This is a genomic window from Terriglobus tenax (genome assembly GCF_025685395.1).
GTDB classification, from domain to species: Bacteria; Acidobacteriota; Terriglobia; order Terriglobales; family Acidobacteriaceae; genus Terriglobus; species Terriglobus tenax.
In genome coordinates this window covers 1,376,974-1,492,316 of sequence record NZ_JAGSYA010000004.1, presented here as the reverse complement: position 1 = coordinate 1,492,316, position 115,343 = coordinate 1,376,974, and the positions used below count along the sequence as shown (strand labels likewise).

Genomic DNA, 115,343 nt, shown 5'->3' with positions numbered 1-115,343 from the left:
GCGCGGTTGCTGGCCTCGGCATCCACGACGCCGACCAGCCGCATCCACGGAGTTGAGTCCATGTGGGCGGAGTCTGTGGTGGTTTTGATCGCTACCTGGGGCTCCCCGAAGCTGTCGTTCTGGGCCACAACGGTTACGTATTGCACGGGAGAGCCTTCGCCGGTGGTGTGGGCTTCCAACACGAAGACCGGGGCGCTGTTGTAGCTCAGCGCATAGGCTGAAAACTTTTCGTCGGCAAACTTTACCGGGGGCACTTCGGGAGCGATGGATGCCTTCAGTTTGCTGCGCGCTCCGGTGGAACGGCTCCTGCCGCCGGTCGGAAGTGCGGGCGCGGAAGGGGCGGGTGCGACCAGCGACATGGCCACCTTTTCCAGCTTGGCCTGAATCTCGGTCTTCTCCTGCGGGTCGCGGAAACGGTAGGTGAAGTCGTGAACCTCGCGGTTGGCGGCATCGCTGACCGCGACCATCTGGTGCACGCTGGTGGGCAGACCGGTCAACTGGGGTGCCTCGGCCTGCTTTGCGGGCTTGCCACGCATAATCTTCGGACGGTCGGGGTCGTCGTTCAGGTCGCCGACATTCTGGACGTTGGCGGTGTCGTTTTTGATGGCGTCACGCTTCTCCTTCTCCGTGCGCCGCTTCAGCGTGGGGCGGTCGGTATCGTCAGAGGGGTCACTGCCTACGGGCGTTACGCCGGCCTGGTCCTTGTCCTTCTTGTTGTCCTTTGTGTCTTTGCTGTCGGACTTCTTATCTTTGCGGCCCAGCTTGGGGCGGCTGTCGTCGGTATCGCTTGAGTCCAACGTTACCTTTTGCGGCGCCTTTGGCTTATCGACTGGCAGAGGCTGCCACTTGCCATAGCCGGTCCAGCCCTGGTCGTAGACGGAGGAGACCGAATCGCTGGGCTTCAGGTTGCGGGCAAAGTCCAGATCGAAAAAGCCTTTGGGCTCGCCGGCCTGCTGCAGCTCGTACACGGTTCCGGCGTACAGGGCCAGCGGCACGGGACGGGCCAGGTAAAGTCCGGCCTCCTGGTAATCGTTGTCGTAGAAGAGCGAGACCGGGATCAGGCGGCTGGCGGCTGGCTTCTTGATGTCGTCGCCGGTCCACTCATACACGGCAATGGCGCGGGTTACGTTGTCTTTCTTGGCAACGCGGTGCATCTGTGCCCCGGCGGTGGCAACCATGGCTGCCACGACGGCGGCGCCTGCGATTTCCCTGAAAACTTTCATCACACTCATAAGACGGCCAATCCTGCGCTTCCGCTACCTTGCAGACGGGGGTGCCTGCCTTGTACCTTTTGTTCCATGCCACCACAAGCAGGCGACATTATCGAAGATTTCACTCTCGACGATCAGGACGGCAAGCCGGTTACCCTTTCCAGCTTTGATCCGAAACCTGTCGTTTTGTTCTTTTACCCCAAGGCGGACACGCCTGGCTGCACCATCGAGGCCTGCGGCTTCCGCGATGCCATCGACAAGCTGAAGAAGGCGGGCGTCATCGTGCTGGGCATCTCGCGCGACACCGTGAAGGCGCAGAAGAAGTTCGCTGACAAGTATGACCTGAACTACCCGCTGCTGGCCGATCCGGAAAAAACGGTCTGCGACTACTTCGGTGTCATCAAGCCAAAGACCATGTATGGCAAGCTGGTGACAGGCATTGAACGGACCACCTACCTGATCGGGCCGGGGCGTAAGCTGCTGCACGTCTTCCCGAAGGTGAAACCCGAAGGCCATGCCGAAGAAGTGCTGGCTTACGTGAAGGCCGCCAAATAACTATTCCGCTGCGGTTGGGCTGGCGCTGCTTCCGGTGCCGGCCCCGCTCCCGGAATGTGCCAGGTCCAGTTTTTTCTCCACGTTATCCCGGTAGGCAAGCCCCAGCGGCACAACGTGGAAGATCAGTACTGACTGTGGCTGCACCTCGGCTTCGGTTCCCACCTCGGGAGCGCTGTCCGGCAGGTCTTTAGCGCCTTCCTTCCCGGTTACGACCGTGACATCGCTCAGCAGTTCCTGTTCGCCTACCTTTTCCACCTGCAGAGAGAGCTCCCCCGCACTCGTTAGTTGACCGGCCCTGGAGGTGGAGACGACAGTCGCTTCCACCAGGGTTCCGGCGGGAAAGCTATGGCCGTCCACGGTGGCTGCCTCTGCCATAACGCCGCGGATGAACTGGCCATTCTGCGCGTCCTTTGAGCTGATTGCGTCCTGGATTCTGACCTTCAGGGCCGTGCCGGTGGAGTCGCCGGCGCCGGGAGAGAAATTCCGGCCCTGTTGCGCCACGCCGCTTCCCAGGCACAACAGCAGCGAAACGCCGGAGATCAGGATGCGTGAAGACATGTATTCGAACTCCTTCTACCAGCGCGGAGGCGCTCTCCAATAGGAACCCGTTGCCGCACCCGCAAGTTGCCCGCGCCGGGAGAAGGCTTATCCCACCATCAAAAAGTGCTGGGTGCCTTTAACCGGGGTATCCAGACGCCGGAACAGTGCCTGCAGATCACGGTTGTTGTTCACAAAGTCGATCTCGGAGGTGTCAATTACCAGCAAATCGCTGGCCGTGTAGCGGGAAAAGAAGTGCTCATAGGCCTCGATAACGGTCTCGAGGTACTCCTCGCTTACGGCGCGCTCTACGGGAATGCCCTTGCGTTTCAGCCGTGTGCGCAGCACATCCGGCGTTGCTTTCAGGTAGATGACCAGGTCAGGGATCGGCAGACCGGCTCGCATGGGCTCGTAATAGCGGTTGTAGAGCTTCAGCTCGTCGTCGCCTAAGTTCAAGCAGGCAAATAGCTTATCTTTCTCGAAAATGTAGTCGGAGACTACGCCCCGGCGAACGATATCGCTTTTGGCCTGGTCCTGGGCCTCACGGAGCTGGGCGTGCCGCGCCTCCAGAAACCACATCTGCGCGGCCAGGGCCATGCCGGGTTCCTGCCGGTAAAAACCGTCCAGGAAGGGGTTATCTTCCGGCTCAATGACATGGCGCGCACCCATCTTTACGGCCAGCATCTCTGCCAGGGTGGACTTGCCGACGCGGATAGGGCCTTCGATCGCAATGTAGCTGGGCGGGTCGAACAGGGTCATAGGGGGACCTCCGGAAAGGCGAATGAAAGGTGAAGATATCACGATCGTATCCCGCCGCCAAGTGGCGGAACGAATACACTCGAAGCACAGTATGATCCCCGCAGTTGCCATCGGAGTTGCCGCCGCCGCAGGAGTCGGCGCGGCTGTCTACGCCGCGTACCGGCCAGAGTCTCAGATTTACGGAGCTACCGTCGTTGCCGGGTCTGACCCCCGGCAGGTGGCGTTGACCTACGATGACGGTCCGAACCCGGAGGTGACGCCCTATCTGCTGGAGGTTCTGGCTCGGCATAACGTGCGCGCGACGTTTTTCCTGGTGGGTCATTTCGTGAAGGCGCAGCCGGAGCTGGCGCGACAGGTAGCCGCTGCCGGGCATCTGATCGGCAATCACACCCTGACGCATCCCAACCTGGCGATCACCTCGGCCCGGGAGACGCGCCGCCAGTTGGCGGAGACCAATGACCTGCTGGAGCAAACGCTGGGGCAGAAGGTGCGGTTTTTCCGTGCCCCATTCGGAGCGCGCCGTCCGGCGACGCTGCGCATTGCGCGCGAGCTTGGCCTGCATGCGGTGCAATGGAACGTTGCCGCGCAGGACTGGAACCCGGCCACGCCGGCGCAACTGCTGGAGCGGATGGAGCAGGGAATTGCGAAGAACCAGCGGAAGAACAGGGCATCGAACGTCCTGCTGCATGACGGCGGCCACCTGGGGCTGGGAGCAAAACGGATGCCGACGGTAGATGCGACCGGCTTGCTGCTCGAAAAAAATATCAGGAACCTGACATTTGTCACTCCCGAAAACTGGGTCTAATTGCCTACAATTTTTCCTGGTGTAGAACGTTCAGGAAGGTACGACCTATGGGCACACAAACACCTCCACAACCGCACGCGCATGTTGAACCGATGTCGATGGGCGCCGTGCTGAAGATCCAGACGATGCGGCGGCTCTGGTACGCGCAGATTGTCTCGAACTTCGGCGACTTTCTGGCGCTGTTCGCGGTGATCGGTGTGCTGACCTTCAACCTGCACGCCACCGCGCAGCAGGTAACGGGCGTGCAGATTGCCTACCAGTTGCCGATTGCACTGCTGGGTGTGGTTGCCGGTGTGTTTGTGGACCGCTGGTCGCTGAAGGGCACCATGATCGCCAGCGACCTGTCGCGCGCGGTGCTGTGCCTTCTGTTGATCTGGGCTGCATCGGCCGGGCAGTATTACGCGATCCTGGCGGCGATTTCGATTGTGTCCAGTTTCTTCAATCCCGCGCAGGGTGTGACGATCCGCTCTGCCGTGCCGATGCATGGGTTGCGGTCGGCCAATGCGCTGATGCAGCAGGTGATGTTCGGCATGCGCATTGTGGGCCCGGCCGTGGCGGGTGTGCTGGTGACGGCGCTTGGCCCGAAGGCCTGTTACGTCGTGGATGCGGCCAGCTTTGTCGCGTCAGCCTGCTTTCTGGCAAGTATCAGCATCGAGCGGCCCCCCGTTGCAGCGGAGCACCAGACAACGAAGACCGGCGTGGGACGTGTGCTGCATGATATGCAGCAGGGCTTCAGCTTTATCGTGCATCATGCGGCTCTGCTGTTTGTCATCCTGTCGCTGGCTTCGGGCATGTTCGTGATGGGCTGCTTCGGCCCGCTGATTGCGGTGTATGTGCGCGACGTGCTGCACGCCACCAATCCAAAGTCGTTCGGCGCGGCGTCGGCGGCGATTGGCATCGGCATCCTGGTGGGCATGAATGTGCTGAACATCTTCGGCAAGAAGGTGAAGAATACGGTGCTGGTGTATGCAGGTTTGAGCGGCATTGCCGTAGGTCTGGTGGTGCTGACCAGCCTGCCGTATCTGTGGGCGTGCCTTGTGGGCAACCTGGTGATTGGCTTCTCGGTGGCGGGCATCATCATTCCGGCGCAGACGCTGATCCAGCAGGAGACGCCGCACCACCTGATGGGCCGCGTTGGATCGACACTGATGTCGATCATCTTCGGAGCGCAGATCCTGGGGCTGGTGCTGTCGGGCATCCTGGCGCAGCATACCGGTACGCGACAGGTGTTTGCCCTGTGCGCGGTGATGTTGGTGGTGCTGATGGCCGTGGGCAAGCTGTGGATGGAGCCGAAGGAGCCGGTGACGACGGCTTAGGATGTGCCCACGTCCTGGGAACGGGACGTGGGCACCCAAGCTACGACTTTGCGAATACCTTCTTCGCTGCTTCCAGAGTGACGTCTACTTCGGCCTTGCCGTGTGCTGTGCCGATGAATGCAGCCTCAAACTGCGAGGGCGGCAGCCAGACGCCCTGGTCCATCATGGTGCGGTGGAAGCGGCCGAAGGCGGCTGTGTCGCTGGTGGCGGCGTCTTCAAAGTTGTTGACTGGCTGGTTGGTGAAGAACCAGGTCCACATGCTTCCCATGCGGTTGGTGGTCAGTGTCACTCCTGCGTCCGCGGCAACCCTGGCGACGCCTTCGGCGACCTGGCGGGTGGTTTCCTCGATCTGTGGATAGATGGTTCCGGCTTCACGGATCAGGCGGCTGAGGGTGGCTGCGCCCGCAGCCATGGCCAACGGGTTGCCGCTGAGCGTTCCGGCCTGGTAGACCGGGCCGAGTGGGGCCAGCATGCTCATCACGTCCTCGCGTCCGCCGAAGACGCCGACCGGCAGGCCTCCGCCGACGATTTTGCCCATGGTGGTCAGGTCGGGCTTGATGCCGAAGCGCTGCTGCGCTCCGCCAAGGGCGAGCCGGAAGCCGGTCATGACCTCGTCGAAGATCAGCAGGGCGCCCTCGGCTTCCGTAAGCGCGCGCAGGGATTCCAGGTAACCGGGCTGCGGAATCAGGGTTCCGGCGTTGCCGACGACGGGTTCCAGGATGATGGCGGCGATGTCGTCCTTGTGCCTGGCAAAGGCTTCTTCGACGGCGCGGATGTCGTTGTAAGGCAGGGCGAGGGTAAAGTGTGCGACCTCATCCGGAACGCCGGCTGAGCCGGGGATGCCGAAGGTGGCGACGCCGGAACCGGCTTTGACCAGCAGGCCGTCGGCGTGACCGTGGTAGCAGCCCTCAAACTTGATGACGTAGCGGCGGCGGGTAAAACCGCGGGCGACGCGGATGGCCGACATGGTCGCTTCTGTACCGGAGCTGACAAAGCGCATGTGCTCCATGGACGGCACGGCGGTGCGGACCAGCTCGCCCAGTTCCGCCTCGCCTGCGTGGGAGGCGCCGTAACTGGCGCTGCGCGTGGCGGCGTCCTGAATGGCGGCGACGACGGAGGGTTCGGCATGGCCCAGGATCATCGGGCCCCAGGAGCCGAAGTAGTCGATATAGCGGTTTCCGTCCGCGTCAAACAGGTAGGCGCCTTCGGCATGTTCGACGAAAGGGGCGTCACCGCCCACGGAACGGAAGGCGCGTACGGGCGAATTGACTCCGCCGGGGAACAGAGCTTCAGCGCGATGCTGCAGGGAACGGGACTTTTCGAGCACTCGTGTCATCGCATCCAGTATAGAAAGCAAAGAGGCGCGGGAACGGTTTCTGGAGCGTCGAGCCCGGCGCGGATGCGTCGGTTGTCCCGAAATTAGAGGTGCAGAGAGGCAAACGGCTGCGTTATCGTGCCCCCTGAGGACGCGGGGACGCGTCAATCCTGATAAACTCTATTCTTCCGGCTGTTCTTATCTTTTCTTTTCGGAAGGCGCATTTGGCTCCAAATCCAGCGAAATCTTCGGGTCCCATCTCCTACGCCGATGCCGGTGTGGATATCTCAGCAGCAGACCGTTCCAAGGAAAAGATCAAGCTGTTAGCACGCAGGACCTTCAACAAGAACGTTCTCTCGGAGATCGGATCTTTTGGTGGACTGTTTAACCTGGATCTGAGCAAGTTTCCGAATCCAGTGCTGGTCTCTTCCGCTGACGGTGTCGGCACCAAGCTGAAGGTCGCCTTCGAGTTAGGCATTCACCACACCGTAGGCGGTGATCTGGTGAACCACTGCGTCAACGACATCGCCGTGCAGGGCGCGACGCCCCTGTTTTTCCTGGACTATCTCGCCATGGGCAAGCTTGAGGGCGATGTGGTCGAGAAGATCGTTGTCGGCCTGTCAGACGCCTGCAAGGCCAATGGCTGCGCGCTGATCGGCGGCGAAACTGCACAGATGCCGGGCTTCTACAAGCCGGGCGACTACGATCTGGCCGGCTTCATTGTCGGCGCGGTCAGCAAGGACCGCATCATCACCGGCGAGAACACGCAGGTGGGCGATGTGCTCTTTGGTCTGCCTTCGACCGGCCTGCACACCAACGGTTATTCGCTGGCCCGCAAGCTGCTGTTCGAGGTTGCAGGCTATACCGCGGACCAGTATGTAGGCTCCATCAAGGAAAAGACCGGCGCAGCGCTGATGAAGACCCATCGCAGCTACCTGGGCATCATCAAGAAGCTGCACGCGGCCGACTGTGTCGCGGGTATGGCGCACATCACCGGCGGCGGCATTACGGAGAATCTTCCGCGTGTGCTGCCGAAGGGCATGGGCGCGCACGTTGAGCTCAGCTCCTGGCAGGTTCCGCCGCTGTTCACGCACCTGCAGGAACTTGGCCAGGTGGAGCAGGACGAGATGTTCCGCACCTTCAACATGGGCATTGGCCTGGTGTGCGTAGTTCCTGCTGACAAGGTGAAGAAGGCCAAGGCTATTCTGAACCGCGCCAATGAGCGCTTCCATGTCATTGGCCGTATCGTTCGCGGCGACCGCAAGGTCACCTACGTTTAGGCATACGATGTAAGACTCACACGCCCGTGAAGAGCTTTTGCTCGGCACGGGCGTTTTACTTGTGCAAAGCCCAAGTGGATAGAATCCCTCAGATGACCAGAATTGCCGTTCTTCTCTCCGGACGTGGATCAAACTTTCTCGCGCTTGCCGAAGCGATTCGCAGGGGCTTGGTTCCGGGCTGCGAGATCGTCCTCGTGCTCTCCAACAAGGCGGATGCCGGGGGATTGGAGGCCGCCCGCAAGCTTGGTCTTGAGGCGCGCGCGATTCCATCGAAGGGTGTGCCGCGTGCCGAGCATGACCAGCAGATGATTGCCGCCCTGCTCGCGGCGAAGGTCGACCTGATCTGCCTGGCCGGCTATATGAGGATCATCTCGCCGGAGTTCATCTCGGCTTTCCCGAACCAGATTCTGAATATCCATCCGTCTCTGCTGCCCGCTTTTCCGGGGCTGGATGCACAGGGGCAGGCGCTGGAGTATGGCGCGAAGATTGCCGGGTGCACTGTCCACTTTGTGGATGAGCAGGTGGATCACGGCGCGATCATTCTGCAGCGGCAGGTGCCGGTGCTGGATGAGGACACGCATGACACGCTGGCCGCACGCATCCTGGTTGAGGAGCATCAGGCTTATGCTGAGGCATTGCGCCGTGTTCTGTCCGGCGAGTACCGCCTGGTGGGCCGGCGTTACATCAAGGTCTAACGGACGGCGCGCATCGGCGCAAAGCCGAAGAGCAGGCCGAGCGCGAACAAGAGCAGAACGAAGACAACCATGACGCGATTACTGCCATGTTCCGGTGCATCTTTGGTAAAGAAGATGCGCCACCCAAGGCCGAGCGCGACCAGGTAATATCCACCCTGGCCCAGCAGAACGCCCAGCAGGATTGCCGTGAGCAGAAGCAGCACGCGATGCACCTTGTTCAAGGCGTCGGCTGCGCGGGCTCCATCCAGAAACCACACGGGGATCAGGTTCAGCAGGTTGAGCCAGGCTCCGGCGTGCGCCACGGCCGCCCATGCCGGTTGTCCCGTCGCCAGGTACAGCCCGAAGAAGCCGGCGGAGCAGAGCATGCCCGCGATGGGGCCGGCGAGTGCGACCTGCGCGCTTTCAAACAGCGTGGCTACACGCAGAGATCCGTCCGGCTCTACATGCGTCATCTGCCAGCGGACATACGCTCCGAAGCCCGGAAGAAAGACCGGAAGCTCCGCCTTCATGCCAAGACGCCTGACAGCGATATAGTGGCCCATCTCGTGTACCAGGATGGAGAAGGCAAAGCCCAGGCCGAACCAGAAGCCATACAGTGCCCAGTACAGGCCGAAGAAGGCAGCGAAGCTGAGCAGGAACTTTAGCTTGAAGAGAGCCAGAAGAAGCCCCTTGGCCTTGATGAGCACGACGGCGACCGGCGCCAGTGGACCAAGCCACTTTCTCCACCTGGGCGAGAGCTGCGGCTCCTGTTTCTGTGGAATGGCGGGTGCATCCGTTGCGTGCAGGACGGCATCAAGCTGCTGCACGTGGTTGCGTGTCCATTCGGCCTGGCGCGATGCGTGTGGCAGCTTCGAAAGCGCGGCGAGCCATAGGTCCCGGGCGTCTGCCCAGAGTTTCACCTCTTCCAGGTGCTGCGCGCGTGCGGCGAGCGTCTCCAGCCACTCGCTATAGATCAGGGTCTGGCATTGCGGGCAGGATAAAACATCCTCGGCAACGATGGTTCCGCAGTGAGGGCATGTGCTTCTGGGTTGAGGTGTTTCTGTCACGTCAGATGGTTGTTTCCGTCAGCGGATATGGTCCGTCGATCCATGGAGCTTTGTACGCTGTCATGCTCCACGCCATCCGCATTCCTATAAACAGGATAAATAGTCCCAGGGCTCCGTGGACGGGGTCTGCCAGCTCCAGGAAGGGTGATGCCAGGCCGATCAACAGCAGGTAGCCGACGAACTGAAGCAATCCATGCGGCTTGAAGGAATCGGATTTCTCCGCCTCTTCCGGTGTTGCCTGAATATTTGAACCATCGTTGGCGGGACGCGTCTGCGCGGCAGCGGGCTGGTGGTTGCGGAAGGACCAGATGGCGATGGGAATGGCGGAGAGCGAGACGGCGATGTAGGTCAGCAGCACGGCTGCAACCTGATACTTCCGGCCTCCGCGTCCCTTGGCGCCGGTCTGCATAGCCTTGCCCACCAGCCAGCCCACGGCCAGCGAGACATAACCGATGCTTAGGCCGGTCAGGATGCCGACCAGAGAGTAGAGAAGAAGCCCCACAACCGCTCCGCCAATGCCATAGAGCAGCGCCTGCGAAAAGATGCTGAGTCCGTCGCGTGGCTCCTGGGCGGCTACAGCTTCTGCACATGCGCGGCAGGCCATGCCGCCGTTTACGCGAAAGTACTCGGTGGTGAGTGCAGTGTTGCATCCGCCGCATGTCTCCATGCGGGCGCCAGGCTGGCCGAAGTCAGCGGTTTTAAAACCAGGAACGGAGCTCTGCAAAGCGCCCCCTGAAGATGAAAATGCCCGATATGTTGGCAGCATACCGGGCATCAGGGTTCAGGGACAAGCGCTATGCCTGGCGGTCGCGCGCCTCGCTCAAAGTGGCTTTCACTTCCACCTTGCGACGGCCACGGAAGATGGTGACCGAGACCGTGTCGCCTGCCTTGTGCGAGTTCATCACGTCGGAGATGTCCTGCTGGCTGGTGATCTCCTGGCCATCAATGGCGACGATCAGGTCGCCGCCGATCATGACGGGCGTGTTGCCCATATACGCGCGCTGGCTGCCGCCCTTCAGGCCGGCCTTTTCCGCTGCTCCGCCGGGAAGTACACGCTCTACCAGGACGCCGTAGTCGGCTGCGAGGCCAAGCTGGTCGGCGATGTCCGGGCCGATGGGCAGCGTGACCACATCGAGCGCCGGACGGCGGACATGGCCGTAGCGGGCGATGTCATCCACAAAGGCACGGGCCGTGTTGATGGGGATCGCGAAGCCGATGCCCGCGGACTGGTCGCTGCCGTTGGAGGCGATCATGGTGTTGATGCCGATGACCTCGCCACGGGAGTTCAACAGCGGTCCACCGGAGTTGCCGGGGTTGATTGCCGCGTCGGTCTGGATGGCGTTGTCGATGGCCGAGCCTGTCGGACCGCGTACAGAGCGCAGCGCCGAGACGATGCCGCGGGTCATGGTGCCGTTCAGGCCGAACGGATTGCCGATGGCGTAGACCTTCTGGCCGACGACGATGTTCTTCGAGTCGGCCAGGGTAACAGGCACCAGGTTTGGTGCGTTGATCTGCAGCAGGGCCAGGTCGTGGCTCTTGTCGATCTGGACGACCTGGGCCTTGTACTTGTGCTTGTCGTTCAGGGTAACTTCAATGCGCTGGCCATCCTGGATGACATGGTTGTTGGTCAGGATGTGGCCCTCTTTGTCGATGACAAAGCCGGTGCCCATGCCCTGCTGGGGAACCGGGCCGTAGAAGAAGTCAAACTGCACGGTGGTGGAGGTAACGTTGACCACGCTTGGCAGAACGCGCTTGTAGACGTTGATATTGTTCTGCTCTTCGGCGTCGAACTCCGGCGCGGCGCTGGCCACAGTCATGTGGAAGGCGCCCAGGGGGCCTTTCATAGCCGTGGTGGAGTCGCCCGGAACCATTTTCTGGATCCAGTTGCCGATCTTGCCGGACGGCGTCATGTGCGTTGTCAAAAAATAGAAACCGCCCACAAGTAGAACCACGAGCAGTACGCGACGCATCTTCATATGCTTCCTCTTACGTTCCCTTCACCTTTAAGGTTCAGGCAGTAGGACGATTCTAGCGATTTTTAGGTTAGCTTCGCCTTTACAGCGGGCATGTAGGCTGAAAATCTAAAAGCCGATACAGAACCAAAGTTCATTCCCCCTTTAGGAGCTTTGCTCAGATGATGAAGCGATGGATGTTCGTTCTGGTGGCAGTCGTGTGTCTGAACAGCGTGCATGCGCAGGATGCCGAGGCAAAAAAGAAGTTTGGAATGGCCAACGCCGCCGTAGGTGCGGCAATTGCGGCGAAAGATACCGTGGCCCTTGCGAAGGTCTGGTCTCCAAAACTGATCGTCAATAGCCCTAATAACACCGTTCTGACGCGTGATCAGATCTTTGAAGCGCTTAAGGCCGGAAAGCTTGATTACGAGGGTGGATACAAATTTGCGCTCGAGAAGATCGAGTTCTTTGGGGATATCGCGGTCACCATGGGCGAAGACACGTATACGCCGAACTTCGGTCCGGAAAAAGGCAAGCTGCTTCACCGTCGTGCAACCAACATCTGGCAGTACGCCAATGGTTCATGGCTGATGATCGCGCGCCAGGCGACGATCTATGACCCCGAGGTGAAGCACTACTGAGGGGTGGCCGCTTTCTGCAGCTCAGCCCAGAGCTGAACGACCTGGCGGCGCAGATCCTCCAGAGTTCCGTCGTTGCGGATCATGAAGTGGGAACGCTGCATCTTCTCAAAGTCTGACAGTTGTGCGGCGATGCGGCGGCGGGCGTCTTCCACCGTGGAGCCGGGTTGGCGGGCGAGGAAGCGCTGGATGCGCAGTTCCTCCGGCGCATAGACCAGAACGATGCGGTCAAAGCGGTTGCGCGGGTCGCCATGCTTGCTTTCAAACAGCAGGGCGCTTTCCACCACGCAGACGGCATTGGGTTCTTTGGCCGCAATCTCTGCCATCCACGCGGCCTGAGCGGCGATGGTGGCTGGGTGGACGATGGTATTTAGCTCCTCCACACGACCGTCGGCGAAGGCGATCTTCGACAGCTTGGCGCGGTCCAGTGTGCCGTCCGCAGCCAGGATATCGCTGCCAAAGTGCGCCACGATCTGGTCAAAAACGGCCTGACCCGGCTGCATCAGCTGGCGGCCCACTTCATCTGCCTGGACGACATGTGCGCCCAGGTCGCGCAGCATGGCGGCCACGGTCGATTTTCCGCTTCCGAGGCCGCCGGTCAAGCCGACACGCAACATGTTTACAGGCCCCGGCGCTGCTTCGCCGCGCGCACGGTATTCTGCATCAGCATGGCAATGGTTAGTGCGCCGACACCGCCCGGGACGGGCGTATAGGCTCCGCTGATCTCGAAGGCGCGCGGGTCGACATCGCCCACCACGGTGTAGCCGCGCTTGGCAAAGCCCTCGGCGCGGGCCGTGTTGCCGGGAAAGAACTTCTCCAGCTCCGCCTGGTCATTCACGCGGTTAATGCCCACGTCGATGATGGTGGCTCCGGGCTTGACCATCTCCGTAGTGATAAATCCGGCGCGGCCGATGGCGGCTACCAGGATGTCAGCATTGCGCGTGACACTGGGCAGGTCGGTGGTCTTGGAGTGGCAGACGGTGACGGTGGCGCTCTCATTCAGCAGCATCATGGCGGCGGGCTTGCCTACAATATCACTGCGGCCAACCACAACGGCATTGGCGCCGGCGATGGCGATGCCGCTGCGCTTCAGAATTTCGATGATGCCCGCGGGTGTGCAGGGCGCCAGCGCCGGTTGGCCGGTCTGCAGGCGTCCGGCATTGACCGGGTGGAAGCCGTCGACGTCTTTGTCCGGTGCGATGGCTTCAAGCAGGCGCTTGGTGTCCACCTGCTTGGGTAGCGGGAGCTGGATGAGGATGCCATCCACATCTTCGCGCGCATTCAGATCGGCGACCAGGGAGAGCATCTCGTCGGTTGTGATGGTCTCCGGCGGCGTGATCATTTCGCTGCCGATACCGAGTTCGCCGCAGGTCTTGACCTTGCTGCGAACGTAGATCTCAGAGGCGGCGACGTGCCCCACGAGCACGACCACGAGTTTGGGGGTGATGCCGCTGGCGGCCAGTGTTTTGACCTGGGTAGCTACTTCATTCTTGATCTCGCCGGCAATGGCGACTCCATCTAACAGCTTTGCCACGGTATTTTTGATCTCCATAACAATCGTACCGGGAACTTGGGTTGCCTGTTGTGCGTAAGAAAAATGGCACGAAAGGGTTATGGCAGATGTTGCAACTCATCGGCCGCTGGAGCGTCTAATTTTGCAAGTGGTGGAAAACGTGAAAGGGGCGGAGAGACAGATGGCACAGATCATTGAGAAGTTCTCAGAGCAGGACCTTGCGGGCCTGCGGAACGATTTGATGCAGTCGGGACTGGATAGCTGGCAGGCAGGAGAGCTGATTTCCAGCTTTCTGATGGGCCGTGGCTATGGTGTGTCGAATCATGCGGCACGGAACGCCGCGACCCGAATTGAGTCTGCCGCCTGCTCGCTGGAGACCATGCAGAGTGAGCTGGAACGTGTCGCGCTGGTGATGTAACCCAGAAAGTTTGTTGTCGAGAAGCAGAAAAGCCCGCCGAATCTGGCGGGCTTTTCTGCTGTCCGGTAAAAAAAATCCTATTCGTATTTCAGTGTGGCAACGGGGTCCAGTTCGGCCGCGCGGCGTGCCGGCAGGGTACCGAAGATGACGCCGACAATGACCGAAGTAAGCAGAGCGATGACCGCCGACCAGCCGGAGACAGGAATCTTGAACGGCGTAAGGAAGGTGACGCTGAGCGGAACCGCCAGGCCGATCAAGGTGCCGATGACGCCGCCGCACAACGAAAGAAAGATGCTCTCGGTGAGGAACTGCATCAGGATTTCGTGTCGTGTCGCTCCCAGGGCCTTGCGGATGCCGATTTCCCGGATGCGCGCCTGCACGTTGGCCAGCATGGAGTTCATGATGCCCACGCCGCTGACGATGAGCGTAATGGCGGCGGCCAGTGTCAGGACGATGGTCAGCATAGTGGCGATCTGCGCCATGACCTTCAGTACCTGTGTCAGTGTAAAAGCAGTGTAGACACTGGTGGCGCGATGGCGGGACTTGATGATTTCAAGAATGCGCTTCGCCGCCGGTTCCACCTGCGCGCTGGTGCCGACAGTGAAGAAAATCTGCTTCACCGTATCGGTGCCGGTAAAGTAGCGAGCCACCGAATAGGGAATCAGGATGGTCTGATCGCTGATTTCGGACTGGCCGAAGGTCTCAACGCTCTCCTTAAAGACCCCGACGACGAGGAAGGGGATACCGCTTACGGTCAGCGTGTTGCCCACAGCGCCTTCCGCGCCTCCAAAAAGCGCGCGCGCCAGCGGTTCCACGATTACCGCCACCTTGGCGTGTGCCATGGCATCCTGGTCATCAAAGAACCGGCCACGGAGGACCTTCAGGTTGCGGACCTGCTTGTACTGCGGCGAAACGCCCAGCAGCATGGCGTCCTTGGTCAGGCCGCTGCCCATGCTGATGCGGTCATGAAACTCCAGCATGGGGGAGGACGCGATGATGCCCTGCACGGAGGCATTGACCGCATCCATATCGGCGTTGGTCATATAGTCCGGCGTGGAGGTATTGTCCGGGCCGGCGACGCTGCCGCCATTGAACTGCATCTCGATCATGTTGGGACCGATCGAGGAGATCAGGCTCAGGGCGTAGTCCTTACCCGTCAGGCCGAGTGTGACGACCAGGATGATGGAGGCTGAGCCGATGACCATGCCGAGCATGGTGAGCAAAAAACGGGTCTTGCTGGCTTTGAAGCTATCAATGGCCAGCCGCAGCGTCTCAGAGAACATCAGGCTGGTCTTGGCAGACTTCAGCGTGTTCTCAAAACTTCCCGCGCGTTGCGCCGCGGGCGCCGGAGTTGGTGCTACGGTAGCCATCTTCATCTTATTAGAGCACTTCCGCTCCAAAAAGGAGCACAGAAAGCGGACGAAAATCGCACTCAGGAGCTACGGGTTGGTATGCTAAACGACAGCACTCCTTATCTGATGCGGAGGGATGTGTGAGTGGTTGAAACAGGCGGTCTTGAAAACCGCTTTAGCCGAAAGGTTAACGGGGGTTCGAATCCCTCTCCCTCCGCCAACTATCCCGGCTTGGCCCGCTGGTAGGATTCCTCGCGCAGACCATACAATCTCATGCATGCGATCATCGGCTCCACGACTTGCGGATATTGCCAAGGCCGCAGGCGTCTCTATCGCTGCCGTCTCCATTGCGCTGAATAAGAAGGGGTCGTCCCGTGTAAGTGCGCAGCTGCGGGAGCGCATTATCCAGATTGCCCGGGATATGGGCTATTCCCCGAATGAACTGGCAAGGGCCTTGGCGGAAAAGCGGACCCGGCTGCTGGGGCTGGCCGTGCCGATGCGGGATCCCATCTTCTTCAACCAGTTCATTGCGCAGGCGTTGTCCGGTATTCAGAGCTCCCTGATGCGCCGGGGCTATAACCTGCTGATCTTCTCTCCGACGGGCCGGCCAGGACGCGAGACGCGGGACCAGATGCTGGAGAGTCGCTTTACCGATGGCATCATCTTCATCAATACCCGTTCGTGTACCGCGCAGGATGTGAATGACACCATCGACGAACTGCAGCGCGCCCAGGTGAAGTTTTCGATGATCAACTCCTACTACGGCAAGGCTCCCATCAACTATGTGGGCGTTGACGATGCGGCCATCGGCCAGGCAGCGGCCGAGTATCTGGCGGAGCGAGGGCACCGGCAGGTTGCCTTCCTTAGCGGATCGTCCACGCTGCCCGGTCACCAGCGCCTTGTGGCCGGACTTCGCAAGGGTCTGGCTGCGTATGGGCTGGAGCTGGCAAAGGACAGGATCGGCTGCACCGGCTATGACCGGGAGCAGGGCACCAGGATTCTCGATAGCTGGTTTTCCAACAAGCGAAAGCGCCCCACCGCGATCTTTACGGCGGACGATCAACTGCTTCTCGACTTCTACGATTACGCCGAAATGCGCGGCATTTCTGTCCCTGGCGATATCGCCGTATTGCATCGCGGGAACTCGGGCTCGAGCGATCACATGAGGCCGCGGCCGACGACCTTCACGATTCCGACCTTCCGGATGGGCGAGCTGGCGGCGGATCTGCTGATTGATTCCATTGAGAATGCCGGTGTGCACCCGCAGCGGGTTTTCCTGCCCTACGAACTGGTGCCGGGCAGCACGGCTTGAGCCGGGCTGCTAAATTGCGCTGTGACAGAAAGATAACTTGACAATCGAAGATCAAAGAAATTAAACGATTAACCTCTCATCCTTGGAGGTTTTTCGTGAAGCGTATTGTCCTGCTGGTTTTTACGGTGTTTCTGTTCTGCCGCATCTCGCGTGCAATTACGACGGTTGATTTGAACGGCGCCGGATGGAAGTTTCGCACCACGATGGAAGAGCAGTGGAAACCGGTAACAGTTCCGCACTGCTGGCTGGTGGACGAGGGGCACGAGAAGTACATCGGCCATGCGATGTACCAGCGCGATTTCGAGATGCAGGCCCTCCCTGCTGGTAAGGTCGCGCGCCTGCATTTTGATGCGGTCTACGACGTGGCTCAGGTCTGGGTGAATGGCAAACTGGCCGGAACGCACGAGGGAGGCTACAACGCTTTTGAATTCGACATTACCCGCCTGCTGCGCACGGGCTCGAATGACATTGTGGTGGATGTCGACAATACGCCTACGTTCACGTCGATCCCAGCCCTGGCTACGGGGCATCCCTCCACCGAAAAGTATGCCGAAGGGGTGGGCAAGGCCACCATCGTCGGTTGGCTGCCGTATGGTGGCATCGTACGGCCGGTTCAGATCCTCATTAGCGATCCGGTATCGTTCCGCAATGTGAAGATCGATGCGGAACCCGACCTGAAAACGGGTGTCGCGTCGATTACGGTGAAGGCTATTCTGCACAACGCATCCGGCCGTGGAGTGTCCGCCACCGTCAGCGGCGAAGTTGCAGGCGTGAAAGCCGCGTTTCGCGCGCTGCAGGTGCCTGCGAATGGAGATGCGAGTGTCACCTGGAAGGGAAGCTTGAAGGACGCGCATCTGTGGAGCGTCCGCGATCCATTTCTGTATGACGCGCAACTGCAGGTTGCGGATAACACCTTTAAGAGCCACGTAGGCGTGCGGAAGATCCAGGTCGAAGGCACACGGCTTCTGCTGAACGGCAGAGAGGTTCACCTGAGCGGAGCCAATCGCGTTTCGGAGGATATGAAGGAAGGTCTTCGTGAGTCCGATGCGATTGTGGAACGCGACCTGAGTGACATGCTGGCGGACAACATGCGCATGATGCGCATTGCTCACTATCCGCAGGCCCAGGCTGTTCTGGATTTCGCAGACCGCCATGGGATGCTTCTTATCCCCGAGGCGGGTAACTGGAACTTCAGCGCGTGGCAGATGGCCGACCCTGGCATTCGCGCTCGTTGGAAGACGCAGATGCAGGAGATGATGGAGCAGGACTGGAACCATCCTTCAGTGATTGCCTGGAGTGTCGGCAACGAGTATGAGTCCTACACGCAGGAAGGGCGGGACTGGACGCGCGATATGCGTGCTTTCACGCTGGGGCTGGACTCAACAAGGCTGATCACCTTCGCATCGCGCTATACCTCCGATGCGGCGGTGAAGACCGGTGCCGACGAAGCCAGCCAGTACTGCGACTTTGTCTCCATCAACGTGTACGGCGATTACGCCCGAAGGTTTGATCGCGCTCACGAGCTGTATCCTGACAAGCCGATCTTCGTGACGGAGTTCGGCAAGATGGGCGAGTCGGCGTTGCATGACCCGCAACGCGTCGCCGACATTACCGAAGCGATGACGGCCCTGAAGCAACGGCCGTACATGATCGGTGCTTCTTTGTGGACCTGGAATGACTACCGTTCCTTCATCCGTGGAACTCCTGCGGATGGCATCCGTCGCTGGGGCGTAGTCAACACCGAGCGGCAGCGTCGCGATAGCTGGAAGGCCGTGCAGGAGCTATTCAAGACCGAACTGCCTTAGTTCGCACTCCCGGCCGCAAGCGCCTGCTCGGATGGGGGCGCTTGCGGATCACCCTCCGGCTTCGCGCGGAAGGCTGTCCACAACAGGACGATGGCGATGGGATGCATGATTCCCATGGCGAAGAAGACCGGACGATAGCCGCCATGCGTCAGGCAATAGGCGATGAGTTCACTGGACAGCATGCCGCCGAAGGCACTGCCTGCGGCGATCAGGCCAGCGGCCCTGCCAAGCTGCTGTGGCGAGAAGACCTCAAGCAGCGTAGAGGTGAGATTGGTAAGCCAGGACATATGCGCCATGGCAACCACGGAGGCAAACAGCATGGTCATGCCGATGCCCGGGCTCAGATACGCCAGCGGGCTGACGAGTACGGCCACGGCGGAGATCATCATGGTGCGCCGGAAAGCCAGGCCAGGATCGATTCCGCGACGAATGAACACGCCGGAGAGAGAGCCGCCGGCGATGGTGCCGAGGCCGCCCGCAAGATAGACTACCCAGCCATAATGCGCCATCTGTGACGAAGAGAGATGCCGATCACTGAGCAGGTACTTCGGAAACCAGAAGAGATAGAAGTACCAGACAGGATCGGTAATGCCACGGGCGATGAGAAGCTGCCACATCTGTGGCCGCGCAAGTACATTTTTGAAAAGGTTCGATGCTGGTGACTGTGTGCTTTCTGTCTTTGGGACATCCCGATATAACCAGAGCCACAGCGGAACCCAGAGGAGTCCGACGGCGCCATCAATCAGAAAGATGCTGCGCCAGGGAAGATGCGTGGTGATGAGAAGGATGGCAGGGATAGCGACAATCGCGCCGACGGTTGCGCCCGCTGTGTAGATACCGACCGCAAGGCTGCGTCGGCTCTTATCCAGGCTTTCGCCAACGGCCTTTGGCGCCGCCACCCACAAGCCGGGCTCTCCCATGCCGAGGCAGAATCGCGCGATGCCCAGCAGCACAATGGAGGACGCGAATGCCGTTGCTGCTTCTGCTGCTGACCAGAAGGCGACGAACAGGGCCATGGAACGGCGAGTTCCCAGCGCATCGCAGACGAACCCCGAAAGCGCATATGCAAAGGCCGACGCCAATAAGAACAGGCTGACCACATGGCCGTAACCGGTATCGGAAAGATGCAGTTCCGCCTGCATCCGCGGCGCTACGACGGACAGGCTTTGCCGGTCAAAGTAGTTCAGTACCGCAACCAGGAAGAGCAGGGCGACGATCATCCACGGATTGGTGCGCTTTGTCATGGCCGCTCCTTAAAAGCACGAAATGTTATAAATCGCGGGCGGAGCTTCACCCCACTCAAGAATCTCAAGGCGGATTCCGGATGTTTGTACAGCGGAGGGAAGGGACAGTTGCCACAGTGTTTGGTGGTGCCCGCTGACCTCCGCCAGTGTTTCACCCTCAAGGGTGGAAACACGAAATGCCTGAACGCAACCGGGCATCGTGCGTTCCGGATGAGTCATCAGGACGGATTCCATAGGGTGGTCAAAGTCCGTATCGAAGGTGATGGCAAGCCTGCGGAGCGGAACGACTTGATCCCAGCTGAGGGTAAGAGCTGGTGTGACGTCCTCCGGTGATGGGGCCCATGCATTGGTCGCGCACCACGGCCGGCTGAATCCGTTGGTTACATTCGCTGCGGTGTACAACTCCAGCGGTTGATGAAAGCGTACCGCCAGGTTGCGTGCGAAGGGACGGCGCTCCGGCAACCAGAACGCGAAGGTGTCAACGCCGGAACCTTCCGGCGGTGTCTGTACAAGACTTTTTGCAACAGCGGCATTCATCTTTTGCGAGACGGTAAGCACGCCCGGCATCTGAGCCTTGCTCAGGTGCAGACGGACTCCGGGCTGTGCCGGAACCATCACAAAATAATGCGCTGCAGCGGGCAGTTCGGCACGGAAGTCGACAGGAATTTCAACGAAGCCACCGGCACTGACCGGAAGATCAAGTGCGGCCACCTGCACATCGGGGGTCGTATTGCCTGCATGCTGCGAGGTCCAGAGTTCGATGTGCAATGTCATCGGATGCTCGACCCTGGCGAAGAGAGAAAGAGCCGGGGACACGCCCTTTGCAAAGGGGACCAGGAGCGCATAGGAACGTTCCTCCGCCAACTCATTACTCGATGTAAGTTCTTGCAGCGTGAGCGTGGTGGACGAAGATACAGTCGCAGTGCGCGAGAGGTCGTTCTCCGTTTGAAACGGAACTCCTGGAATATGCTGTCCAAGTGCAAGCAGAGACTGTTGCAGGCGATGCATGTATGGCGCCTGCAGCAGATCGCGCGGGCGTAGCCCTTCACGTGTACAAAGCACCGCGGCCATGCCAACGGCCTGACCATTCGTGGCGCAGGTTGCCATCACGCGCGTCGAACCAAAGGCAATGTGTGTGGCGCTGATCAGGCGCCCGGTGAGCAGCAGGTTCGGTATATTGCGGCTGTACATGGTGCGGAAGGGAATCTGGTAGACGCCCTTGGAGTGGTACTGTGTGCATCCGGGTTTGGGGCTGTACACCCCATCGGCCGGATGCAGATCAATGGCCCAGCCACCGAAGGAGACTGCATCAGAGAATGTGCTCTGCCGCACTACGTCGTTCTGCGTCAGCATGACATCGCCGATGAAGCGACGGCTCTCCCGTTTGCCGGGGATCGTTCCCATCCACTCCAGCGTAAGATTTTCCGCGTCAGGGAACTCGCCGGAGTTCTTGATGTAATTCCAGATGCCGTAGGCGACGGTCCACAGTTCCCACTTGATCTCTTCCGTCTGTCCCACGGTATCCAGGCTTCCGCCATACTCCAGCCACCACAGTCGGCAACCGCTGTCAGAGACGCGAATGTCGCGGTAACGCGGAATCTTTGTAATGTCAGCCAGTGCGAAGGCAGGAGGGACATACTTCACCGGTCTGCCCGTATCGCGGCTGTAGAAGTACAGGGAGTGACCCAGAAGCGTGGATTCCTCCTTCTCAGGAGCCATGCCTTCCTCAAACTCGGAGCGAGCCTCGGCTCCCATTCGGAACTCTGCGCCGGCCAGGAATCCGAGGATGCCGTCTCCGGATGCATCCACGAAGAGAGGCGCCTCCAGGGTGTATAGCGTCTGATTCTGGCTGTTGTAGCCGCGCACACGTGTGATCGCATCTTCGTGCACGTCAAGCTCGTGGATCGCCGTATTGAGCAGTAGCGTGATCTTCGGCTCGCGATGAACGGCCTCCAGCAGAATGGAGTCAAACACGATGGGGTTTCCCTCGGGGTTGCGCCACATGTTCTCCACCAGCAGTTCGTCGATGACACCGCCTTCACGCGCCCAGCGGTTGTTGTTGCCCATGTGCGAGGTCGCCCCCAAGACCCATAAACGTACCTCGCTGGAGGCATTGCCGCCCAGAACGGGCCGGTCCTGCACCAGGATGACATGGATACCGCTGCGCGCTGCCGTAACCGCACAGCAAACACCGGAGAGCCCACCGCCGACGACAACCAGGTCGCCTCGCATTTCCAAGTGATTCAGACTTCTCACGCTTCACCCTATCTTCAGGAAATCATTCGTACCGCAAAAAACACTATAGGTTAATCGTTTAAATTGTCTAGCGATTCCTGCGATAACGGGCAAGCGCTTTCTCCACAACCGGCGCCAGCAGGGCATACCCGGCATCGTTCGGATGAACGCCATCGACTGTCAGATCGGCGCGCATAAGGCCGTTCTGGTCGGCAAGCGGATGGTTGAAGCGAAGGAGGTCCCAGTGCTTTTCCCGGCACATCGCAGCCAGCAGATGATTCAGTTGCCGGATGCGTTCGACCGTCCTCAATCCGGTCAACGGACGCACGCAATCGCAGACCGGAGTCATTTCGGCAACGTAGACCTGGATGCCATGCGACTGGGCTAACTCCCCCATGCTCAGCAGGTTGTCGCGAATAGCTTCAGGGGAAAAGCCAAGTCGCATGTCGTTTCCTGCGCCTTCCAGGACAATGGCTTTAGGCTGCAGATTGAGCGCATCCTGCCGCTCCCGCAGCAGCATCTGCTGGGTGGTTTGCCCCCCAATGCCGCGGTTGATCCAGCCGGAATAAGGGAACCATGTACCGTTGTGCGATCCCCAGTAGTCCGTGATGGAATCCCCTAGAAAGACCACCTGAACCGGGCCAGTGACGTGTGTATTCGCTTCCTGATAGCGGCGCAGCTGTGCGAAGTCTGACGAGGCCGCATTGGCGGGGTCAGCGTTTTGGGAAAAGCAGGGAATGCTGGCAAGGCTGAGCAGCAGGAAAATCCAGCGCACGGGACAACTCCTCTCGAAAAGAACAAAGTGAATCTTGCCTGAAGATTAAACGGTTGACAAGATTTCCATGACGAACTTAGGATTCTCGCGTTCTGACGAAAGCTCTCCCCCAGGGATTCGCCGAATACAGAAGGTTAAACGCTTGATGTCGAGGCCAAACGACTATGCTTGAACACATCGGAATTATCCCGCGAAGCCGGAATGCCATCATGAAGCTTTCCAGCATCGCAATCCTGCTGATGGCGCTGCTTGCGCTGGCGCCGTTTTCCCGGGCACAGCAGGATGTCGGAACCATTGGGGGAACCGTCACTGATCCAACGGGCAGTGTGCTGCCAAATGCCGCTGTCGCCATCTCCAATGACGCGACCGGACTGAAGTACGACACGAAAAGCAATGACAGTGGTTTCTACCAGTCGCAGCCTCTGCCGCCGGGAAAGTACACGGTCACCGTCACCTTTGAGGGATTCTCCTCTTACTCCACGCGGAACGTTGTTGTAGACGCCGCCGCGCACGTTACCGCAAATGCGCAACTCCAGGTGGGCACGGTGGATAGCAACATCGTCGTTGAGGCCACCCCGCCCGCGCTGAATATCGTGGATGCGCAGATCAGCAATACGATTGATACGCGCGCGGTTCAGGAGCTTCCGGTCAACGGCCGCAGCGTGCTTGCATTGGCTACTCTCAGTCCTGGAGTGGTCTCTGCTGCAGGCGCGACGAACCAGGGCTTCACGAATCGTGGAACGCAGGCCTCCGCTATTCGTATCTCCGGCGGTGTGCCTGGCGGCAATAATAACCTGCTGGACGGTGTGAGCAACCTGCAGAACTACCTTGGCGAAGTGGCCATCAACATCAAGGCAGACTCCGTACAGGAATTCCGCATCATGACGGGCGTGATTCCGGCGCAGTTTGGATATACATCAGGCGGTGTCATCAACGTCGTCACGCGTTCGGGCGCCAACCAGCTGCATGGTTCGGCATATGAGTTCTTCCGCAATGATTATCTTGACGCAACCCTGGCGATGCCGAAGACGACAAAACCGGAGCTTCGGTTCAATAACTACGGTGGTACCCTGGGCGGCCCCATTATCCGCGATAAGGCATTCTTCTTCGGCAACTTTGAAGAGTATCGCTATGTCACCGGATCAGCGACCTATTACACCGTGCCTACGGTGCAGCAACGGGGCGGTAATTTCAGTGATCTTAGCCGCGTTGTGAATGGTGTCTGCACGGCGTATAACATCTACGATCCTGCGACAGGAAGCGCGACGACTCAGCGACAGGCCTTTGCGAATAATCAGATCCCGGTTTCGCGGCAGGATAAGGTTTCGCTCGCAGCTATGAATCTGTTTATCCCAGCACCGAATAACACGATCGGTTCCTACGACAGCTGCACACACGCGAACAACTATCTGGCAAACCCCAAGCTGGTTTCCACTGAGCGAACGATCCTTGGGCGCGTGGACTACCGCATTGGCGCGAAGGACAACATCATTGCGCGCTACGCGTACTACCGCAATTTTACGAACAACGGAACCCTGGGATTTGGTCCGCTCTACTACCGGAATGACACGCTGACGAACTGGACAGCGATGCTGGGGGAGACGCACATCTTTTCATCGACTCTGTTGAACGACTTTCGTATCTCAGGATTGCGTTCCGATTTCCCCTTCCAGGCGGCAACGACGAACCAGAACTACGCACAGAAGATTGGACTACCCGGCGTAGGTGGAGACGTAGCCCCCATTCTGAATATTTCAGGTATTCCTGCGTTGAATGGCACGGTCGGTTTCCGTGCATCCACCACGTATGAGGTGCTGGACGATGTCACCAAAACACTGGGTGCGCATACGATGCACATTGGCTTTGATGGCCGTTGGGTTGAAGGCTTCAATCTGCAGTCGGGCAATGCGGCTGGTGCATACTCTTTCAGCTCAAACAGTACAGCCGAGGGATCCGATAGCGCGTTGGTGACCACCAATGGCAACGTCGGCAATGCCCTGGCCAGTTTCCTGGTGGGCTCGGTGTCGTCTGCCAACATCCAGCTGGCTCGTGGCATTGCATTCCGCCAGTTGCAGGTTGCCGGCTACGTGCAGGATGATTGGCACGCGAACCGCCGTCTTACGGTGAATGCGGGCCTGCGCTGGGATTACCAGCAGCAGCCACATGAAAAGAAAAACGGCATGGGCAACTTCGACATCACGCAGACGAACCCGGTGACCGGATATCTCGGCGCAGTTCGTTTTGCAGGACTGAACGGAGAGGGAAGAAACTTCGTCCGTGAAAATTGGAATGACTGGGGTCCGCGTCTCGGGTTCGCGCTTGTCCTGACCAATGACAACAAGACGGTGCTGCGCGGTGGATATGCCATGTACTATCCCACGACTGCGCAGGCATCGTATGACGAAGCTGCGGGAAGCACAAACGGCTTTGGACGTATCACCACCAGCTATAGCTCCGCGACAACCTATGGACAGGCCTTCCAGTTCTCAAGCGGAGTTCCTTCTCCCGGTTTGCAGCCGCTGGGTTCTTCGCTGGGGCAACTGTCTTTCCGCGGCCAGAGCGGTTACTACATTCTGCCGCGTACACGCACCCCGCAAAGCATGCAGTACACGCTCACCTTCTCTCGCGAGCTACCGTTCAAAACGGTCTTGGATGTCTCGTACCTGGGGAACCATGGCCGTTACTTCAACCTTGGTGCGCTCAATGTCAACACGCTCGACCCCAGCTATGCTTCTCAGGGCGCTACCTACCTGAATACGCTGGTGACGAATCCTTATGCTGGCAAGGTTCCGGAGAATGCAACGCTCAACGCCGCCACTATCTCCCGTGCAAACCTGCTCAGGCCGTACCCATACATGGCAAGCGTGATTCAGAGCTATCCTCGCTCAGCGCACTTCGATGGCAACTTTATGTATGTAGCCTTGCAGCGCCGCGCGACCCAGGGACTGCAGTTTCAGGGGGCGTATACCTATGGCAAGCTGATGAGCCTGCCGGTCTATACCGATGTTGCCACAACGGCCGGTATCACGCAGACTGGCACAGGGATTCAGAACTGGCGCAATCTTGATGCTGACTATAGCGTCGATGCGATTGATGTTACCCATCGCGGCGTTGTAGCCATGCTTTACGATCTGCCGTTCGGCAAGAATCACCGCCTCCTGAACCAGGGGGGATGGATGGACCGGCTGGTAGGTGGTCTGCAGTTCAACACGACCATGACGCTGGAATCCGGCCGACCGTTGGGCTTTAGTGGAGCGAATAATCAGGCAGCGACCCGGCCAGACCTGAATGAATCGTTGCTCCGGCAAAATCCAACGGGGTACACCTTGAACAAGTTTCGCCGTTTCAACTACCTTGCTTTCACCAACCCCGCGGCCTACACCTATGGGAATGCTCCACGGTTTTATTCCAAGCTGCGTGGTCCGGGTGTTATCAACTTCGATATGTCAGTCTTCAAGACAACGCATATCACCGAACGGACTTCGTTGGAGCTTCGTCTTGAAGCCTATAACGCCTTCAACCACACCAACCTGGGATCGCCCAATACCTCTTACTCAGGAACCAGCACCAACACGAACAACAACATGGGCCTGATTACAACGTCAATGGCTGCCCGGACACTGCAACTGGGTGCAAAGCTCCACTTCTAAACAGATCGCCCCAGTTCCGCGGAACTGGGGCAGTTATGACATTGCTGCTTCCTTGAAGGGATACCTATGCGACGGATCAACTGTCTTTTTTTCTGCTCAGTGTTTGCGCTGGCTTCATCGCTGCATGCGGAGACTCGCCTGGTGCACAGTGGCGTGACCTTTCAGATTGATGAGATTTCTGGTCGATACGGCTTTTCGAGAGAAGGCAAACCTGTGGTAACGCCCGATGCCACATCGGGTGTGCTGCTGGCGGGCGACCCGGTTCACTTTCGGAAGGTTCGCAGCAGCACTGACTCGGTATGGCTCGAAGGGAGCACCACTGCGGGAAAGCATGTGGCGGTCAAGGTAACGCTCTCCGAGCATCTGGCTGATCTTGAAGCAAGTGTCGCGGAACCTGGAACGGAGTTGCGTTTCCAGACCGGCGGCGCAGCACCGGCCTACGGACTGGCGGACCATGCCGTCTACCAGGCGAAGTATGAGCATGCCGGTGGCCAGTCCTTCAATACCGATGTGACGGGGTTTTCCGATGATGCGTACTTGTCCGGGCAGGGAATCTCCCGGCTTGTCAGCAACTTCGTCATCTATCCAAAGCAGCAGTTTGCCGAGTTGCTGATCGATCCCACAACCAAGATCGTGCACACCTCCGCCAGCCAGATTGTGCAGGGGGTGAAGCATGCACCGGCTAAAGTTCATCTGTACTACTTCTTTGGCGCCCCCCACGCGATCTATGCGCAGTACCTGCGTGTGCGCCGCGAAGCTGGCTTTAAGGTGGAGATGCCCAAGTATCAGGCGTTCGGTGTTGGCTGGGAGGCCTTCGGTGCGCTCGGCTGGGACACCAATACGCATACGGTCAGCGACAGCGTCGACCGTTACCTGCAGGAGGGCTATCCCCTCAAGTGGATGGTCATCGGCTCAGGATTCTGGCCGGCCGAGCCGGAGACGATGCATGAGACGACGAGTTTCGGCTACTGGGATAAGGCAAAGTATCCTGATCCGAAGGCGTTGATCCAGCACTTCCGCGATAAGGGACTGGCTGTCATGCTGGGGTTGCGGATTACCTTCATCGTGGGTGGGCCGTACTCCGATGAAGGTGTGAAGCACGGATACTTTCTGCAAGAGAACGGACAGGCCAAGGTCTACAAAGGTGGATGGCCCAGGCAGCCGTTCTATCTGCTGGATGCACATAATCCAGCAGCTCTGAACTGGTATATGGATCTCGTCAAGAAGTGGCAGGACTACGGCATCAACGGCTGGAAAGAAGACTTCTATGGTTATGCCGGTTATGACCTGCATGACGATAAGGTCGATCCAACGAATGATCGTCTTTTTGCGCAGAAGCAACTGATCATCGAGCGGAACGGATATCTCTCTTCCAACGGCGACCTGCACCGTATCAACGACTTCAACTTCAACCAGGATCAGGATCGTGGCCCTGTGAATGCGCTTGCGCTGGCTTACAGCGGCTTTCCCTTTGTATACCCCGACATCGTTGGCGGAACCTTTGGAGAAAACCACTTCCGCACCGCCCGCACGCCGAAAATGGAAACGTACATGATGAGGAATGCGCGCTGGGCCTCGCTGCACGCATCCATGGGTATGGGTGAGCCACCCTGGAGCTTCCGGAAAGAAGTCTCTGATGTCATGCTGGCCTCCACGCAGCTTCACGCTCGCATCGCCCCATACCTCTATAGCAATGCACGCAAGGCGAATGACGACGGCTTTCCCTGGACGATGACCCCGTTGCCGATTGCCTTCCCGGGCGATGCGAATGCCTACGGTCGTGAAAACTCCTCTGCGCGCGGATACGAGTGGATGATCGGGGACGCCATGCTGGCTGTGCCGCTTTACGGAGACGACTACGCGACGGCCATAACGCGCGATATCTACCTGCCCGAAGGCCGTTGGATGGACTATGACACGGGCAAGGTTTACGAGGGGAGGCAAACCTTGAAAGGCTTTGCCATGCCATCGACGAAAACGCCTCTGTTTATCGGAGGTTCCGGCGTTACGTTGGAGGAAATCGACGGTCAGGTTCGTGTGTGTGTCTATCCCATCGGCAACGCGTCCACGGTGCAAGTGACCTTGCCGGAGAGCGACAAGCCGATCACGATCAAGGTTCCAGCTATTCAGAGCCTAGCGAACATAAAGGTGGCTTCTTCTACGGGTGCCAACATTGCAGCGCGCACGGATGGTCATGCCCTCACCTTTGTACCGCAACCAGGAGCCACCTACGTTTTATCCGGGGGCAGGTAGTGGGGCGCTGGAAATCGTCTGCATGGATCGCTGTTTGTCTGTTCTGCACATCGGCGTTCGCGGAAGACTCGTTCGCACTGCACGATGGTGACCGCATTGTCTTCTATGGCGACAGCATTACCGCACAGCAGCTTTATACCGTCTACGCAGAGACTGCCATTCGCGCTCTGCACCCTGAGTGGAAGCTGCGATTCTTCAACGCAGGCGTCGGTGGAGATAAAGTCAGTGGTGGTGTCGGTGGAGCAATCGATGAACGGCTGACGAGAGATGTCTTTTCTCGCCAGCCTACTGTCATCACGGTCATGCTGGGCATGAATGATCGAGGTAGCGATGAAGCTGCGCTTCAGACATATCTCAAGGGCTATCGTCACATTCTCGAACGCTTCCATGCAGAAGCTCCTAAGGCTCGCGTCCTGCTGATTGGTCCATCGCCGCTGGATGATACGACACGTGTCCATGACAACGGCAATGCGCCCCTGGTGCGATACTCGGCTGCCGTGCAACAGCTGGCGAAAGAATTCGGAGCGCAGTTTGCAGACTTCAATGCGCCTGTGATCGCCGCACTGCAGCAGGCAGAGCAGCAAAATGCGGTGGCTGCGGTCAGCCTTATTCCGGATCGAGTCCACCCGCAGGGAGCGATCCATCTGCTTATGGCGCAGGTGCTGCTTCATGCCTGGCACTACCCGCAGAACATTGCGGAGGTTGAGTTGGATGGACGTAAGCCCGCGGTGATCCATGCGGATGGCTCGCACCCTGAGCATCTTCGAAGTGAAGCCGATGGCTCGCTGTCATGGTCGGAACTGGACGCTCCGGATACCATACCGCTTGGCAAAGAGGACGGGAATGTAATTTTGTGGCGCATGTTTGCACCGCAGCCTTCTCTCGGACGCCGCATGCTGCGCGTGCATCTGCCCGAGACTTCGCGACAGTACCAGCTGGAAATTGATGGGAAACCGTTGGGGCGCCCGGTAACAGCATCGGAGTTACAGCACGGTATCGATATCGCCGATGCCGATACGCCCATGCGCACCGCTTCGCGGGCTGTGTACTATGCCGCGGCCGATAGCCAGGTGAACCAGGTGGTCCGCAACCGTCTTCTGGGCCCACGAGCGTCAGGTACCCAGGCGGAGGCCTTGCTGCCCGAAGCCGCACGTTTTTTTGATGCCAGTGTGGAAGCATCGCAGGTACGCGCGGACAAGGCTGCTACACGGATAGAGCACACCTTTCGTTTGCTTCCTTTAGCGCAATAAGGAAGGCCGCCGCGTGAGCGCGACGGCCTTTGAGATGGGGCGGGCTACTTCTTCGACTCAAGTACGAGCACGGTTGCGATCGGGTCCAACGGTGCTGATGGAAGGGTGACATCCAGAGTCTGTCCCTTTTGCGTGAACTTCAGCGCTTTGTGGCTCGGATCGCCGAGCAGGTAAGCTTTGCCAATTGTGCGCGGAAGCTTTTCCAGATGGAAGCTTCCCTTAGGCCATGCAAACAGGTGAATGTAGATACGGTTTGCCTTGGTTGTGGATCTCCACTCCCACGTTGGAACGAACTTAGGCTTGGCGTTGCCGCTGGCCGGTGCGAACGCGCCCGCCTCGGGGCCAAACAGTGTGGCTTGCGCTCCGTAAATAGATTCGCCATTTGTGGAGAGCCACTTGCCCATGGCCTGCAGCCGTTCGATCTCAGGGGCCGGGATTTTTCCGTTCGCGTCCGGCCCAACATTGAGCAGGTAATTGCCCCCTTTGCTTGCAATGTCGATCAGGTTGCGGAGCAACGTTTCGCTCGATTTGAAGTTCGTGTCGAACGATTTATAGCCCCAGGTGTCGTTGATCGTCATGCACGACTCCCAGTCGCGACCTGGGAAACCCTGTGGCGGAATGTACTGTTCCGGAGTCTCAGTATCGCCTTTGTAGCCACCGCCCAGACGGTTGTTCCAGATCAGCTTCGGATACTGATTCATCACGCTCACAAACTCGGCCGCCCGTTCCGGCGTCATCTTGTCTGTCGGCGTGTCGTACCAAAGAATGTCTGGCACGCCGCCGTAGTTCGTCAGCAGCTCCTTCACCTGGGGAAGAGCCTTCGTCTTCAGATATTCGTCAAAGCTGCCGTCCTGCTGCTTATCCCAGTGGCCGGTCTCTTTGTTGTGCCCGGCGCGGGGTATAGCTGTGCCCCCTGGAGCCGTCCAGTCCTGTGCCTGTGAATAGTAAAAGCCCAGCCTCAAGCCGGCCTTGTGGCATTCCTCCGCAAGCTCTCGCAGGGGGTCGCGTTTGAACGGCGTTGCCGCAACAATATTGAATGGATCGACCTTGGAATCGAACATGGCAAATCCGTCGTGATGCTTTGCCGTAATCACGATGTACTTCATGCCAGCCGACTTTGCGATTGCAACGATGTCATGCGCCGAAAATCCGGTTGGATTGAAGTTGTTCGCAAACTGCTTGTAATCCGTTACGGGGATCGACAGATCGTTCATGATCCATTCGCCGATGTGGGATGTTCGCTCTCCATGCCACTCTCCCGCAGGAACGGCATACAGGCCCCAATGAATGAACATGCCAAACCTGGCCTCGCGCCACCATGCCATCCGCGCATCGCGCTGTGCGGCGGTCTCCTTATCCTGGATCGAGGCCACAGGGTGAGGCTTGTTGGACGACTCAATCTTGCCGCCCTGAAGCTGTGCAAATGCGGGGAGCGTTGAAAGAGTGAATGCGCCGATCACCAGGCGCCGAACTGAAGAATGCATGCATGTCTCCTTCATGGGGGATGAACTGTTGCGACCAGCTTTGTGAAAACCAGCTACAGATCAACGCAATAACAGTAGGCGATTTATTTGCGCTTGTCGAGCACAGGAGAATGCCTGATGAGAGGGTTTACATGGTTTTAGTTAGTCGATTAATTTTTCGTACTAAGAGAGAAATCCGCTGCTATGCCGATGTGGTTGGCCGCGCGATGATGGGACGCCGGGAAACCGCCTCTGCCAAATGTTTTCTCGCTATGGAAAGGGTTCGTATGCCGCGCAAACAATTTCGATCTCAGATCGTTCTGCGTTTTGAAGTTACAGGGCAGGCCAGATACGCGTGGCTGGATAATCCGGCGAGCATCCTCTATAACTCTGTGGGGCTGCCGGCCACGCCGTTTCATACCCGCTGGCTTCGATGCTGATCCGCACAGCATATTGCGCGTAGACGCATGCAGTTCCGCCACGTGCCGGGTGTATGAACAATGACGGCCTGTCCGTATTGCAAGCGAGACAGGCCGTCGTGTAGGTGGATTAGCGGAAAAGGTTTGTGCGTGCCAGGTCGATGACCTCGTCGCCGCGGCCGCTCATCACGGCCTTCAGCATATACAGGCTAAAACCCATAGCCTGCTCGGCGGAGATGGTCGGCGGCATGGAGAGTTCCTGCCGGTTGACGATGACATCCAACAGGGCCGGCCCATCATGGGCAAGCGCTCGCTGCAGGGCGGGCTCAAGCTCCTCGGGTGACTCCACGCGAATGCCGAGAACACCGGTCGTTGCAGCCAGGTCGGCAAAGTTCGGATTAACCAGTTCTGTTGCGTAGTCCACGATACCCGCAGCCTTCATCTCCAGTTCGACGAAGCCCAGGGAGCTGTTGTTGAAGACGATCATCTTCACCGGCAGGTTGTGCTGACGCAGCGTCAGAATGTCTCCCAGCATCATTGCCAGTCCACCGTCGCCAGAGAGCGTGATGATCTGCCGGCCCGGATATGCGGCCTGCGCGCCCAAAGCCTGTGGCAAGGCATTTGCCATGGAGCCGTGGAGCAGCGATCCCAAAAGGCGACGCTTGCCATTCATGCGAAGATAGCGCGCCGCCCAGATGGTTGGCGTACCTACATCGCAGGTGAAGATGGCATCTTCGGCGGCCAGCTGGTCCACCACCTTTGCCACATACTGCGGATGGATAGGACGCTTGCCCGGGGTACCCACGGCAAGGTCATCCAGATCCTTGCGTGCCTCTGCGTAATGAGTCCGGCATTTGTCCAAATAGGTCGTATCCGATTTTTCTTCCAGCAGGGGCAATAACTTTTCCAGTGTGTCTTTTACGGTGCCCACCAGGCCAAGCGTTATCTCCGCGCGGCGGCCAATCTGCTCGCCACGCAGGTCAACCTGCACGATGTGTGCATCCTGCGGATAAAACTGCCGATAGGGGAAGTCCGTGCCGAGCATCAGCAGGACATCGCAATTCTTCATGGCGTGGTACCCGGAGGAGAAGCCAAGCAGCCCGGTCATGCCAACGTCATAAGGATTGTCATACTCGATGAATTCCTTGCCGCGCATGGCATGGATGATGGGAGCCTTTAGCCGCTCTGCAACGGCGATTAGTTCTGGATGGGCGCCCGCACAGCCTGCGCCGCCAAGGATGGCGACCTGTTTGCCGCTGTTCAAAATGGCGGCTGCCTGTGTCAGTTCTCCGGAAGAGGGAAGAACGACTGGCTTCGATTCCAGAATTCCCAGGGAAATCGCAGGGGAAGGGCATTCCCGCAATGCGATATCGCCGGAAAGAACGATGACCGCAACACCTCGCTTCGCAATGGCTGTCCGCATGGCGATGGCCAGCACGCCCGGCATCTGTTCCGGCTGAGAGACGAGCTGCACATAGTGGCTGCACTCTTTGAACAGGTGTTCGGGATTGGTTTCCTGAAAGTACCCCGTGCCAACTTCCTGACTGGGGATCTGCGCCGCGATGGCAAGTACGGGAACACGATTGCGATGACAGTCGTACAAGCCGTTGATCAGATGCAGGTTGCCAGGCCCGCAGCTTCCGGCACATACGGCCAGGGTGTTGGTCAGGTGGGCTTCTGCACCGGCGGCAAAGGCTGCTGTCTCTTCATGCCGGACATGCATCCAATCGATGCCATCGGTCGTGCGAATGGTGTTTGTAATCCCGTTCAGTGAGTCACCCGCGACACCCCAAACCCGCGTCACACCGGCCTTGACCAGTGTCTGCACCAGAATCTCTGCGACTTGCGCCATATTGCTCTCCTGACCGTTAGATGCTGGTCCGCTCGATAGGGCGGCATACTGTCGCCGAATGGAACAGGTCCCTCGTAGCTTCTCTATTTTTAAAAACGCGGCCTATTAGAACGTAATCTTCACCGATACCGTCGTTGTGCGCGGGTCGTTGTCCTGGGTCGCGACCAGGCGGCCGAAGCTGGTATCGGTCACGTCATTACTCAGAAGCGTCGTAAAGTAAGGCCGGTTTGCAAGGTTGAAGAAGTCGCCTCTCAGTTGGAGTCGCATTTCTTTCCAGAGCGGAATCGTCTTGGCGATTGAACCATCCACCGTCAGCAAGTGAGGAAATCGCACCGTGTTGATGCGGGTCGAGCAGGAGCGCAGGTCGTACGCGGTCAGCGATACAGATGGAAAGGCAGCGGGATTGAGCAGACGGTCCACCGAGACATCGCGGATTGGTGCGAGCGAGGCAGGCGATGAGGTGGGGCAGTTGGTCGCTCCCGGTGCGGGAAACCCTGTGCGAAAGACGAAACTGCTGCTGACGGTCCAGTTCGAAAGCCATCCGGAAGGCCGCAGATAGGAGAGCTGTTGCAGCGAAGAGCTCTTGTAGGGAAGATCGTAGGTAGCCACGACGTTGACCAGGTGTGTGGCATCGAACTGGCTAAGACGGTGTTCGAGAGCGGTATCGAGTAAAGCGTCCAGGCGAGTATCTGAGGTATTGAGCGGCGCTGTTTTTTCGGCAACCCGGGAATACGTCCAGTTCACGTTCCAGGTCATGCCGTATCCCACCGGATGGTACGCACGCAGTTGAAGGGCATCCGACCGGCGCGATCCGATGGGAATGTCCGTCAGTGTAACTGACGCATACTGAGGATATGCATAGAGCAATTGCTGCCGCGGGACGGTGGCGCCGTTCAACGATGTGCCAGGCAACAGCCCCTGGAACGGATTGGACAGCGCCGTCGTGAAGTACGAGGGGCGCTGCGACGTTGGGATGCTGCGGAGAACATTCAGAGGAATGGTGTTGAGACCAAGAGCAACCGGAACTCTTTGTGTATCGTTTCCAAGGTAGGCAACCCCAACCAGCCACTGGTGCGGAAGCTCGTGTTGTAGCTCCAGGGAGTACTGCCGCGCGTATGGCAGCGGCCGGTCGCGGAAAGGCGCGCTGATATCTAATCCCAGTTGGGAACGGAGCCCGAGCGATGCGCCGAGCGGAGACTGGACTCCTTCGCAGAAAGGGTTGGAAAGCGTACAGTGCGGCGTAAGACCGCCATCCGTCGAGGTGGTGATGTTGGTCGTCGCATTGAAATTTGCCGCCGCCCCGCGGGAGTCCTGCCCGAGATACATGAGGCCAAAGCCGCCACGGAGTACATCATGACGGGTGAACTGGTAGGCAAACCCAAGACGAGGTGCAAGATTGTTCCAATAGGTGCGGAAGGGAAGTTTTGGATTGCCATTCACGCTGCTGTAGAGCAGCCCACCGGTAAGGTGCTCGCAGGCGGGGCAGGCTGTGCTCGAAGCCATGGTGCCGGCAAGTGGACTCTGCACGTTGCGATCAAAAGCGACTACCTGACGGTTGTAACGCTCGCCCATCGGTGTTTCGACATCCCAGCGTAAGCCAAGGTTAAGTGTGAAGCTCGACGTGATCTTGATGTCGTCCTGCAGGTAGAAAGCGGCATAGTAGTTGTGATACATGGGAGCGATGGTCTTGGGTAGACTGCCTCCACTCATGTAGCCCAGCAGGAAAGAGGCGATCGCATCGCCTGAAAGTGAATCCGACTGAAGCGGAGAAGCCTGTGTCCAGGCCTTGCTGAAGTCGTACTCTCCTGACGAGGTCGAGGGCGCATTGATGTTGTAGTCATAGCGACGCAACTCGGTACCCATGCGAATGGCCTGTCTTCCTAAAAGGATTGCCAGGGATGTATCGGAAACAGAAGCAGTATAGGTTTCGGCATTGCGCGTGTAGATGGCACCCAGTTGTGAGTAGGACCCTGGTTTGAAGAGAGGGAACTGCAAATGCTGAAAATTTGCGACTGTGGACGCACTGAATCCCAGTTGCTGAGGATTGAATCCGTCGCCAAACTGGTTGCCACCCGTGGTTTCATATCGGTTGACTCCCGCGCCGGCGTGGAGTGAGATACGCGGCGATATCATCCACCGTAAAGCCACTCCTCCACTCCGTTCTGTGCGTGTGGAAGGGCTTTGCTTGCTGGGTTCCGCCGCATTGTTAGCCCATACCAGTTGCGCGCGGTTGTACCAGGGCGTTTGTCCATACCGCAGAGAGAGAGCGCTGTTTTCCCGCACGAGATCGACGCGTCCAACCCAGGCGTTATAGCGGTTATAGGTGGGCAGCGTAGAGGAAAAATTATTGACGTTATCCTGCCCGCCATCCGTTGGCAAGGGATAGTAAGAGATAGCTGCCGCGGCGACTGGATGGATGCGCGACTGGGGGATACGGGCGCCTGCAAAAGCATTACGGACAAAAGTCCCCGAAGGCAGTCGAGTTGTTGTTAAAGGATCGTAGAGCGCAATCGCCTGACCGGCTGCATTCCGCAACGCGGAGAAATCTCCCGTTCGCATGGCCAGCGTAGGCACAGTCGCCAGAGCTGTAATCTTTCCTGAGGAGCGAAGTGCCTCCAGCGTGACCATGTAGTACAGATGCGTTTTAGCGCTGAGGGGCTGCGGAAACGGAATGGGGCCGGAGAGCCGGAACCCAAACTGGTGGCTGCTGGTATGCGGTTTCGGACTGTCAGCATGATTTGCTTGCCACGTGTTTGCATCGAGAGCGCTATTCTCCAGGAACTCATACAGTTGCCCGTGCAGTGCCGCGGAACCACTATGCAGCGTAAAGCCGGTAAGCCCGCCACCGAGCCTGCCTGTTGAGGCGTCGTATTGGCCAGCACGCACCGTCACCTCTCTGGTGGCTGCCACGGGGGGAACCCATGCAATTCCGCGTGAGGAAAGCGTTGTGCTTTGCCCATCGATGGTGACTTCGTTTTCCATTGGAAGGCCTCCGCCAATGGAGATATTGTTCATATTGCTCACCGAGTAAAGCCAGAACTTTCCCCAAGCGGAAGAAGCCTTGGCAACACCTGCCAACGTGAAGGTGAGCTGAAATAAATTTCTTCCGGATGCGGGAAGTTGTTCGATTGACTGATTCTGGAAGGTAGTTTGCGAAGCACCATCCTCGGTTTGCAGGATTGGCGGCTTATCGTTCACCTCAACCTGCGCGGAAACCGTGCTGAGATGCATCTGTACATTGGCGCCCAGATGATCGTTGGTTGTCACGATGATTCCGGTTTGCAGAACGGTGTCGAACCCACTCTTCGAAAACTCAAGGGTATAGTTTCCGGAGGCGACTCCATCCAGGCGAAAGAACCCTGCCTCATTTGTTGAGGTGGTAAGAGAGATCTTCCGGTCGACATCGGATAGTGTGACCGCGACTGCATCCAGGGAAACGCCTGTTGTGGTGCGTACCACGCCGGATAGGACCGATGTTCCTACCTGAGAAAATGCGCGATAGGGCAACGTCCAGTGACAAAGCACCAGCGGCAGCAACACCTTTAGGAAGCATCGCCAGGAGCGAATGGCAATTGAAGCAGGTAGAGACATAGGTCCAAAATCGTCCAGCGTCCGATCTTGCGACGTACAGGTCTTCGTCAGATATGCCGGATATATATAGTGGGCCTGAGGTGGTGCTCGGGTGCAGCCCCGCAGAATAAATGTTGTGCAAAATTTCAGAGAACAGCCGTTTAACGTTCTCTTCAAACGGCCGTGCCATAGTCCACAGATATGCACACAGTTCAAGGAAGCGGAACGGCATGGAGTACCTGCCAGGATACAGATGCTGACTTGAACGCGCTACAGTCCGGCAGCGCCGGAAAAGAATCGAGCGATGGGCACGATTCGCTATGGAAGTACATTTTCCGTTATGCGTATCAACTGGTGGGGGACCACGCCAGGGCGGAAGACCTTACTCAGGAGACATTCGTAGCCTATCTGCGCCAGGAGCGCGAAACTCCTCGTGTCGAGTTCGCAGGCGGATGGATGAGGACTGTTGTCCGTCGCCTGGCCTATCGCGAGTACCGCAGACGGAGTGATAACCGGGAAGTATCCATTGAAGCGGCGCGCGTAGATGGACAGTGGAACCGGGTCGAGCCAGTTGATCCATCGCCATCTGTCGAGCAGACGCTTCTGGATGAGTCGATGCTGAAAGCAGGGGCGCGCCTTCTGGCGCAGCTCGACGTGAAGGAACGCCGTTGCCTGACGCTTTATTTCCGCGGAGAAGACTTCGTTCGCATCGCGGAGGAGCTCCATATCTCACGCTGGACAGCACGAAGAGTTACGCTGCGCGCCATCGAGAAGCTGCAGCACCAGGTGGGCGCAACAAAATGACGATGCCATGGAGCCATATTAGCCGTAAACAGATGGTGCTCCTCGCGGGTGGCCGTCTTTCGCCCCGCGACCAGCAGAAGGCTACGGATCATGTGCGCCACTGCGCCACCTGCAGCCAGCGGATTGACCGTGTACGTACGGCGCACGCAGTCCTTGCCGATCTGACACAGGGAAGCGATGAACGCTGGCAGAGCCTGCTCGACGAGAATGACACTTCCACTTCCTTGAGCGCACGTCCTTTTTTTGCACGTAATGTTCGCTTCGGAGCATTGACCGCAGGCGCATGCGCTCTGGCGGCAATTGGCTTCGTAGCTCTGTTGTTGCCTGCCCGCAGGGTCGAAGCCAGAACAACCGAACTATTGAAGCAGGCCGAGCAATCGGACGGTGATCAGCAATCCATACGGTCCCTGCGGGTCATGCTGGGTACTGTTGCTTGCCGAACTGACCGCTCTGTCGTCAGCGCATCCCAGTCCTCTGACTTCACAGCATGTCAACAAGCTTCCGATCATCTGGCCCAGGCACATTGGAAATCAGAAAGCCTGCTCTCCAGCAAGGCATTCCAGCAATGGAGAGGTCAGCGGAGTTCCCATCGCGATCAACTGAAGCGCCAGGCAGGGCGATGGGTTGTTACAACAGCCACGGACGATGGGGCGATTCAGGAAGCAAGCCTGGAGCTACAGGAAAACAATCTTCGCGCAGTTCGTCTCACGCTGCACTTTCGCGATCTCTCCGCAGCGCTGGTCGTAACAGAAGAAGATCCAAAGCCTGAAACAAATCAGGTGCAGCAGCGAACCGTTGCGACTCTGGATACGCGCTCCATGGCAGATTTCGGAAGGCAGGGCAGCCTGGCGGACCATGTCGAGGTGAAGGCATGGCAGATGTTGCGCACTGCGGACGCTGATTCCGCCTGGTCTTCCGCCGTCGTGCGGAATGGCGAAAATGTGGATATAAAAATCTTTGCGGAAGATGCGGAAATTCGCCGCCGTATCCTGAAGAGCTTCCAATCGAATTCGAAACAATCGCCCTCGCGCATAACGGAGCAACAGACTTATCTGGTACGACGGATGAGTGGAGCCGGTCCCGCACTTGCCGAAGACTGGCTTGAGCACCAGATGCCGGACGCGTCGCAGCAGAATCAGTTCAAGCAGCATATCTCCTACACGTCGAGAGAGATTATGGGAAAAGCCATCTGGCTGGATGCTCTCTCTGCGCGCCGCGATGCACTTCGAGCATGCGACTGTTCCCGCGATCTCGAAGCACTCATCGAAACGGAGCGGCTTGAACTGCTCCGTATGGAAGCAACGCTTACCGCCGACCTGTCGCCCTATATGCAGGCTGCTGCTTCGCCGCGGCTGTTGCATGGGCCGGAGGCGATGCAGCTCGATTTTGCGTTGCAGCAGCTCTTTCTGAGCAGTGATCTTTCCAGGTCCAGTGCAACGGTTCAGACTGCCTCGGTGCGGCATTTACTGAACATTCACTAAACGGCTGCACTTTCTCGCTCACAACAGGCACTTAGCTGGTGAATCCCACAGCTTGAGAGATTTCGCCTGGCATGAGCAGCCTGACATGGAAAAATCGCAGCGTCTCGCGTCGTCAATTTATGGCGGGCATAGGCGTAGTTGCATGCGTTCACGCCATTCCCGCACAAGCTGAAAGTGGAACCGCATCGCTCAATCTCCATATCGAACGGGGCACCATGGATCTCGGCCGTCATTCTGTGGAGAGCACTTTCTATAGCGTGAGGCCTGGGGTACTCAAACTCCCCGCGAACACGGCTATCTCTGTAAGAATCGACAACCGCACATCAAAAAGCGAGTACGTACATTGGCATGGCTTTCAGGTCCCGGCGCGTTACGACGGAACGTGCGAAGAGCAGAGCGAGGCCGTTGAAGGCCATGGAACTCTGCAATACACGTTGCCGCCGCAAAATCCCGGACTGTACTACGTCCACTCCCATGCGATGACAATGCACTCGCTGCAGCAGGGGCCTTACAGCGGCCAGTTCACGCCAGTGCTTGTAGGAGATGGCGGCATGAGTGACATCGCCCGAGACCGCGAGATAGTTCTGGCAAGCCACGAGTGGGACGCTTATTACTCCGACGATGAGGGGGTGGAGAAGTCAGTAGAGCAGACACACCATCTTCGTATCGATGCCGACGACGAGGAAGGCAATGAAAGCGGATGGGAGATTCGCTACCGCCACGCCACGCTTGGAGGAAAGCCCCTCGACGAGGAGACTCCAGTGTGCGTGGCTGCCGGAGAGCGCATCCTCTTTCATATTGTGAATGCGAGCGCGACAGAACCACTTGTTCTGCATCTGCCAGGCCATTCATTCCATATCCATGCGCTTGATGGAGATGTTGTTCCGGTAGTCGCTGATATCGAAGTGCTTTATCTTGGGCCGGGCGAGCGAGCCAGTGCCATCGTCGTTATGAATCACCCCGGTACCTGGATTCTGGGCTCGGTAGATGATGAGGCACGCGCAAAGGGGATGGGAATTGTGATCGCCTATCAAGGGCATCGTCGCGATCCCGTATGGTCTGCCCCGGCAGGTCATGCAGGCCCACTCGATTACACGCGCTTCAGTTATCAATCCTCAGATCAAAAGCAGCCGGATGCCGAGTTTCTGCTTGAGCGAAAGCCGAGGGATCGCCACGGATTTGAACAGTGGGCGATGACCATGCTTAAGGAGTCGATGCCTGAGCTTCATCGCCCCTATCGGATCGCTCTTCACAATGCATCGGATGAAGATCATCCGATGCATCTTCACCGCAACCGCTTTGAGTTGAAAACATACTGTGGCCGCGGAGTGAGCGGACTTTGGAAGGACACGGTTGTTGTTCCAGCCTTGCAGAGCGTTGAAATTGAATATACCCCGTACGATACCGAGCCATCGTTCTTCCATTGCCATAACCAGATGCACATGGACTGCGGCATGGCAACGATTCTGCAAGCAACCAATGGGAGAAAGAATTGAATTTGAAATGGTCGATTGCCGCATTGCTCTTCACTGCATCTGCCTTGCAGGCGCAGGACCCGTTGCTCCCTGAATTTGTCAGGCATGTAAGTCCTGCTTATCGTGAAGCTGCTTCGCAAATGCACGTTACGGTGGCGCGTGATGATCAAAATGATGCAATCGAGACAAATGCTCACCATCCAGATGCCGCGGACGAACTGGTCATTCGTGCTCTTGGAAATAGTGAGCAGGGTGTTGATTTCCTCTTGAGGCAACTTGATGTTGAAAGCTCTGCCGCAAAGCGCCAGTACATTCTCTTGACCGGCCTGGGTCGCCAGATTCGTGATCCGAAAGATGCGGCAATGCGGCACAAGCTTGAAACGAAGCTGCAGAACCTTTTGGAGAAAGAAACAGACAGCAATGTTGTGCTGGAGACAGCGCGCGATCTTCGCCGCATGCAATGGGGAAGAAACGCAGCACTGATTGCGCCGGGTATTGCACGCGCGGAACAGGAGGGAAACCGGACCGGTGCAAGCTTGCTACAAAAAGAAGCGGACGATTGGCTGGCTTGGGATGAGCAGATAAACCTGCCCACGTTCCTTCGCACACCACCTCCGGTCTTCCAGGTGGTTCCTGCGGATGTGGCAATCCGTGTTCTTGCCATCGGGGACTTTGGAACGGGTAACGCCGCGCAGATGAATCTGGCTTCAACCATGCGTGCCTACCATCAGAAGCATCCTTTCAGTTTCGGTATCACGCTCGGAGACAACTTCTATCCGCGCGGTGTCAGCTCCCCACAGGATGAGAAGTGGGATGCATTCTGGGAGCAGCCTTACGGGCCAATGAAGATTCGTTTCTATCCTTCGCTCGGCAACCACGATTACCTGCAGGCCGACGGTCCGGCGGCCGAGGTGCTGTATTCCAATCGCAGCAAGACGTGGACGATGCCCGCGACCTTTTACACCTACACCGCCGGGCCGGTGCAGTTCTTCGCAATTGATACCCAGGAACTTTCCGACACGAAACTCTTCCAGCGCCAGGTTGCATGGCTTGACGCGGAGCTTGCCAAGAGCACCGCCCGATGGAAGGTTGTGTACGGCCACTACCAGATCTACTCCGCCACGCGGGGGGATGAGCAGAATCTGATCCATCGTCTGCTTCCTGTACTTCGCAATCGTGTTGATCTTTACCTTTGCGGTCACGACCACAACATGCAGCAACTGCGGCAAGAGGCAGGCGTTCATTTTTTCCTGAGTGGTGGCGGCGGTGCATCCTTGTATGACTTTCGCGATCCGAACTATCCCCACAGCATCTTCAAAGCCAAAAAGAACGGTTTCACGGTGATTGAGGCGGACAGCAAGAGTATGAAGATTCAACTCATCGGTACGGACGGCGAACCGATGAACAGCGCAGAGATCCACTAACCGGCAAACAACTTTCGGCCAGAGGAAGCGCTCACGGAAGCTCCGTGAAGCGAACGGAAATCCATGCGCCCAAATGAATGGACAAAGCGAAGTTAGAGGGTGCTTCCATGAGCAAGTGACCGAGCACTTCCTCTTGATGAGCCTGGTGCAGTACCGGGCGAAACGACGAAATCTAAACCAAAAGAAAGATGCAAAGAAATGCGAAATTGGATTCGATTGTTTGTATGTCTCTTGCTCCTTAACTGTGCGCTGATTGCACAGGACACGCGTGGCTCGGCCTCCGGCCGCATTACAGATATCAGTGGAAATGGCGTTGACCGGGCAAGCATCACCCTGCTGGATGTTCAAACCGGAACGCGGCAGATAAGCACAAGCCATAGTGATGGTCGTTACGATATCCCGTTCCTTAACCCCGGAACCTACGAGATTACGGTGGAGAAGGCAGGCTTCTCCGTGGTGCATCAGACGGGGCTCGTCATATCGACCGCCTCCGACTCCAGGCTCGACATCCGGCTGCCGCTGGCGACCGTATCGAGCACAATCACTGTGGCGGCGAAGCCGGAGCTGGTGGAGTCCGAATCCGCAGAGCGCGGCATGACCGTTGACAATGTGCGCGTTCAGAACACACCGCTCCAGGGACAGAACATCTTTGCGCAGGCATGGTCTGCTCCTGGTGTGGCCGTTACATCGGGCGCGCAGCGTCTTCGTTCGTTTGACGTCGGCGGATCTTCCGGTATGTCGATCAATGGTGGACAACCTTCCATGAACGAAGTGCTGGTGGATGGTACGTCGGCACTCTCTCAGTCCAGCTCTGTCGCGTATGTTCCTCCGGTCTCTGCAACGGATGAGTTCCGTGTGCATACTTCTGTCTACGATGCCCAGTACGGCTGGACGACGGGCGGCATCGTAAACATCTCCACGCGTGGCGGCACGAATCGTTTTCATGGATCTGCCTATGAGCTTCTGCAGAACACCATGTTCAATGCAAACACCTATAACGCGAACTACGCTGGCACGCCGCGCAGTTCGTCGCACATCAATACCTTCGGCGGGTCGATTGGCGGCCCTATTCGCAGGAACAAGCTCTTCGCGTTCTTCGCTTATGAGCAGTTGCGGCAGTACATCCCCGATCCCTTCACTACTTCCGTTGCTACTGCTGCTCAGCGCACCGGTGATTTTTCCAGCACGTATTACAGCGCCGGCAAGCTGCGCACGATTTATAACCCGTTCTCCACGCGCTTTGATTCTGTGAAGAATGCCTACGTGCGCGATGCGTTTGCAAACAACGTCATCCCTGCCAGCATGCTGAACCCGGTTGCCGTGAAGACGCTGAATTCCATCCCGCTTGGCAATGCTGCTGGCGATTCTGTGACGGGTTTGAATAACCTGGTGAACGGTCCTAACTCACGCAAATTTTCTGATCTGTTCGGGACATGGGTACTGCGCGGTGACTATGTCATCAACAACTCCACGTCCATGTTTGTTCGCTATTCGCGGAACAAGCTTACGGAAGCGCGCGGATTCCTGTACTCCACGATCGCTGAGGTTAATGCCTTTGATCCCAGCAAGAACTCGCAATACAACCGTGAAAACCACAACTTCACCATCCAGGCAACGCACGCCTTCAACTCGCGTACCATGATCGATGCTCGTATCGGTTTCGAACGCTTCCTGCTGCACAATGGCGGCCCACAGGGAAGCGGATATGGATTGACGAACCTCGGTTTCTCCAGTCAGTTCGCCTCGCAGGCAGTGAACAAAATCCCTGTTTTCAACCTGGCAAATTACGCCCAGATCGGTGCGCAGCCCGAAGGTCTGAGCCCCATTTCGCAGGGCAATGCCTTCAACGCTCTGTTGTATCGTTCTTTCGGACGTCACACCATTCGCACGGGTGGCGAGTTCTATCTCAACCGTGTCTACATCGTTAGCCAGGGCTACAGCTCCGGCAACTTTACCTTCAACACAATCTTCACCGGCAGCGATGCCAACGCCGCAAACTCCACCTCCGGCAACTCGGTTGCTTCGTTCCTTCTGGGGACCCCGGCGTCTGGCTACATTGACGTCAATACGCCAGAGATCCGTCAGCAGATGCTGTATTCCCTCTTCGTGCAGGATGATGTTCGTCTTTCAGACCGGCTCACTGTGAACCTTGGTATGCGCTGGGATGTGATGACGCCAATGACCGATCGTCATAACGCAGTTGCTCGCGGTTTTGATACCTCGGTAGCCAGCCCGTTGCAGGTATCGGGTATGAATCTCCGCGGTGGCTTGCTCTACGCGGGCGTGAATGGCCAGCCCCGTGGCATCTACAACAACGACTTCAATAACTTTGGGCCGCGTGTTGGTGCGGCTTATCGTCTGGATAACAAGACGGTACTCCGCGGCGGCTATGGTCTTGTCTATGCGCAGGGTTTTGACGATCCCGGCAACGCTCCCGGTTTCAGCCAGCAGACAGCGATGGTCACCTCTGTTGTTACAGGAACTCCCTACAATACGCTCACCAATCCTTTTCCGGATGGAGTACAGCAGAACTCCGGCAGCTCGCTCGGACTGTCGGCTAATCTCGGGCAGTCGTTGAGTTTCGCCAATCCCAACCGGAAACTTCCGTGGACGCAGCAATATTCGTTTGAAGTGCAGCGCGAACTTCCAGGAAAGGTATTGGCCTCCGTTGGCTACGTTGGCAGCACCACCAAGGCGTTGGCCGTCAGCCAGTCCATCAACGAAATCTCTGCATCGAACCTGGCGCAGGGTACGAGCTATTTGTCAGCAAGCGTCACCAACCCTTTTGCAGGCAAGCTTCCTGGAACATCGTTGAACTCCAGCACGGTTCAGCGCCGCCAACTCCTGCGTCCTTATCCGCAGTATCTCGGAATTACTTCGCAGACCAACTCCATCGGTTCGTCGAACTACAACGGCATGCAGGCACTGTTTCAGAAGAAGATGTCGGCCGGCGCCAGTGCGAGCCTCTCGTACACCTTCTCTAAGACGCTCGGACAGACAGCATTCCGTCAGGCACAGGACAGCTCTCCGGAAAAGGTTGTTGCCGCATGGGATGTTGCACACAGCATCCAGATCAACGGCGTCTACGAGCTTCCGTTTGGACACGGACGTAAGTTCGCCGGCTCTTTGCCCGGTGCGGTCAACACACTGGTCAGCGGATGGCGTCTCAGTGCAATCGCTCGTCTTCAGAGTGGTATGCCCCTCACAACACCTACCGGAGTCATCCCAACGGGTGTCAATCCAAAGCTATCGAACCCGACACTCAATCGCTGGTTCAACACCTGCACGCAGCTCACCTCGGGCGCCACGCAGAATTGCCAGTCTGGCGAATCCGCAGCATGGAGGACCCGTCCTTCTGACACCTTCCAGAGCTGGTCAACCCGCATGTCTTCGCTTCGTAATCCTCCCATTCGCAATTGGGATGTGAGCATTATGAAAGAGACGGTCCTCAAAGAATCGGTCTCTCTCATACTTCGTTGCGATGCGCTCAACCTGACGAATACGCCGCAATGGTTCAATGGTCCTGTTATTGATTCCACCAACGGAAATTTCGGAAAAGTGGCTGTTGCTACGGACCAGTCGAACCTGCCGCGATTCCTGCAACTCTCTGGCAAGCTGGTTTTCTAATCACCTGTTCGTAATTGCTGGCTCGAAGGCCCTTCCAGAAACTTTCTGGAAGGGCCTTCCGATTATTTGATGGAACCCTCAAATTATGTTCAAAGTATGTATCGGGATTTTGCTCGTCTTTTCTGGGGGCAGTTTCTTTTCCCAGTCTCTTCGTGGCCCATACCTTCCTCCTGCTGCGCTAAGCACGCAGCCCGGCAAGGTCGCCATCATCGCGCATCGTGGTGAGCATCTTCAGCATCCGGAAAATACGCTTCCTGCCTTCCATGCTGCGATTGACGCCGGTGCGGATTACATTGAACTGGATGTCCGTACGACCTCCGATGGGAAATTGGTTCTTATGCACGACAGCATGCTGAACCGAACTACCGATGGGAGCGGAGAATTGAAGAAGCACACGTTCGATGAGATTCGCTCTCTGGACGCCGGAGCCAGGTTTTCTGCGGCGTTTGCTGGCACGCAGGTGCCAACGCTGGATGAAGCTCTGGAGCTTGCTCGCGGCAGGATCAATGTTTATGTCGATACGAAGGATGCCGACCCGCAGCAACTCATTGATACGATCGTCCGGCACGACATGCAGGATCACGTTGTGATCTTCGGCAATCCCTTCCTGTTGTATGAGGTGCGCAAAATTCTTCCCACGTTGCGCGTGATGCCGGAGGCGACAAATGCCGATGTCTGTGCCTTCCTCATACACTCTATGCCGTTGCAAGTGATTGCCTTTGACGAACGCGATTTCAAAGGACCGGTGATTGATGTCGCGAAGCAGGCCCACGTTCAGATTTTTGTCGATCGCCTGAATGAAGTGGATACGCCTGAGTCGTGGCAAAAAGCCATCGACCAGGGAGCCAATGGTATCCAGACGAATCGCCTGGATGCCCTTGCGGCGTATCTGCGGGAACGCGGACTCGCAACTCACTGAGACCCACTGGCAAAGGCAGAGTCCCTAATCATCCAGAGGGGATGACCGGACTCTGCCTCGTCTTCCATGAAGATCCGTTCTTGCCCACGCACTCATCGCGGTCTGAGTGCGTTTCTCCTGATCAGGGGGCGTAGCTTTCGATTCCAGTACATGACTAATCCTGTAACGGCCAGGATTGGCGGTGTCAATCCAAGCAATACCCACACACAACGTACGGCAATGCCAAACCATCCATCACCACCGAACGTGCCGAAGTGGACAGTGTGGAAGTACTGCACCACATGCATGCCGAACTCCATCTCATGGGTGTCTGCTGTGCTCAGGACTGCGCCTGTATGGGGGTCCACCGCAACACGGCGCAGCTCTGTATATTTGAGTGAGCCAGGATAGTAGCTGAGCCCTCCATAGACGCCCTGCGGTCCTAACGGGAGCTGCAGATACTCGGCGACGGGTGCGGGTTTGAGCGCTTCATTCAGGTGACTAAGAGCCGCATCGATGGTCATAACAGGAGCGTCCGGCCTGGCGGGCAATGCTTTGGGAACTGCGACAAACTTCAGAGCCTTCGGAATACTTCCGCCGGTTATCTTGACCAGAGTTCCGGCAATGGGGATGGGGAACGCGAAGTACATGCCTGTAAAGGCAACAGCGCTCAATGCCAGTGCGCTCCAGAACCCAACAACCGAATGCATGTCCCAGTTGAAGCGCTTCCAGCTTCCGCGTTTCCGCAGCACTAACGCAGCCGCCCAGCGGGAAAATCCGGGCCACCAGAGCACGACACCGCTGACGCACAACAGAAGGAGTCCGCAGGCCATCCATCCGCTTACCAGCAGCCCCGTTCTGCCGCTTAACAAGTAATAGTGCAGGTTTTCAAACCAGCCCATTACGCTGCCATACCGCAGGCGCTCATGTACAACCTGGCCTGTCCATTGATTGAAATAGACATAGTTGAGTTGTGTATTTCTGACATCGCCCGCGGGCCGCATCAGCAGTAAAGCCGCCTTGTGTGTACTTTGCATGTCGCGCAGCCCCACGGCAATCCATTGCGGTCTATCCGCGGTAATCTTCTTCACCGCGGCATCAATCGTGATGGTTCTCTGGACTGGCGTTACATGGGTTGCGTTGCCGTACATGGCATCGCCAATCTCATCGCGAAATACGAGAATGCTGCCGCTGATACCGATGATCACGGTATACAGGGCAATAAGAATGCCAAGCCACAGATGTACCTGAAAGATCGCTTGCCGCAGCCACACACGCTGTGGCGAACGCCACCAGTTCGCAGATTTCGCGGCTGGTGGCGCTGTCACGTTAGAAGGAGAAGTTGACGCTTGCAATGGCACTGCGCGTTCCTCCGTAGTAGCAGTTTGTGGTGGTGCTGCAGGCTGCAACATAGCGTTTGTTCAGGAGGTTGCTGCTGTTGATCGCAAACCGCCAGCGCTCCATGGTGTAATCCAGCGTTCCGTCAAACAGGGAATAGCCCGGCGTCTGGAAGGTGTTCGCCTGGTCTCCCCACTTGGGCCCCTGGTACCGATAGCCTCCGCCGAATCCAAAACCTGTCATCAAGGTGCGCCGTACCGTGTAATGCGTCCATAGGCCCAGGGAGTCCTTGGCCAGCGGAGAGAGCATCTTGTGATAATCCACTCCCGTGCTGCCAGGGGTAGAACCATCGCTCCGTGTGACAACCGGGTTCACGTGGGTGTAGTTGAAGCTCACATCCAGAGAGCGGATGACGATGAAGTTTGCCTGCAGCTCTTCGCCGATGGTGCGTACCTGGCCCGTCTGTCGCTGAAACAGAGGGTGGTCCGGGTCGGTTGTTGTCCGGTTGTCCTGCGTCATGCTGAACGCAGAGAAGGTGACCATGCCGAGATGTTGCGGCAGCTGGTACTTCAAGCCGCCTTCATAGCTGCTTCCGCGTGTAGGCACAAAGGGCCTGCCCTGCCAGTCTTGTCCAACAGTTGGTAGAAATGATGTGGAATAACTGGCATAGGGAGCGAGCCCATGCATGTGATAAGAAATGCCCGCGTGGCCTGTGAAGGCATGAGGACGCTGTCCAACCGAAGTGAGAGAACCGTTCGTGCCGAAGGTGATGGTCTCCTGCGCGGTCTGGTCGTATCGTCCACCAAGGGCGACCGTCCATCCGCCAAGAATGAGTTCGTCCTGGCCATACAGTCCGCCCTGGAACTGCTCAGCATTCGTGGCGGTGGTAATGGTAGGCGTAGTTTTCGGCGTACCGTAGACCGGGTTGCGTAGATTCAGCGTCTGCGTCAGATCCACCACGCCTCCCTGCCGGTTCAGATACTTCTGCCATTGGAAGTCGCTGCCGCCAATCAACGTGTGCCGGATCTTTCCTGTCTGAACATGGGTACGCGCATGCACATCGCTCTGCAGTGCATTCAGCACGGGCTTGGAAAGGAAGTTCACACGCGCCAGCTGTGTCTGTGCCGCATCCAGAAATGCTGCGGCGCTGTACACGCCCTGGTAGAGGATGTTGCCGTGTACATAACGCGTGGTGTGTTTCAGGTACAGTTTGTTGCTGCGATACTCCAGCCCATAGCCAGTCATGTATTGCCGCTTACGGTAACGGTCTGTCGCCGGGTCGCCGGTATTGAACCAGGTTGGAAGATAACCGAGGGAAGGGTTTGCGTAGAGCGTTCCAGACCTCGGCAGGAAGACCGCGGCGGTACCCGCATCGCCATGGAAGTATTTGCCAAATACATTTGCTGAAAACTTTGGCGTTATATTCCACTGCAACGTCGGATTCAGCGTGAAGCGGTCATCTTTCGCTCCGTACACATACGTGTGACTGGTGCGGGCAATGCCGTTGATGCTGTAGAGCAGGCTGGCAGAACGGTTCAGCGGACCGCTGAAGTCCCCTCCACCCTGCAGGCGATCGAAGTTGCCTCCCTGGATCTGTACAGAACGATGTGGAAGCGTCGTCGGCTGCTTGCTGACGGCGTCCACAATGCCGCCGATGTTGCTCTGGCCATAGAGCGTGCTGCTCGGGCCTTCCAGTATCTCAACACGCGACACATCGTTGAAGTCCACCTGCACTGCGGCAAAACTATTAGGAGAGTTCACCGCCTGCGGTACACGGATGCCATCAAGATAAACATCCGCAGGATTTCCGCGAATCAGGAACCAGTCTCCACGTGGATCAGGACCATACATCTCCGGAGTGGCGCCTGCCGTATACTTCAGCGCCTGGTTCAGGCTCTGCACATTCTGCTGTTGCAACTGCTGCAGTGTCACCGTCTGGATGGCAAACGGCTGCTGCAGAATAGGAGTGTCGCTCTTCGAGGCAGACTCTGCGCTGGTCGCTAGCAGCCCCACTTCGGCCGTTACGGTGATGTTCTGGTTCTCCTGGGCGACGGCGAGTTGTACGTCCGCTACCTCCCGCATGCCTGGCTGTACATGCAACGTATTTGTGGCTGGAGTAAAACCCGCGGACTTCACCAGCACCGACCACGCACCCGGCTCCAGCTGCAGGCGGTATGCACCTTCAGCATCGGTTTGCACTGTATGTGTATGAGTTCCGCAACTGGCGACAAGTTCGGCATTTGGAAGCGCCGCCTGCTGCGTATCGGTTACGCGTCCGATCACCGTCTGAACCGGGCCGCTGCAGTCCACAGCACTTTGAGCCAGCATGGAAGCTGCTGTAAACAGCAGCCCTCCGGCCCCAAACCGCATTGAGCGGCGCCACAGCGCTGCCCACATCATGCTTCTTTTCATCGTCGTACCTTTCCGAGAGACCAAAGGCACGCCGCGCACGTCTATGATGAAAGACGCGCCGGCCCACCCGTTGGGTCGTCGTCATCATGGGTCGCCGCGGAGCTTCGCCAAAAGTTTGCCGCGGTGGCCCATTCGTATTTATGTGCTTGCTTCAATATACGACAAAAGAAGTCCGATTTATTGTGACAGAACGGCATACTGGAATCCATTTCCCGTTATTCGGGCTGCCGCTGATCGACACCATCATTTTGTTCTCGATTGCGCGGCAGATGTCAGAGCGGATCAGCACCTTCTACCTCAGAATTCCTTTCACCCGTTGGAGGGTGTAGTCGGGATTCTTCGTTTTCGCTCGGGGCGCTGCGGCAGCCTGTCTTTTTCAGGACAGATCCACGAGCCCGCGCTGCAGGGCATAGATGGTGGCTTGTGTTCGATCGCGTGCACCCATCTTTTCCAGGATCGAGCTGACGTGGATGCGGACTGTCTTCTCCGCAATGCCAAGTTCTTCGGCGATCTCTCGGTTGGACAGGCCCTGGGTAATGCAGGTCAGCACTTCGCTCTCGCGTGGTGTCAGATCGACCGAGGGCATACGCTCGGCCAGGCGATGCAGGATCTCTTTGGGGATGTAGCGGAGGCCGCGGCTGACGGTGAGCACGGCGTTGGTAACCTCTTCTCCTGAGGCATCTTTGGTCAGGTAGCCCATCGCTCCGCCTCGCACGGCGCGATAGATGTCCTCACTGCCACGATAGGAGGAGAGGATGATACATCGCGCGTTTGGGAACTCCTTGCGAATCTGCTGCAGCACTTCGAAACCGCTGACACGCGGCATACGCAGGTCGAGCAGCACAACGTCCGGCGTGAGTTGGCGGTAAAGATCAATGCCTTGCTGGCCGTCGCTGGCCTCGCCAATCACCTTGATGTTTGCGTTGGTCGATAGCACCGAGTGCAGCGCCATGCGCGCCAGAAAGTGGTCCTCGATCAGGATGACGCGGATAGGGTTCATAGGCCAATCCACCGGATGACATCAGGGTCAGAGGAACGGCGTGCCGGATCTGGCGAATCATAAGGAAGAATCACGGATATCTCTGTGCCGCGGTTGAGTGCGCTTTCCAGGTAGAAACGGCCGCCGATCTTGCGCGCACGCTCTTCCATCACGAGCAGACCGAAGTGCCCGCGGCGGGTCCCGGTGCGGTCCTGGGGAAAGCCAACGCCGTCGTCGTGAATCACCATTTTCAGTGCGGTTTCATCATACCGTAAATGCACAAGGATAGACTTGGGCTGGCCATGCCGTAGAGCATTGGAGACAGCCTCCTGCCCAATGCAGACAAGGTGATGGACAGATGCGGGAGGCAGCAGAATTTCCCGTCCCTCCACCGCCATGCGGGTTTCCACATCGTCGCGCTTGTAGTGTGAGCTGATGGCTTTGGAGAGCGCCTGCGACAGCACGCCGGTCACCTCATCCGTGTCGCGCAGATCCCAGATAATGCGGCGCGCCTCGGCCTGGCAGTGAGAGACCATGCTACGGGCCATATCGCACGCGTGCCGGGCTTCGGTCAGGGAGACGGATTCTTTCTCCAGCGTGCGCGATGCCGTCTCCAGTTGCCAGCTGATTGCCGCAAAACCCGCCATCAGCGTGTCATGGCACTCGCGGGCAATGCGGTTGCGTTCTTCCAGAACAATGCCCATGTTGCCTTTCACACGGCGGATTCTGCGAGAGTACAGATGCGCTCCCAGGGCGAACACAATCATGGCCACCAGCAGGTAGAAGGTGTAGGTGGAGTAGAAGTGAGGCTTCTGCCGCACGCTGATCGCCGCCACCGGAGTCATCCAGGGATCACCGCCGACACGCGCCTGCACCTCGAAGGTATAGGTCCCCGGGGGAATGCGCCGGTATCGCGCATAACGCGAGTGAGTGGTTACCCAGCCGGAATCGTATCCCGTGAGACGGTAACGAAACTCTGTCTGCGCTGGATTGCTGAGACGATGCGCATCGAAACGAAAGTTGACCTCGCTCTCGGATGCATCAATGATGATGCGGTCACCCGTGACAAGGGACTCCGATCCCGTGTCATTGCCGAAGGTCCAGCCGATGATCTTCGCATTCGGAGGCGTAATGGAAGCGCTCTCCGCAAAGGGAGTCGTCCGGGCGAAGCCCTTGCTGGTGGCAAAGTACAGAACGCCGTTTGGCAGCAGCGCGGCGGAAGGCCTGGATGGGCCGCTGCAGTCGCTGGACGGCATGCCATCCTGCTTGACGAACAGGACGGACGATATGCGGGAGATCCTTCCCACGGAAAGATCATTCAATTCCGCTGCCAGCAGGCGGACGATGCCGCGCGAGGTTCCCAGCCACAGATGACCATGCTCGTCCTCAAGCATGTTGTAGACGGGCATGGTGGGCAGACCGGAATCGCTGGGCAGTGGAATGGCAACATCGCCTAGAATGCGGGAAAGCCCCCCGGTGCGTGACCCTGCCCACACGTTGCCATGCGAGTCTGACGAAAGGGAGAGGACATAAGGATGCGGAACATCCCGGATCATCTGCGTCTGTCCACCGGAAATGCGGTACAGGCCCGTGCTGGTGGCGGCCAGCATGGAGCCATCTTTATCTTCCAGCAGGTCGGTAATCAGTTTGCTGGGGAGATAGGTCTCGCCGTCGCTGCTGGAAGGAATGCCATTCCGGAAGTATCGAAGCCCGGTGTAGGTGCCCACCCATAAGCCTCCGCTGTTGTCAGAATGCAGCACGCTGACGGCATTGACCGGCGACTCGATGCCAAGCTTGTGGTGGTTCCAGGTCTCTCCATTGAAGGAATAGATGCCGTCAAACCATGTGCCAACCCAGATGCGCCCGTGCTTGTCTTCCGCAATGGTGCGTATCGGCGTTTTAATGGGCATGCCGGGAATATTGACCGCTGTAATAACGCCATCATGCTGGCGAAAAACGCCCTGTCCCCATGTGCCCAGCCAGAGGTCACCTTTGCTGTCTCCAAACGCTACCGCAGAGTAAGAGGGCTTGAAGCCCGGTGCCTGCAGCATGGCGAAAGGGGCACGCCGCCAGCGGCTAAGTCCGCCGGTCAGCCCGCCGATCCACAGGTTATCTTCATCATCCACAAACAGCGTGCGCACGGTGTCATCCGGAAGGCCGTCCTTGGTGGACCAGCCGGAAGCTCCTTCCGCATTCCAGCGGAAAAGCCCACTGCCCTTGGTGCCGATCCATAGATTGTTCTGACGGTCGCTGGTCAGAAGGGTGACCTGGGTCGGCACTCTCATCCGTCCGGTGAAGGAAACTTCATGTCCGCTGCGCTCTGTCACTTCCAATACGGCATGCATGGTGCCAACCCACAGGTGCGATGCGCGGTCGCGATACACTGCCACAGGCTCGCCATACTCCGCGGGTGTTGCCATGCGTGTCAGCTTTCCGCCGATCCAGTGAAACAGTCCGGCCGATGTGACGAAGTACATTCCGCCATGCAGATCTTCGGCGAATACGGTCGTGATATCACCGCCAATAATGCCGGTACCGGACACGGTCTCAAGCTTTTCATGGTGATAGCGCTCGATGCCATACTGCGTCGCAATCCACAGGGTGCCGTCGCGATCAAAGCACATGGTGCGGATGCGCTCGTTCTCATGCCCTGCGGCACTGCTGATATTGACGGCGCCGCTCGCGGTCTGATGGATGACGCCGGCACCATCGGTACCGATCCAGAGATCGTCATGCATGCCCGGAAGAACGGCGTTGACGGCGTCAATATTCATCGTCGCCGCATTCGGCATGGTCAGCCGTTGAAAATTCTGCCCATCAAAGGTGGAGACGCCAGAGAAAGTCGCCAGCAGCAGCACGCCATCACTGCGCTGCGCCACCATGCGGACGTTGCTTTCCGGCAGGCCATCTTCAACCTGCCACTCCTGCTTCTGGTAATCCGCAAGGCGGATAGACGCAACTGGGGGCTGGGCCTGCAACACGGCAGACACAAAGCAGACGAAGGTAGCCAGCAGTGGCCAAAAACTACAGCGGTAGCGCATGGATGCCTGCTATTACGGCATCACATCTTGGCAAACTTCGCAAATGTATCGTTAGGCGACGTTGACTGATTCTTCCTGTTTCGCGGGCACCAGCGGGTGCTCTGGGTGCACGAAAAGCCAGCAGATACCACCCAGCACCGCGAATCCCGCAGCCACGGCAAAAGAGACCGTCCAGCCGAAGTTCTGTGCAATCCAGGGGGTTAGGGAAGCGGTCACGGCGCCGCCTAACTGGCCTCCCATGTTCACGATAGAGGAGAACATGCCCGACCGGCGGCCGGCGATATCGTTGGACGCCGACCAGAAGGAGCTTTGCGAAATGTACAGCGCTCCGGCACCGAAGGCGAGGATGACGCCGGCCACCACCGGGCTCTTGGCACGCGATCCAAACAGAAGAAAGAGGCCGGTAAGAAACAGCGCTCCGGTGGCCAGGTAGCAGCGGCCAATACGAAGGCTCTTTCTGCTCGACAGCCAGTCGCTGGCGGCGCCGCCAGCCAGGCAGCACAGCGTCATCGACAGGAAGGGGAGCATGGAAATCTGCGCACTGGCCTTCAGGTCAAACCCGCGGACTTTTGCCATGTACAGGAAGAACCAGCTGAAGTAGATCCACGACACATAGCCGAAACAGAAGTAGCCCATCATCAGCGCGGGCAGATCGCGGCGGCTGAAGAGTTCTTTCCACGACAACGAGGTTTTCTCCTGACCGTTGCCATTGTGGAGTGCGCGCTCCTGGTTCATGGAGAGGCCGACTTCTATCTCCTGCAGCTCGGTCATCGACAGCGAGGGGTGCTCGTTCGGTGTATCGCGCGAGGCCAGCCACCACACCAGGCCAATGCCTGCGCCCATCAGGGCGCTGAAGTAGAAAGCGGCACGCCAGCCGTCGTGCGAAATGATCCAGTTCAACAAGGGAGGTGTAAGCCCGCTGCCCGCACCCACACCGGCAAAGATAAGACCGTTGATGATGCCGCGCTCGCGGATGGGTATCCACTGTGCGACAAACTGGTTCGCCGCCGGATATACCACCGCTTCACCCGCGCCCAGCAGCAGGCGGATCGCAATCAGGAAGAACAATGCCCCGGGAATACCGGTGGGAAGGATGGCAACCAGCAGTGTTGCGATGCCCCACCACAGCGTGCCCAGCGCCAGCACACGGCGCGGACCAAAGCGTGCCGCCAGCCAGCCCGCCGGAATCTGAAAACCGGCATAGCCGATCAGAAACGCGCTGAAGATCAGTCCAAGCCGCTGGTATCCCAGGCCAAACTCTTCGCTGATCTGCAGTCCGGCAATCGAGATATTTGTGCGGTCAAGGAAGGCAATCGCGCTGAGCGAGAACAGCAAAAACGCAAGAAAGAAACGAAGCTTGTAGACCTTCCCCATACTGACCATTTGGACTAAAAGCATACGGGCGGATATGACTTGCGAAGTAGGCCCAATGTCTTACATTAATGCGGGGCAAACTGCCGATGACAGGACGATGAACGGGAGGAAGAATCGTGGAACTCCACGTTCAGGCGGTACAGGATTTTGCGCAATCGCTTTCTGTTTAAGTCTCTTCTCGTGCTCGCATCCTGCGTAACGGCTGCAAATGCGCAGCACTATGATCTGGTTCTGCAGCATGGTCATGTCATTGACCCGAAGAACGGCATTGACGGTGTGATGGATATTGCCGTGCTCGACGGCAAGGTGGCAAAGGTCGCAAAGTCCATTGCCGCGTCTGAAGCGGTGAAGGCGGTCGATGCCACTGGCCTGTATGTGACGCCCGGCCTGATTGACATCCACGTTCACGCCTATGCCGGTACCGGCGAGCGCGACTCCTATGCCGGCGACAACAGCCTGTATCCGGACGGCTTTACCTTCCGCGTTGGTGTGACCACCGTTGTCGATGCAGGCAGCTCGGGCTGGCGTAGTTTTGAGGACTTCAAGCAGCGCGTCATTGATCGTTCCAACACCCGCGTTCTGGCCATGCTGAACATTGTTGGCGCAGGTATGCGCCCCGGCTTTGAGCAGAACCTGGACGACATGGACGGGGAAGCCACCGCAAAGGTGGCCATGAAGTACCCCGGCCTGATCGTCGGCATCAAGAGTGCTCACTTTGAAGGCCCCGAATGGAAGCCTTATGAGCAGGCCGTGCGTGCCGGTACTATCGCGAAGATTCCGGTCATGATCGACTACGGCGCGAATCGCACAGAGCGTCCGCTCTATGACCTGCTGTCGAAGGTACTGCGCCCCGGCGATATCTACACGCACATGTACTCTGGCCTGCGCAATGAGCAGGATCCGAAGACCGGCAAGGCAAGCGCGGCTCTTGAGATTGGCCGCAAGCGCGGCATCTATTTTGACGTAGGCCACGGGGGTGGCAGCTTCAACTGGACCGTCGCGCAGCCCCTGGTCAAGCAGGGTTTCATTCCCGACTCCATTTCGACCGACATTCACATCACCAGCATGAATGCCGGAATGAAAGACGAGCTGAATGTTGCTGATAAGATGATCGCCCTCGGCCTGCCCCTGCAGGAGGTCGTGAAGGAAATGACCTCGAATCCTGCAAAAGAAATTCAGCACCCGGAACTCGGGAACCTTACAGAAGGTTCGCCAGCCGATATTGCGGTGCTGCGTGTCGACAACGGCAAGTTTGGCTTTGTCGATATGAATAACACGGTGTTCCCCGGCACCAAGAAGCTGATCTGCGAGCTGACCATTCATAACGGAAAAGTTGTGTATGACCTGAATGGACTGACCGCCGATCCGTGGAATGGCAAAACTGTGAGCCCGGCTGAGGCGAAGCGGTTTACGACCATGCACGTTCGCCCAGAAAAGCCTTCCGTTGCCCACTGAGCTTCGCGAGATAGGTCAAAGGTCCTAGCTGTGGCACCGTCATCCGGCTGATGACATATCACGGTGAACGGACCATCTTCATTACAACCAAAACAATAAGTATGAGAACCGCCGGGGTCTGGCCCCAGGGGACAAGAGCTACACGAAGGACCGAATTGAAATTATTTTTCAGGAGCCACTGCGTGAGAAAGTCGCTGTTGTTGCTTGTCGTTCTTCTCTTCATGCGAACGTTATCGTTCGCTCAGGTCTCTAATAACACGCAGCTCGTCGGAACCGTGAGTGATCCGAGCGGAGCCGTTGTTGCTGGAGCCAAGGTAACCGCCACCAACACCGAAACCAAGGTCAAGTACGAAGGCTCCACGAACGGAGAGGGGAACTACACCATCCAGTTCGTTGCGCCTGGTTCGTACGAAATTACCGTTGAACAGCAGGGCTATGCCAAAACGACCAGCAGGGGAACCACGGTCATCCTGAACCAGTCCGCGCGTACGGACATTGCACTGGCGGTTGGTGATACCTCCACGGAAGTTCAGGTTACGGCTGACACTCCGGCGCTTTCGACGGACGATGCGCTGATCGGCGACACCGTCGACCGCGCCAAGGTCGAGAACCTGCCCATGAATACCCGTCGCGTGATGGATCTGGCGACGACTGCGTCCAATGTCATCATTGGACCGAAAACATCGTTCACCGGCACGCCTCCGGGAGCCAACTACATCGGCGCCGGTACGCGCGAAGTCACCAACTCGCTGACGCTGGACGGCATCACCATCATGAACTCGCTGATCTCGTCCTCGCCGGTTACACCGAACCCGGACGCGATCTCGGCTGTTCAGGTGCAGAGCGGTAACTACACCGCGCAGTATGGCGCCTACATGGGTATCCACATCAACTCGGATACCAAGGCCGGCACCAACACACTGCACGGAACCGCATACGACTACATCCAGAACGACTACTTCAACGCCAAGCCCTGGTTGGCCGCTCCTTCGGCACGCGTCGCCAAGATGCGCTTCAACCAGTTCGGTGGCGTGCTCGGCGGACCGGTTGTAATTCCCGGCTTGTACAACGGCAAGGACAAGACCTTCTTTATGGGATCGTATGAAGGCCTGCGTCAGTATCAGCAAACCCTCAGCACCGGCACGGTACCGACGGTCCGTATGCGTACGGGTGACTTCTCAGAGCTGCTGAGCCTGTCCAATGGCAACTCGACCATTACCCAGCTCTACAATCCGACCAACCGCACCACGCCCTATGCCAACAACCAGTTGCCGGTTTCGTCTGTTGCTCAGCAGCTGATGCAGTATTTTCCGCAGCCCACAAACGCGCAGGTGGCGAACAACTTCAACAACTATGTTCCGTTGGAGCTGCAACAGAACCAGACGCTGGACCGTGTTGATCACCACATCGGACAGAACGTCAGCCTGTTTGGGCGCTTCCTCTGGCAGAAGCTTACCTACCTGAGCGGCAATGCTGTTGCGACATCGAACGTCTATTCGCCGACGATGGACCGCAACGGTGTGTTTGGTTACACCCACATCATCACGCCGTCCTTCATCAACGATCTGCGCGTTGGTTTCAACGTGCTGACCAGCAACGTCAACAACCAGTTCGCGCAGCAGGGTCTGACCTCGGCCGGATCGCAGCTCGGTATTCCTGGCTTCACGGCGGACGTGGATAACAACAATCCTGGTATCCCGACCTTCACCGTTACCGGTTACTACGGCCTGGGTTCCAGCGGTTCGAACTGGAAGCAGGATGATCGCACGGTCCATGCCTATGACCAGATCAGCTGGACCAAGGGCCGCCACAACATCATGGCCGGTGTCGACATCCGCCGTATGACGATCGGTCGTGCAGCGCAGAACGATCCTCGCGGAAACTTCACCTACAGCGGCCGCTACACCAGCCTTTGTATTCCGAGCGCGACGGCGACCTGTAACAACACCACGCCCTCCAATGCCCTGGCTGACTTTGTTGTTGGCCGTGCAGCGACCGTTGTTACTCCCACCTTCCAGGTGAAGGGCTCGGTTGGCAGCTGGCGCAATGGCTACTTTGTGCAGGACAACTGGCAGGTCAACCAGAAGCTGACGCTCCTGTATGGCGTTCGCTATGAGCAGCCCACCATTCCGTACTCGCTGAATGGCTATGCCCGTATTCTCAACGCTGATTTCACGGCTCTGATCCCGTCCACCAGCGCGACCACCGGCGCGGCATTCACGCCGACTCCCGGCTTCAAGTTCACGGGCGCAAACAACAACCTGTGGGCTCCGCGTCTTGGCTTCGCCTACCGCGCAACCGATAAGATCGTTGTCCGTGGCGGCGGCGGTATCTACTACAACCCGAATCACCTGAACGCCTTCACGCTGGCGAGCGGCAACTATCCGCTGGCCAACACCACTACCTACACCGCAGACAGCTACTTCTCGCAGAACACCTTCTCCAATCCGAGCGGTGGAACCTCTGCTCCGGTCGCCTGCATTCCTGGAACGACTGGTTGCTATACCTCGGTCTTCACGGATGCGGCTCGCCTGCCCACTCCGCGCATGTACCAGTGGAACCTGGATACCGGCGTTGAACTGTGGAAGGACGCTGCCTTCGAACTGCAGTACCTGGGATCGCGTTCGATTCACCTGGATTACTCGCTCTATCCCAACCAGCCCACTCCTGGTGCGGGTAACGTCAATGCTCGTCGTCCCAACCAGCGCTTCGGTCAGATCCGCGAAATCTACAACGGCGGATGGTCCAGCTACAACGGCATGACGGCTATACTGCGTCAGCGCACCAGCCACGGCCTGTCGGCGAACCTGTCCTATACCTGGGCGCACAACCTGGATACCTCGAACGATGCCAACGGCGGCGGAACCTCGATGATCCAGTACAACCTGCGTGCCGACTATGGCAACTCCAACTGGGACATTCGTCACCGCTTTGTGGGTACGGTTCTCTACCAGCTGCCTGGTTTTGAGCGTTACAACTATGCTGTGCGCACGGTGCTCGGCGGATGGCAGGCAAACGCCATCGTCACGCTGCAGACCGGTATGCCCTTCAACGTTGCTCTGTCGTCTGACGTTGCCAACGTGGGTATCGGAACGCAGCGTCCTAACTACGTGAAGCCGGGCGTCAGCACCTGCTCGCGTAACACGGTCATCAACGGTGGAACCTCGGCAAGCTGCCTGGATGCAACTGCCTACTCCACACCGGCGGCTTATACCTTTGGTAATCTGCATCGCAACGACGTGCACGGACCTGGCCGTGAGATGGTGAATTTCTCGATGTCGAAGAACATTCCCATCTACGAGCGCATGCAGTTTCAGTTCCGCGCGGAAGCGTTCAACCTCTTCAACCATGCGAACCCGAGCAATCCGAACGTAACCCTCGGAGCGGCAAACTTCGGAACCATCACCAGCACGCAGACGGATCCGCGTGTGCTGCAACTGGTGGGTAAGATCAACTTCTAACGTTGGTAACTCCCTCCTTCCGGGGCCGCTGGGGCAAGCCAGCGGCTCCGCTTTTTCGTTTGTGCAACTCAACAGGAGCGTAACTCGATGCGTATGCCGAAGAAGTTTTGGTGGATTGGCAATGCCTTTCTCGTTCTGACAGCCGTGGGCCTGACGGCCATGAAGCAGGAGATGTCGGTACCCACTGAGGAAGAGCTCCGTAAGAACCCAGAGGTGTTGCTCGACGCCTACCGTCACGTGGAAGCGGCCTCCGTCTCTGATGCCGCGGAGCAGGTGCTGCATGAAAAGCGCTACATGTCGCACAAGATGCAGGCCATCTTCCCCACCAAGTTTGTTGGTACGGCGCTGACCGTGCAGTTGATCAAGCAGGAAAACAACGACCCCAACGCGCTGCAGGGCATGCTGCAGGCCATCGACAGCGGCGGCAAGGACAACGTCTACGTCATGCAGGTGGAAGACGGAGCTGATATTGCCGGCATGGGCGGCCTGATGGGAACTGCCATGTGGTCGCGCGGATTCACAGGAGCCGTGATCGATGGCGGCGTGCGTGATCTTCCACAGCTCAAGAAGATTGGCTTTCCGGTGTATGCCACCGGAGCTGTTCCCTCCACCTCTGTTGGCCACTACCGCTTCGGCGGCATGAACATTCCCGTTACCTGCGATGGCGTTAAGGTCAATGCCGGTGACATCATTACGGCCGATCAGGACGGCGTCGTCGTCATCCCAAAGGACAAGGCTGTCGAGGTTTTGATTCGCGCACAGAAGCTGGACGCGACCGAGCATGCCATGTATCCCTACATCGAAAAGCTGCATTCCATTGTCGCCGCGGTGAAAGAGTTTGGCCGTATCTAATCTCTAGGTCATCTGGCCGATGACACGATTTCATCCTGGAATTTCAATAATTCCACCGAAGGGAACAAGTTTTTCCGTGCTGGAAAGGGGACTTCCTTGCCTCGCCGTGTTGAAGACCATTCGATAAGCCGCCGCCGCCTGTTAGGTGCTGCCGGTGCAACCGTTGCCGCGTCGCTTCTTCCACCTTCGGCCTTTGCCGCCGGTGCGGCTGAGAGCGCGGTCGATTACTACGACAAGCTTGGCGTAGCGAAGATCATCAACGCCGCCGGCACCTACACCTACCTCACGGCGGCTGTTATGGCTCCTCCGGTACAGCGGGCCGTTGCATTGGCTGCTCATCATCCGGTGCGTCTCAAGGACCTGCAGCGTGCCTCGGGCGAGTACATTGCAAAACGCCTGAAGTGTGAAGGTGCTGTCGTCAGCTCTGGTGCCTCTGCCGCGCTTACCCTGGCCACGGCTGCATGCATTGCCGCCAAGGGCAGCCTGCCTTCGAACCAGATCCCGCAGCAGGCACGCGAACGCGGCTACGAAGTAATCGTGCAGAAGAAGCATCGCTATGAGTATGACCACGCCATGCTGATCTGTGGCGTGACGATTCGTGAAGTAGAAGGCCTGGACGAATACAAGCGCGCCTTCAGCGAACGTACGGTGATGACGAATTACTTCAACTCCGCCGGCCCTGAATCGGAGCCGGGCATCATTGATCGAGAGACATGGCTGAAGGTCGCGCATGAGCACGGTGTGCCGTGCCACCTGGATGCAGCTGCGGATATTCCGCCAATCTCAAACCTGTGGAACTATACCGCGATGGGCTTTGACCTGGTCTGCTTCTCCGGCGGCAAGGGCATGCGCGGGCCGCAGAATGCGGGACTACTGCTCGGCAAGAAGCGCCTTACCGATCTTGCTCTGGAGAACGACAGCCCCAACAGCGATGCGGTAGGTCGTGGCATGAAGGTGGCCAAGGAGCAGATGGTTGGCATGGTGGCCGCCGTTGACTGGATCCTCGACCAGAGTGACGATGCGCTGCAGGCAGAAAGCATGCGCCGGGTTCGCACCATTGAAGCTGCGCTTAAAGGGATTCCAACGCTGACAACCAGCGTAAACATTCCGGCGGTAGCAAACCATGTGCCGCATCTGCTCATCAAGTACGACCCTTCCGTTGTTGGCATCAAGCCACTTGAAGTGGCTGACAGGCTGCGCGCGCAGAAGCCATCGATCGAGCTGAGCCCTGCTACCGGCGTGCGTGGTCGCATAGAAGGCGCTGATGAGAATACGATCGTCATCGGCGTATGGATGATGCAGCCCGGCGAGGCTGAGGTTGTCGCCAACAGCCTGAAGCAGGTTCTGAAACACTCGTAAGCCTGAGTTACCCCCAAAGGAGAAACGCATGTCCACGAAGACCAGCCGCAGAAACCTCTTGAAGAACGCAGCCGCTGCTGCCGGCGTTATTGGCGGAGCCGCCGTGCTCACGGAAGCCGCGCAGGCCGCTCCCGCAGCCCCGCAGAAGAAAGGCTACCCGGTTCCCAAGGATGGCGAAACCGCCTTGTTCAGCAGCGCCGTCACCTTCGGCAACCTGGTCTTCCTGGCCGGCGTTGGAGCTCACTTTGAAGGGACCATCGAAGAGCACACCAAGCACGTTCTTGAAGAGCTGGAGAAGAACCTCAAGACGGCCGGATCCTCGATGGAGAAGGTGCTGAAGGTGAATGTCTATCTGAATGACATCAAGGACTGGGAGCGCATGAACTCCGTGTACAAGGGCCGTTGGGGCAAGGTTCCTCCGGTTCGTACCACGGTTGCACCAGCCGGCGGAATCCCTGGCAACTCGCTGGTTGAGATCGACCTGATCGCCTACATCTAAACGACAACAAACAAGAACGGATAGGAGAGGAACTTCTTATGTGTGCGCTGCCGAATATGCGTCCCTCACGACGCGATCTACTCAAGCAAACCGGAGCTCTTTCAGCAATGGCCGCCATTTCACCGCTGGCCGCAGTTGGAAGCGCCGAGGCCCAGGCAGCGCACGCCGCTCCTTCCAATGGCGCCGTTACCTTCCGTCCTGGAACGCTGCAGGACAATGTGTTCACCAAGCTTGGTGTGCGCCCCATCATCAACGCGCACGGCACCTTCACCATCATTACCGGCTCGCGTTCGCTGCCGGAAGTGAAGCAGGCCATGTTTGAGGCCTCGCATTATTACGTGCACCTGGACGAACTGATGCCCAAGGTTGGCGCGGAGATTGCCCGGCTGATGGGTGCTGAGCTGGCCACCGTGACCACCGGTTGCGAAGCCGCCATTGCGCTGGCCACCGTTGCCTGCGCCTGCGGTACAGACCCGGAACTCTCGCAGGCCTTTCCGTACACACGGAAGAAGAGCCAGGTCATCATTCCCAAGCACTCGCGCAATCCGTATGACTTTGGCGTGCGCATGACGGGCATGGAGATTGTTGAAGTTGGCACTGCCGAGGAACTGCAGGAGAAACTCACCGACAAGGTGGCAATGATCTACATCCTCTCCTCGCCCGCTGCGGAAAAGGGGCCGCTGTCGATTCCTTCCATCTGCGCTGTCGCGAAGACGAAGGGCGTTCCGGTCTTTGTCGATGCTGCCGCGGAAGAGCCCATCTCTCCGAACATCCATATCAAGAACGGTGCATCGCTCGTCGGCTATTCGGGCGGCAAGTGCATGCGCGGACCGCAGGCTGCAGGACTTCTGATCGGCCAGGCAGACCTGGTGAAGGCCGCATGGTTCCAGGCTTCGCCGCACCACAACTATGGTCGCGCCTATAAGGTCGGCAAGGAAGAGATCATGGGCATTCTTGCTGCGGTCCACAAGTGGTACCAGCGCGACCACGAGGCTGAGCAGCGTGAGTGGAAGAGTTGGCTCGATCAGATCGCCGATAAGGTGAAGGCTCTGCCTTCCGTACGCATAGAATATTTGCAGCCTGAAGACCTCTCCAACCGTTCGCCGCGCCTGCGTATCCACTGGGACGCGAAGCAGTTGAAGATCACTGGCACCGAGATGGTGGAGCGGCTAGACGCAGGCACGCCGCGCATCATGGTCGACGGCGGCTCCGGCGTCCGTCCCGACAAGATGGAGAGCTCGCTCACCATCATGCCGTACATGCTGGATGCTTCGGAGATTCCAACGATTGCCACTGCCATTTACGAGGGGCTGACCAGGCCCGGACACTATGAGAACCCGGTTGTGCCGGCCGGCGCTGCGAAGGTGGAAGGCAAGTGGTCCATCTCACTGAAGTACACGCGCGGCACAGCAGAGCAGACCTTCGATCTGCAGCAGAACGCCAGCGAAGTGAGCGGCCAGTTGGTCGGTGCGATCTTCAAGGCCGAACTGAAGGGAACTGTTCACGGTGACCAGCTGAAGCTGCACGCCCGCATGCCTGTCAGTGGGCACGAAGTGAACTGGGACTTCACGGGAACGGTTCAGGGCAACAACGCATCCGGTAAGGTTGCGCTGGGTGAGTACGGCGTAGCGGAGTGGAAGGCTGTGCGCTCGTAAGATCTCACAGTTTTATTTTTCTGCTGCGAAGACCTGGAACTCACGGATACGCGCAGTTCCCGCGGTGGAGAGCAGATTCAAACGAAAACGGCTAGCGGTAACGGCAGGGAAGCGATCGATCTTTTTGTGACCGATCGCATGACCTGCCGTTATTGTTTTCCAGCTTCCGTTGACCAGTGCCTCAATACGATAGCTCTGCACCATCTGCCCCTCGGTCAGCCACTCCATCGTCAGCGTGCGGTCGACCGTGGCGGCCTTCACGAGCTGGACTTCCAGCACTGCGGAGCGAGAATCCTTGGGAGCACTCCAGAAGGTCTCCAGGTCATTGTCCAGCGCCTTGGCGGTCTCTGTCGGAGCTGCAAGATGATGTACAGCTAGGTTCGCCTCAGGGCCATACTTCTTCCGGATCTCCGTGCCCAGCTCCTTCAATCGCGCCACATCGCTATCCGGCAACAGTCCGCGATCATCCGGTGCAACGCCCATCATCCACTGCCCGCCCTTGCCGACTGAGTTCTCGTAACTGTCCATCAGCTCATCGACAGACTTCAGTGACGCCTCGTCGTTCGGGTGCCAGAACCAATGCAGCTTCCGCAGCGGTGTGTCCACTTCAATCGGACGCCAGCGCAGGTAGCCATGCCGGTCAACGACGTTCCAGTTTTCATACTCCACGCGTCCGCTCTCATCGCCTGCCCAACGTGCATCGCCGTACTCAAACAGTGCCGTGTCGGCAAAGACGATCGTGTTTGGCTGGTAGGTGCGCAGTGTCTCGATAATCTTTTTGAAGTCGTAAATGTGGCCCCCACTGCCGGCTCCGTCCAGCCAGAACTCCACCAGGTCGCCGTAGTGCGTCGCCAGTTCTTCTAACTCGGCGCGATAGTACGCATCGTAGGCGGCGTTGTCCTTGTACTTCGGCTCGTGACGGTCCCAGGGCGAGAGATACACCCCGAAGCGAAGTCCCTCCGCGCGCGCTGCCTCTGCGGCTTCACGCACCAGGTCGCCTTTGCCGTCCTTCCATGGGCTCGCCTTGATGCTGTAGTCAGTCTGCCCGGTGGGCCACAGGCAGAAGCCATCGTGGTGCTTGGCCACCATCACCACATACTTCGCGCCAGACGCCTTGATGGCGCGCATCCATTGCCGCGTATCCAGTGCCGACGGGTTGAAGGCCTTCGGAGAAGCCGTGCCATCGCCCCACTCGCGGTCCAGAAAAGTATTTGTGCCAAAGTGAAGAATCACACCAAATTCAAGGTCCTGCCATGCTGTCTGCTGGGGTGAAGGCTTGACCTCGGTAAAGTTTTGCGGCCACGCCGTGACCGGTAACAACAGGGCCGCGGTTAGTCCAATGCTGTGCAGAAGGGAACGGGACAAATCTCAGCCTCCGATACGTGCAAGTCTTCCATCGAGCATCGCATATTGCTGTTCATCCACACAGAGCGTGCCTTGTGAATCGAAATGGAACTTCTGCGGCAGCGATGCGCCGATCCTCCGGTGTGTGGCAATTACCTCATGCGCGCTGCGTTGCTCATCCACGCGAAGCAGATTCAGAATGCCGCCTTCGGCCGCGGCAATCGCCAGCATCTGCTCATCCTGCGACAGAGCAATATGGTGCGGAATTACCGCGGCCAGCGACAGTGGCTGTGTCGTTACCAGTGCCAGGCTGCCATTGCGATGCACACGGTAGTGTGAGACAGCGCCCGTGGGTAGGCCGCGATAACCGGCGATAGCATGCGCCACATGCAGCAGTCGCGCATCGGCAGCGAACGCCATCGCGGATGGAGATTCGGCGCTCATGCTATGCACATGCTTTCCGGCAACAAGGCTATGAATCCATCCACCTTCGCGATCCAGCTCGAAGGTGATGTCGCTTGCAGGCAACGCAAATGCCTTTGCGAATGGAGTCGCCACCACAGCGGCGCCTGCCATGCCCTGCAGTACGCTGCGGCGCGTCGGTTTGTTGAGGCTTATGGTCATGCGAGTGGCCTGATCGACATCGCGTGATGGAACAGGTTATGCGGATCATAGGTCTTCTTGACCCGCTGCAACATCGGGTACAGATCGCCCGTGCCGTAGTAGAGTGTCGTCCACTCCGGCTGCTCCAGCATATCCACATCCGGATAGTTGATATAACAGCCGTCATAGTGGGAGTTCGGATAAGGAACACCGCGATATCGCTGGTCGGCCGCGGGCGTAGAGTACATCGCCTGGTAGCACTGGCGGATTCCGTTCAGGCGGTAGGCATCATCTGCCGCATCCTTCCAGTAGCTCTGGTACTGCAGCTTTAGAATGGAACTGCGCTGCGGAATTGCGGTATCGGCAATGCGCTCCACATTGTTGACGGCTCCACCATAGGAATCCATCGCAAGAATCAGGCCTCGTGTAGCATCGCCTGTCATCTGGTCATATAGCGTGTTCGCTTCGGCATCGGTAAATCCCTGCTTCATATACGTGGACTTATACTTCGCACGGCTGCGGCCACTGCCCGGCAGACCGCTGCCGCCCTGGCCGCTGATCGTGGAATCCACCCAGTTCATCTGCCGCAGCGGATGCTCGCCATAGCAGACCGTGTCGCCCATGAGTGGCTTTGGCTGCTGTCCCTCCGGCACAGGCTTGTCATAGTCGGCGGGCGCATCCGCTCTCGGGCCGCAGGTCTGAAAGTGATTCAGAAACTCCTGCACCACATCGCGGCCTTCGTCGCCGCCACGCATCTGCGCATACTGCAGGCCAATATGAATACGTCCGGAGGCCCGGTTACTGACGATCAGATCGGTGAACATGGGCCGTGTTGCCGGGTTCCTGTCGTTCTTCTCCCAGTACTGGCCATAGGTGGTGACAATGCGAACAAACTTCTCGCGCGTCATCTCCCGCCAGTCCCACGAGATGTTAGCCAGCAGAACCTGCTGCGGCAAAGGAGGAAGCTTTGCGAAGTGGAAGGCTGTGACGACACCGAAGTTTGAAGCCTGTCCACCGCGCAGAGCTCGAAACAGCTCCGGATGATGCTTCGCATCCGCGTAGATCGTTTCCGCTTTGCCGGCCGCATTCACTACAACGATCTCAATGCCTGTTACCCAGTCCACGGTAAGCCCGTACATCCGCGCCAGCGTGCCATAGCCACCGCCGGAGATATGTCCGCCCGCGGTCACGGTGTAACACGTTCCGCCGGGTATGACGACGCCACCCAGCTTGTACAGCCGTTCATACACGGTGCCCAGCCGGGCCCCGGGTTGGATCACGTAGCTTCCGGGGGTCTCACCCAGGCTGACGTGATCCATCATGCTTACGTCCAGCATCACGCCGCCCGGGTTGTTCACGACAAAGTCTTCGTAACAATGTCCAGAGGAACGCACCGTTGGCCGCTGTCCTCGATCGACAGCCAGCTGCAGCGCGCGGCGAACGTCCTCCGCACTGGTGCAATACTCCACCTGTGCCACAGCCTGACCGGGAGACAATGGGAAGCGCGCATTCCATCCGCGGCTGGCCATCTCAAAACGTGCATCCGTGCGGTCAACAACTGCAGCCATGGTCCTCCTCTAGATCCAGGTGGCAAACATCGGTTTATTCAGGGGATAGCGATGAACGGGGGCCGACAACTCGCCGGTAGCCACATCTCGCCGCAGAACAACAATTTCGTTGCTGTCCTGATTACTTGCGACCATCCATCCGCCGGTTGCATCCACGGCAATATGCCGTGTGGTCTTGCCACCGTTGGACGCCAGTTGCTTCAACGTCAGCTTGCCCGTATCGGCGGCTACCTGGAAAACGGCAATGGTCTCGTCTCCAATGCGATTGCCAACGTAAAGGTAGCGGCCATCGGCAGAGATCAGGATCTCGCCGGCAAACGCTGTATCTGGCGGGAAGCCGGGCTTCAGCGTGGAAACGTGATCCACCGCCGTAAGTCGGCCATGTGCGGCATCCCAGCGCAGCACATCCACGGTCGAATCCAGTTCATTCACGCTGTACAGCCACTTGCCATTCGGATGAAACGCAATATGCCGGGGACCGCTTGCGGGCCGCGCCTGCCACACTGGCGGATCATTCGGCTTCAGTGCAGCCGTCTTGCGGTCAATGCGATAGATGCAGATGCGATCCAGCCCCAGGTCATTCACGAGCAGGAATCGTCCATTGGGAGAAACCTGTGCGGAGTGCGCATGCGACTGTGCCTGCCGCGCGTGATCAGGGCCGGCGCCTTCATACTGCACGTGGCTCACGACTTCGCTCAGGCTGCCATCGTCCTTTACGTGGTACGACGAGATGCTGCCGCCACCATAGTTGGCGATAAACACGGAGCGGCCATCCGGAGACAGCGAAAGATGCGTGGGGCCGTCGCCCACGGAAGACACCGTGTTGATGAGGCGAAGCTCACTGGAGCCGGGGACGGTGGCTAAAGCGCTGACGGAGGAGTCGCTCTTTCCGCCTTCGCTGACAGAGTAGATCAGCGTCCTTGCACCGTCGCGCCGTGTTGCCAGGAAAGTTGGGGCAACCAGGGGGGCAGCCAGCGTGATGGGGCCCAGTTCGCCGGTGGTGGCGTTCCAGGCCGCGCTGTAAATGCCTTTACTGACGCTGCCCGTGGTTCCCAGAAGAACGCGCGAAGGGTGATACGTATCCTCTGCGAAGGAGAAGCGCGCAGTCCACACAGCCGCAAGTCCGCCCAGGGAAAACTCTCTACGGGACAGTTTGAAAGCGCTGGCGGTCATGGCATCGTCCTGAGGCTGCATTACGGTAATGGGCATAAGAGTATCCGTGTCTCCAGAAAATGAGATGAGGCAAAAGTCCTATCGTACAGAGCGAAGCCGGGGCCGTCAGGCGGTCGCATCAAAACGCGCCAGGGAAGCCTCAGTCGAGATACCATCAGAGACCGAACGGATAAAGGCGTTTACATGAATCTCTCCGGCATGACAGCCGTCGTCATCGGCGGCACATCGGGTTTAGGAAAAGCGCTGGCCCTCGGGCTGGCACGCCATGGAGCCAACGTTGTCGCAACCTCGCGCTCGCAGGCATCGGTGGATGCCGCGGCACAGGAGCTTGCGGCCACCGGCGCGAAGCATCTGCCCATCGCCAGTGATGTCTCTGACCGCGCATCCCTGGAAGCCCTGCGTGAGGCCGTGCTCGCAGAGTTTGGCTCGGTTGAGATTCTCGTCAACTCAGCCGGCATGACCAAACGCATCCCTACGCTCGATGTGGATGAAGCCCTGTGGAACCAGATTATGGACGTGAACCTGACCGGTACACTGCGCGCCTGCCAGGTTTTTGGCCGCGTCATGCTGCAACAGGGGTTTGGACGCATCATCAACATCGCATCGCTGGCCAGTTTCACCGCCTTTCATGAGGTCGCTCCCTATGGCGCCAGCAAGGCCGGGGTAGCCTCGCTCACACGTTCGCTCGCGGTGGAGTGGTCGCGTTCCGGTGTTACGGTCAACGCCATCGCCCCCGGCATCTTTCCAACAGCGCTCAACCGCAAAATCATCGACAGTCCGCGCGGGCAGGAACTGCTGATGCGTACCCCCATGGCTCGCTTCGGCGAAGCGGACGAGCTTGTGTCCACGGCCGTCTATCTTGCGGCACGAGAAACCAGCTTTACCACCGGGCAGATCATCGCCGTCGATGGCGGCTTCCTGGCCAGCGGTGTCAACCAGTAATCTCTGTTTGAGGCAGGATGTATGAAGATCGAATCAGCAAAACTTATCATCTGCTCCCCTGACCGCAACTTCGTCACGCTGAAGATCCAGACCGACGAAGGCATCTACGGACTGGGGGACGCCACGCTCAATGGCCGCGAGCTTGCCGTCGCCTCCTATCTCACCGAGCACGTTATCCCGTGCCTGATTGGCCGCGACCCCTTCCAGATCGAAGATATCTGGCAGTACCTCTACCGTGGAGCCTACTGGCGCCGAGGCCCTGTCACCATGAGCGCCATCGCCGCCGTGGATGTTGCCCTCTGGGACATCAAGGGCAAGGCGTTGGACACGCCGGTCTATAACCTGCTCGGCGGCAAAAGCAGGGAAGGCGTGCTGGTCTACACCCACGCCAACGGATCAGATATCGCGGAAGCCATCGACAGCGTGCAAAAGCACGCGGCTGAGGGCTATCTTGCCGTGCGCGCGCAGAGCGGTGTCCCCGGCGTCGCCTCCAGTTACGGCGTACCCAAGTCCGGCAAGCCCTATGAGCCCGCCGAACGTGGCCTGCCCGGCGAGAGCCTGTGGTCCACCGAGAAGTACCTGAACTTCGCTCCCAGGCTGTTCGAGGCCGTCCGCAAAGCCTGCGGCGAAGACCTGCACCTTTTACACGATGTGCATCATCGTCTTACGCCGATTGAAGCGGCACGGCTCGGCAAAGCGCTTGAGCCATATCACCTTTTCTGGATGGAAGACCCCACACCCGCGGAGAACCAGGAAGCCTTCCGCCTTATCCGCGAGCACACCGTTACGCCCATCGCTACGGGCGAGGTCTTCAACTCCTTCTGGGACGCGCATGACCTCATCCGCAACCAGTGGATCGACTACCTGCGCATGACCATCGTTCACGGCGGCGGCATCACCGCGTTGAAGAAGGCCGCCGACTTTGCCTCGGTCTACCAGGTGCGTACCGGCTTCCATGGAGCGACGGATCTTTCTCCCGTCACCATGGCCGCGGCTCTGCACTTCGGTCTGGCCATCCACAACTTCGGCATCCAGGAACACATGCCGCACACGGCTCTTACGGACGAGGTCTTTCCGCACGCATATCGCTTCAGCGAAGGTTACATGTATCCCGGCGATGGCCCCGGTCTCGGTGTCGAGATCGACGAAGCCCTCGCCGCAAAGCACCCTTACCAGCGCGCCTATCTTCCCATCGCACGCAAACTCGATGGCACACTGACTGACTGGTAATGCGCCGTTTGTCCTGCATCCTCGTGGGTACCCGGTCCGCCTGGGCATAAAACAGGGCAGCCGAAGCTGCCCTGCTCCAGAACTGATCTGCCGTTGCGTCAAGCCTTCTTTTTTGCAGCCAGCTCATCAATGGCATTGACGAACTTATCCACGTCCGCCAGCGTGGTGTACACATGCGGTGTCACACGAATGCAGCGCTGCCCTTCGTAGTCGATACCGACCGTGTGAATCTTGTACCTGTCAAACAGCGTGTTCATCAGCTCGGTCGGCGTATAGCCTTCCACGCTCACGCCGCTGATGGCGCAGGAGAACTCCGGCTTCAGGGACGTGTGCAGCTTCACGCCCTTGATGTCCTTCACGCGCGTTGCCCAGTAGTTCTTCAGGTAGAAGATGCGCTCCTGCTTACGGCGTGAGCCGATGGCCTCATGGAAATTGATCGCCTCGCCAATGCCTTGCTCAATCGGGAAGCTGCGCGTGCCCAGCGCCTCAAACTTGCGGATGTTCGGGCTGTGGCCGTCGCCGTAACAGGTCAGTGGCCACAGCTTGGCAATCTTGTCCTGCTTTACCCACATCATGCCGCTGCCAATCGGTGCGGACAGAAACTTGTGCAGGCTGGTGCCAAAGTAGTCGCAGTGCAGGTCGCTGATCTTGAAGTCCAGCAGGCCAAAGGAGTGCGCCCCGTCCACAATCACCTCAGCCCCATGAGCATGTGCCATGTCGGCAATCTGCCGCACCGGCATAATCTGGCCTACCCAGTTCACCACATGGGTAATGTGGACCAGCTTGGTATTCGGCGTCATCGCCTGCTCATAGGCCTTCACAATGGCGTCGACATCTTCCACCGGGAAGTCGAAGGTGATCTGCTTATACACAATGCCGTCACGCTCCGCACGCTGGCGGTAGGCGTTCATCATATTCGGATAATCGAACTTGCAGCCCAGCACCTCATCGCCCGCCTTGAACGGCAGGCCATAGATGATCGTGTTCAGGGCTTCGGTCGCATTGCGGTTGATGGCAACCTCTTCGGCGGAGACGCCGGCCAGCCGTGCCAACTTCGCGCGCAGTGGTTCGCGGCCCTGGTCCAGAATCTGCCACATGAAGTACGACGGCCCCTCATTGGTCATCTGGTTGTAGCGCTCCACCGCCTGCTGCACCACAATCGGCGAAGGCGAAACGCCGCCGTTGTTCAGGTTCATAATCAACGGGCTGACGGAATATCCGCGCTGAATCACGCTCCAGAAGTCCTCATTCTGCGAGACCGAGGCCGGGTCCATATGGTGGACAGCCTTGCCGGCAGCCTGCCATTCCTCGGCATGGGCCTGCTGAAACAGACTGGTGGTCGAAAATGCGCCGGCGAGGGCCGTCATCTTCAGAAAGGAGCGACGATCATGCTGAGCCATACCAGCACTGTAGGGCATTCTCTTCCTTCGCGTAAATACTGACGATCTTGCAAACACCTGTCCCCGGGTAAGTCCACATACTCCAGCCGTTGTCACAAAACCCTTATACTTCGCCCATCGAACTATGTACTATGGTCGGGCTCCACGGCCATGCCGTTGCGCGTTTCCGTAGACAGCGAGGTTCTGTTCATGCCGTTTGAGAAGCCCCAGTCATCCCGCCGCCAGTTTTTGAAGACCACCGTGGCCGCCGCTGCGGCAGCCGGCTTCCCCACCATCGTGCCGCGCAGTGTCTTTGGCCAGAACGCGCCTTCCAACCGCATCAACATCGGTGCCATCGGCGTGGGCCGCATCTCCCGTATCCACGATTTGCCCGGCCTTTGGAAGTACGACAACGCGCACATTCTCGCCGTCTGTGATCTGGACGAGAACCGCGTAAAGCTGGGCAGGGAACTGATCGACGGCGTTTATACAAAAAAATCAGGCAAGCCCTACCAGGGCACCGTCGGCTACAGCAACTATCACGATCTGTTGGCCAACAAAGACATCGACGCCGTGGTGATCTCCACGCCCGACCACCAGCACGCCATCCTGGCCGTAGCTGCCGTGCGGGCGAAAAAAGACGTCTACCTGCAGAAGCCTGCCTCGCTCACCATCGCCGAGGGCCGCGCGATGGTCGAGGCGGTGAACAAGTCAGGCCGCATCCTGCAGATCGGCTCCCAGCAGCGCTCCTGGAAGCAGTTCCGCCGGGCCTGCGAACTGGTGCGCAACGGCCGCATTGGAGAGATCAAGCATGTTGAGATCGGCCTGCCGGGTGATCCCTCCGGCGGAGACCCAACGCCGATGCCTGTGCCTGCGGGCTTCAACTACGACGCATGGCTCGGCTCCACGCCTGTGGTCCCTTACACGCTCGATCGTGTCATGCCCACCAACAGCTTTGACCGTCCGGGCTGGCTGCGCTGTGAACAGTTCGGCGCCGGCATGATCACCGGCTGGGGCGCGCACCACGTTGATACCGCGCACTGGGGCATGAACACCGAACTTACCGGCCCGGTGGAGGTGTGGGGAACAGCCGAGTTTCCGAAGTCCGGACTATGGGACGTACACGGAGCCTTCAAGACTAATGCTGTTTACGCCAACGGCATGACCATGACCATCAGCGGCGAGTTCCAGAACGGCATCAAGTTCTACGGCACCAAGGGCTGGATCTTCGTCTGTCGCGACGAAGGCACGACGCCCACCGCCGGCTTTGGCGAGAAGGCAAAGATCGAGCCGCTGGTTGCCAGCGACCCGAAGATTCTCGACAGCGTCATCGGTCCCAGCGAGGTTCATCTCTACTACAGCGAGGACCAGCACGGAAACTGGCTCGACTGCATCCGTTCCCGCAAGCAACCCATTGCCCCGGCAGAGATCGGTCATCGCGCCTGCTCTACCTGCCTGGTCCACCACATCGCCATGAAGACAGGCCGCCGCCTGCGCTGGGACCCCGTGAAAGAGCACTTCCTCAACGACGAAGATGCCAACCGTTACCTCAGCCGTCCACAGCGTAAACCCTACGTGCTGGCTTAGCTACTGCACCTGCACCTTCGCCTGCCAGAAGAAGCTCTTCTGGTCCGCCGCCCCCAGCACCGTCACCTGGCAGGTGTACTCGCCCGGTTCAAGCTGGTCCAGCGGAATCGTCATGGCAATCGGTGTAACGTGCAGCTGCGTCGCGCTTGCGTTGGATGCCATCACCGTCGGCGTCTGCATCGCCACCTCCTGCTTTCCATCGTGTGTGCGGAAGAAGGTGGCATAGGCCAACAGAGGCTCAGCCGGGGTGGTGCCTTGCTGATACGCCTGCAGGAAGATCGTTGCCGGACGCGCATGATGGAAGACACGCGTCACGGAAGGAATCAGCTTCTCCCCGCCGATCATAAGCGGGTTTACCGCATCGTTCTTCGCCTGCTGCTTCTGCTTCTCCACGTTGAACAGCGCCTGCGAAGTCGCTACCCTCTGGCTGCTCAGAACGACCGAGCTGATCGCCAGCCGCTCCGTCTGCTTGTTCAGGTTCGGTACGGTAAAGCTGGCCTGGTAAGTGCCGATTCGGCCTGTTTCGTTGTCACGCGCCAGGAACTTGATGACATACTTGCCCGGCAGCAGGGTGAAGCCGCCGTCGTACTGGATCGGCCGTGTCGCCAGCTCCTGCGCCGTCGAGTCGGTCAGCTTGATGTCTACCGTATCGCGAAGGTTCTGCACGGTGCTTCCGTAGCTGTCCTTCACTTCACCGATAAAGTCGATCATCGTGTGCTGTGCGCCACGCTTCTTCGCCAGCGCCAGCTCACGCCCCGGAATCTTCACCGCGATCGGTACAAAATATTCCGCGCGATTCAACTGGAAGAAGTTCACTTCCATCGCAATGGTCAGGTCGGTTACCGGGTCCGGCTGCATCAGCGAGTCTTCCAGCTGACGCTCCTTATCCGCAGTATTGAACTTCGAGAAGTCCTTGCCTGCGTAATAGCCCTGGCGATACTCCAGCACCCCCTCCTGCCCGTTGTTCAGCGTGATCTTGATGCGGCGGAACTTTCCATCCTTCTCCGCATTGGTGGTGTAGTAGCCCAGCAGGTAATAGCTCGACATCGCCTGCTGCGCGTTGCGGATGCCGCGTGTCAGATCGTTGTTATCCAGCAATGCCTTGCCGCCGGTATCTTCCGCCAGAGCGAACAGCGTGTCCTGCGACTGCACGCGCGCGTTGGTGACAGAGGTCGCTGAGGCGCCCGTATACATGGCCAGCCCGCCGGGCGAGCTCTGCGTGGCATCGCCCATCGGCGGAGTCGCCACCAGTCCACGCGCATCAATCGGCCAGAACGAAACCCCCGCACGAATCGCGGCATTCGTTGCGGCATGCAACTGGGCCTGGTTGTTCAGACCGTTCAGGCTCAGTCCCGACCCAAAGTAGAGCAGAGACTTCTTTTCGCTCACGCGGCCCAGCATGTCCGCCGTCGTCTGCAACGCCGCAAGCTGCCGGTCGGTGTTGAAGATGTTGAACTCGGCATCGTCCTGTCCGAAAGCCGCTCCCGGGTCCGAAGTCCCATCGCCGGAGTTATCGCCTGCCATGCCCTGGCCTTCGCCGACGATCATCGTCTGCAGAATCGACAGCAGCCGGTTGCGGTCCGCGGTAAAGTCCTGCAGCACATCCACCGCGCCGCCGCCATACCGCAGAATCGACACCAGGTCCTCCGGCAGCATCTGCGTGCGGACAAACTTTTCCGCAGCCTGCAGCGCACGCAACTGGTCCACCGGCGGCATGGAGCTCATATCGAAGTACATCGCCATCAGCCGGTGATCCCGATACTTCGTCGCTCCCGCCGACTCACCCGCGATCTGGGAACGGGACAGACGATCGTAAATCTTTACCTTCTCCGTCTCGTTCTTCGATGGCTCCAGCGGCACTGCCGCAGAAGGGTCCGAGAGCTTCTGGAATTCGAACAGGCGGATGTTCTGCTCCGCGCCATTCTCCGTGATGGTGAAGTCCTTCGCCGTCAGGCCAGGAATCAGGTTGCCCTTCTTGTCCTTCACCGTGACCGTCTCAACCACCAGGTTTGAGGTCACACGCATGGTGAATACCTGCTCCTGCCCGTCAGCCGACGCCTTGTTGGAGCCGGTCTGCTGGGCAAGTAGCGATGGAATCAGCAGCAATGGCAGCAGTTTGCGCATATTAGAACCTCAGCCTCGAAGTGAATTGCACGGAGCGCATGTCATTGGCAGCCGCGGGTAGACCAAACTGTGTGGAAGTCAGCGTCGTGTTCCAGCGCGTAAACGCAACATGGTTCATCGCATTGGTCACATCCGCCCGAATGTCCAGGTTCATATCGCCCTTCACGCGGAAGGTACGCGACAGCGACGCATTCAACCGGAACTGCCCGGGGCCCGTAATCGAGTTCCGCCCCGCGTTGCCAAAGCTTCCGGCAACCGGAGTCGTATACGCCGCGGGATTCAGATGCAGTCCCGCGGGCGCGGCATAGACATCTGCCCCCGTAAGCTGTGCGCGCAGGTTGCCGGTCACACCGGTGCCGGGCGTTGCCACAGGATAGATCGGTGTCTGCGGCTGGCCGCTGTTGGCAACAATCTGCCCCAGCAGAGTCCACTCCTTCAGCAGGGTGCCGCTCTTACCGTTCATCAGCGCTCCGCCATGCATTCCCATACCGCTGGTGTACTGCGCGGTCAAAGCCAGCGTATGCCGCTGGTTGAAGGCCGAACGCCCACGCTCTGCGCGAAGGTCGCGCCAGTTCTGCACAATCGTCGTATCGTTGGTCGTCGTTGGAGCAGCCACCGCAAACGGATTCTGCGACGTCGTCCCCGTACCAGAGGAAGCATTCTGTCCACCAAGGAACGACGCATTGTCGATCGCGTTGGCGTAGGTGTAATCCACTGTTGCCGTAAACCCGCTATGCAGGCGCCGGCGCAGCTGCACCTGTCCGGCGTTGCGCGTGGAGTTGCCGCCAGAGGTCAGGTACGTATAGCCGTTCGGGCACGACGGGCAAAGATCCGTGCCTCCATAGGCATAGGTGTTCGGCAGAAACTGCTGCGCGGAATGGGTCCCCTTCAACCCGTTATACGTCGCCGTCAATTGCAGCGAGAACGGCAGGTCACGCTGCACGGCAAGCTGCCAGTCCTGCACATATCCGCCGCGGAACCGCGGGTCCACCGCAAAGGTATTCGACGTAATGCCGGCGCAGTTCTGGAAGCCGTTGGCCAGCGTGATGGGGCAGGTGCTTGACCTCTGGACGGAAAGTGACGTCGACAGCGGAGCCTGCTGCGCCATCTTCAACGCGGTGGTCTGGTAGACCGAGGTGTCGAAGTAAATACCGTAACCCGCACGCACCACCACCGACGACGCCGGAATCGGCCGCCATGCAATGCCCACGCGCGGCTGGAAGCCCTTGCGGAAGGGCCGCACCAGCGAATCAGGATAATGTTGTCCGGTCAGTCTGCCCGTCGGTGACGAGGCCAGTACCTGTGACACAGCACTGAAGTCCGGCAGAATATCCAGGTTCACCATGCGGTCTTTCAACTCGGTGATCGGCGCTCCGTACTCCCAGCGAATGCCCGCGTTGACGGTGAAGGTCGGTGTCATGCGGAAGTCGTCCGTTGCATAGGCCGTGATCTGGTTCTGCCGGAAGTACTTGTCCGGGTTACCGGTTGCCAGCTGGCTTGTGTCCGGCACGCCCACCAGGAAGCCTGCCAGGTCATTGCCCGTCGCCGTTCCGGTAAAGGCAAACGCACCGCGCGGATTCTGCTGCGTAAAATAGTTGTACTGCTGGCGGCGATACTCTCCGCCAAAGGTCACATTGTGCCGGCCACGGTTCCACTGCACGGCGCCGGTTGCTGTCTGCGTCTGGTTGCGGTTGAAGGCAGGGATGCTGTCCGTCAGTCCGGCAATGCCGCTGGCAAACGACAGTGTCGGCGGCCCATAGTTGAACGGGTCCTGGTTGTTGCCGGTAATGCCAGCATTGCCGCTCACGTTCACGCCGTTCTGGAAGTACGCGGTCGTGCGCTGGGTCTGCCGCGCAAACTTGTAGCCCACGTTGAATGACCAGCGGCCATTGATGCGGTGCGACCAGTTCGCGCCTCCCGCAAGGCCAACATTCTTGGTCCGGTCCACGAAGTGGAATACCGTGTTCGACGACCCGCGTAGCGACTGGAAGTTGAAGCTGCCATACACCTGGTTTTTGCGGTCAATCGTCTTATCCACTCTCGCCTGCAGAGCGTCCGCATGCGAGGTGTTCAGCAGCGTCGTCTGGTAGTTATAGCGCGAGCTTCCAGCCAGGTTCGGCAGCGGGTAATACTGCAGCAGAGCCGCCGCCTGCGGCGATATCGGCACCTGGTTGTTGGCATACGGAGCTCCCGTTACCGGGTTGATGATCGGCGTCGTCACCGCGGACAGATCGCCGTTGCGTTGCGCCTGTGTCGGCATCAACGCCGAGTAAGAGGTGGCATTGCGATTCCGCGACCACTGGTAGGCCACAAAAAAGGTCGGAGCATTCACCACGCGCGTAATCAGGTGCGGAATCCGCAGCGGCCCGCCCAGCGTTGCCAGCCCGGTAAAGCGGTAGTAGCCAGGCTTGTCCACATTCAGGCCAGAGATGGAGTATGGCTTCGCGTCAAACACTGCGTTGCCAAAGATTGCTCCCACGCTGCCGTTATAAAGCGCACGGTGATTGCGGCGGTTGCCAAAGGCGGCAAACTGCGCAAACGGAGAAGAGGCTCCATTGTTCACACTGCCGTTGATCAGCAGGCCGTCATTGTTCTTCGCCTCCTGCGTCGCGGCGGGCGCAGCTGCTTCCTCTTTGCCGTCTCCTTTTTTGGTGACGGCAGGCGTTGCGCTTGCGGTCACGACAGGGGCAATCGGCTGGTCGGCAGGCTGTGCATGGATCTCTGCCAGCGGCAGCAGCTTCAGTTCGAACTTTGCCGCATCGGCCGCGGCGGCGGAGACATTTACTTCCTGCGTCACCGTTGCAAAGGCAGGCTTGCTGACCTTCACTGACCACGCGCCGTCGGCCAGGTTCACAAGCGTGTAGAAGCCCTGTTCATCGGTTACGGCCGTAGCTGTCGTTCCGGCATGCGTCGCTGTAATCACGGCTCCTGGAACAGGGAAGCCGCCATACAGTACCTGTCCGCGCTGGTCAGCGGCAAACGCGGCAGACACCAGCAGAAGCGGTGCACACACCTTCTGGAAGGCTCGAAACAAACTCATCTTTTTCCTGACCAATGCAACCGTCCTCTAGATATCTACTACGGATGTAGTAATAGTGCGCTACACGGCAATACGCGCGCCAGTCATTTTTGTTCCGGGATAAAGTGTCGGGGCATGGACTTAGTTCTCCGTCGGCTGTTCCAGGTGATCGATGATCAACAAGTCCACCGGAGCCTTGTCCTGCTCCATCTTCAATCCCAACTGCTCCTGGAGCGCGGTAAAGAGTGTCGGTTTCGAGGTATCGGCTGCCGATGCGGCTCCGCCGCCATCGGTGCCATGAAAGCCCGCCTGCGGCCGCTCCGGAGACCACTCCAGCGTCCAGTCATACCGGCCCGTCAGGCCCGTATGATTCAGCACAACGCGCCCATCCATCTCGCCCATACGTGACAGGTGATCCACAAACGCTTCCATGCTGGCATTCTTGACGTCCATGGTCCCATCGCTCACGCTGAAGCTCGTCCCGGGGTCTTTCGGTTTCGACTTCGGATCAGCATCCGGCGGCAAAGGTGGCATAACAGCCTCTTTCAATTTGCTGCCGCTCTTCGCCACCGTCAGTGCATACACCGGCAGATCCTTTTTGCCCCAGTGGAACTTGATGTGGAAGCGGTCCTCCAGCATGCTCTGCATCATTTCCTGCTGCCACTTCTGCCGCTCCTCGCGCGGCACTTTCGCCATGGCCGCGGAGGTCTCTTCGTCTGTCTTCGCATCAATGTTGTAGCGCGCGCTTGTTGCCCAGTCCGGAAGCCCCTCAAGCTGCGAAGCAGACCGGATGCCAAAACTCATCAACAGAATCTGCTGCAGCGGCACATTATCAAACTGCATACGGTGGGGCGTGGTGTTCACGCTGACATTGTCATTGTTCGCAGCGGACGGCTTAACCGATGCCACCTCAAAGCTGTGCTTCTGCGGCACGGTCTGAGCCTGTACGGCGCACGTAGCCGCTAAGAAAGTAAGTGCCAGAAGTCTCTGCATGGCCATCTATACGAAAGCTCCCCTGATTTAGTTCTCTGTCGGATGATCGATGGCTTCCACCCGGTAGGTGGTTACCGTTTCCTTGCCGCGTTCCAGCCGCAGGCCAAGCTGTTCTTCCAGGGCCGTGAACAGCGATGGCCCGGCTTCTGCGGTTGCGCCATCGTTGCCCCGGGCGGCAGAGCCGGCCATCTCCGGTGTCCACTTCAGATGGAAGTCATAGTGGCCGGTCAGGCCGGTCTTATCAATCACCAGCCGGTCGCTCGTCTCCGGCACGTGCGAGACCACGTTTGCCAGAAGCTCCACTGTGGCGTCCATACCGGAGAAATCTCCCGGCCCGCTCATCATGATGCCGCGCCGCATCCGCGGCCCACCCGGCCCCGCGGCAGGCTCCTGCCCCTCCACCGGCGGCTTTGCCGGCTGCAGTTTCGCACCAGACTTCGCCACCACCAGCAGGTAGACCGGCAACTCCTTCGGCTCCGGAACCAGCTTCAGATGCAGCCGCTCCGTCAGCAGCTTCTGCGCCATCAATCGCGAAATCTTCGTGCGCTCTTCCTGCGGTAGTTTGGCTACTTCCTTGGCCTCTGCTTCCTCTTCTTTTGCCTCTACGTCATACCGTTCCGACTTCACCCACTCCGGCACACTGGTCAGCAGGGTGTCGGACTTGATGTCGTAAGCAAAGCTGATCAGTCCGATAAGAGGGAAGTTCTTCATCTGCAAACGACCCTCGCGGAACATCAGCATGGCGCGGTTATCCGTCGCATTGCTTGGCTTGATGCTGGCAACTTCATAGCTTGGACTAAGCGGAACAGTCGCAGTCTGTTGCGCCACGCCGCTGCAGGCAATGGAGCACACGAAGAGCGCAAGAAGAAGATTCGTGAGTTTTCCCATGGTGGCTTTTGGACAGCTGGAACGCCTATTGGTTAGGCAGGAAACAAAGTCTTTTTTGCGAGACTATCAGCGCCACCATCGCCAGTCCACGCCCATTCTCCACGCAGCTGCCTCCTCCGAATACGGAACCGCGGAGCCCTCTCCATCGTAGAATCCACTCGAAGGAGCACCACCCTTATGCAAAGCCGCATCACCGGAACCACCATGCCCGTCCTCGAATTTCTGCTCGAACCCGGCGACTCCGTCATCTCCGAAGCAGGCGAGCTCTCCTGGATGTCGCAGTCCATCCAGATGCAGACCCACACCCAGTACGGCGGTGGCGGCGGCTTCTTCGGAGCCATCAAGCGCATGGCCGGCGGCGGCTCACTCTTCATGACCGAGTACCGAGCCTTCAACTATCCCGGTGAGGTCGCCTTCGCCACCAAGGTTCCCGGCCACATCGTCCCTGTCGAGGTCTCACCCGGCCACGAGTACATGATTCACCGCCACGGCTTCCTCTGCGCCACCTCGCAAATCCAGATCGGCGTCGGCTTCCAGCAATCACTCGGAGCAGGCATCTTCGGCGGCTCAGGCTTCATTCTGCAGAAGGTCGCAGGCCACGGCACCGCCTGGCTCGAACTCTCCGGCGAGGTCGTCGTCAAAGACCTGCAGCCTGGCGAAGTCCTGCGCGTCCATCCGGGCCATGTCGGCGCCTTCCACGGCAACGTCAACTTTCAGATCACCACCGTCCCCGGCATCAAGAACATGCTCTTCGGCGGCGACGGTATCTTCCTGGCCCAGCTCACCGGCCCGGGGCGCGTGTGGCTGCAGACGCTGCCGCTCTCGCGCCTCGCCCACTCCCTGCAGGAGTACATGACCACCGAACGTGTCCGCGAAGATGCCGGTGCAGGAGCCATCGGTGGCATCGTCGGCGCAGTCCTCCGCGACCGCTTCTAAACGAAAGGTCCGGCTGTCCCACCCATGCGAAGCATGGGTGGGACAGCGCGCAAAAGCGCGAGCGCCGTTTCTTTTCTAGTCTCTTGTCATCCTGAAAGGGCTTCAGCCGTGCCGAAAGACATTTCAGGAACAACCAGCGCCGGCCTCGATGGCCGGCGTCCCATTCCTCGTGGTCCCTGCGGCGCCAATAAAGCTTCCCGGCAACTTTCCCCCTCATGTACATTGGTCGCCGCTACAGGAGACCACTCATGCGCCGCATCCTAGCCACCCTGCCTCTCGCTGTCTCTTGCCTCGTCTTTGCTCAAACACCCGCCGCTCCGCAGCCGCCGCGCCTGCAACCCGCAACGCATCACCTGGAACTCTCCTCGCCCGCCTTCGCCGATGGAGCCGTCATCGACGACAAGTACGCCCAGGCCACGCCCGCCTCCAAACCCGTCTCTCCCAAACTCGACTGGACCGGGACACCCACAGGCACCTCCAGCTTCCTGCTCATCATGACGGACGAGGAGTACGCGCCCCAGCGCCGTTTCGCACCCTGGCTGCACTGGGTCATCTTCAATATTCCCGGTACCGCCACAGGGCTCCCGGAAGGCGTCCCCGCCGAAAAGCAGCTTCCTGACGGCAGCGTCCAGCTTCCCGCCGCCCGTGTCATCGGCTACCTCGGGCCCGGTGCCGGAGCAGGCTTGCCCCTCCACCACTACACCCTCACGCTCTATGCCCTGGACACCAGGCTGGATCTCGGTCCGGACGCCACCATTGACCAGATCAGTACCGCCGCAACCGGGCACATTTTAGATAAAGCCTTCCTGGTCATGCGGTACCGCAAGCCGCAGTAAGCAGAGGTCTTTCGGAACCGCGGAACAATCCCAGCGCCAAAGCGCAATGTTTACGGGAACGATTTCATGGGTCTGAAGCTCCACGCTCCCACCCTATTCACGGTTAGCACTATGCCGACGACTCCGATCATCCGGAGGGGCAGGGGCCTTCAGGGCCATGAAAACAGAGCAGCCCAAGGGGCTTCAGCCCGGGAAGGGCTAGTTCCGGTTCGCCCAGTCATAACCCGGCTCGAGAACTTTCTAAATAAAGTTGCGTAATGTGCGCTCTCTCCGTCAGACTCTCAGTTACAGCGCCAAGCGGTACTTTATCTGAAAGGTCCATCTCTTCATGCGACGGAACGCATTGCTGCACTCTGCCCTGTCTCTGCTGCTTACCACCACTCTGACCGCGCAAAGTACCGCGCCCATGGTGGGAACGCCCCAGCCGCCCTCCTCGGCTATGCCGCTGGCCTATGACCGTGGCGCCGCCGCCGTTGCCCAGGGGCTCAAGCAGCTCAGCACGCGCGCCAGCCTGCTCACCATCAACGCCCATCCCGACGACGAAGACGGCGCCACCATGGCCTACATGGCGCGCGGCAAGGGAGTGGATGCCTCGCTCTTCGTGCTCACCCGTGGCGAAGGCGGACAGAACGTCATGTCCGCCGATTACTGGGACCAGCTCGGTATCGTCCGCACGCAGGAACTGCTGGCCAGCACCGGCTATGAAGGAATCCATCTCTACTTCGGCCGCTTCGCCGACTACGGCTTCTCGAAGACGCTCGAAGAGGCGCACAAGCAGTGGGGACAGAGTGAGATTCTGCGCGATACCGTGCGCATGGTTCGTATCCTCCGTCCCATGGTCGTAACCTCCAGCTGGATCGGCAACGTCTCCGACGGTCACGGTCATCACCAGGCCTCGGGCGAGGTCTCGCAGGAGGTCTTCAACGCCGCCGCAGACCCGAAGATGTTCCCCGAGCAGATCAAGGAAGGTCTGCTGCCCTGGAAGGTGCAGAAGGTCTACGGCCGCGTCCCCTTTGCCCGCGTCAGCGAAAAGGGTATCTACGACTACGCCACCACCAAGTGGGAACCCGTCAGCTTCCACAACTACACCAACAACACGGACATCAAGGCACTGCCTTCCACCACCGTGCAGGTACCGGTCGGCAACTACGACTATCTGCTGGCCAATAACTACAGCGCTATCGCCCGCGAAGGCCTCGCCGTGCAGAAGTCGCAGACCGGCGGCGTTGGCCCAACGCTGCCCGCGCCGCAGAACTCGCCCTATCACCTGTGGGCCACCCGTACCGCCGCAACCGCTCCGGAGAAGGAAGGCGACTTCTTTGACGGCATTGACACCACCGTGCCGGGAATCGCAACCTACCTGCCCGCCGCACAGCAGGCGCCCTGGAAGGCAAAGCTGCAGCAGCTTGCCGATACCGTGGCCGACGCGCAGTCTCACTTTGACGCAGGCAATCCCGGCCTCATCGCTCCCCAGCTTGCCAAGGGTCTGAAGCAGACCGAAGCCCTGCTCGCGGAGCTGAACACGGCCAGGCTGCCTGCCGAGGCTGCCTACAACATGAAGCACGAGCTCGGCGTGAAGCAGCAGCAGTTCCAGTCCACGCTGGCCTCGGCGCTTGGACTCTCGTTGACCGCCTACACCGGTAGCTCCCAGAGCGGCGGCGGACGCGGCGGCCCGGGCGGTGCGCGACCGGCTGAGAACTCGCAGACCGCGATCCCCGGCCAGAAGGTCGGCGTCAACCTGCAGGTCGCCAACATGGGCTCGCAGGATGTGATGGTCTCCGTCAACGGCCCCACCTTCTCCGGCAAGCCGGTCACGCTCTCCAGCCCCCCACGCAAGCTGGGGGCCAACTCGGCCTTCTCGGCAGAGGTTGCCGACGTCGTCGTTCCGGACGATCAGTCCTACACCGGCCCCTACTTCTCCCGTAAAAATCTCGAGCAGTCCATCTACGACATCCATAACCCGGCGGCGCTCGGCATGCCCATTGAGCCCTACCCGCTCACGGCGGGCCTTTCCGTGGACTACCAGGGAGTCACCTTCCCCATCACCGCCACGGTGCAGTCGCAGCACCGCTACCTTGGCTATGGCACCGTCTATGAGCCGCTGCTGATCGCCCCGGCCATCTCCGTTACCGTCTCGCCGACGGCTGGCATCGTCCCGGTTGGCGCCGCCAGCTTTACGCTCAACGTCAACGTGCACTCCAACGTAAAGGGTCCTGCCAAGGGCGAGCTTGCGCTCAACCTTCCCACGGGCTGGACCTCTTCGCCCGCCAGGGCCAGCTTCAGCACCATGCGCGACGGCGACGAACAGGGCATCACCTTCCAGGTCACGCCCAAATCGGTTGAGACCAAGCCCTACACGCTGACCGCCGTGGCTACCTACAACGGCAAGCAGTACAGCAACGGCTACATGATGACCGGCTACGTCGGCCTGCGCCCGTATCCTTCCTATCGCGATGCCGCCTACCGCACCACCGGCGTGGATGTGAAGGTCGCTCCCGGGCTGAAGGTGGCCTACATCACCGGCACCGGCGACGAGGTACCGCAGTCGCTCTCTGACCTCGGCATTCACCCCACCTTCCTCTCCGCGCAGGAGATCGCCAAGGCCGACCTGTCGGTCTACGACGTTATCCTGCTCGGCATCCGTACCTACGCCGCGCGGCCGGAGCTGCGTACCTTCAACAACCGCCTGCTGCAGTACGTTGAGAACGGCGGAACGCTGATCGCGCAGTACCAGAACGGAGAGTTCGATCACAACTTCGGTCCTTATCCCATGCACATTGAAGGCAACGGAGAGACGGTCGCCGAGGAGGACAATAGCGTCCAGATCGTCGACCCGAAGGACCCCATCCTGAACTGGCCCAACAAGATCACCCTGGCCGACTTCGACAACTGGGTGGAGGAGCGCGGTCACGGCTTCCTGGCCACGTGGGACTCTAAATACGCGGCTCCGGTCGAGATGCACGACAAGGGCGAAGACCCGCAGCGCGGCGGCCTGATCTATGCCCGTTACGGCAAGGGTGTGTATGTCTACCTGGCCTACGCCTTCTTCCGGGAACTTCCGGACGGCGTCCCCGGCAGCTTCCGCATCATGGCCAACGTGCTGAGCTCCGGCAAGAACCCGAACCTGAAGTAAGCAGTGAAGCGAGACCGGGACTGTCCGTATGAAGTCCCGGTCTTTTCTTATGACCCGCTACAATCAACCTCGGGCATGACCACCGTTCGTTCGTACTCGAAGATCAACCTGGGCCTCCGCATCGGCCCTCCCCGGCCGGACGGCTACCACCACCTGGCGACCATCTACCAGACCATCGGACTGTTTGACCTGATGACGGTCACCGCCGAGCGCGCCCCGGAGACCTCGATCACCCTGCGCTGCGACCACCCCGGCGTACCCTGTGACGCGCGCAATACGGCGTTTAAAGCCGTCGAAATGGCGCTTAAAGCGCTCCAGATCAGCGCAAAAGTTGACATTTTCATCGACAAAAAGCTGCCCGTGCAGGGCGGTATCGGCGCCGGCTCGGCGAACGCCGCGGCGGCCATCCTTGCCCTGGAAGCCGAACTGGGAGAACAACTTAGCCCCAGCGCCCGGCTCCATCTGGCCGGAAAAGTAGGCTCGGATGTGCCCATGTTCCTGGTGGGGGGGACGATGCTGGGCATTGAGCGCGGGGAGGAGACCTTTCCGCTCCCGGATCTGCCTTCGTTTTATGCGGTTCTGGCCTTTCCCGGTGTGGGAGTTTCCACCCCGCAGGCCTTCCGCGACTGGGATGCCGGATTGCCGGAAAACCCTGAAAACGATACACTAATGGAGTTTCGTCGGCGCGTGGCAATAGCCTTCGCCGGCCAACCTGGTGTCTCCGGCCCGGCTGGAGACCTGGCCGAGGAACCCCTTCTCGCGCTTGTCCGCACCGGGCTAGAGAACGACTTTGAAACGGTCGTCTTTCCCCAGCAGCCATCGCTGCGTGCGTTCAAATCTGCGTTAGAAGAAGGTTCCTTATATGCGGCGCTCTCCGGCTCCGGTTCGTCTCTGTTCGGTCTTTACCGTTCGGAGGATGAGGCGAAGGCGGCCAGTGACCGTATAACAGCGCTCGGCTGCGAGGCTCGCATAACAAGCACCTTGCCGCGAAGCGTGTACTGGGCCACGATGTTTGTGTAGGTGTAGCAGGTGGGCGATCGACTAATGGTAGGTCAAGTGCCTTTGGAGCACTTTGTCCAGGTTCGAATCCTGGTCGCCCAACCAAAATGCTGCTGCCAACGGGCAGTGGAAGGTGTGGAGAGTCGAACATGGCCTCCGCAGGACAGATCGGAAGGACGCAGCACCCAAATGGGCAAACCAGCCCGGAAGGAAGCGACGAAGAATGACCGACAGCACCCTCTCGCAGAGCGAACTGAACAGCATGCCCTCACCTGCCGCCAAGCCGGCAGAACGCAAGCGGGCTTCCCGCATTGCTGACGACAAGCGCTTCAAGATCTTCTGTGGTTCTGCCAATAAGCCGCTGTGCGAAGAGGTCTGCAAGTTCCTGGGAGTCGCCATGGGCGAAACCCGGTTGCAGCGCTTCTCCGATGGAGAGATCCACTTCCAGCTGCTGGAGAACGTGCGTGGTGCCGATGTCTTCCTGCTGCAGCCGACCAGCTTTCCTGTCGACCAGCACCTTGTGGAATTGCTGATTATGATTGACGCCCTGAAGCGCGCATCGGCCGGACGGATCACCGTGGTGATTCCGTACTATGGCTATGCCCGCCAGGACCGTAAAGACCGTCCGCGCGTCGCCATCAGCTCCAAGCTGGTTGCCGACCTGCTGCAGACGGCCGGAGCGAACCGCGCTTTGCTGGTTGACCTGCACGCGGCGCAGATCCAGGGCTTCTTCAATATCCCGGTCGACCATCTGTTTGCCTCGCCAGTGCTGGTTTCGCACTTCCGCGAGATGAAGCTTGAGAACCTGACGGTGGTTTCGCCGGACGCCGGCGGCGTGGAGCGCGCTCGCTTCTTCGCGCAGAAGATGGAAGCTCCGCTGGCCATCGTCGACAAGCGCCGTACGGACATCAACGTCACCGAGGTGATGAACGTGATCGGCGATGTGAAGGGCCGCACCTGCCTGATCCTCGACGATATTATCGACACCGCCGGAACCCTGGTGAAGACGGCCGAGGCTCTGCTGGACCAGGGTGCCGCCGAGGTTTATGCCTGTGCCTCGCACGCGGTTCTCTCCGGCCCCGCCGCGGATCGCATCGCGGCCAGCCGCCTGAAGCAGGTGGTTGTCACCAATACCATCCCTCTGAATGAGAATGCTCAGAAGCTGGGAGACAAGATCAAGGTGCTTTCGATCGCCGGCCTGCTTGGCCGCGCCATCGAGAGCATTCACATGGAGACCAGCGTAAGCTCGCTGTTCTCCTAAGCTGTTGTCAGTTTTTAGGGAAGTACAAATCACGCGGCAAAGCCGCAAAGGGAGCGGAACCAAGTTTGAAGAAGCAGTTCTCAACTAACAGTTGAGAACTGACAACTAAGAACTTCTTGTCCGTGCCCGAAAGGAAAACACAATGTCTGAAGCAGTTCTCGCAACCCTCCGCGAAGGTAAGTTCAACAAGAATGCGGCTCGCCGCGTTCGCGTCTCCGGTCTGATTCCCGCTGTTGTTTACGGTGCGGGCAAGGACTCGCAGGCCATCACGGTGGACCCCAAGGCCATCACCAAGATCCTGCACTCGGAGTCGGGTCACAACACGATCTTCGACCTGAGCGTTGGCGCTGAGCCGGCTATCAAGGCCATGATTGTGGACTGGCAGTACGAGCCCATCAAGGGCAAGCTGCTGCACATCGACCTGAAGCGTATCGCCATGGATAAGGCCATGCGCGTCAACGTTCCGGTCATGCTGGTGGGTACGGCAACGGGCGTGAAGAACCAGGGCGGCATCCTGGATCACATCCTGCGCGAGGTCGAGATCGAGTGCCTCCCGGGTGACATCCCGTCGCACATTGATGTCGACGTAACCAACCTGGGCCTGCACGACGCCGTCCACGTTTCGGACCTGCCGCACGGCGGCAAGTTCAAGTTCATCGTGGAAGAGAACGCCGTGGTTGCCCACGTCACCATCGTGAAGGAAGAGGCTGCTGCCGAAGTGGTTGCTGCCCCGACCGAGCCGGAAGTGGCCAAGAAGGGCAAGCAGGACGCTGCTGCCGAAGGCGCCAAGAAGTAACTGCCTGGGGGCGGCTGCCATCGATGGCAGCCGCCACGGGATTGAAGGATTTTGAACGTGAAGCTGATTGTCGGGCTTGGAAATCCAGGAATCGAATATCAGTTCACGCCGCATAACGCGGGGTTCCTGGCGATTGATCGTATTGCGGAAGACAGCTATGCGACGGTCACCAACCGGAGGGGCAAAGCCCTGACGGGGAAGGCAATGCTGGCAGGACAGGAAGTTCTGCTGGCCAAGCCGGAGACCTTTATGAACCTGAGCGGGCTTTCCGTAGCCGCCCTGGTGCAGGAGCTCGAACTCGATCCGTCGAAAGATGTGATTGTGCTGTACGACGAGCTGGCATTACCGCTGGGTACGATTCGCATCCGCGAGCGTGGCAGCGCCAACGGGCACAACGGTGTGAAATCGATCACCGGCGTGCTTGGCTCAGAAGATTGGATCCGTATCCGCATTGGTGTAGGCAAACCGCCCACCGAAGATGGACGCGAGATCAAGGCCGGTGGCTCGAACTACCTGCTTGCGCCGATGAAGAAGGCCGAGCTGGCCGTGCTGGATGAAGTGCTCGACCGTGTGAAGCTTGCGGTTGAGGCGGTGCTGACAGAAGGTGTCGGCCCCGCGATGAGTAAGTTCAATGCAGTAAAGAAAGACAGCCTTTAGCCGTTAGCTTCCAGTTCTTAGCTGGAGGCTGAAAGCTAAGAGCTAACAGCTAGATAACTTCCAGACCGCCTTTGACGGCGGTGCCCGGCAGAACCGGGCAGAAAGAAGAACCAGATGAATCGTACGTATGAAGTCATGTTTATCGTCCGTCCTGACCTGCAGGAAGAGGATCTGGACAAGCTGATTGAGGGCTTCTCCGGCACCGTGACCACCAATGGTGGCGAGGTGAAGTCGGTGGAGAAGCTGGGCCGCCGTCGCCTGGCCTACATCGTCCGCAAGTTCCAAGACGGCCTGTACGTCCTTCTGAACGTCGCCGCAGACGGCAAGCTGATTGCCGAGCTGGAGCGCCGCCTGCGCGTTACCGAGCAGGTGATCAAGTTCATCACCGTCCGCACGGACGAGGAGAACAAGCGCCTGGCCAAGGTGAAGGCCATCCGCGACACCAAGGTGAAGCGTTCGGCGATTGCCCCGGTTGCAGCTCCTGTTGCCGCCGTTGCCGAGGCGCCGGCCGCAGCGGAAGCTGAGACCGTTACCGCCTAAGAGGATTTCGAGCTAAGACCCGAACGACACGTAACAAGCGGCTGCCGTTTCCCGGAGCACCGGTCCAGAGGCCTCCTCGCAGGCCTGGAGCGACGAGCCGCCCCAACCAGAAAGGATTTTCAGCAATGGCTGACGAGACTACTACCAGCACCACCCCAGCAGCATCCACACCCTCTGAGCGCCCTGCGGGCGAGCGTCCTTCCGGCCCTCGTGGCCCGCGTCCTGGCGGCCCTGGTGGCCCCGGTGGTCCTGGCGGACGCAAGTTCTTCCGCCGCAAGAAGGTGTGCAAGTTCTGCACCGAGAAGATTGACGCCATCAGCTACCGCGACGTTCGCCTGCTGCAGGGCTTCGTTGCCGAGCGCGGCAAGATCGTTCCCCGTCGCCTGACCGGCGTATGCACCACTCACCAGCGCAAGCTGTCGGCTGCCATCAAGCAGGCCCGTAACATCGCCCTGCTGCCGTTCGCAGCACGCTACTAAGGAAAGGGACAGGAGACATTCAAATGGAAGTCATTCTCAAGGAAGATATCCTCAAGCTCGGCCACCGTGGCGACGTTGTGAAGGTTGCCGACGGCTACGGCCGCAACTACCTGCTGCCGCAGAAGCTCGCCATTGAAGCGACCTCGGCGAACAAGGCTGTGATCGAGCAGATGAAGGGCTCGGCCCTGCGCAAGTCCGCACGTGAAAAGGGTGATGCCGAGACGCTGGCCACCAGCCTGAACGAGGCTGAGCTTACCTTCGAGCGCAAGGTTGGCGAAGGCGATCACCTGTTCGGTTCGGTCACCTCGTCAGACATCGCTGCCGCTCTGGAAGCCCAGGGCTTCACCGTTGATCGCCGCAAGATCGCCCTGGACGAGCCGCTGAAGACCATCGGCGAGTTCCACGTGCCGATCAAGCTGCACCGTGAGGTTTCGGCCCACGTGAAGGTCACCATCAAGAGCGACAAGCCGGAAGAGGTTGTGACGGCTGTTGCGGAAGAGCCAGAGACGGTTGAGGCTGAGTAAGCCTTGCCTGCTTCACGCAAGACAAAGAAGGCCGCCCAAATGGGCGGCCTTTCTGTTTCACGCAAAACGCGTTAGCGCAGGGCGAAGGCGCTTACCTGGCAGTTGTTGCAGATGCCACTCTGTTGGCGTGCAACGGCGACGCGGATGCTTTGATCCAGTTGGCGAAGCTCTGGCTTGCGGTGCTGGGATGCGAGGAAGTCGCGGTATTCATACATGGAATCAAGGACGATGGGACTGGTTTCGCCCAGCCGTGCTTTCATGATGGCCATGCCGCTTTGCAGGCTCTTCTCGGCCGCCGATGGGTCACCGGTCTTCCATTGCGCGAAGCCGAGCGCCATCTCAGTGTGGGCTCTCTCCAGGGAGTCGGGCGCAAAGTCCTGCTGCACCAGCTTGTCGGCATCCACCGCGGACTGGTGGCATGCATCCCACTTGGACTGTGCGCACTCGGCGAAGACGAGTGTGACTAGTGAGGAGAGAAGCGTGTTGCCGGGATGGGAATTTCCGGCAGCGTCGTAGCGTTCGGGCTCGGGCGATGTGAGGAAGATGTCGTGTGCGGCCCTGGCCTCGGCTTCGGCCTGGGGATAGTGATGGCGGGCGAGATGAATCTCGGCCAGGTGTTCATGGCTGCGGGCCAGGTCGATAGCGTTTCCCAGCTCTTCGCGGAGATGAAGCGCGCGGGTGCGGGTAGTTTCCGCCTCCGGAATGCGACCGGTCTCCAGGTAGAGGCTCCCAAGATTATCGAGCGCGGTGGCATAGTTGGAACGGGCGTCCGCATCCTTGGCGAGAAGAGGAAGGGCCCGGTCGTAGGCACGGAAGGCTTCTGCTACGTTGCCCTTGTCGTGATACGAGGATGCGAGCATGGCCCACAGGTAGCCGCGCTTTGCAGGGGGCTCGTCTCTTCGCTCTGATTCGGTAATGAGTTTGCGATAGGTGGCTGAGGTATCTGCTGCAGACGGGGCTTGTGCGGCGCAAACGCGCCCAGAGAGAAGTGCGGTGCCAAGTACGAAGACACAGGCGATTGCCAGACGGTGTGGGACGCAAACAGGTACGCGAGCCATGAGCATGGGGTGCTCCTCGGGACATGGTGCTGCGATTTTTTCGTCGTACCCCGGCTAGTACGCGGCCTCCCGCGGCGTTGTTCCTTAGTTTATGGAAATTTTTTCAGAGCAAGAAAACGGCCGCCTGTGGAGGCGGCCGGGCCAAGGACTGCATGCGCTACTTGATTTCGGTTGCCGTGACCTCCACCTGCGTGGTGCGTTTGGAGGAGACATCATCCGAACTGAATACGATGGTTGGCTTGCCCATGGTGACCCGTACATTTGAGTTCCAGGAGTTCTGGTGGATTACCGGCTGCAAGATGCTGTTGGATGCCGCCTCGACGTTGGTGATCTCGGCCTTCAGGGTGAAGGATGCCTTGTCCCCGTCCACGCGGTAGTCGCGGATATCGAAGTTCACGCCGACATCGATGTAGGTGTACATCGTATTGACACTATTGGAAGCTGCCGTGCTGCCGGTCGTAATCGGGATCTTGTTGCCGGTGCGAATGGAGTTGGTATAGGTGATGGCTTTGCCCTGAACCGTGGTGAGGTTCGTGTCATACTCGCGGCCGTTGATCACCTTTCCACTCTCAAGCTCTTTGACGATGAGCTTCACGTGGTAAAGGTTCTGTGGCCCCGTGGACGGGCTGTCCTTCTCCTGGGCATGGCTGATGCAGACAGGGAAGAGCAGGAGGGAAAGCAAAAGGGTGAAGAGGATGCGGCGGGTCATTGGGGTGTCTCCTGTGAGAGGGGTTGGATGTGGATCTCTGCAATCTCGATGGGACCGGCTTGTTGCGCTTTCAAATCAGAGGCTGCAAGCAGAGCGGGTTGATTCTTTGCCTCAACCAATGCCATGATGGCGCGGCGTTCCGTCGTATCCTCCGGCGGAGCGGGGAAGGTAGTTAGCTTCGGCAGATCGTTCTGTGCCACGGCTTCTTGCCGGGGCCGTACTGCAATGGTTGCAGGCTTGAACACATGCGCCTTCACCACAGGCGTATCCGGATGCGTTACGGGCGCAGGTTGCAGCGCGGGTGCTGCATCTACAGCCATCTTCTGCGGCATTACTGGTTGCGTAGTATGGAGCGCGATCCACACCATGGCCATGGCGGCACATGCTGCGACAGGAGTGGCAAACCACATCAGGCGGCGAACCCGCCGTGTGCGCGTTGCCCGCGCGTGGATACGGTCCTCCAGACCATGCACTGGTTCGGCGTGCGCTATCGGCTGCAGGGTGTCGTTCAGCAACTCGTCAAAACGATCGTTCATGGCTTCCTCCTTTCGAATCTTCTGCGTAACTCCTCGCGTGCACGTTGCGCCCGCGTTCGAACCGTGCCTTCCGGAATGCCGAGCAGGTCGGCCACCTCGCGCGAGGTGAGTTCTTCCAGAGCCATCAGCACCAGAGGCTGTCGCAGCTCCTCCGGAAGCGCGGCAATCAGGAGGAGCAGGCGTTTTTGCTCTGCTAAGGCCGTGGCGTGCTCCTCCTGCGAGAAGGCAGGAGAGACGAACTCCTCTTCCTCCTCCAGCGCCCGTGTGTCCTTGCGTGGCAAGCGGTCCAACGCCGCGCGATACGCCGCCTTCGACAGATAGGCCTTCTCCTGTTCCGGCGTCGGACGGGAACGCAGTATCTTCACAAATACATCCTGCACGGCATCCTCGGCGTCATGCGGGTTGCGCAGAACGGCATAGGCGATGCGGTACATCAGCCGGGCATATGTCTGCACCAGCGCGGCAAAGATCGCATCATGGTTGGTCGTCTCCGGCAGGCCCAGCTCCTCCGCAGAGAGGTCGCGGCGCAGTCCGGTTTGCCATGCGTGCGGCGAGCTCATGCATTGTTCCTTCTACACACATAGACCGGAGAGGAAGGGCTTCCGTTCGGAAAAATTCACGGGAAAAGAAAAGGCCACCCGGTTGGGCGGCCTTTTGGGTCGTTTTTTGTCGTTTCGCAGCGCAGCGGTGGAATCTGCTTCTGGGATCTAAGGGAAAGCAGATCCTTACGGGATGACAAGCAAGAACAACAAAAGCAAAAACAACAGCCGGAGTGATTACTTCGTTAGTGCGTCCAGCGCGGTCTTGGCCTTGTCGTAGAGGAGCTGTGTCTCTGCCTGCTGCTTCTTCAGACCATCGACCACGGCAGCGGGAGCCTTGGCCACGAAGGCCTCGTTCCCGAGCTGTTTTGCGGCAGCTTCCAGGCCCTTGGTCAGCTTGGCAATCTCCTTGGTCAGGCGCTCGGTTTCGGCGGCAACGTCGACCTGGCGCTCGTAGACCACGGCCACATCGAACTTCGCAGTGCTGCGAACATTGGCTCCGCTGAGCGAGCCTTCCAGGAACTCCACACCGTCCACGCGTGCCAGCCGCGAAAGCATCTCGCGGTTGGCGTCCAGGATGGCCTGGGTCTTGATGTCGGTGAAGATGCGAACCGGAGCGAACTCCTTCTCCGGAACGCTGGCATCCTTGCGCAGGCCGCGGATGGCGACGATCAGCTCCTGCAGCAGCACCATGTTCTCTTCCGCGTCCTTTTCGGCTGGGAAGTCGCTGGGTTGCGGGTAGCGTGCCAGAGCAATGGACTTGGCATACGGCTCGTTGTCATAGAGCGCATGCCACACCTCTTCGGTAATGAAGGGCATGAAGGGTGAGAGCAGGCGCAGAGCAGCTTCAAAAACGCCAACCAGAGAGGCCAGTGTGATGGCTGTCTCCGCGTTGCCGGGCTGGTCAAAGTTCAGGCGCAGCTTCACCAGCTCCAGGTACCAGTCGCAGAACTCGCCCCAGAAGAACTGATAGACGGCGGCGGAGGCTTCGTCGAAGCGATAGTTGTTCAGCGCGGTCTCCACTTCGGCGCTGACGGCCGACAGGCGTGCGAAGATCCAGCGCGTTTCGAGCGGTGTTCCTGCCGGAAGCACGGTGACCGGAAGGTTCTCACCCAGGCGGATGTTGTAGCCAGCCTCCTTCGCCTTCTCAATGTTCATGAACAGGAAACGGGCGGCGTTCCAGATCTTGTTGGCGAAGGCGCGGTAGCCTTCGGTGCGCTGCTCGTTGAAGGCGATGTCGGTGCCGGGCGAGGCCTGGCTGGCCAGCGTGTAACGCACGGCATCGGTCCCAAAGCGCTCGATGATCTCGATCGGGTTGATGACGTTGCCCTTGGTCTTGGACATCTTCTGGCGGTCAGCATCGCGGACCAGACCGTGGATGTAGACCTCCTTGAAGGGCACGGAGTCCTTCAACGTGCGCTGCGAGCCATCGGGCATCGGCACATCGAGCATGAAGTGCGTACCCAGCATGACCATGCGGGCCACCCAGAAGAAGAGGATGTCGAAGCCGGTGACCAGAAGCTCAGTGGGATAGAAGGCTTCGAGCTGCGCATCATGCTTCGGCCATCCGAAGATGGTGAAGGGCAGCAGGCCGGACGAGAACCATGTGTCCAGCACATCGGTCTCCTGCACCAGGTCCGTCGCTCCGCAGGCCTTGCAGGCAGCGGGCGTTTCGCGGGACACGGTGATCTCGTGGCAGTGGCGGCAGTGCCATGCGGGAATGCGATGGCCCCACCAGAGCTGACGCGAGATGCACCAGTCGTGGATGTTTCGCATCCACTCGAAGTAGGTTTTCGCGTACATCTCCGGCGTGAACTTGATGTGGCCTTCTTCCACGGCGGCGATGGCCTTGTCGGCCAGTGGCTGAATCTTGATGAACCACTGCATGGACAGGCGCGGCTCCACAATCGCTTTACAGCGGTCGCAGCGGCCAATGGAGTTGTTGTGGTCCTTGATGGCGACCAGGTTGCCCAGGGCTTCCAGATCGGCAACAATCTTCTCGCGTGCGTCGTAGCGGTCCAGCCCGTTGTAGGGTGAGCCGGCCAGAAGGATGTGCGCGGTCTCGTCCATGATGTTCAGGTTCGGCAGGTTGTGGCGCTTGCCGATCTCGAAGTCATTGGGGTCGTGCGCGGGTGTTACCTTCACGGCGCCGGTGCCGAACTCGGGGTTGGCCCAGTCATCCGCAACAACGGGGATCTCGCGGCCAACGAGCGGCAGTACCAGCATCCTGCCGATCATGGCCTGGTAGCGCTCATCGTTCGGGTTCACGGCCACGGCCACGTCGCCCAGCATGGTCTCAGGGCGCGTGGTGGCGATGGTGATGGAGCCTGTGCCGTCGGCCAGGTCATAACGGATGTGGTAGATCTTGCCCGCCTGCTCCTCGTGAACCACTTCCAGATCGCTGACGGCGGTCTGCTGCTGCGGGCACCAGTTCACGATGTAACTGCCGCGGTAGATCAGTCCCTGCTCATACAGGCGGACGAAGGCTTCCTTCACGGCCGTGGACAGGTTCTCGTCCATGGTGAAGTACTCACGCGACCAATCGACTGAGGCGCCCAGGCGACGCATCTGCCCGGTAATGGCTCCGCCGTACTCCTGCTTCCACTGCCAGACGCGCTGCTCAAAGGCCTCGCGGCCAAGCTGCTGGCGGGTGGTGTTCTCCGCGGCAAGCTGACGCTCCACCATCATCTGCGTGGCAATGCCGGCGTGGTCGGTGCCCGGAACCCACAGCGAACGCTCGCCCTTCATGCGGTGCCAGCGAGCCAGAATGTCCATTTCCGTCTGGTTGAGCATGTGGCCCATGTGCAGGCGGCCGGTGACGTTGGGCGGTGGAAGAAGCTGAACGAACTTTTTTATGTCGGCTGACGTACCGGGGGTAGGGGTTGGTACGTCAAAAAGACGTTCTTCAATCCAGTAGCGGGCCCAACGTTCTTCAATCGATGTCGGATCGTAAGCTTTTGCGAGTTCCTGCGGCATGTCTGTATGTCCGGGTGTGGCGCATGTTTGTGCACACAAAGCGCACAGGCCAAAGTTCAATTTTAGTACGAGCGGCCGGGACCCCAGTAAAATGGGTGGCGCCCGCGGGAGTGAGAAAAATGCACCGTCTGATGATGTTTGCCGTCGTTTTGCTGCTTTCCTGCTTCTCCGCAGGGGATGCCTTTGCAGACAGCAGGGAGGACCATGTTGGCGTGGGCAACCACGTTGTAGTGGGCGAGGACGAGACGGCGGACGATATCGTCTGCCTGTTCTGCGACGTAACGGTGCATGGCCGCGTGACGGGCGATATCGTCATGGCCTTCGGCAGCCTGCATGTGGATGAAGACAAATCAATTGGCGGCGATGTCGTCGCCTTCGGAACGCCTATCAAGCTGAAGAAGAAAGCCAGCGTGGGCGGCGACCTGGTGACCTTTGGCGGAAGCTACGAGGAGACGGCGGCCACCGTGCATGGCGACCGCGTGATCTCCCCCAGCCCGTTGTGGATCCTGGTGCCCCTGGCTCCGTTTCTTTTCATTGGCGGGTTGATCTGGCTGCTGGTGCACACCATTCGCAACCGAACCCCGATGCCGCCGCCCTATCCTGGCCGCTATCATAGGATGTAGCTAGAAACGGACGGTTTCGCCCAGTCCGGCGTACGCGAAGTGTCCGGCCCATCTCTGCTGTATCTGTTTGAAGGCAAGCTCTCCGCTGCAGTGGCCAATGGCCATGGTGCGGACATGGTAGGTCTCTGCCAGCGTGGTCAGCGTGGCATGAATCTGCTCCGGGGAATCCTGCAGCAGGTGCAAACCGCCAAAGAGCATGGCGACCGGCTGCGTAAGGTTCGCGGATGCCATGATGTTCTCAATGCCAGGGTGTGAGCAGCCGACGATCACGACCGGGCCGTTCGGTGTGTCGAGCACCAGCGAAATTTCGCGCAATCCCTTAAAGGCCGGCTTCTCCGAGACCTGCGAGATCAGGTGAATATGCGGTGCAATATCCGTGTTGCCGCTGATGGCGGTCATCTTTGTGTCGGTCCACGCCGTCCATCCCTTGCCACCCGCGGGACGATTGCCGCCGCCAAAGTAGCGCATCTCTTTCGGCAGGTCGGGCTGCGCGTCGGTCGTCAGAAATCCCGGGGGCAGCGTGCTGCCGGTGAAGTAAGGGTCGTCTGGCACGAAAAGGGGCACGTTCGGGTTGAGCGAGAGCACGTAGCGCAGGCCGGAGGTATGGTCGCCGTGCGCGTGCGACAGGATGACCATATCCAGGTGTGAGAGATCGACGTGCAGGCGTTCGACATTGCGCTTGAACAGGGCAATGTTGTCGCCCGTGTCGAAGAGGATGCGCTTGCCTTCGAACTCAATCAGGGCAGAGTAGCCCCAGTCCTGTTCCAGGTCGGCCCGTTTGCTGAAGGCGTCGTTCAGGATAGTGATGCGGTTCTGCGCGATGGAGGGAAGTGCTGCCGCCAGAAGAAGAAGTGCCAGAAGTCGATGCATGGGGGATGCCTCTCTGTTGCAGACAGCATACCTGTCCGCAGCAGAGAGGCACAGAGATTACAAAATGTAGCGGCTCAGGTCTTCGTTCTTCACAATGCTGGCGACCTGCTGCTTCACATACTCAGGGCCAATGACGATGACCTTTTCCACTGGGCCAGCCAGCGTGGGACGGTCCTCGACCGGAAGTTCAGGCTGGCCTTCGATCTTCGGTTCCTTGAACAGGTCGGGCGCCTGGAAGCTGATCTCATCCAGAACGCGCTCCATGATGGTGTGCAGGCGGCGCGCACCGATGTTCTCGGTCGTCTCGTTTACGCGGAAGGCGAACTCTGCCATCTCGCGCAGGGACTCGGGGGTGAACTCGAGCTTCACACCTTCGGTCTCCAGCAGAGCGGTGTACTGCTTGGTCAAAGACGACTTCGGCTCGGTAAGGATCTTGATGAAGTCCTCGACCGTGAGCGACTGCAGTTCCACGCGGATGGGGAAGCGGCCCTGCAGCTCCGGAATCAGGTCGCTGGGCTTGGAGACGTGGAAGGCTCCAGCGGCGATGAACAGAATGTGGTCGGTGGAGACCATGCCGTACTTGGTCGAGACGGTCGTGCCTTCGACGATGGGCAGAATGTCGCGCTGCACGCCCTCGCGGGAGACATCGGGGCCGTGGCCGCCTTCGCGGCCGGCGATCTTGTCGATTTCGTCAAGGAAGACCATGCCGGAGTCTTCGACACGCTCGACGGCCTGGCGCGTGACCTGGTCCATGTCGATGAGGCGCTGCTCTTCTTCCTGCACAAAGTAATCGAAGGCCTCTGGCACCTTCATCTTGCGCTTCTTGGTGCGCGGAGCGAACAAGCCGGGGATCATGTCCTTCAGGTTGATGTCCATCTCATCCTGTCCCTGGCTGGAGATGATCTCAAACGACGGGCCGTTCTTGTCACGAACGTCGATCTCGACGGTGCGGTCGTCCAGCTTGCCCTCACGGAACTGCAGGCGCAGCTTCTCGCGTGAGGTCTGTGCGTCCGCCGAGTGAGGCGCTTTCGCGCCATCCGTCGTGCCTTCCAGAACCAGGTGAGCTTCCGGGGTCGCGGCGGTATTCGGAGACGGCTGTGGCACGACGGGCGGAGCGGGAGGCAGCAGGATATCGAGCAGACGCTCTTCGGCGGCGAGCTCGGCCTTGTCCTCGATCTCTTCCAGCTTCTCTTCGCGCACCATGTCGATGGCGATCTCGACCAGGTCGCGCACGATGGATTCGACATCGCGGCCTACATAGCCCACTTCGGTGAACTTGCTGGCCTCCACCTTGAGAAAGGGGGAGTTGGTCAGCTTGGCCAGGCGGCGGGCGATTTCGGTTTTGCCGACACCCGTAGGCCCGATCATGATGATGTTCTTCGGCATGATCTCGTCGGCTAGATCGGGCGACAGCTTCTGGCGGCGCATGCGGTTGCGCAGGGCGACGGCGACGGCGCGCTTGGCGGCCTTCTGGCCGACGACGTACTTGTCCAGCTCCGCAACGATTTCGCGGGGCGTGAGGTCGTCGAGTGCAAGCGCCTGGTCTTCGGCGGCGCCGGGAAGATAGATGGCCATAAAAATCAGCTCCTGGCTGCTCGCTCTTAGCTGTTAGCTAAAAGCCGTAAAACATGGTGCTAGTAGCTAACGGCTAAAAGCTAAGAGCCACTCTTCAGCTCTTCAATCGTGAATGTCTGGTTGGTGTAGATGCAGATGTCACCGGCGATCTTCATGCTTTTCTCGGCGATCTCGCGGGCGTCCAGTTCCGTGTTCTGGTACAGGGCGCGGGCTGCGGCCTGGGCGTAGCTGCCGCCGGAGCCGATGGCGCAGATGCCCTCGTCCGGGTCAATCACGTCGCCGGTGCCGGAGAGCAGGAAGGTCTGGTTCAGGTCAGCGACGATCAGCAGGGCTTCCAGCTGACGCAGCATCTTGTCGGTACGCCAGTCCTTGGCCAGCTCTACGGCTGCACGGCCCAGGTTGCCGGCAAACTGCTCCAGCTTGGACTCGAAGCGGCTGAAGAGCGAGAAGGCGTCGGCGGTGGAACCGGCAAAGCCGGCGAGAACCTTGTCCTGGTACAGGCGGCGGATCTTTTTGGCCGAGTGCTTCAGAACGGACGAGCCCAGGGTGACCTGGCCGTCGGCGGCCATGACAACGCGGCCATTGCGGCGCACGCAGATGACAGTAGTGGACCGGATGCGTCCGGCCGAGAGGTCGATCGGGTGCGCCATCTGCGCGCGATTTCCTTTGGTTACAGCGGTTTTGCTCACACCTTGATTGTACGCCGCCACCGCCTGCTTCCATCCCGGGGAAACGGGCATCAAATTGGTGTCATACGGATGCAAAACCGCGAAGATTGCACCGTTGGAGTGGCATACTAGCGGCAGGTAACTCTGAGGTACTTTGCAATGCCTTTTGCCGATCTTCCTTTGGTTCAGACCCTACTCCACCATCCCCAGGCAGTCATGGCCGCGGGGGGAGCGGTCGTTGCTGCACTCGCGGTGGCCGGATGGATGATTTTCCGCCGGAAGCCGTCGGCCGAGGAGATGGAGCGCCGCCGCAGGGAACGTCTGGTGGAGTCCGGACGCCTGATCGACGGCACGATTGTGGAAGCAACCGGCCCGGAGGAGACACCGGATGTGCTGGTCTACAAGTACGAACTGGCGGGTGTGGAGTATGAGGCGGCACAGGATGTGACTCCCCTGCGCGACCGTATTGCCCGGGTCCGCTGGGACCTGCCCGTAAGCATCAAGTATGACCCGCGCAATCCCTGTAACAGCATCGTTCTGGCCGAGGGCTGGAGCGGTCTGAGGGCGAGCGATCGAGAGACGGCTGGCGTAGCCTAAACACATAGCTGGAGTAGCCTAGAGACAATGCATGTTCACGGCAGCCCGACCGGAAAGACGCAGCGCGTTCTGCAGATTTCACTCGTACTGACGGCGCTCTATGTTCTGGCGACGCTGTGGGCCGGCATACGGGCGCACTCCCTGGCCCTGGTGGGCGAGGCCGGACACAACGCCAGCGACTTCCTTGCCATCCTGCTCAGCTTTGTCGCGGTGTATTTCCAGGCCAAGCCGGCTAATGATCAGAAGACCTTTGGCTACCAGCGCGCCGGTGTGCTGGCGGCGTTTGTGAACGGCCTGTCGCTGATCGTCGTAGCCATCCTGATCGGCTTTGCCGCCATTGGCCGGCTGTACAAACCGGTGGATGTGGAAGCCGGAACCATGATGATTGTGGCCGCCCTGGGCGTGGCCATGAATGGTGTGGTGGCGCTGATGCTGTGGCGGGTCGGCCGCGACCTGAACCTGCGCTCGGTCTTTCTGCACATGTTGGGCGACGCACTTTCCACTGCCGCCGTCATCGTCGGCGGAGCCGCGATTGAATGGACGAACCTGCGGTGGATTGACCCGGTACTGTCGCTGGGCATCGCGGCCATGATCCTGTGGTCAAGCATCGGCATCGTCCGCGAGACGCTGAATATCCTTCTGGAAGGCACGCCGCGGAATCTCTGTCTGGCTGATGTTCGTGAGGCGATGCGCGATGTTCCGGGGGTACAGGATGTGCATGACCTGCATGTCTGGAGCCTTGGCTCCTCCAGCTACGCCCTGGCCAGCCATGTAACGGTGGGCGATGTCCCCATGCAGGACCAGACGGGGATTCTGGATGCGATACGCCTCTCACTGCGCAAGGGCTTCCACATTACGCACACCACCATTCAGTTTGAGATGGAATGCTGCCCGCGCGCCGAAGAGAACTGCTGCGCTCCGCCGGAAGAAGAGCACGAAGGCTGCAGTCACACGCACGCCCACTAAAGCGGCTGGTAATACCGTTCAGCCACAGTGGCGCAGGCGCGGCACAAGGTCTTTTCATCTCTTACAACAAACCGGTCATAGTTAATGCCTTCGCCACAGACGGCGCAGGCCACGCGCTCCCCTTTGTAACCGGGAAATTCCTTCGGCGGCAGGTGGACGGAGACCCATTCTTCCGTGAACAGGTCGGCCTCGGGCATCTCGCGATAGGCCAGCATCTGCTGCGTGTTCTTCGGTTCAATGTGGGGATAAAGGTCCTTTGCCCGCTGCTTGCTGCTTTCCAGCGCACAGACGCGAATGGCTTTATAGCGGTCGCCCCCCAGCGGCAGGGACAGGTCGGCAAAGGTCGCCGCCATCTTGCCGTAGTCGACCGGCTTGAGTGCGCGCTTTCCCAGGCGGCAGCCGGTCACCACCCCGATGGCGTCGGTGGCGCAGCGGTCAATCTCCACCCAGGTCACCAGCCGCTTACGGTCTTTGCCGTACGGCTCGTCAATGCCCAGCCGGGTACAGGCCAGCATGGCCATGCGTACGCCCAGAATCTGTCCGGCGCAGAGGTGTCCGTGCGCGGCCTCGGCTTCTTTGAGCAGCTCATCCAGAGAAAGCATGGGGTTATGGTAGACCTTCTTTGCCACCCCGGACTTACTTCTCGTCCTCGTCGTCTTCGACCAGTGAGGCCGCGGTGCCCTGCACGTTGAAGCTGAGTGGCTGCGCGCCTGTGGGCGTTACGCTGACACGCAACGGGTCGCGCTGCCACGCGATACCGCTGCACGGCGGCTGTTGCAGAGGCTGCGCCGGCAACGGGCCGAGTTTTTTGCTGACGATGGCCTTGCGGCCGTTTAGCTGGGCGACAACAAAATAAAGACCGCCACGGGTTGTGGTGGAAAGGCCACAGTAGGCGGCATAGTCGCGGTACCAGATGGCGTCGGAGACAACGGGGTCGAAGTCCGGCAGGTGTAACGCGGTAATGTGGCCTGTGTTGCGATCCACCAGCAGCCACGGGCCGGGTTGCCAGGTCCACCGCGGGGCTTCTCCGGGCAGGGCATCGTTCAGCTTCAGAACGCGGCGAATCACGAAGCTGCGGTCGGTAATGTCATGCGGATCGCCGGTGGTCCATTCTTTCTGACGGCCGTCGATCACCAGCGGACGCAGGGGCAGAGAGACGGCTTCGCCGGCACCGGGGGGAGTATAGGTCGTCTTGCGAACACTGCCGAGAGAGACCGTATGGATCTTGGGGAGAGGGGCCGCCCAAAGAGGTTGGCCTTCGTATGTCCACCACAGACATACGAAGGCCAGCAGCAGCGGCACAGCAGCCGGACAGGATTTCTGCATGCCGGTCAGCGTAGTTGCTGCTTTACAGATGTGCAAGTGTTTTTTGCCGGTTATTTCCCGGGTTTACAAGGTGGATGCCCTGTGGGAAACCTTCCTGGAGATTTCTGCAATGTTTGCCTCCGGGGGATTAACTGCGGAGTAATATCACCCTATAAGGGCAGCGGACGCGAGCCGCAGTCAACACACGCGTACGAACGAAAGGAAACAGGATTCACCATGTGGAAACCGAACCAGCCCGGCAACGTGCCCACTTCAACCCCCGAACCAATTCGTCCGAGCACGCCAGCTACCGGCTATGAACCGGCAGCGGTACGGACACCTGCTTCTTCCACACCTGCTGCCGCTGCCGGCGAGCAGGCTACGATCGGCAAATCCCTCGTCGTCAAGGGCGAAGTCTCGGGCTCCGAGAGCTTGTTTATTGACGGCAAGGTCGAAGGCGCGATCAATCTGCCGGGGAACCGTGTCACGGTTGGCCGTAATGGTCAGGTGGCCGCCAATATCAGCGCGCGCGAGATTGTCGTGCTGGGCAAAGTACGCGGCAACTGCCAGGCCAGCGACCGCGTGGAAATCCGCAGCGAAGGCTCGCTGACGGGCGACGTGATCGCCGCCCGTATCAGCATTGAAGACGGAGCTTTCTTCAAGGGCGGTATCGACATCCGCAAGCCTGGGCAGGAAGGCAAAGGCCCCGCGATCGTCGAGAAGACCGAGCCTGTGGCAGCGGAAGCCTAAACGCAAGCGGCAACACAAACAGAAACGCCCCGGGAGATTGCGCCCGGGGCGTTTCTGTTTGCAATTGAAATTCGGGGCTATCCGGCGCGGCGTTCGCCCAGGACCTCATCCAGCAGGTCGGTCAGCGAATCGGTGTGGCTCCGCACGGTGGCGGAGGTCTCTTCGACGCTGCCTGCCAGCTCCGCATAGCGGCGACGGGTCTGCTCCATCTCGTCGGCGATGTTCAGTGCGGCAAGTACGGCAACGCGCAGGGAGTCCACAGTTGCGCCATGCGAGGCAACGGCGCGCATTTTCGCGTCTACCGCCGCGGCAAGTCGCTCAATGTAGGCTGGATCGGTGCCGCGCAGGTTGTAGATCTGCCCGAAGATGTCGACGCTGACGGGTTGGGGGACCTCTGCCATCGCTTCTCCTCCTACAGCGTTTCCAGCTGTTCCAGCAGCTTCTCCATGCGTCCGCGCACGCTCTCACGCTCGCCACGCAGGCTGTCGAGCTGCTGCTGCACGTCGGAGGTCTCCATCTGCTGCAGCTCAAGCTGCTCCTGAAGAGACTGCACCTGCAGATTCAGCTGCTCCACCTTGGTTTCCGCCGTGGCGCGCTCTTCGCGTTCCTTGCGGATGATTTCAACGGCGCGGAGAACCTTTTGTTCAAGCGCCTGCAATTCGTCAACATTCACGGTGGTGGCTGTGGTGCTCATGGTTAAAAATCTACCTCTTCTGGGCGAAGTATAGCCCTGACGTGCGTGGATATGCGGCCGGAAATCCACAATCCGGGGAACCTTGCTTGGCACCTGCTATGTGCGCAGCTTGCCACCCAGGGTTTCCAGTGTCTGCATGATCGACGCAGACCAGGCGGAAAGCTCTTCCTCGCGCAGGGTGCATTCCTGCGACTGGAAGAGCACACGCGTCAGCAGCGAATAGTGTCCGGCGGCCACGGCCTTGCCCTTCGGGTCGCGGAAGATCTCGACCGGGGTAATGCGCAGCAGTTCGGCGATACCCAATCCATGGATGGCGGCTTCCACAGCCGACCACTCCACCGTATCCGGGAAGACAAAGGAGAAGTCGCGTTCCACGGCCTGGTAGCGGGAGATCTCATGCGCCAGCGGCGTGCGCAGCGGGAAGGCAAACAACCTGGCCAGGTTGACCTCCGCCAGCCATACCGCCTGCTTCAGCTTGCGCTTTTGGGCCTCAGCCTGCGACAGCTCGCCGATCACGGCAACGACCTGGCCATTCAGGAAGACGGTGGCTCCACGGCCAGCCTCAACCCATGTGGGCAGGTTCGCAGCGGCGTAAACCGGAGCGGAGACGCGGAAGCGGGCAAACAGCTTCTCCAGGGCGCCCTTCAACTCGTAGAACAGCGCATCGGCTTCGGAGACGAGCGCGGTGGCCCTGGCTCCGCCGGTTGCACCCAGTGAGAGCGAGGGCTCTTCCACGATGGTCACAGTGGAGCCGGTAAAGCGCGTTCCCATCTCGTACAGCCGCACGTCGCTGACATCGCGGTTCAGGTTGGTGGCCAGCATGGTGGCCATGCCGGGCAACAACGACGGACGCAGGTTCCCGGCCTCTTCGCTGAGAGGATTTCCCATCGGAACGCCGCCGCCGGCGAAGGTCACCGAATCGGCCTCGGAGGCGAAGGTGCTGGAGATGGTCTCGGTGAATCCGGCGGCCAGCAGGGTGGACCGCACGGCGCGCTCGGGGGCTTCGTAGGGCAACTCCACCACGCCGCCCGCGAAGGATGGCAGGGTATTGGCGAAACGGTTGTAGCCGTAGACGCGGGCGACCTCTTCAAGCAGGTCGATCTCGCGCTCGATATCCAGGCGCCATGAGGGCAGCGTGACGTCGTATGCGCCTTCGCCCGTAGGAGCGAGCACGCAGCCCAGGGCGGTCAGGTATTGCTCCACAACGGCGGCGGTAACGCCCTTGCCGTCGGTCGTGGTGCCCAGCAGGCGCTGTACTTCGCTGACGGCCAGCGCAATCGGAGCGCGCTTCGCGGTTTTCGCTTCCTGCGCGGGGACGACGACGTCGGTCAGTTCGCCGTGCAATGTTCCGCCACACACTTCCAGAATCAGTTTGCTGACCAGTGCGTTGGCTGCGGCAGCGGCGGCCAGGTCGGCACCGCGTTCAAAACGGTGCGAGGCATCGGTATGCAGGCCGTGGCGGCGCGAGCTCTTACGGATGCTGGCCGGGTCAAACCACGCGGCCTCCACCAGGATGTTTTTCGTCTCCTCGGTGACGCGCGAGTCCCAGCCACCCATCACGCCGGCCAGACCAAGGGCTTTCTTCTCGTCGGCGACCACCAGCTCGTCGCCCAGCATGGTCTTTTCCGTTCCGTCCAGCAGCTTGATCGTCTCGCCCTTGTGCGCGGTGCGGACAACGATCGCGCCCTCGATCTTGTCCAGATCGAAGACGTGCGTGGGATGTCCCATCGCCAGCCATGTGTAGTTGGTAATGTCGACCGCGTTCGAGATCGGCTTCTGCCCCAGAGCGGCAAAGCGCGAAAGAATCTCGCCCTGCGAAGGCTGGATGGTTACGCCACGAATCACGCGGGCGGTGAAGCGTCCGCACAGCTCAGGAGCTTCAATGCGTACCGGGTAGGCATCCCCAGCGGCAGGCGTGGGCAGCGTCAGGTCCAGCGTCGGCAGCGGCACGTCGTAGATGGCTGCAGCCTCGCGGGCGACGCCGTAGTGGTTCATCGCATCCACGCGATTGGTGGTGATGTCCATCTCAAACAGAGAGCCATTGCCATCGGGCAGGTCGAAGACGCCCTCGACGGCAATGCCGCGCAGGGTCAGGTCATCGGCCAGTTGACGGTCGGAGACAGAGATCGCAGGGAGGTACGAACGGAGCCAGTGAGTAAGAATCTTCATTGCGAATTGACCTGTCTAGTCTATCGAAATGAAGACAATGGAAGCGACACTCCTGCCTTCGCCTCAGTAATAATCGGCGCAGGACATGTAATAACCGCACTGGTGGCAGATCAGTTTGCACCGGCGGCTCTCCAGGCGGGAGCTGCAGGTGGGGCAGTACACTTGGTGGTGCTCACCCGTCGGGGCTGCGTCTTCCGTGACCGGGGTGTCTGGTTCCAGGGGCAGCTCCGCTGGCATCTGCATGGCAAGCAGCATACACGCAACGCAGTCGAAATCGCAGCATCTAACCCGGTACAAGGAGAAAGAACGCAATGGCAATCGCAGATCGCACAGCAACCGCGGTATGGAAGGGCGGACTGAAGTCCGGTGGCGGCGTCATTACGACGCAGAGCGGCGTGCTGAAGGAGCAGGAGTATTCGTTCGTGACCCGCTTTGAGAATAAGGTTGGCACCAACCCGGAAGAGCTGATCGCCGCCGCGCATGCCGGCTGCTATTCCATGGCCCTGTCGGCCGAACTGGACAAGGCCGGACATCCGCCTGCCTCCATTGATACCACCGCCAAGGTCACGCTGGACATGGTCAATGGTGCACCGACGGTCAACAAGATCCTGCTGACGGTGAAGGGCAGCGTTCCGGGCATCGACGCCGCCAAGTTCCAGGAGTTTGCCGAGGGCGCGAAGAAGAACTGCCCCATCAGCCGCCTTCTGGCCGCCGCCGAGATCACGCTGGACGCGCAGTTTGTTGGATAACTGGATGGTTTGGAGCAAATAAAAATCCCCGCCACATGGCGGGGATTTTTTATGAAGACCGAATGTTACCGGATGCGAACGCCGAAGCTGACGCCGGGACGGTAGTAATACGGCGGCGGTACCGGGCGCACATACACCGGGCGCGGAGCTACGTAGATCGGACGAGGTCCGTAGTAGCCATATCCATACGGACGGTAGTAGGCCGGGTAGTATGGACGGTAATAGGGGCGGGGAACCGGGCGGGCATAAACGGGACCACCATAAACGGGTCCGCCAACATGCACACCAATCGCTACCTGGGCTTCACTTTTCTGCGGGGCCGCCACCAACAGAGCGCCGGCCAGCGCCGCACCTGCCATCCACTTCGAAATCGTCTTGAGAGCTTTCATCGCGTCACCTCCTGCGTACGTCTGGTTGAACGGTTATTTCCGGTTGTTGTTGCGCGCAACCTTTTTTCCTGTTCCGGGTCGCCGCGCTAGGTTCTGCTGGAGCAAATACTTCAGAGGGAAAACCGGGGGCGGAAGAATACTGTCCGCCCCCGGTCTGTGGGTTAGCGTTTAGCGGCGTCCGTGGTCGAAGTCGCGACCGTTGTTGTAGAAGTTGCGTCCATGGTCGCGGCCATAGCCACGGTCGTGGTCACAGTCGTAACGGTGATCGCGTTCCCAGCGCTCATGCTCGTAATACTCGCGGCGGCGCCAGTCATCGCGGCCATAGTAGCTGGTGCCGTAATAGCCATTGGTGTAATAGCCACCATTGCTGTAGCCATAGGCATACGGATACGCAGGCTGGGCAACCACCACCGGGCCGCCGATCTGCACGCCAAACGAGACATGCTGCGCCTCAGCCTTGTGCGAGAGACCGAAGAACATCACGGCCGCCATGGCCGCTCCGCCCATCCACTTCGTTGCCTTCGAGATCGTATTCATATGCGGTAACCTCCGCCTTACGTGAAGGTCAAACGCAGTTTCGCGCAGGGTGTTTCGCGCAACCTTTATGCAGAGGACGGGTTGCGCATGCGGGTTTAGACTGGATGCCTTATGCGAGCGATTTTTCTGAGCAGTGCCATCGCGCTGACGGCGGCCGTCGCGGCCTTCGGGCAGGCGGGTAACTCCGCCAAACACCCCATGACCTTTGAAGACCTGCAGAAGATCAAGCGGGTCGGCGACCCACAGGTCTCGCCTTCGGGCAAATGGGTGCTCTTCTCGGTGACCAGCGTGGACCTGGCGGCGAACAGGAAGACCACGCACCTGTACACCGTTCCGGTGGATGGCAGCGCGAAGGAGCAGGCGGTGACCGCTACGAAAGATGGCGAGACCGGAGGTCGCTTCTCCCCGGATGGAAAGCAGGTGCTCTTCCTCTCAAGCATGGAGGGCAGCCAGCAGATCTATCTGGCGCCATGGAATGAGGCCGACGGAACGCTGGGAACGGCGAAGCGTCTGACCAGCCTCTCGACTGAGACGGACGGAGCCATCTGGTCGCCTGACTCCAAGTCGATTGCCTTCGTCAGCGACGTCTATCCCGAGTGTGCGCAAAACGGCGCGGTGGACGATGCCTGTAACAAGGCCAAGGATGACGCCGCGGCAAAGAGTCCGGTGAAGGCTCAGATCTTTGATGGATTGTTGTATCGCCACTGGGACCACTACCAGGGGCAGAAGCGTTCGCACATCCTGCTGGTCAGCGCAGACGGCAAACAGATGCGCGACCTGACGCCGGTGCGCGATATCAAGGACCACATCGCGCCGACGTTCTCGCTCGGCGGACCAATGGGGTATGCGTTCTCTCCAGATAGCAAAGAATTCGCTTACGTCGTGAACATGGATGAGACTCCCGCGGCCAGCACGAACAACGACATCTACACGCTGGACCTGACAGCAGCGAGCCCTAAGCCGGTAAAGATTACGACTTCTCCGGGAAGCGATGATGCTCCAGCGTATTCACCAGATGGGAAGTATCTCGCGTTTCGCTCGCAGGCACGGGCGGGGTATGAGTCGGATAAGTTCCGGTTGATGCTGTATGACCGAGAGAAGAAGACGACGAAGGATTTGTTGCCGAAGTTTGACGGATGGGTGGATGAGTTTATATGGGCACCCAATTCTCAACACATCTACTTTGCGTCAGGAACACATGGTGGTGAATTCCTTCAGTCGATTGGAATAAACGAAGAGACGCCTGCTTTCTACGTAACCATGCTTTCGCCGACGGGGGAACTAAGCGACCTGCATGTGACACCTGGTGGTGAAAAGGTGATTGCCTCCAATATGACTGTTCGGGAGCCGTCGCATGTCTTTGCTATATCTCTGGAAAAGCAGGTACGTCCAGAGGTCCAGATTCCAGCATCTGTGTCGGACGCCGGACCGCTCGCTGGTAAAACGGTCGGCGGCAGTCCTATTACTCACCTGAATGATCGGATTCTCGACAGCCTCGATTTACCCGGGATGGAACCCTTTACTTTTGCCGGTGCCAACGGCACCAAAGTTCAAGGCTTCCTCATCCGCCCACCGAACTTCGATCCCAATAAGAAATACCCGCTGAAGTTCCTCATCCACGGCGGCCCGCAGGGCGCTTGGGGCGACGCGTGGAGCTATCGCTGGAATCCGGAACTCTTCGCCGCCAACGGCTACGTTGTCGTGATGATCAACCCGCGTGGCTCCACCGGCTACGGGCAGGCATTCATCGACGGCGTCAACGGCGACTGGGGCGGCAAGCCCTACGTTGACCTGATGAAGGGCCTCGACTACGCCGAAGCGCACTTCCCGTTCATCGACAAGACGCGCGAATGCGCTCTTGGCGCAAGCTACGGCGGCTTTATGGCCAACTGGATTCTGACGCACACCAACCGCTTCGCCTGCATTGTGACGCACGACGGCATGTACAACCCGCAGAGCGCCTACGGCTCGACGGAAGAGATGTGGTTCAACGAGTGGGAGTTCCGCCAGCTCGGCGCGAAGGAGCCGGGTCAGCCGTGGAAGTATGCCTCGCTACCCGCGGCGCAGGACCCCTTCCGCAAGTGGTCGCCCATGCTGAACATCGGCAAGGCAAAAACACCGACGCTGGTTATCCACGGGCAGAAGGACTACCGCCTGGACGTGAGCGAGGGCTTCCAGCTCTTCACCGCACTGCAGCGGCTGAAGGTGCCCAGCAAGATGCTCTACTTCCCCGATGAAGGCCACTGGGTACTGAAGCCGCAGAACTCGCAGCTCTGGTACAAGACGGTGAACGACTGGTGCGACCAGTGGACACACACAAACGCGTACGCGAAGTAGTTGGATGGTTCGATCCGAAAAGAAGTAGACCCCTACGGGATGACAAGCAGGGAAAACAAAGACGACATCGATGCCCTTTCGAAAACCCAAACCGCGCGAACCGCTGACCGAGACTGAGCTGCTGGACTACGCGGCCGGAGCTCTTGGCCGCCGCATGCTCACCGTGTCCGAGCTGCGCAAGCGGCTGAAGATGCGCGTGGAAGACAACGCCGAGGGCGAAGCGAAAATCACACGCGTGATCGCGCGGCTGGAAGAGATGAAGTACCTCTCTGACCCGCGTTTTGCCGCCGACTTTACGCGTCTGCGGCAGGAGAACCAGGCCTTTGGCAAGCGCCGCATCGCGAATGATCTGCGCAACAAGGGTGTGGCGCAGCCGCTGATTGAGAGCACGCTCACCACGGCCTTTGAAGACGTGAAGGAGCTGGACCTGGCGCGCGAACATCTGCGCAAGAAGCGTCTGAAGCCTCCCACCAACGAGAAAGAGGCCGCGCGTATTGTGCGGCGTCTGGCGACGGCGGGCTTCTCCATGGGAACCATCTTCGCGGCTCTGAAAGAGCTAAAGGCCAGCGACGAGGTGCTTTCCGAGGTGGAAAGCATCCAAGAAGTTGAAGAGTAATGGCCCTCAAGACAAAAAACAGATTCCTTCTGGGTGACAAACAGGAAAAGCAGCAGTCAGGTGATCTCTCTTTGTCATTTTGCAGCGAAGCGGAGAAATCTGCTTCGCTGCCGCAACAGGTCGTTGCTATTGACTGGTCGGGCCGCATCGACACAGCTGGCCAGCGTCGCCACATCTACGCCGCGCACTGGAACAATGGCAAAGTCACACTCACCAACGGCCGCACGCGCATGGAGACAGCCGAGTGGCTGATTGCGCTTGCAAAGAAGAACCCCTCGCTGGTTGTCGGCTTCGATTTCTGCTTCAGCTTTCCCGCATGGTTCCTGGCGGAGATGGGTGCGAAGACGGCGCCTGCATTCTGGCGGATGGTGACGGAAGAGCACGGTGAACGCTGGCTCTCGCGCGCCTGCGAAGACCGCCGCTTCTGGGGCAAGCCGCACAAGCGCCCGGCGGAGTTCAGCGGCGAACAATTGCATCGCATGCTGCGGGCCACCGACATCGACTGCAAGTTGATCGCACATATCCCGGAAGAGGAGCGTGCGCTGCGGGTGAAGGGCATTACGCCAAAGTCGGTCTTCCAGATCGGCGGCTCGGGTTCGGTTGGCACGGCCTCGCTGCGGGGGATGGCGGTATTGCTGGCGTTGCGGGATGCGGGTTTCTCTGTATGGCCCTTCGACAAGCCGAACCTGCCGCTGGTGGTGGAGATGTACTCACGTCTGAACACCGGGCCGGTGCATAAGTCGAACCCGGAGAAGCGCGCGGAGTACCTGCTGCGCAAGCGCAAGGAAGACCCTGCCTATGCCGCCCTGCCGCGTGGTGTGCTGCAGACAGCGCGCGCGGGCGAAGATGCCTTCGATGCGCTGGTCAGCATGATGGTGATGGTGGAACGGCGCGCGGAGTTCCCACACCTGCCACGCCCCAAAGATCCTCTGCACACCATGGAAGGTTGGACCTGGGCCCCATAGCGGCCTTATGCGCGGGATGATTCTGCTTATAACGATAGAGGAATCACCAGCACATGCTTCACACTGTTGGGCATGAGCAAGGTCACGGTTTGGTTTGAGCGGACGTTTGCATTTGGCTATCCGGTAGAGTTGGTCCCCAACCTGTTGTCGCGTCTGCGGGGGGCTCCCGCGCGTGTGGAAGAGAGCATGCGTGGCATCCGTCGCGAGGTGCTGTTCCATAAGCCGGAAGGCAAGTGGTCCGCGCAGGAGCAGGCAGGGCACATGCTGCAGCTTGAGCCGCTGTGGCTGGAGCGCGTCGAAGACTTTGTGCGCGGCAGCCAGGAGCTGACGCCGACCGACCTGGCTAATCGCGCGACCGACGAGGCGGAGTACAACGGGCAGCCGCAGGAAACGATTGTGGCCGCCTTTCGCGCGGAGCGGGCAAAGCTATTACATCGCGTGGCGGAACTCGATGCAGCGGCGTGGACGCGGAGCATCGTGCATCCGCGCATGAAGGTGCCTATGTCGCTGGCAGACCACCTCTACTTTGTCGCGGAGCATGACGACCATCATCTGGCGCGGATCTGGGAGATGGTGGATTAGAGTTCTGAGCGTATAAGAGATTGTCATCTCGACCCGAGCGCGCAGCGCGGAGTGGAGAGACCTGCCTTTCCGCGGGCGGCTACGCCAGCAGAAAGGGCTCAATCTCAGACGACGGCACAACGCGATTGCGGCCGGCGGCTTTGGCGGCGTAAAGAGCGCGATCCGAGAGCTTGATCAGCTCTTCCAGGGCCACCAGTTGTCCTGCCAGCGTGGTGACGCCGACCGAGACGCGGACCTCGAACTCATGCTCCTCGGCGCGCACCTTCAGTTCAGAGATCTCGGTGCGGATGCGCTCGGCGATGGCGTTGGCGGTCGATTGCGGCGTCTCCGGCAGTACGACCATGAACTCATCGCCACCCAGGCGGGCCAGTACATCGGTTGCGCGAACGGAGTGGCGCAGGGCGTCGGCCACGGTGCGCAGGGCCAGGTCGCCGGCGTGGTGGCCAAAGTGATCGTTAATGCCTTTGAAGTGGTCCATGTCGAGCATGATGGCGGAGATGGTGCCGCCGTTGCGGGCAGCGGTCTGCAGCAGGCGCAGCACCTCGATCTCAATGGCGCGGCGGTTCAGCACGCCGGTCAAAGGATCGGTCATGGCCAGCTTTTCCAGGTCGCCCCGAAGCTGTGCGGCTGACATCCAGATGAAGCAGAAGGCGATGCCGGCGATCACCACCAGGTCCAGCCAGATGAAGTAGAAGCTGGGCACGTGGTAGCGGTAGACCATGTATCCGCGTACCGAGTTGACGGCGGCAAAGAACAGGAATACGCCAC

95 protein-coding genes and 2 tRNA genes (2 of these 97 only partly in view) are annotated in these 115,343 nt (G+C 59.2%); 50 read left to right on the top strand and 47 right to left on the bottom strand.

Going from position 1 to position 115,343, the window contains the following annotated elements; all coding sequences use genetic code 11:
* On the bottom strand, nucleotides 1-1,223 hold the 5' portion of the coding sequence (locus tag OHL13_RS11640) for a hypothetical protein (RefSeq protein ID WP_263410294.1). 106 nt of this gene lie to the left of the window's left edge; 1,223 of the gene's 1,329 nt are visible here — the first part of the coding sequence; its start codon is at nucleotides 1,221-1,223; its stop codon lies beyond the left edge, outside the window.
* Nucleotides 1,224-1,298: 75 nt separating this feature from the next.
* Between OHL13_RS11640 and bcp the strand changes: the two genes are divergently transcribed.
* Nucleotides 1,299-1,766, top strand: a complete 468-nt coding sequence (gene bcp, locus OHL13_RS11635) for a thioredoxin-dependent thiol peroxidase (protein ID WP_263410293.1) — start codon at nucleotides 1,299-1,301, stop codon at nucleotides 1,764-1,766.
* Here bcp and OHL13_RS11630 read toward each other — a convergent pair whose 3' ends face one another.
* Both OHL13_RS11630 and OHL13_RS11625 read right to left on the bottom strand, forming a co-directional pair.
* A complete protein-coding gene (locus OHL13_RS11630) occupies nucleotides 1,767-2,324 on the bottom strand; it encodes a hypothetical protein (RefSeq protein WP_263410292.1) in 558 nt (185 codons plus the stop codon).
* A gap of 87 nt (nucleotides 2,325-2,411) precedes the next feature.
* On the bottom strand, nucleotides 2,412-3,062 hold the full coding sequence (locus OHL13_RS11625) for a deoxynucleoside kinase (protein WP_263410291.1): 651 nt from the start codon (nucleotides 3,060-3,062) through the stop codon (nucleotides 2,412-2,414).
* 91 nt (nucleotides 3,063-3,153) lie between these two features.
* On the opposite strand from OHL13_RS11625, the gene OHL13_RS11620 reads away from it, so the two are divergent.
* Together OHL13_RS11620 and OHL13_RS11615 are read left to right on the top strand one after the other, a co-directional pair.
* Nucleotides 3,154-3,867, top strand: coding sequence for a polysaccharide deacetylase family protein (locus tag OHL13_RS11620; protein ID WP_263410290.1), 714 nt, complete (start codon nucleotides 3,154-3,156; stop codon nucleotides 3,865-3,867).
* Nucleotides 3,868-3,914: 47 nt separating this feature from the next.
* On the top strand, nucleotides 3,915-5,183 hold the full coding sequence (locus tag OHL13_RS11615) for an MFS transporter (protein ID WP_263410289.1): 1,269 nt from the start codon (nucleotides 3,915-3,917) through the stop codon (nucleotides 5,181-5,183).
* 40 nt (nucleotides 5,184-5,223) lie between these two features.
* On the opposite strand, the gene hemL is transcribed toward OHL13_RS11615, so the two are convergent.
* Nucleotides 5,224-6,519 (bottom strand): glutamate-1-semialdehyde 2,1-aminomutase, encoded by a 1,296-nt coding sequence (gene hemL / locus OHL13_RS11610; RefSeq protein ID WP_263410288.1) that lies wholly within the window; start codon nucleotides 6,517-6,519, stop codon nucleotides 5,224-5,226.
* A 203-nt stretch (nucleotides 6,520-6,722) separates the two neighbouring features.
* Between hemL and purM the strand changes: the two genes are divergently transcribed.
* The gene (purM, locus tag OHL13_RS11605; protein ID WP_263410287.1) at nucleotides 6,723-7,778 is read left to right on the top strand and encodes a phosphoribosylformylglycinamidine cyclo-ligase; all 1,056 of its coding nucleotides are present in this window, start codon (nucleotides 6,723-6,725) and stop codon (nucleotides 7,776-7,778) included.
* Nucleotides 7,779-7,870: 92 nt separating this feature from the next.
* Nucleotides 7,871-8,473 (top strand): phosphoribosylglycinamide formyltransferase, encoded by a 603-nt coding sequence (gene purN / locus OHL13_RS11600; RefSeq protein WP_263410286.1) that lies wholly within the window; start codon nucleotides 7,871-7,873, stop codon nucleotides 8,471-8,473.
* Here purN and OHL13_RS11595 read toward each other — a convergent pair.
* The 3 genes from OHL13_RS11595 to OHL13_RS11585 all read right to left on the bottom strand — a co-directional run bounded on the left by OHL13_RS11595 (nucleotide 8,470) and on the right by OHL13_RS11585 (nucleotide 11,495).
* A complete protein-coding gene (locus OHL13_RS11595) occupies nucleotides 8,470-9,519 on the bottom strand; it encodes a site-2 protease family protein (protein ID WP_263410285.1) in 1,050 nt (349 codons plus the stop codon). The genes purN and OHL13_RS11595 overlap by 4 nt on opposite strands.
* Nucleotide 9,520: 1 nt before the next feature.
* Nucleotides 9,521-10,186, bottom strand: coding sequence for a hypothetical protein (locus OHL13_RS11590; RefSeq protein WP_263410284.1), 666 nt, complete (start codon nucleotides 10,184-10,186; stop codon nucleotides 9,521-9,523).
* Between the two features lie 127 nt (nucleotides 10,187-10,313).
* The gene (locus tag OHL13_RS11585) at nucleotides 10,314-11,495 is read right to left on the bottom strand and encodes a S1C family serine protease (RefSeq protein ID WP_263410283.1); all 1,182 of its coding nucleotides are present in this window, start codon (nucleotides 11,493-11,495) and stop codon (nucleotides 10,314-10,316) included.
* A gap of 158 nt (nucleotides 11,496-11,653) precedes the next feature.
* Between OHL13_RS11585 and OHL13_RS11580 the strand changes: the two genes are divergently transcribed.
* Nucleotides 11,654-12,112: a nuclear transport factor 2 family protein gene (locus OHL13_RS11580; protein ID WP_263410282.1), complete on the top strand. Its 459-nt coding sequence runs from the start codon at nucleotides 11,654-11,656 to the stop codon at nucleotides 12,110-12,112.
* Here OHL13_RS11580 and coaE read toward each other — a convergent pair.
* Both coaE and OHL13_RS11570 read right to left on the bottom strand, forming a co-directional pair.
* Nucleotides 12,106-12,726, bottom strand: coding sequence for a dephospho-CoA kinase (coaE, locus tag OHL13_RS11575; protein ID WP_263410281.1), 621 nt, complete (start codon nucleotides 12,724-12,726; stop codon nucleotides 12,106-12,108). The two genes, OHL13_RS11580 and coaE, sit on opposite strands and share 7 nt — an antisense overlap.
* Before the next feature lie 2 nt (nucleotides 12,727-12,728).
* Nucleotides 12,729-13,661: a bifunctional 5,10-methylenetetrahydrofolate dehydrogenase/5,10-methenyltetrahydrofolate cyclohydrolase gene (locus tag OHL13_RS11570; protein ID WP_263410280.1), complete on the bottom strand. Its 933-nt coding sequence runs from the start codon at nucleotides 13,659-13,661 to the stop codon at nucleotides 12,729-12,731.
* Nucleotides 13,662-13,803: 142 nt separating this feature from the next.
* On the opposite strand from OHL13_RS11570, the gene OHL13_RS11565 reads away from it, so the two are divergent.
* Nucleotides 13,804-14,040: a hypothetical protein gene (locus OHL13_RS11565; RefSeq protein WP_263410279.1), complete on the top strand. Its 237-nt coding sequence runs from the start codon at nucleotides 13,804-13,806 to the stop codon at nucleotides 14,038-14,040.
* A gap of 77 nt (nucleotides 14,041-14,117) precedes the next feature.
* Here OHL13_RS11565 and OHL13_RS11560 read toward each other — a convergent pair whose 3' ends face one another.
* Nucleotides 14,118-15,410 (bottom strand): ABC transporter permease, encoded by a 1,293-nt coding sequence (locus tag OHL13_RS11560; protein ID WP_263410278.1) that lies wholly within the window; start codon nucleotides 15,408-15,410, stop codon nucleotides 14,118-14,120.
* A 112-nt stretch (nucleotides 15,411-15,522) separates the two neighbouring features.
* On the opposite strand from OHL13_RS11560, the gene OHL13_RS11555 reads away from it, so the two are divergent.
* The 3 genes from OHL13_RS11555 (at nucleotide 15,523) to OHL13_RS11545 (ending at nucleotide 18,509) form a co-directional block, all read left to right on the top strand.
* Nucleotides 15,523-15,612, top strand: a tRNA-Ser gene (locus OHL13_RS11555).
* A gap of 57 nt (nucleotides 15,613-15,669) precedes the next feature.
* Complete coding sequence (locus tag OHL13_RS11550) at nucleotides 15,670-16,704, top strand: LacI family DNA-binding transcriptional regulator (protein ID WP_263410277.1); 1,035 nt, start codon at nucleotides 15,670-15,672, stop codon at nucleotides 16,702-16,704.
* Nucleotides 16,705-16,799: 95 nt separating this feature from the next.
* Nucleotides 16,800-18,509 carry a glycoside hydrolase family 2 protein gene (locus OHL13_RS11545; RefSeq protein WP_263410276.1) on the top strand — a complete coding sequence of 570 codons (1,710 nt, stop codon included), beginning with the start codon at nucleotides 16,800-16,802 and terminating at the stop codon, nucleotides 18,507-18,509.
* On the opposite strand, the gene OHL13_RS11540 is transcribed toward OHL13_RS11545, so the two are convergent.
* From OHL13_RS11540 to OHL13_RS11530, 3 genes are all read right to left on the bottom strand, one after another.
* Nucleotides 18,506-19,753 carry an MFS transporter gene (locus tag OHL13_RS11540; protein WP_263410275.1) on the bottom strand — a complete coding sequence of 416 codons (1,248 nt, stop codon included), beginning with the start codon at nucleotides 19,751-19,753 and terminating at the stop codon, nucleotides 18,506-18,508. The two genes, OHL13_RS11545 and OHL13_RS11540, sit on opposite strands and share 4 nt — an antisense overlap.
* 9 nt (nucleotides 19,754-19,762) lie before the next feature.
* Nucleotides 19,763-21,985 (bottom strand): FAD-dependent oxidoreductase, encoded by a 2,223-nt coding sequence (locus OHL13_RS11535; RefSeq protein ID WP_263410274.1) that lies wholly within the window; start codon nucleotides 21,983-21,985, stop codon nucleotides 19,763-19,765.
* A gap of 91 nt (nucleotides 21,986-22,076) precedes the next feature.
* On the bottom strand, nucleotides 22,077-22,763 hold the full coding sequence (locus tag OHL13_RS11530; protein WP_263410273.1) for a GDSL-type esterase/lipase family protein: 687 nt from the start codon (nucleotides 22,761-22,763) through the stop codon (nucleotides 22,077-22,079).
* Between the two features lie 209 nt (nucleotides 22,764-22,972).
* On the opposite strand from OHL13_RS11530, the gene OHL13_RS11525 reads away from it, so the two are divergent.
* From OHL13_RS11525 to OHL13_RS11515, 3 genes are all read left to right on the top strand, one after another.
* Nucleotides 22,973-26,413: a TonB-dependent receptor gene (locus OHL13_RS11525; protein ID WP_263410272.1), complete on the top strand. Its 3,441-nt coding sequence runs from the start codon at nucleotides 22,973-22,975 to the stop codon at nucleotides 26,411-26,413.
* A gap of 213 nt (nucleotides 26,414-26,626) precedes the next feature.
* Nucleotides 26,627-28,666, top strand: coding sequence for a glycoside hydrolase family 31 protein (locus tag OHL13_RS11520; RefSeq protein ID WP_263410271.1), 2,040 nt, complete (start codon nucleotides 26,627-26,629; stop codon nucleotides 28,664-28,666).
* The gene (locus tag OHL13_RS11515; protein ID WP_263410270.1) at nucleotides 28,666-29,916 is read left to right on the top strand and encodes an SGNH/GDSL hydrolase family protein; all 1,251 of its coding nucleotides are present in this window, start codon (nucleotides 28,666-28,668) and stop codon (nucleotides 29,914-29,916) included. Before OHL13_RS11520 ends, OHL13_RS11515 begins: the two co-directional genes overlap by 1 nt.
* Nucleotides 29,917-29,960: 44 nt before the next feature.
* Here OHL13_RS11515 and OHL13_RS11510 read toward each other — a convergent pair whose 3' ends face one another.
* On the bottom strand, nucleotides 29,961-31,400 hold the full coding sequence (locus OHL13_RS11510) for an alpha-L-fucosidase (RefSeq protein WP_263410269.1): 1,440 nt from the start codon (nucleotides 31,398-31,400) through the stop codon (nucleotides 29,961-29,963).
* A 2-nt stretch (nucleotides 31,401-31,402) separates the two neighbouring features.
* Here OHL13_RS11510 and OHL13_RS11505 point away from each other — a divergent pair, with 2 nt between their 5' ends.
* Nucleotides 31,403-31,819 carry a hypothetical protein gene (locus OHL13_RS11505; RefSeq protein ID WP_263410268.1) on the top strand — a complete coding sequence of 139 codons (417 nt, stop codon included), beginning with the start codon at nucleotides 31,403-31,405 and terminating at the stop codon, nucleotides 31,817-31,819.
* 109 nt (nucleotides 31,820-31,928) lie between these two features.
* Here the strand turns inward: OHL13_RS11505 and poxB are convergent, their stop codons facing one another.
* Nucleotides 31,929-33,650, bottom strand: coding sequence for a ubiquinone-dependent pyruvate dehydrogenase (gene poxB / locus OHL13_RS11500; RefSeq protein ID WP_263410267.1), 1,722 nt, complete (start codon nucleotides 33,648-33,650; stop codon nucleotides 31,929-31,931).
* A 105-nt stretch (nucleotides 33,651-33,755) separates the two neighbouring features.
* On the bottom strand, nucleotides 33,756-37,241 hold the full coding sequence (locus OHL13_RS11495; RefSeq protein WP_263410266.1) for a TonB-dependent receptor: 3,486 nt from the start codon (nucleotides 37,239-37,241) through the stop codon (nucleotides 33,756-33,758).
* Between the two features lie 240 nt (nucleotides 37,242-37,481).
* On the opposite strand from OHL13_RS11495, the gene OHL13_RS11490 reads away from it, so the two are divergent.
* From OHL13_RS11490 to OHL13_RS11470, 5 genes are all read left to right on the top strand, one after another.
* Nucleotides 37,482-38,024, top strand: a complete 543-nt coding sequence (locus tag OHL13_RS11490; RefSeq protein WP_263410265.1) for an RNA polymerase sigma factor — start codon at nucleotides 37,482-37,484, stop codon at nucleotides 38,022-38,024.
* Between the two features lie 224 nt (nucleotides 38,025-38,248).
* Nucleotides 38,249-39,505 (top strand): hypothetical protein, encoded by a 1,257-nt coding sequence (locus tag OHL13_RS11485; protein ID WP_263410264.1) that lies wholly within the window; start codon nucleotides 38,249-38,251, stop codon nucleotides 39,503-39,505.
* Between the two features lie 71 nt (nucleotides 39,506-39,576).
* Complete coding sequence (locus tag OHL13_RS11480; RefSeq protein ID WP_263410263.1) at nucleotides 39,577-41,001, top strand: multicopper oxidase family protein; 1,425 nt, start codon at nucleotides 39,577-39,579, stop codon at nucleotides 40,999-41,001.
* A 2-nt stretch (nucleotides 41,002-41,003) separates the two neighbouring features.
* The gene (locus tag OHL13_RS11475) at nucleotides 41,004-42,404 is read left to right on the top strand and encodes a metallophosphoesterase (protein ID WP_263410262.1); all 1,401 of its coding nucleotides are present in this window, start codon (nucleotides 41,004-41,006) and stop codon (nucleotides 42,402-42,404) included.
* 231 nt (nucleotides 42,405-42,635) lie between these two features.
* Entirely contained in the window at nucleotides 42,636-46,031 is a 3,396-nt protein-coding gene (locus tag OHL13_RS11470; RefSeq protein WP_263410261.1) for a TonB-dependent receptor, read from the top strand.
* Nucleotides 46,032-46,209: 178 nt separating this feature from the next.
* Here OHL13_RS11470 and OHL13_RS11465 read toward each other — a convergent pair whose 3' ends face one another.
* Nucleotides 46,210-46,374 carry a hypothetical protein gene (locus OHL13_RS11465; RefSeq protein ID WP_263411691.1) on the bottom strand — a complete coding sequence of 55 codons (165 nt, stop codon included), beginning with the start codon at nucleotides 46,372-46,374 and terminating at the stop codon, nucleotides 46,210-46,212.
* Here OHL13_RS11465 and OHL13_RS11460 point away from each other — a divergent pair.
* Nucleotides 46,303-46,950: a glycerophosphodiester phosphodiesterase family protein gene (locus tag OHL13_RS11460; protein WP_263411650.1), complete on the top strand. Its 648-nt coding sequence runs from the start codon at nucleotides 46,303-46,305 to the stop codon at nucleotides 46,948-46,950. The two genes, OHL13_RS11465 and OHL13_RS11460, sit on opposite strands and share 72 nt — an antisense overlap.
* 92 nt (nucleotides 46,951-47,042) lie before the next feature.
* On the opposite strand, the gene OHL13_RS11455 is transcribed toward OHL13_RS11460, so the two are convergent.
* The 5 genes from OHL13_RS11455 to OHL13_RS11435 all read right to left on the bottom strand — a co-directional run bounded on the left by OHL13_RS11455 (nucleotide 47,043) and on the right by OHL13_RS11435 (nucleotide 56,097).
* The gene (locus tag OHL13_RS11455) at nucleotides 47,043-48,203 is read right to left on the bottom strand and encodes a PepSY-associated TM helix domain-containing protein (protein WP_263410260.1); all 1,161 of its coding nucleotides are present in this window, start codon (nucleotides 48,201-48,203) and stop codon (nucleotides 47,043-47,045) included.
* 55 nt (nucleotides 48,204-48,258) lie between these two features.
* A complete protein-coding gene (locus OHL13_RS11450) occupies nucleotides 48,259-50,667 on the bottom strand; it encodes a TonB-dependent siderophore receptor (RefSeq protein WP_263410259.1) in 2,409 nt (802 codons plus the stop codon).
* Nucleotides 50,668-51,055: 388 nt separating this feature from the next.
* Complete coding sequence (locus tag OHL13_RS11445; protein ID WP_263410258.1) at nucleotides 51,056-51,679, bottom strand: response regulator; 624 nt, start codon at nucleotides 51,677-51,679, stop codon at nucleotides 51,056-51,058.
* The gene (locus OHL13_RS11440; protein ID WP_263410257.1) at nucleotides 51,676-54,699 is read right to left on the bottom strand and encodes a sensor histidine kinase; all 3,024 of its coding nucleotides are present in this window, start codon (nucleotides 54,697-54,699) and stop codon (nucleotides 51,676-51,678) included. The genes OHL13_RS11445 and OHL13_RS11440 overlap by 4 nt, the downstream gene beginning before the upstream one ends.
* 51 nt (nucleotides 54,700-54,750) lie before the next feature.
* Nucleotides 54,751-56,097 carry an MFS transporter gene (locus OHL13_RS11435; RefSeq protein WP_263410256.1) on the bottom strand — a complete coding sequence of 449 codons (1,347 nt, stop codon included), beginning with the start codon at nucleotides 56,095-56,097 and terminating at the stop codon, nucleotides 54,751-54,753.
* A 156-nt stretch (nucleotides 56,098-56,253) separates the two neighbouring features.
* Here OHL13_RS11435 and OHL13_RS11430 point away from each other — a divergent pair, with 156 nt between their 5' ends.
* The 6 genes from OHL13_RS11430 (at nucleotide 56,254) to OHL13_RS11405 (ending at nucleotide 65,354) form a co-directional block, all read left to right on the top strand.
* Nucleotides 56,254-57,528 (top strand): amidohydrolase/deacetylase family metallohydrolase, encoded by a 1,275-nt coding sequence (locus OHL13_RS11430; RefSeq protein ID WP_263410255.1) that lies wholly within the window; start codon nucleotides 56,254-56,256, stop codon nucleotides 57,526-57,528.
* 182 nt (nucleotides 57,529-57,710) lie between these two features.
* Nucleotides 57,711-60,989: a TonB-dependent receptor gene (locus OHL13_RS11425; protein WP_263410254.1), complete on the top strand. Its 3,279-nt coding sequence runs from the start codon at nucleotides 57,711-57,713 to the stop codon at nucleotides 60,987-60,989.
* Between the two features lie 93 nt (nucleotides 60,990-61,082).
* The gene (locus tag OHL13_RS11420) at nucleotides 61,083-61,841 is read left to right on the top strand and encodes an RraA family protein (protein ID WP_263410253.1); all 759 of its coding nucleotides are present in this window, start codon (nucleotides 61,083-61,085) and stop codon (nucleotides 61,839-61,841) included.
* 96 nt (nucleotides 61,842-61,937) lie between these two features.
* Nucleotides 61,938-63,200: a selenocysteine synthase gene (locus OHL13_RS11415; RefSeq protein ID WP_263410252.1), complete on the top strand. Its 1,263-nt coding sequence runs from the start codon at nucleotides 61,938-61,940 to the stop codon at nucleotides 63,198-63,200.
* A 28-nt stretch (nucleotides 63,201-63,228) separates the two neighbouring features.
* The gene (locus OHL13_RS11410; RefSeq protein WP_263410251.1) at nucleotides 63,229-63,699 is read left to right on the top strand and encodes a RidA family protein; all 471 of its coding nucleotides are present in this window, start codon (nucleotides 63,229-63,231) and stop codon (nucleotides 63,697-63,699) included.
* 107 nt (nucleotides 63,700-63,806) lie between these two features.
* A complete protein-coding gene (locus tag OHL13_RS11405; protein ID WP_263410250.1) occupies nucleotides 63,807-65,354 on the top strand; it encodes a PLP-dependent transferase in 1,548 nt (515 codons plus the stop codon).
* A gap of 12 nt (nucleotides 65,355-65,366) precedes the next feature.
* On the opposite strand, the gene OHL13_RS11400 is transcribed toward OHL13_RS11405, so the two are convergent.
* From OHL13_RS11400 to OHL13_RS11385, 4 genes are read right to left on the bottom strand one after another with little or no spacing between them, the layout of a single operon-like run.
* Nucleotides 65,367-66,719 (bottom strand): alpha-L-fucosidase, encoded by a 1,353-nt coding sequence (locus tag OHL13_RS11400; RefSeq protein ID WP_263410249.1) that lies wholly within the window; start codon nucleotides 66,717-66,719, stop codon nucleotides 65,367-65,369.
* Nucleotides 66,720-66,722: 3 nt separating this feature from the next.
* Nucleotides 66,723-67,322, bottom strand: coding sequence for a lactonase family protein (locus tag OHL13_RS11395; RefSeq protein ID WP_263410248.1), 600 nt, complete (start codon nucleotides 67,320-67,322; stop codon nucleotides 66,723-66,725).
* Complete coding sequence (locus OHL13_RS11390; protein ID WP_263410247.1) at nucleotides 67,319-68,869, bottom strand: FAD-dependent oxidoreductase; 1,551 nt, start codon at nucleotides 68,867-68,869, stop codon at nucleotides 67,319-67,321. The genes OHL13_RS11395 and OHL13_RS11390 overlap by 4 nt, the downstream gene beginning before the upstream one ends.
* 9 nt (nucleotides 68,870-68,878) lie before the next feature.
* Complete coding sequence (locus tag OHL13_RS11385; RefSeq protein WP_263410246.1) at nucleotides 68,879-70,078, bottom strand: lactonase family protein; 1,200 nt, start codon at nucleotides 70,076-70,078, stop codon at nucleotides 68,879-68,881.
* 147 nt (nucleotides 70,079-70,225) lie between these two features.
* Here OHL13_RS11385 and OHL13_RS11380 point away from each other — a divergent pair, with 147 nt between their 5' ends.
* Together OHL13_RS11380 and manD are read left to right on the top strand one after the other, a co-directional pair.
* Complete coding sequence (locus OHL13_RS11380; RefSeq protein WP_263410245.1) at nucleotides 70,226-70,984, top strand: SDR family NAD(P)-dependent oxidoreductase; 759 nt, start codon at nucleotides 70,226-70,228, stop codon at nucleotides 70,982-70,984.
* Between the two features lie 21 nt (nucleotides 70,985-71,005).
* On the top strand, nucleotides 71,006-72,214 hold the full coding sequence (gene manD / locus OHL13_RS11375) for a D-mannonate dehydratase ManD (protein WP_263410244.1): 1,209 nt from the start codon (nucleotides 71,006-71,008) through the stop codon (nucleotides 72,212-72,214).
* Nucleotides 72,215-72,312: 98 nt separating this feature from the next.
* On the opposite strand, the gene OHL13_RS11370 is transcribed toward manD, so the two are convergent.
* Nucleotides 72,313-73,632 (bottom strand): aminotransferase class V-fold PLP-dependent enzyme, encoded by a 1,320-nt coding sequence (locus OHL13_RS11370; protein WP_263410243.1) that lies wholly within the window; start codon nucleotides 73,630-73,632, stop codon nucleotides 72,313-72,315.
* A 132-nt stretch (nucleotides 73,633-73,764) separates the two neighbouring features.
* Between OHL13_RS11370 and OHL13_RS11365 the strand changes: the two genes are divergently transcribed.
* The gene (locus tag OHL13_RS11365) at nucleotides 73,765-75,180 is read left to right on the top strand and encodes a Gfo/Idh/MocA family protein (RefSeq protein WP_263410242.1); all 1,416 of its coding nucleotides are present in this window, start codon (nucleotides 73,765-73,767) and stop codon (nucleotides 75,178-75,180) included.
* Here OHL13_RS11365 and OHL13_RS11360 read toward each other — a convergent pair whose 3' ends face one another.
* The 4 genes from OHL13_RS11360 to OHL13_RS11345 form a co-directional block, all read right to left on the bottom strand.
* The gene (locus OHL13_RS11360) at nucleotides 75,181-77,304 is read right to left on the bottom strand and encodes a VWA domain-containing protein (protein ID WP_263410241.1); all 2,124 of its coding nucleotides are present in this window, start codon (nucleotides 77,302-77,304) and stop codon (nucleotides 75,181-75,183) included.
* 1 nt (nucleotide 77,305) lies between these two features.
* Nucleotides 77,306-80,344 (bottom strand): carboxypeptidase regulatory-like domain-containing protein, encoded by a 3,039-nt coding sequence (locus OHL13_RS11355; RefSeq protein WP_263410240.1) that lies wholly within the window; start codon nucleotides 80,342-80,344, stop codon nucleotides 77,306-77,308.
* A gap of 120 nt (nucleotides 80,345-80,464) precedes the next feature.
* On the bottom strand, nucleotides 80,465-81,316 hold the full coding sequence (locus OHL13_RS11350; protein ID WP_263410239.1) for a TIGR03435 family protein: 852 nt from the start codon (nucleotides 81,314-81,316) through the stop codon (nucleotides 80,465-80,467).
* A 27-nt stretch (nucleotides 81,317-81,343) separates the two neighbouring features.
* The gene (locus OHL13_RS11345; protein ID WP_263410238.1) at nucleotides 81,344-82,204 is read right to left on the bottom strand and encodes a TIGR03435 family protein; all 861 of its coding nucleotides are present in this window, start codon (nucleotides 82,202-82,204) and stop codon (nucleotides 81,344-81,346) included.
* Between the two features lie 177 nt (nucleotides 82,205-82,381).
* Between OHL13_RS11345 and OHL13_RS11340 the strand changes: the two genes are divergently transcribed.
* The 11 genes from OHL13_RS11340 (at nucleotide 82,382) to rplI (ending at nucleotide 92,365) form a co-directional block, all read left to right on the top strand.
* Nucleotides 82,382-83,140, top strand: coding sequence for a TIGR00266 family protein (locus tag OHL13_RS11340; RefSeq protein WP_263410237.1), 759 nt, complete (start codon nucleotides 82,382-82,384; stop codon nucleotides 83,138-83,140).
* 248 nt (nucleotides 83,141-83,388) lie between these two features.
* Nucleotides 83,389-83,976, top strand: a complete 588-nt coding sequence (locus OHL13_RS11335) for a YbhB/YbcL family Raf kinase inhibitor-like protein (RefSeq protein ID WP_263410236.1) — start codon at nucleotides 83,389-83,391, stop codon at nucleotides 83,974-83,976.
* 328 nt (nucleotides 83,977-84,304) lie between these two features.
* Nucleotides 84,305-87,109 carry a PIG-L family deacetylase gene (locus OHL13_RS11330; RefSeq protein ID WP_263410235.1) on the top strand — a complete coding sequence of 935 codons (2,805 nt, stop codon included), beginning with the start codon at nucleotides 84,305-84,307 and terminating at the stop codon, nucleotides 87,107-87,109.
* Between the two features lie 75 nt (nucleotides 87,110-87,184).
* Nucleotides 87,185-88,129 carry a 4-(cytidine 5'-diphospho)-2-C-methyl-D-erythritol kinase gene (ispE, locus tag OHL13_RS11325; protein WP_263410234.1) on the top strand — a complete coding sequence of 315 codons (945 nt, stop codon included), beginning with the start codon at nucleotides 87,185-87,187 and terminating at the stop codon, nucleotides 88,127-88,129.
* Between the two features lie 10 nt (nucleotides 88,130-88,139).
* Nucleotides 88,140-88,213 (top strand) — tRNA-Gln (locus OHL13_RS11320).
* Nucleotides 88,214-88,331: 118 nt separating this feature from the next.
* Nucleotides 88,332-89,369, top strand: coding sequence for a ribose-phosphate diphosphokinase (locus OHL13_RS11315; RefSeq protein ID WP_399255642.1), 1,038 nt, complete (start codon nucleotides 88,332-88,334; stop codon nucleotides 89,367-89,369).
* A 142-nt stretch (nucleotides 89,370-89,511) separates the two neighbouring features.
* Nucleotides 89,512-90,165: a 50S ribosomal protein L25 gene (locus tag OHL13_RS11310; RefSeq protein ID WP_263410233.1), complete on the top strand. Its 654-nt coding sequence runs from the start codon at nucleotides 89,512-89,514 to the stop codon at nucleotides 90,163-90,165.
* A gap of 57 nt (nucleotides 90,166-90,222) precedes the next feature.
* The gene (pth, locus tag OHL13_RS11305) at nucleotides 90,223-90,822 is read left to right on the top strand and encodes an aminoacyl-tRNA hydrolase (protein ID WP_263410232.1); all 600 of its coding nucleotides are present in this window, start codon (nucleotides 90,223-90,225) and stop codon (nucleotides 90,820-90,822) included.
* Between the two features lie 114 nt (nucleotides 90,823-90,936).
* On the top strand, nucleotides 90,937-91,362 hold the full coding sequence (gene rpsF / locus OHL13_RS11300) for a 30S ribosomal protein S6 (RefSeq protein ID WP_263410231.1): 426 nt from the start codon (nucleotides 90,937-90,939) through the stop codon (nucleotides 91,360-91,362).
* 125 nt (nucleotides 91,363-91,487) lie between these two features.
* A complete protein-coding gene (gene rpsR / locus OHL13_RS11295) occupies nucleotides 91,488-91,841 on the top strand; it encodes a 30S ribosomal protein S18 (RefSeq protein ID WP_263410230.1) in 354 nt (117 codons plus the stop codon).
* A gap of 23 nt (nucleotides 91,842-91,864) precedes the next feature.
* Nucleotides 91,865-92,365: a 50S ribosomal protein L9 gene (rplI, locus tag OHL13_RS11290; RefSeq protein ID WP_263410229.1), complete on the top strand. Its 501-nt coding sequence runs from the start codon at nucleotides 91,865-91,867 to the stop codon at nucleotides 92,363-92,365.
* Between the two features lie 71 nt (nucleotides 92,366-92,436).
* Here rplI and OHL13_RS11285 read toward each other — a convergent pair whose 3' ends face one another.
* From OHL13_RS11285 to OHL13_RS11265, 5 genes are all read right to left on the bottom strand, one after another.
* Nucleotides 92,437-93,423, bottom strand: a complete 987-nt coding sequence (locus OHL13_RS11285; protein ID WP_263410228.1) for a tetratricopeptide repeat protein — start codon at nucleotides 93,421-93,423, stop codon at nucleotides 92,437-92,439.
* Between the two features lie 157 nt (nucleotides 93,424-93,580).
* Nucleotides 93,581-94,132, bottom strand: coding sequence for a hypothetical protein (locus OHL13_RS11280; RefSeq protein ID WP_263410227.1), 552 nt, complete (start codon nucleotides 94,130-94,132; stop codon nucleotides 93,581-93,583).
* A complete protein-coding gene (locus OHL13_RS11275; RefSeq protein WP_263410226.1) occupies nucleotides 94,129-94,668 on the bottom strand; it encodes a hypothetical protein in 540 nt (179 codons plus the stop codon). The genes OHL13_RS11280 and OHL13_RS11275 overlap by 4 nt, the downstream gene beginning before the upstream one ends.
* Complete coding sequence (locus OHL13_RS11270; RefSeq protein ID WP_263410225.1) at nucleotides 94,665-95,228, bottom strand: RNA polymerase sigma factor; 564 nt, start codon at nucleotides 95,226-95,228, stop codon at nucleotides 94,665-94,667. Before OHL13_RS11270 ends, OHL13_RS11275 begins: the two co-directional genes overlap by 4 nt.
* Before the next feature lie 216 nt (nucleotides 95,229-95,444).
* On the bottom strand, nucleotides 95,445-98,183 hold the full coding sequence (locus tag OHL13_RS11265; RefSeq protein WP_263410224.1) for a valine--tRNA ligase: 2,739 nt from the start codon (nucleotides 98,181-98,183) through the stop codon (nucleotides 95,445-95,447).
* Nucleotides 98,184-98,302: 119 nt separating this feature from the next.
* Here OHL13_RS11265 and OHL13_RS11260 point away from each other — a divergent pair, with 119 nt between their 5' ends.
* Nucleotides 98,303-98,806: a bactofilin family protein gene (locus OHL13_RS11260; RefSeq protein WP_263410223.1), complete on the top strand. Its 504-nt coding sequence runs from the start codon at nucleotides 98,303-98,305 to the stop codon at nucleotides 98,804-98,806.
* On the opposite strand, the gene OHL13_RS11255 is transcribed toward OHL13_RS11260, so the two are convergent.
* The 3 genes from OHL13_RS11255 to hslV all read right to left on the bottom strand — a co-directional run bounded on the left by OHL13_RS11255 (nucleotide 98,807) and on the right by hslV (nucleotide 101,901).
* On the bottom strand, nucleotides 98,807-99,676 hold the full coding sequence (locus OHL13_RS11255; protein WP_263410222.1) for an MBL fold metallo-hydrolase: 870 nt from the start codon (nucleotides 99,674-99,676) through the stop codon (nucleotides 98,807-98,809). It abuts the gene before it with no gap.
* A gap of 57 nt (nucleotides 99,677-99,733) precedes the next feature.
* Entirely contained in the window at nucleotides 99,734-101,251 is a 1,518-nt protein-coding gene (gene hslU, locus OHL13_RS11250) for an ATP-dependent protease ATPase subunit HslU (protein WP_263410221.1), read from the bottom strand.
* A gap of 80 nt (nucleotides 101,252-101,331) precedes the next feature.
* On the bottom strand, nucleotides 101,332-101,901 hold the full coding sequence (gene hslV / locus OHL13_RS11245) for an ATP-dependent protease subunit HslV (RefSeq protein WP_263410220.1): 570 nt from the start codon (nucleotides 101,899-101,901) through the stop codon (nucleotides 101,332-101,334).
* Nucleotides 101,902-102,078: 177 nt separating this feature from the next.
* Here hslV and OHL13_RS11240 point away from each other — a divergent pair, with 177 nt between their 5' ends.
* Nucleotides 102,079-102,516 (top strand): hypothetical protein, encoded by a 438-nt coding sequence (locus OHL13_RS11240; RefSeq protein ID WP_263410219.1) that lies wholly within the window; start codon nucleotides 102,079-102,081, stop codon nucleotides 102,514-102,516.
* A 27-nt stretch (nucleotides 102,517-102,543) separates the two neighbouring features.
* Nucleotides 102,544-103,482, top strand: a complete 939-nt coding sequence (locus tag OHL13_RS11235) for a cation diffusion facilitator family transporter (protein ID WP_263410218.1) — start codon at nucleotides 102,544-102,546, stop codon at nucleotides 103,480-103,482.
* Here the strand turns inward: OHL13_RS11235 and OHL13_RS11230 are convergent.
* Both OHL13_RS11230 and OHL13_RS11225 read right to left on the bottom strand, forming a co-directional pair.
* Nucleotides 103,479-104,111 carry an FmdE family protein gene (locus tag OHL13_RS11230; protein ID WP_317889922.1) on the bottom strand — a complete coding sequence of 211 codons (633 nt, stop codon included), beginning with the start codon at nucleotides 104,109-104,111 and terminating at the stop codon, nucleotides 103,479-103,481. The two genes, OHL13_RS11235 and OHL13_RS11230, sit on opposite strands and share 4 nt — an antisense overlap.
* A 7-nt stretch (nucleotides 104,112-104,118) precedes the next feature.
* A complete protein-coding gene (locus OHL13_RS11225) occupies nucleotides 104,119-104,808 on the bottom strand; it encodes a hypothetical protein (RefSeq protein ID WP_263410217.1) in 690 nt (229 codons plus the stop codon).
* On the opposite strand from OHL13_RS11225, the gene OHL13_RS11220 reads away from it, so the two are divergent.
* Together OHL13_RS11220 and OHL13_RS11215 are read left to right on the top strand one after the other, a co-directional pair.
* A complete protein-coding gene (locus OHL13_RS11220; RefSeq protein ID WP_263410216.1) occupies nucleotides 104,807-104,950 on the top strand; it encodes a hypothetical protein in 144 nt (47 codons plus the stop codon). The genes OHL13_RS11225 and OHL13_RS11220 overlap by 2 nt on opposite strands.
* 74 nt (nucleotides 104,951-105,024) lie before the next feature.
* Nucleotides 105,025-105,537: a bactofilin family protein gene (locus tag OHL13_RS11215; protein WP_263410215.1), complete on the top strand. Its 513-nt coding sequence runs from the start codon at nucleotides 105,025-105,027 to the stop codon at nucleotides 105,535-105,537.
* 77 nt (nucleotides 105,538-105,614) lie between these two features.
* Here the strand turns inward: OHL13_RS11215 and OHL13_RS11210 are convergent, their stop codons facing one another.
* From OHL13_RS11210 to pheT, 3 genes are all read right to left on the bottom strand, one after another.
* The gene (locus OHL13_RS11210; protein ID WP_263410214.1) at nucleotides 105,615-105,938 is read right to left on the bottom strand and encodes a cell division protein ZapA; all 324 of its coding nucleotides are present in this window, start codon (nucleotides 105,936-105,938) and stop codon (nucleotides 105,615-105,617) included.
* Nucleotides 105,939-105,949: 11 nt separating this feature from the next.
* A complete protein-coding gene (locus OHL13_RS11205) occupies nucleotides 105,950-106,231 on the bottom strand; it encodes a hypothetical protein (protein ID WP_263410213.1) in 282 nt (93 codons plus the stop codon).
* Between the two features lie 96 nt (nucleotides 106,232-106,327).
* Nucleotides 106,328-108,400, bottom strand: a complete 2,073-nt coding sequence (gene pheT / locus OHL13_RS11200) for a phenylalanine--tRNA ligase subunit beta (RefSeq protein ID WP_263410212.1) — start codon at nucleotides 108,398-108,400, stop codon at nucleotides 106,328-106,330.
* A gap of 311 nt (nucleotides 108,401-108,711) precedes the next feature.
* Here pheT and OHL13_RS11195 point away from each other — a divergent pair, with 311 nt between their 5' ends.
* Nucleotides 108,712-109,149 (top strand): OsmC family protein, encoded by a 438-nt coding sequence (locus OHL13_RS11195; protein WP_263410211.1) that lies wholly within the window; start codon nucleotides 108,712-108,714, stop codon nucleotides 109,147-109,149.
* A 65-nt stretch (nucleotides 109,150-109,214) separates the two neighbouring features.
* On the opposite strand, the gene OHL13_RS18630 is transcribed toward OHL13_RS11195, so the two are convergent.
* Both OHL13_RS18630 and OHL13_RS11185 read right to left on the bottom strand, forming a co-directional pair.
* Entirely contained in the window at nucleotides 109,215-109,538 is a 324-nt protein-coding gene (locus OHL13_RS18630; RefSeq protein ID WP_317889921.1) for a hypothetical protein, read from the bottom strand.
* 168 nt (nucleotides 109,539-109,706) lie between these two features.
* Nucleotides 109,707-110,075: a hypothetical protein gene (locus OHL13_RS11185; RefSeq protein ID WP_263410210.1), complete on the bottom strand. Its 369-nt coding sequence runs from the start codon at nucleotides 110,073-110,075 to the stop codon at nucleotides 109,707-109,709.
* A 111-nt stretch (nucleotides 110,076-110,186) separates the two neighbouring features.
* On the opposite strand from OHL13_RS11185, the gene OHL13_RS11180 reads away from it, so the two are divergent.
* From OHL13_RS11180 to OHL13_RS11165, 4 genes are all read left to right on the top strand, one after another.
* Nucleotides 110,187-112,412, top strand: coding sequence for a S9 family peptidase (locus OHL13_RS11180; protein ID WP_263410209.1), 2,226 nt, complete (start codon nucleotides 110,187-110,189; stop codon nucleotides 112,410-112,412).
* A gap of 70 nt (nucleotides 112,413-112,482) precedes the next feature.
* Nucleotides 112,483-113,028 carry a regulatory protein RecX gene (locus tag OHL13_RS11175; protein WP_263410208.1) on the top strand — a complete coding sequence of 182 codons (546 nt, stop codon included), beginning with the start codon at nucleotides 112,483-112,485 and terminating at the stop codon, nucleotides 113,026-113,028.
* 71 nt (nucleotides 113,029-113,099) lie between these two features.
* Complete coding sequence (locus OHL13_RS11170; protein WP_263410207.1) at nucleotides 113,100-113,993, top strand: hypothetical protein; 894 nt, start codon at nucleotides 113,100-113,102, stop codon at nucleotides 113,991-113,993.
* 72 nt (nucleotides 113,994-114,065) lie between these two features.
* Nucleotides 114,066-114,575, top strand: a complete 510-nt coding sequence (locus OHL13_RS11165; RefSeq protein ID WP_263410206.1) for a DinB family protein — start codon at nucleotides 114,066-114,068, stop codon at nucleotides 114,573-114,575.
* A 79-nt stretch (nucleotides 114,576-114,654) separates the two neighbouring features.
* On the opposite strand, the gene OHL13_RS11160 is transcribed toward OHL13_RS11165, so the two are convergent.
* Nucleotides 114,655-115,343, bottom strand: the 3' portion of a protein-coding gene (locus OHL13_RS11160) for a GGDEF domain-containing protein (RefSeq protein ID WP_263410205.1). The gene runs 460 nt beyond the window's last position; only the last 689 of its 1,149 coding nucleotides appear in the window; its start codon lies beyond the right edge, outside the window — the gene reads right to left on this strand; its stop codon occupies nucleotides 114,655-114,657.

Excerpts from the sequence above, each read along its gene's own strand:
- bcp (WP_263410293.1), top strand. The coding sequence starts at position 1,299 with ATGCCACCACAAGCAGGCGACATTATCGAAGATTTCACTCTCGACGAT.
- OHL13_RS11630 (WP_263410292.1), bottom strand. The coding sequence starts at position 2,324 with ATGTCTTCACGCATCCTGATCTCCGGCGTTTCGCTGCTGTTGTGCCTG.
- OHL13_RS11625 (WP_263410291.1), bottom strand. The coding sequence starts at position 3,062 with ATGACCCTGTTCGACCCGCCCAGCTACATTGCGATCGAAGGCCCTATC.
- OHL13_RS11620 (WP_263410290.1), top strand. The coding sequence starts at position 3,154 with ATGATCCCCGCAGTTGCCATCGGAGTTGCCGCCGCCGCAGGAGTCGGC.
- OHL13_RS11615 (WP_263410289.1), top strand. The coding sequence starts at position 3,915 with ATGGGCACACAAACACCTCCACAACCGCACGCGCATGTTGAACCGATG.
- hemL (WP_263410288.1), bottom strand. The coding sequence starts at position 6,519 with ATGACACGAGTGCTCGAAAAGTCCCGTTCCCTGCAGCATCGCGCTGAA.
- purN (WP_263410286.1), top strand. The coding sequence starts at position 7,871 with ATGACCAGAATTGCCGTTCTTCTCTCCGGACGTGGATCAAACTTTCTC.
- OHL13_RS11590 (WP_263410284.1), bottom strand. The coding sequence starts at position 10,186 with ATGGAGACATGCGGCGGATGCAACACTGCACTCACCACCGAGTACTTT.
- OHL13_RS11585 (WP_263410283.1), bottom strand. The coding sequence starts at position 11,495 with ATGAAGATGCGTCGCGTACTGCTCGTGGTTCTACTTGTGGGCGGTTTC.
- OHL13_RS11580 (WP_263410282.1), top strand. The coding sequence starts at position 11,654 with ATGATGAAGCGATGGATGTTCGTTCTGGTGGCAGTCGTGTGTCTGAAC.
- coaE (WP_263410281.1), bottom strand. The coding sequence starts at position 12,726 with ATGTTGCGTGTCGGCTTGACCGGCGGCCTCGGAAGCGGAAAATCGACC.
- OHL13_RS11570 (WP_263410280.1), bottom strand. The coding sequence starts at position 13,661 with ATGGAGATCAAAAATACCGTGGCAAAGCTGTTAGATGGAGTCGCCATT.
- OHL13_RS11565 (WP_263410279.1), top strand. The coding sequence starts at position 13,804 with ATGGCACAGATCATTGAGAAGTTCTCAGAGCAGGACCTTGCGGGCCTG.
- OHL13_RS11560 (WP_263410278.1), bottom strand. The coding sequence starts at position 15,410 with ATGGCTACCGTAGCACCAACTCCGGCGCCCGCGGCGCAACGCGCGGGA.
- OHL13_RS11550 (WP_263410277.1), top strand. The coding sequence starts at position 15,670 with ATGCGATCATCGGCTCCACGACTTGCGGATATTGCCAAGGCCGCAGGC.
- OHL13_RS11540 (WP_263410275.1), bottom strand. The coding sequence starts at position 19,753 with ATGACAAAGCGCACCAATCCGTGGATGATCGTCGCCCTGCTCTTCCTG.
- OHL13_RS11535 (WP_263410274.1), bottom strand. The coding sequence starts at position 21,985 with ATGCGAGGCGACCTGGTTGTCGTCGGCGGTGGGCTCTCCGGTGTTTGC.
- OHL13_RS11525 (WP_263410272.1), top strand. The coding sequence starts at position 22,973 with ATGAAGCTTTCCAGCATCGCAATCCTGCTGATGGCGCTGCTTGCGCTG.
- OHL13_RS11510 (WP_263410269.1), bottom strand. The coding sequence starts at position 31,400 with ATGCATTCTTCAGTTCGGCGCCTGGTGATCGGCGCATTCACTCTTTCA.
- OHL13_RS11505 (WP_263410268.1), top strand. The coding sequence starts at position 31,403 with ATGTCTCCTTCATGGGGGATGAACTGTTGCGACCAGCTTTGTGAAAAC.
- poxB (WP_263410267.1), bottom strand. The coding sequence starts at position 33,650 with ATGGCGCAAGTCGCAGAGATTCTGGTGCAGACACTGGTCAAGGCCGGT.
- OHL13_RS11495 (WP_263410266.1), bottom strand. The coding sequence starts at position 37,241 with ATGTCTCTACCTGCTTCAATTGCCATTCGCTCCTGGCGATGCTTCCTA.
- OHL13_RS11480 (WP_263410263.1), top strand. The coding sequence starts at position 39,577 with ATGAGCAGCCTGACATGGAAAAATCGCAGCGTCTCGCGTCGTCAATTT.
- OHL13_RS11450 (WP_263410259.1), bottom strand. The coding sequence starts at position 50,667 with ATGATGTGGGCAGCGCTGTGGCGCCGCTCAATGCGGTTTGGGGCCGGA.
- OHL13_RS11445 (WP_263410258.1), bottom strand. The coding sequence starts at position 51,679 with ATGAACCCTATCCGCGTCATCCTGATCGAGGACCACTTTCTGGCGCGC.
- OHL13_RS11440 (WP_263410257.1), bottom strand. The coding sequence starts at position 54,699 with ATGCGCTACCGCTGTAGTTTTTGGCCACTGCTGGCTACCTTCGTCTGC.
- OHL13_RS11435 (WP_263410256.1), bottom strand. The coding sequence starts at position 56,097 with ATGCTTTTAGTCCAAATGGTCAGTATGGGGAAGGTCTACAAGCTTCGT.
- OHL13_RS11420 (WP_263410253.1), top strand. The coding sequence starts at position 61,083 with ATGCCGAAGAAGTTTTGGTGGATTGGCAATGCCTTTCTCGTTCTGACA.
- OHL13_RS11410 (WP_263410251.1), top strand. The coding sequence starts at position 63,229 with ATGTCCACGAAGACCAGCCGCAGAAACCTCTTGAAGAACGCAGCCGCT.
- OHL13_RS11405 (WP_263410250.1), top strand. The coding sequence starts at position 63,807 with ATGGCCGCCATTTCACCGCTGGCCGCAGTTGGAAGCGCCGAGGCCCAG.
- OHL13_RS11395 (WP_263410248.1), bottom strand. The coding sequence starts at position 67,322 with ATGACCATAAGCCTCAACAAACCGACGCGCCGCAGCGTACTGCAGGGC.
- OHL13_RS11390 (WP_263410247.1), bottom strand. The coding sequence starts at position 68,869 with ATGGCTGCAGTTGTTGACCGCACGGATGCACGTTTTGAGATGGCCAGC.
- OHL13_RS11385 (WP_263410246.1), bottom strand. The coding sequence starts at position 70,078 with ATGCCCATTACCGTAATGCAGCCTCAGGACGATGCCATGACCGCCAGC.
- OHL13_RS11380 (WP_263410245.1), top strand. The coding sequence starts at position 70,226 with ATGAATCTCTCCGGCATGACAGCCGTCGTCATCGGCGGCACATCGGGT.
- manD (WP_263410244.1), top strand. The coding sequence starts at position 71,006 with ATGAAGATCGAATCAGCAAAACTTATCATCTGCTCCCCTGACCGCAAC.
- OHL13_RS11370 (WP_263410243.1), bottom strand. The coding sequence starts at position 73,632 with ATGCCCTACAGTGCTGGTATGGCTCAGCATGATCGTCGCTCCTTTCTG.
- OHL13_RS11365 (WP_263410242.1), top strand. The coding sequence starts at position 73,765 with ATGCCGTTGCGCGTTTCCGTAGACAGCGAGGTTCTGTTCATGCCGTTT.
- OHL13_RS11360 (WP_263410241.1), bottom strand. The coding sequence starts at position 77,304 with ATGCGCAAACTGCTGCCATTGCTGCTGATTCCATCGCTACTTGCCCAG.
- OHL13_RS11355 (WP_263410240.1), bottom strand. The coding sequence starts at position 80,344 with ATGAGTTTGTTTCGAGCCTTCCAGAAGGTGTGTGCACCGCTTCTGCTG.
- OHL13_RS11350 (WP_263410239.1), bottom strand. The coding sequence starts at position 81,316 with ATGCAGAGACTTCTGGCACTTACTTTCTTAGCGGCTACGTGCGCCGTA.
- OHL13_RS11345 (WP_263410238.1), bottom strand. The coding sequence starts at position 82,204 with ATGGGAAAACTCACGAATCTTCTTCTTGCGCTCTTCGTGTGCTCCATT.
- OHL13_RS11340 (WP_263410237.1), top strand. The coding sequence starts at position 82,382 with ATGCAAAGCCGCATCACCGGAACCACCATGCCCGTCCTCGAATTTCTG.
- OHL13_RS11335 (WP_263410236.1), top strand. The coding sequence starts at position 83,389 with ATGCGCCGCATCCTAGCCACCCTGCCTCTCGCTGTCTCTTGCCTCGTC.
- OHL13_RS11330 (WP_263410235.1), top strand. The coding sequence starts at position 84,305 with ATGCGACGGAACGCATTGCTGCACTCTGCCCTGTCTCTGCTGCTTACC.
- ispE (WP_263410234.1), top strand. The coding sequence starts at position 87,185 with ATGACCACCGTTCGTTCGTACTCGAAGATCAACCTGGGCCTCCGCATC.
- OHL13_RS11315 (WP_399255642.1), top strand. The coding sequence starts at position 88,332 with ATGACCGACAGCACCCTCTCGCAGAGCGAACTGAACAGCATGCCCTCA.
- OHL13_RS11310 (WP_263410233.1), top strand. The coding sequence starts at position 89,512 with ATGTCTGAAGCAGTTCTCGCAACCCTCCGCGAAGGTAAGTTCAACAAG.
- rpsF (WP_263410231.1), top strand. The coding sequence starts at position 90,937 with ATGAATCGTACGTATGAAGTCATGTTTATCGTCCGTCCTGACCTGCAG.
- rpsR (WP_263410230.1), top strand. The coding sequence starts at position 91,488 with ATGGCTGACGAGACTACTACCAGCACCACCCCAGCAGCATCCACACCC.
- rplI (WP_263410229.1), top strand. The coding sequence starts at position 91,865 with ATGGAAGTCATTCTCAAGGAAGATATCCTCAAGCTCGGCCACCGTGGC.
- OHL13_RS11285 (WP_263410228.1), bottom strand. The coding sequence starts at position 93,423 with ATGGCTCGCGTACCTGTTTGCGTCCCACACCGTCTGGCAATCGCCTGT.
- OHL13_RS11280 (WP_263410227.1), bottom strand. The coding sequence starts at position 94,132 with ATGACCCGCCGCATCCTCTTCACCCTTTTGCTTTCCCTCCTGCTCTTC.
- OHL13_RS11275 (WP_263410226.1), bottom strand. The coding sequence starts at position 94,668 with ATGAACGATCGTTTTGACGAGTTGCTGAACGACACCCTGCAGCCGATA.
- OHL13_RS11270 (WP_263410225.1), bottom strand. The coding sequence starts at position 95,228 with ATGAGCTCGCCGCACGCATGGCAAACCGGACTGCGCCGCGACCTCTCT.
- OHL13_RS11265 (WP_263410224.1), bottom strand. The coding sequence starts at position 98,183 with ATGCCGCAGGAACTCGCAAAAGCTTACGATCCGACATCGATTGAAGAA.
- OHL13_RS11260 (WP_263410223.1), top strand. The coding sequence starts at position 98,303 with ATGCACCGTCTGATGATGTTTGCCGTCGTTTTGCTGCTTTCCTGCTTC.
- OHL13_RS11255 (WP_263410222.1), bottom strand. The coding sequence starts at position 99,676 with ATGCATCGACTTCTGGCACTTCTTCTTCTGGCGGCAGCACTTCCCTCC.
- hslU (WP_263410221.1), bottom strand. The coding sequence starts at position 101,251 with ATGGCCATCTATCTTCCCGGCGCCGCCGAAGACCAGGCGCTTGCACTC.
- hslV (WP_263410220.1), bottom strand. The coding sequence starts at position 101,901 with ATGGCGCACCCGATCGACCTCTCGGCCGGACGCATCCGGTCCACTACT.
- OHL13_RS11240 (WP_263410219.1), top strand. The coding sequence starts at position 102,079 with ATGCCTTTTGCCGATCTTCCTTTGGTTCAGACCCTACTCCACCATCCC.
- OHL13_RS11235 (WP_263410218.1), top strand. The coding sequence starts at position 102,544 with ATGCATGTTCACGGCAGCCCGACCGGAAAGACGCAGCGCGTTCTGCAG.
- OHL13_RS11220 (WP_263410216.1), top strand. The coding sequence starts at position 104,807 with ATGCCGGTCAGCGTAGTTGCTGCTTTACAGATGTGCAAGTGTTTTTTG.
- OHL13_RS11225 (WP_263410217.1), bottom strand. The coding sequence starts at position 104,808 with ATGCAGAAATCCTGTCCGGCTGCTGTGCCGCTGCTGCTGGCCTTCGTA.
- OHL13_RS11215 (WP_263410215.1), top strand. The coding sequence starts at position 105,025 with ATGTGGAAACCGAACCAGCCCGGCAACGTGCCCACTTCAACCCCCGAA.
- OHL13_RS11210 (WP_263410214.1), bottom strand. The coding sequence starts at position 105,938 with ATGGCAGAGGTCCCCCAACCCGTCAGCGTCGACATCTTCGGGCAGATC.
- OHL13_RS11205 (WP_263410213.1), bottom strand. The coding sequence starts at position 106,231 with ATGAGCACCACAGCCACCACCGTGAATGTTGACGAATTGCAGGCGCTT.
- pheT (WP_263410212.1), bottom strand. The coding sequence starts at position 108,400 with ATGAAGATTCTTACTCACTGGCTCCGTTCGTACCTCCCTGCGATCTCT.
- OHL13_RS11195 (WP_263410211.1), top strand. The coding sequence starts at position 108,712 with ATGGCAATCGCAGATCGCACAGCAACCGCGGTATGGAAGGGCGGACTG.
- OHL13_RS18630 (WP_317889921.1), bottom strand. The coding sequence starts at position 109,538 with ATGAAAGCTCTCAAGACGATTTCGAAGTGGATGGCAGGTGCGGCGCTG.
- OHL13_RS11185 (WP_263410210.1), bottom strand. The coding sequence starts at position 110,075 with ATGAATACGATCTCGAAGGCAACGAAGTGGATGGGCGGAGCGGCCATG.
- OHL13_RS11180 (WP_263410209.1), top strand. The coding sequence starts at position 110,187 with ATGCGAGCGATTTTTCTGAGCAGTGCCATCGCGCTGACGGCGGCCGTC.
- OHL13_RS11175 (WP_263410208.1), top strand. The coding sequence starts at position 112,483 with ATGCCCTTTCGAAAACCCAAACCGCGCGAACCGCTGACCGAGACTGAG.
- OHL13_RS11165 (WP_263410206.1), top strand. The coding sequence starts at position 114,066 with ATGAGCAAGGTCACGGTTTGGTTTGAGCGGACGTTTGCATTTGGCTAT.